The sequence below is a fragment of the Aminobacter sp. DSM 101952 genome, from assembly GCF_001424795.1.
Classification (GTDB): domain Bacteria; phylum Pseudomonadota; class Alphaproteobacteria; order Rhizobiales; family Rhizobiaceae; genus Aminobacter; species Aminobacter aganoensis.
The window spans coordinates 55,081-165,764 of the sequence record NZ_LMCL01000031.1 but is presented as its reverse complement, the minus strand read 5'-3'; the positions used below and the strand labels follow the sequence as shown (position 1 = coordinate 165,764).

General features: G+C 64.8%; 116 protein-coding genes and 2 tRNA genes (2 of these 118 only partly in view). 49 read left to right on the top strand and 69 right to left on the bottom strand.

Annotated elements, in window-relative coordinates:
• Nucleotides 1-447: the 3' portion of an outer membrane beta-barrel protein gene (locus ASC75_RS19320; RefSeq protein ID WP_082496667.1), read on the top strand. It extends 336 nt beyond the left edge of the window; 447 of the gene's 783 nt are visible here — the last part of the coding sequence; its start codon lies off the left edge, out of view; it ends in the stop codon at nt 445-447.
• Nucleotides 448-577: 130 nt separating this feature from the next.
• Here ASC75_RS19320 and ASC75_RS19315 read toward each other — a convergent pair.
• Nucleotides 578-654, bottom strand: a tRNA-Arg gene (locus tag ASC75_RS19315).
• A gap of 44 nt (nt 655-698) precedes the next feature.
• The gene (locus tag ASC75_RS19310) at nt 699-1,004 is read right to left on the bottom strand and encodes an ETC complex I subunit (protein ID WP_055978808.1); all 306 of its coding nucleotides are present in this window, start codon (nt 1,002-1,004) and stop codon (nt 699-701) included.
• A 158-nt stretch (nt 1,005-1,162) separates the two neighbouring features.
• On the opposite strand from ASC75_RS19310, the gene ASC75_RS19305 reads away from it, so the two are divergent.
• Nucleotides 1,163-1,239, top strand: a tRNA-Pro gene (locus tag ASC75_RS19305).
• Between the two features lie 181 nt (nt 1,240-1,420).
• On the opposite strand, the gene ASC75_RS19300 is transcribed toward ASC75_RS19305, so the two are convergent.
• The 3 genes from ASC75_RS19300 to araD all read right to left on the bottom strand — a co-directional run bounded on the left by ASC75_RS19300 (nt 1,421) and on the right by araD (nt 4,888).
• A complete protein-coding gene (locus tag ASC75_RS19300) occupies nt 1,421-2,146 on the bottom strand; it encodes a FadR/GntR family transcriptional regulator (protein WP_055978806.1) in 726 nt (241 codons plus the stop codon).
• 97 nt (nt 2,147-2,243) lie between these two features.
• Nucleotides 2,244-3,161 carry a dihydrodipicolinate synthase family protein gene (locus tag ASC75_RS19295; protein WP_055979260.1) on the bottom strand — a complete coding sequence of 306 codons (918 nt, stop codon included), beginning with the start codon at nt 3,159-3,161 and terminating at the stop codon, nt 2,244-2,246.
• Between the two features lie 11 nt (nt 3,162-3,172).
• Nucleotides 3,173-4,888 (bottom strand): L-arabinonate dehydratase, encoded by a 1,716-nt coding sequence (gene araD / locus ASC75_RS19290; protein ID WP_055978804.1) that lies wholly within the window; start codon nt 4,886-4,888, stop codon nt 3,173-3,175.
• A gap of 275 nt (nt 4,889-5,163) precedes the next feature.
• On the opposite strand from araD, the gene ASC75_RS26165 reads away from it, so the two are divergent.
• The 8 genes from ASC75_RS26165 (at nt 5,164) to ASC75_RS19255 (ending at nt 11,631) form a co-directional block, all read left to right on the top strand.
• Nucleotides 5,164-5,337: a hypothetical protein gene (locus tag ASC75_RS26165; RefSeq protein ID WP_156381323.1), complete on the top strand. Its 174-nt coding sequence runs from the start codon at nt 5,164-5,166 to the stop codon at nt 5,335-5,337.
• Nucleotides 5,338-5,407: 70 nt separating this feature from the next.
• Nucleotides 5,408-6,412, top strand: coding sequence for a TRAP transporter substrate-binding protein (locus ASC75_RS19285; RefSeq protein WP_055978801.1), 1,005 nt, complete (start codon nt 5,408-5,410; stop codon nt 6,410-6,412).
• Nucleotides 6,413-6,494: 82 nt separating this feature from the next.
• Nucleotides 6,495-7,040 (top strand): TRAP transporter small permease, encoded by a 546-nt coding sequence (locus ASC75_RS19280; protein WP_055978798.1) that lies wholly within the window; start codon nt 6,495-6,497, stop codon nt 7,038-7,040.
• A complete protein-coding gene (locus ASC75_RS19275) occupies nt 7,037-8,317 on the top strand; it encodes a TRAP transporter large permease subunit (RefSeq protein WP_055978796.1) in 1,281 nt (426 codons plus the stop codon). Before ASC75_RS19280 ends, ASC75_RS19275 begins: the two co-directional genes overlap by 4 nt.
• A 40-nt stretch (nt 8,318-8,357) precedes the next feature.
• Nucleotides 8,358-9,308 carry a 2-dehydro-3-deoxygalactonokinase gene (locus ASC75_RS19270; protein ID WP_082496666.1) on the top strand — a complete coding sequence of 317 codons (951 nt, stop codon included), beginning with the start codon at nt 8,358-8,360 and terminating at the stop codon, nt 9,306-9,308.
• Between the two features lie 12 nt (nt 9,309-9,320).
• The gene (locus ASC75_RS19265; protein WP_055978793.1) at nt 9,321-9,959 is read left to right on the top strand and encodes a 2-dehydro-3-deoxy-6-phosphogalactonate aldolase; all 639 of its coding nucleotides are present in this window, start codon (nt 9,321-9,323) and stop codon (nt 9,957-9,959) included.
• 222 nt (nt 9,960-10,181) lie between these two features.
• A complete protein-coding gene (locus ASC75_RS19260) occupies nt 10,182-11,291 on the top strand; it encodes a helix-turn-helix transcriptional regulator (protein WP_055978790.1) in 1,110 nt (369 codons plus the stop codon).
• A 61-nt stretch (nt 11,292-11,352) separates the two neighbouring features.
• Nucleotides 11,353-11,631 (top strand): hypothetical protein, encoded by a 279-nt coding sequence (locus tag ASC75_RS19255; RefSeq protein WP_055978787.1) that lies wholly within the window; start codon nt 11,353-11,355, stop codon nt 11,629-11,631.
• 3 nt (nt 11,632-11,634) lie between these two features.
• On the opposite strand, the gene hdaA is transcribed toward ASC75_RS19255, so the two are convergent.
• Genes hdaA through ASC75_RS19240 form a run of 3 tightly spaced genes read right to left on the bottom strand, consistent with a single transcriptional unit; the run spans nt 11,635 to nt 14,034 of the window.
• A complete protein-coding gene (gene hdaA, locus ASC75_RS19250; RefSeq protein WP_055978784.1) occupies nt 11,635-12,342 on the bottom strand; it encodes a DnaA regulatory inactivator HdaA in 708 nt (235 codons plus the stop codon).
• Nucleotides 12,339-13,505 carry an AI-2E family transporter gene (locus tag ASC75_RS19245; RefSeq protein WP_055978780.1) on the bottom strand — a complete coding sequence of 389 codons (1,167 nt, stop codon included), beginning with the start codon at nt 13,503-13,505 and terminating at the stop codon, nt 12,339-12,341. The genes hdaA and ASC75_RS19245 overlap by 4 nt, the downstream gene beginning before the upstream one ends.
• The gene (locus ASC75_RS19240; protein ID WP_055979255.1) at nt 13,477-14,034 is read right to left on the bottom strand and encodes a CDP-alcohol phosphatidyltransferase family protein; all 558 of its coding nucleotides are present in this window, start codon (nt 14,032-14,034) and stop codon (nt 13,477-13,479) included. Before ASC75_RS19240 ends, ASC75_RS19245 begins: the two co-directional genes overlap by 29 nt.
• A 193-nt stretch (nt 14,035-14,227) precedes the next feature.
• On the opposite strand from ASC75_RS19240, the gene purM reads away from it, so the two are divergent.
• From purM to ASC75_RS19225, 3 genes are read left to right on the top strand one after another with little or no spacing between them, the layout of a single operon-like run.
• Nucleotides 14,228-15,292: a phosphoribosylformylglycinamidine cyclo-ligase gene (gene purM, locus ASC75_RS19235; protein ID WP_055978777.1), complete on the top strand. Its 1,065-nt coding sequence runs from the start codon at nt 14,228-14,230 to the stop codon at nt 15,290-15,292.
• A complete protein-coding gene (gene purN / locus ASC75_RS19230; protein WP_055978774.1) occupies nt 15,289-15,996 on the top strand; it encodes a phosphoribosylglycinamide formyltransferase in 708 nt (235 codons plus the stop codon). Before purM ends, purN begins: the two co-directional genes overlap by 4 nt.
• A 14-nt stretch (nt 15,997-16,010) precedes the next feature.
• Nucleotides 16,011-16,538, top strand: a complete 528-nt coding sequence (locus ASC75_RS19225) for a histidine phosphatase family protein (protein ID WP_055978771.1) — start codon at nt 16,011-16,013, stop codon at nt 16,536-16,538.
• Nucleotides 16,539-16,543: 5 nt separating this feature from the next.
• On the opposite strand, the gene ASC75_RS19220 is transcribed toward ASC75_RS19225, so the two are convergent.
• From ASC75_RS19220 to ASC75_RS19190, 7 genes are all read right to left on the bottom strand, one after another.
• Nucleotides 16,544-17,149: a hypothetical protein gene (locus ASC75_RS19220; protein WP_055978767.1), complete on the bottom strand. Its 606-nt coding sequence runs from the start codon at nt 17,147-17,149 to the stop codon at nt 16,544-16,546.
• Between the two features lie 107 nt (nt 17,150-17,256).
• Complete coding sequence (locus tag ASC75_RS19215) at nt 17,257-18,150, bottom strand: cation diffusion facilitator family transporter (protein WP_055978764.1); 894 nt, start codon at nt 18,148-18,150, stop codon at nt 17,257-17,259.
• Between the two features lie 103 nt (nt 18,151-18,253).
• Nucleotides 18,254-20,359, bottom strand: coding sequence for a molybdopterin oxidoreductase family protein (locus tag ASC75_RS19210; RefSeq protein ID WP_055978761.1), 2,106 nt, complete (start codon nt 20,357-20,359; stop codon nt 18,254-18,256).
• 66 nt (nt 20,360-20,425) lie between these two features.
• Complete coding sequence (locus ASC75_RS19205) at nt 20,426-22,303, bottom strand: ABC-F family ATP-binding cassette domain-containing protein (RefSeq protein ID WP_055979252.1); 1,878 nt, start codon at nt 22,301-22,303, stop codon at nt 20,426-20,428.
• Between the two features lie 86 nt (nt 22,304-22,389).
• Complete coding sequence (locus ASC75_RS19200; RefSeq protein WP_055978758.1) at nt 22,390-23,664, bottom strand: MFS transporter; 1,275 nt, start codon at nt 23,662-23,664, stop codon at nt 22,390-22,392.
• Between the two features lie 202 nt (nt 23,665-23,866).
• Nucleotides 23,867-24,496, bottom strand: a complete 630-nt coding sequence (locus ASC75_RS19195) for a hypothetical protein (RefSeq protein WP_082496664.1) — start codon at nt 24,494-24,496, stop codon at nt 23,867-23,869.
• Between the two features lie 233 nt (nt 24,497-24,729).
• Complete coding sequence (locus ASC75_RS19190) at nt 24,730-25,242, bottom strand: DinB family protein (protein WP_055978752.1); 513 nt, start codon at nt 25,240-25,242, stop codon at nt 24,730-24,732.
• Between the two features lie 60 nt (nt 25,243-25,302).
• Here ASC75_RS19190 and ASC75_RS19185 point away from each other — a divergent pair, with 60 nt between their 5' ends.
• Nucleotides 25,303-25,995, top strand: a complete 693-nt coding sequence (locus ASC75_RS19185; RefSeq protein WP_055978749.1) for a glutathione S-transferase family protein — start codon at nt 25,303-25,305, stop codon at nt 25,993-25,995.
• A gap of 73 nt (nt 25,996-26,068) precedes the next feature.
• Complete coding sequence (gene ndk / locus ASC75_RS19180) at nt 26,069-26,491, top strand: nucleoside-diphosphate kinase (protein ID WP_018427138.1); 423 nt, start codon at nt 26,069-26,071, stop codon at nt 26,489-26,491.
• 145 nt (nt 26,492-26,636) lie between these two features.
• Here the strand turns inward: ndk and ASC75_RS19175 are convergent, their stop codons facing one another.
• The 6 genes from ASC75_RS19175 to ASC75_RS19150 all read right to left on the bottom strand — a co-directional run bounded on the left by ASC75_RS19175 (nt 26,637) and on the right by ASC75_RS19150 (nt 31,785).
• Nucleotides 26,637-27,401 carry a YbaY family lipoprotein gene (locus tag ASC75_RS19175; protein WP_055978746.1) on the bottom strand — a complete coding sequence of 255 codons (765 nt, stop codon included), beginning with the start codon at nt 27,399-27,401 and terminating at the stop codon, nt 26,637-26,639.
• 120 nt (nt 27,402-27,521) lie between these two features.
• On the bottom strand, nt 27,522-27,995 hold the full coding sequence (locus ASC75_RS19170) for a molybdenum cofactor biosynthesis protein MoaE (protein WP_055978743.1): 474 nt from the start codon (nt 27,993-27,995) through the stop codon (nt 27,522-27,524).
• A 3-nt stretch (nt 27,996-27,998) separates the two neighbouring features.
• Complete coding sequence (gene moaD, locus ASC75_RS19165; RefSeq protein ID WP_055978740.1) at nt 27,999-28,253, bottom strand: molybdopterin converting factor subunit 1; 255 nt, start codon at nt 28,251-28,253, stop codon at nt 27,999-28,001.
• Nucleotides 28,254-28,257: 4 nt separating this feature from the next.
• Nucleotides 28,258-28,854: a CDP-diacylglycerol--glycerol-3-phosphate 3-phosphatidyltransferase gene (pgsA, locus tag ASC75_RS19160; RefSeq protein WP_055978737.1), complete on the bottom strand. Its 597-nt coding sequence runs from the start codon at nt 28,852-28,854 to the stop codon at nt 28,258-28,260.
• A gap of 106 nt (nt 28,855-28,960) precedes the next feature.
• The gene (gene uvrC, locus ASC75_RS19155) at nt 28,961-31,024 is read right to left on the bottom strand and encodes an excinuclease ABC subunit UvrC (RefSeq protein ID WP_055978735.1); all 2,064 of its coding nucleotides are present in this window, start codon (nt 31,022-31,024) and stop codon (nt 28,961-28,963) included.
• A complete protein-coding gene (locus tag ASC75_RS19150; protein WP_055978732.1) occupies nt 31,021-31,785 on the bottom strand; it encodes an SDR family oxidoreductase in 765 nt (254 codons plus the stop codon). Before ASC75_RS19150 ends, uvrC begins: the two co-directional genes overlap by 4 nt.
• 418 nt (nt 31,786-32,203) lie before the next feature.
• Between ASC75_RS19150 and ASC75_RS19145 the strand changes: the two genes are divergently transcribed.
• A complete protein-coding gene (locus tag ASC75_RS19145) occupies nt 32,204-32,866 on the top strand; it encodes an outer membrane protein (RefSeq protein ID WP_055978729.1) in 663 nt (220 codons plus the stop codon).
• A 70-nt stretch (nt 32,867-32,936) separates the two neighbouring features.
• Here the strand turns inward: ASC75_RS19145 and ASC75_RS19140 are convergent, their stop codons facing one another.
• The 7 genes from ASC75_RS19140 to ASC75_RS19110 all read right to left on the bottom strand — a co-directional run bounded on the left by ASC75_RS19140 (nt 32,937) and on the right by ASC75_RS19110 (nt 38,503).
• Complete coding sequence (locus tag ASC75_RS19140) at nt 32,937-33,536, bottom strand: glutathione S-transferase (protein ID WP_055978726.1); 600 nt, start codon at nt 33,534-33,536, stop codon at nt 32,937-32,939.
• A 65-nt stretch (nt 33,537-33,601) separates the two neighbouring features.
• Nucleotides 33,602-34,309: a ribonuclease T2 gene (locus ASC75_RS19135; RefSeq protein ID WP_055978724.1), complete on the bottom strand. Its 708-nt coding sequence runs from the start codon at nt 34,307-34,309 to the stop codon at nt 33,602-33,604.
• An 18-nt stretch (nt 34,310-34,327) separates the two neighbouring features.
• Nucleotides 34,328-34,774, bottom strand: a complete 447-nt coding sequence (locus ASC75_RS19130; protein ID WP_055978721.1) for a hypothetical protein — start codon at nt 34,772-34,774, stop codon at nt 34,328-34,330.
• Between the two features lie 53 nt (nt 34,775-34,827).
• Nucleotides 34,828-35,688: a 23S rRNA (adenine(2030)-N(6))-methyltransferase RlmJ gene (locus ASC75_RS19125; protein ID WP_055978717.1), complete on the bottom strand. Its 861-nt coding sequence runs from the start codon at nt 35,686-35,688 to the stop codon at nt 34,828-34,830.
• Nucleotides 35,685-36,308: a hypothetical protein gene (locus ASC75_RS19120; RefSeq protein ID WP_055978715.1), complete on the bottom strand. Its 624-nt coding sequence runs from the start codon at nt 36,306-36,308 to the stop codon at nt 35,685-35,687. Before ASC75_RS19120 ends, ASC75_RS19125 begins: the two co-directional genes overlap by 4 nt.
• Before the next feature lie 213 nt (nt 36,309-36,521).
• Nucleotides 36,522-36,971, bottom strand: coding sequence for a DNA polymerase III subunit chi (locus tag ASC75_RS19115; protein WP_055978713.1), 450 nt, complete (start codon nt 36,969-36,971; stop codon nt 36,522-36,524).
• A gap of 35 nt (nt 36,972-37,006) precedes the next feature.
• Nucleotides 37,007-38,503 carry a leucyl aminopeptidase gene (locus ASC75_RS19110; protein ID WP_055979248.1) on the bottom strand — a complete coding sequence of 499 codons (1,497 nt, stop codon included), beginning with the start codon at nt 38,501-38,503 and terminating at the stop codon, nt 37,007-37,009.
• A gap of 315 nt (nt 38,504-38,818) precedes the next feature.
• Here ASC75_RS19110 and lptF point away from each other — a divergent pair, with 315 nt between their 5' ends.
• The 6 genes from lptF (at nt 38,819) to rsmA (ending at nt 46,404) form a co-directional block, all read left to right on the top strand.
• Entirely contained in the window at nt 38,819-40,018 is a 1,200-nt protein-coding gene (gene lptF, locus ASC75_RS19105) for an LPS export ABC transporter permease LptF (RefSeq protein WP_055978710.1), read from the top strand.
• Nucleotides 40,015-41,103 (top strand): LPS export ABC transporter permease LptG, encoded by a 1,089-nt coding sequence (lptG, locus tag ASC75_RS19100; protein WP_055978707.1) that lies wholly within the window; start codon nt 40,015-40,017, stop codon nt 41,101-41,103. Before lptF ends, lptG begins: the two co-directional genes overlap by 4 nt.
• A gap of 13 nt (nt 41,104-41,116) precedes the next feature.
• Nucleotides 41,117-43,486 carry an LPS-assembly protein LptD gene (locus ASC75_RS19095; protein WP_156381322.1) on the top strand — a complete coding sequence of 790 codons (2,370 nt, stop codon included), beginning with the start codon at nt 41,117-41,119 and terminating at the stop codon, nt 43,484-43,486.
• A 120-nt stretch (nt 43,487-43,606) separates the two neighbouring features.
• Nucleotides 43,607-44,545: a peptidylprolyl isomerase gene (locus tag ASC75_RS19090; protein ID WP_055978701.1), complete on the top strand. Its 939-nt coding sequence runs from the start codon at nt 43,607-43,609 to the stop codon at nt 44,543-44,545.
• A 3-nt stretch (nt 44,546-44,548) separates the two neighbouring features.
• Nucleotides 44,549-45,571 (top strand): 4-hydroxythreonine-4-phosphate dehydrogenase PdxA, encoded by a 1,023-nt coding sequence (pdxA, locus tag ASC75_RS19085; RefSeq protein WP_055978698.1) that lies wholly within the window; start codon nt 44,549-44,551, stop codon nt 45,569-45,571.
• Nucleotides 45,568-46,404, top strand: a complete 837-nt coding sequence (gene rsmA, locus ASC75_RS19080) for a 16S rRNA (adenine(1518)-N(6)/adenine(1519)-N(6))-dimethyltransferase RsmA (protein WP_055978694.1) — start codon at nt 45,568-45,570, stop codon at nt 46,402-46,404. The genes pdxA and rsmA overlap by 4 nt, the downstream gene beginning before the upstream one ends.
• Nucleotides 46,405-46,533: 129 nt before the next feature.
• Here the strand turns inward: rsmA and gmk are convergent, their stop codons facing one another.
• The 7 genes from gmk to fabD form a co-directional block, all read right to left on the bottom strand.
• Complete coding sequence (gene gmk / locus ASC75_RS19075; protein ID WP_055978692.1) at nt 46,534-47,187, bottom strand: guanylate kinase; 654 nt, start codon at nt 47,185-47,187, stop codon at nt 46,534-46,536.
• A gap of 3 nt (nt 47,188-47,190) precedes the next feature.
• Nucleotides 47,191-48,081 (bottom strand): YicC/YloC family endoribonuclease, encoded by an 891-nt coding sequence (locus tag ASC75_RS19070; RefSeq protein WP_055978689.1) that lies wholly within the window; start codon nt 48,079-48,081, stop codon nt 47,191-47,193.
• Between the two features lie 70 nt (nt 48,082-48,151).
• Nucleotides 48,152-49,354, bottom strand: a complete 1,203-nt coding sequence (gene mltG / locus ASC75_RS19065; protein ID WP_055978686.1) for an endolytic transglycosylase MltG — start codon at nt 49,352-49,354, stop codon at nt 48,152-48,154.
• 108 nt (nt 49,355-49,462) lie between these two features.
• Nucleotides 49,463-50,725: a beta-ketoacyl-ACP synthase II gene (fabF, locus tag ASC75_RS19060; RefSeq protein WP_055978684.1), complete on the bottom strand. Its 1,263-nt coding sequence runs from the start codon at nt 50,723-50,725 to the stop codon at nt 49,463-49,465.
• Nucleotides 50,726-50,754: 29 nt separating this feature from the next.
• Complete coding sequence (locus tag ASC75_RS19055; RefSeq protein WP_055978681.1) at nt 50,755-50,991, bottom strand: acyl carrier protein; 237 nt, start codon at nt 50,989-50,991, stop codon at nt 50,755-50,757.
• Nucleotides 50,992-51,188: 197 nt separating this feature from the next.
• Entirely contained in the window at nt 51,189-51,926 is a 738-nt protein-coding gene (fabG, locus tag ASC75_RS19050; protein ID WP_055978678.1) for a 3-oxoacyl-[acyl-carrier-protein] reductase, read from the bottom strand.
• 54 nt (nt 51,927-51,980) lie between these two features.
• The gene (fabD, locus tag ASC75_RS19045; protein WP_055978674.1) at nt 51,981-52,922 is read right to left on the bottom strand and encodes an ACP S-malonyltransferase; all 942 of its coding nucleotides are present in this window, start codon (nt 52,920-52,922) and stop codon (nt 51,981-51,983) included.
• 441 nt (nt 52,923-53,363) lie between these two features.
• Between fabD and ASC75_RS19040 the strand changes: the two genes are divergently transcribed.
• The 9 genes from ASC75_RS19040 to ASC75_RS19000 all read left to right on the top strand — a co-directional run bounded on the left by ASC75_RS19040 (nt 53,364) and on the right by ASC75_RS19000 (nt 62,868).
• On the top strand, nt 53,364-55,220 hold the full coding sequence (locus tag ASC75_RS19040; RefSeq protein ID WP_082496679.1) for an LTA synthase family protein: 1,857 nt from the start codon (nt 53,364-53,366) through the stop codon (nt 55,218-55,220).
• Nucleotides 55,221-55,528: 308 nt separating this feature from the next.
• Nucleotides 55,529-56,017: a 30S ribosomal protein S6 gene (gene rpsF, locus ASC75_RS19035; protein ID WP_055978672.1), complete on the top strand. Its 489-nt coding sequence runs from the start codon at nt 55,529-55,531 to the stop codon at nt 56,015-56,017.
• Nucleotides 56,017-56,265 carry a 30S ribosomal protein S18 gene (rpsR, locus tag ASC75_RS19030; protein WP_018427106.1) on the top strand — a complete coding sequence of 83 codons (249 nt, stop codon included), beginning with the start codon at nt 56,017-56,019 and terminating at the stop codon, nt 56,263-56,265. Before rpsF ends, rpsR begins: the two co-directional genes overlap by 1 nt.
• A gap of 209 nt (nt 56,266-56,474) precedes the next feature.
• Nucleotides 56,475-57,053 (top strand): 50S ribosomal protein L9, encoded by a 579-nt coding sequence (gene rplI, locus ASC75_RS19025; RefSeq protein WP_055978670.1) that lies wholly within the window; start codon nt 56,475-56,477, stop codon nt 57,051-57,053.
• Nucleotides 57,054-57,191: 138 nt separating this feature from the next.
• Nucleotides 57,192-58,481 (top strand): cyclopropane-fatty-acyl-phospholipid synthase family protein, encoded by a 1,290-nt coding sequence (locus tag ASC75_RS19020; RefSeq protein ID WP_055978667.1) that lies wholly within the window; start codon nt 57,192-57,194, stop codon nt 58,479-58,481.
• 85 nt (nt 58,482-58,566) lie between these two features.
• The gene (locus ASC75_RS19015) at nt 58,567-58,890 is read left to right on the top strand and encodes a YnfA family protein (protein ID WP_055978665.1); all 324 of its coding nucleotides are present in this window, start codon (nt 58,567-58,569) and stop codon (nt 58,888-58,890) included.
• A 188-nt stretch (nt 58,891-59,078) separates the two neighbouring features.
• Nucleotides 59,079-60,575, top strand: a complete 1,497-nt coding sequence (locus ASC75_RS19010; RefSeq protein WP_055978661.1) for a replicative DNA helicase — start codon at nt 59,079-59,081, stop codon at nt 60,573-60,575.
• A 253-nt stretch (nt 60,576-60,828) separates the two neighbouring features.
• The gene (radA, locus tag ASC75_RS19005; protein ID WP_055978660.1) at nt 60,829-62,232 is read left to right on the top strand and encodes a DNA repair protein RadA; all 1,404 of its coding nucleotides are present in this window, start codon (nt 60,829-60,831) and stop codon (nt 62,230-62,232) included.
• A 27-nt stretch (nt 62,233-62,259) separates the two neighbouring features.
• Entirely contained in the window at nt 62,260-62,868 is a 609-nt protein-coding gene (locus ASC75_RS19000; RefSeq protein ID WP_055978657.1) for a CvpA family protein, read from the top strand.
• A gap of 173 nt (nt 62,869-63,041) precedes the next feature.
• Here ASC75_RS19000 and ASC75_RS18995 read toward each other — a convergent pair whose 3' ends face one another.
• Nucleotides 63,042-63,974, bottom strand: coding sequence for a DUF6282 family protein (locus ASC75_RS18995; protein ID WP_055978654.1), 933 nt, complete (start codon nt 63,972-63,974; stop codon nt 63,042-63,044).
• 296 nt (nt 63,975-64,270) lie between these two features.
• Between ASC75_RS18995 and ASC75_RS18990 the strand changes: the two genes are divergently transcribed.
• Both ASC75_RS18990 and purF read left to right on the top strand, forming a co-directional pair.
• Complete coding sequence (locus tag ASC75_RS18990) at nt 64,271-65,527, top strand: MFS transporter (RefSeq protein ID WP_055978649.1); 1,257 nt, start codon at nt 64,271-64,273, stop codon at nt 65,525-65,527.
• Nucleotides 65,528-65,686: 159 nt separating this feature from the next.
• On the top strand, nt 65,687-67,156 hold the full coding sequence (gene purF / locus ASC75_RS18985; protein ID WP_055978646.1) for an amidophosphoribosyltransferase: 1,470 nt from the start codon (nt 65,687-65,689) through the stop codon (nt 67,154-67,156).
• 31 nt (nt 67,157-67,187) lie between these two features.
• Here the strand turns inward: purF and ASC75_RS18980 are convergent, their stop codons facing one another.
• Complete coding sequence (locus ASC75_RS18980; protein WP_055979241.1) at nt 67,188-67,610, bottom strand: DoxX family protein; 423 nt, start codon at nt 67,608-67,610, stop codon at nt 67,188-67,190.
• A 185-nt stretch (nt 67,611-67,795) separates the two neighbouring features.
• Here ASC75_RS18980 and ASC75_RS18975 point away from each other — a divergent pair, with 185 nt between their 5' ends.
• The 3 genes from ASC75_RS18975 to ASC75_RS18965 all read left to right on the top strand — a co-directional run bounded on the left by ASC75_RS18975 (nt 67,796) and on the right by ASC75_RS18965 (nt 71,123).
• Nucleotides 67,796-68,542: an SDR family NAD(P)-dependent oxidoreductase gene (locus ASC75_RS18975; protein WP_055979238.1), complete on the top strand. Its 747-nt coding sequence runs from the start codon at nt 67,796-67,798 to the stop codon at nt 68,540-68,542.
• 108 nt (nt 68,543-68,650) lie between these two features.
• On the top strand, nt 68,651-70,417 hold the full coding sequence (locus tag ASC75_RS18970) for an SLC13 family permease (RefSeq protein ID WP_055978644.1): 1,767 nt from the start codon (nt 68,651-68,653) through the stop codon (nt 70,415-70,417).
• An 82-nt stretch (nt 70,418-70,499) separates the two neighbouring features.
• Nucleotides 70,500-71,123 carry a hypothetical protein gene (locus ASC75_RS18965; RefSeq protein ID WP_055978642.1) on the top strand — a complete coding sequence of 208 codons (624 nt, stop codon included), beginning with the start codon at nt 70,500-70,502 and terminating at the stop codon, nt 71,121-71,123.
• Nucleotides 71,124-71,138: 15 nt separating this feature from the next.
• Here the strand turns inward: ASC75_RS18965 and ASC75_RS18960 are convergent, their stop codons facing one another.
• Entirely contained in the window at nt 71,139-71,645 is a 507-nt protein-coding gene (locus tag ASC75_RS18960) for an OsmC family protein (RefSeq protein WP_055978639.1), read from the bottom strand.
• Between the two features lie 113 nt (nt 71,646-71,758).
• Here ASC75_RS18960 and ASC75_RS18955 point away from each other — a divergent pair, with 113 nt between their 5' ends.
• The gene (locus tag ASC75_RS18955) at nt 71,759-72,682 is read left to right on the top strand and encodes a DMT family transporter (protein WP_055978636.1); all 924 of its coding nucleotides are present in this window, start codon (nt 71,759-71,761) and stop codon (nt 72,680-72,682) included.
• 224 nt (nt 72,683-72,906) lie between these two features.
• The gene (locus ASC75_RS18950; RefSeq protein ID WP_055978634.1) at nt 72,907-75,126 is read left to right on the top strand and encodes an AMP-binding protein; all 2,220 of its coding nucleotides are present in this window, start codon (nt 72,907-72,909) and stop codon (nt 75,124-75,126) included.
• Here ASC75_RS18950 and ASC75_RS18945 read toward each other — a convergent pair.
• Both ASC75_RS18945 and ASC75_RS18940 read right to left on the bottom strand, forming a co-directional pair.
• Nucleotides 75,123-75,896 carry a phosphatidylcholine/phosphatidylserine synthase gene (locus tag ASC75_RS18945; protein WP_244487890.1) on the bottom strand — a complete coding sequence of 258 codons (774 nt, stop codon included), beginning with the start codon at nt 75,894-75,896 and terminating at the stop codon, nt 75,123-75,125. The two genes, ASC75_RS18950 and ASC75_RS18945, sit on opposite strands and share 4 nt — an antisense overlap.
• Nucleotides 75,897-75,976: 80 nt before the next feature.
• Nucleotides 75,977-76,675 (bottom strand): phosphatidylserine decarboxylase, encoded by a 699-nt coding sequence (locus ASC75_RS18940; RefSeq protein ID WP_055978629.1) that lies wholly within the window; start codon nt 76,673-76,675, stop codon nt 75,977-75,979.
• A gap of 148 nt (nt 76,676-76,823) precedes the next feature.
• On the opposite strand from ASC75_RS18940, the gene ASC75_RS18935 reads away from it, so the two are divergent.
• The gene (locus tag ASC75_RS18935) at nt 76,824-77,285 is read left to right on the top strand and encodes an Rrf2 family transcriptional regulator (protein ID WP_055978627.1); all 462 of its coding nucleotides are present in this window, start codon (nt 76,824-76,826) and stop codon (nt 77,283-77,285) included.
• Nucleotides 77,275-78,204, top strand: a complete 930-nt coding sequence (locus tag ASC75_RS18930; RefSeq protein ID WP_055978625.1) for an NAD(P)/FAD-dependent oxidoreductase — start codon at nt 77,275-77,277, stop codon at nt 78,202-78,204. The genes ASC75_RS18935 and ASC75_RS18930 overlap by 11 nt, the downstream gene beginning before the upstream one ends.
• Before the next feature lie 6 nt (nt 78,205-78,210).
• Here the strand turns inward: ASC75_RS18930 and ASC75_RS18925 are convergent, their stop codons facing one another.
• From ASC75_RS18925 to ASC75_RS18915, 3 genes are all read right to left on the bottom strand, one after another.
• Complete coding sequence (locus ASC75_RS18925; protein ID WP_055978623.1) at nt 78,211-80,106, bottom strand: ABC transporter ATP-binding protein/permease; 1,896 nt, start codon at nt 80,104-80,106, stop codon at nt 78,211-78,213.
• 14 nt (nt 80,107-80,120) lie between these two features.
• Entirely contained in the window at nt 80,121-80,456 is a 336-nt protein-coding gene (locus ASC75_RS18920) for a metalloregulator ArsR/SmtB family transcription factor (RefSeq protein WP_055978621.1), read from the bottom strand.
• 70 nt (nt 80,457-80,526) lie between these two features.
• Nucleotides 80,527-81,894 carry a LysM peptidoglycan-binding domain-containing protein gene (locus ASC75_RS18915; protein WP_055978618.1) on the bottom strand — a complete coding sequence of 456 codons (1,368 nt, stop codon included), beginning with the start codon at nt 81,892-81,894 and terminating at the stop codon, nt 80,527-80,529.
• 109 nt (nt 81,895-82,003) lie between these two features.
• On the opposite strand from ASC75_RS18915, the gene ASC75_RS18910 reads away from it, so the two are divergent.
• Nucleotides 82,004-82,615 carry a TIGR00730 family Rossman fold protein gene (locus ASC75_RS18910; RefSeq protein ID WP_055978615.1) on the top strand — a complete coding sequence of 204 codons (612 nt, stop codon included), beginning with the start codon at nt 82,004-82,006 and terminating at the stop codon, nt 82,613-82,615.
• 62 nt (nt 82,616-82,677) lie between these two features.
• Here ASC75_RS18910 and rarD read toward each other — a convergent pair whose 3' ends face one another.
• The 8 genes from rarD to cysS all read right to left on the bottom strand — a co-directional run bounded on the left by rarD (nt 82,678) and on the right by cysS (nt 89,786).
• Nucleotides 82,678-83,586: an EamA family transporter RarD gene (gene rarD / locus ASC75_RS18905; protein WP_055978613.1), complete on the bottom strand. Its 909-nt coding sequence runs from the start codon at nt 83,584-83,586 to the stop codon at nt 82,678-82,680.
• Nucleotides 83,587-83,714: 128 nt separating this feature from the next.
• Nucleotides 83,715-85,334 carry a citramalate synthase gene (cimA, locus tag ASC75_RS18900; protein WP_055978612.1) on the bottom strand — a complete coding sequence of 540 codons (1,620 nt, stop codon included), beginning with the start codon at nt 85,332-85,334 and terminating at the stop codon, nt 83,715-83,717.
• Complete coding sequence (gene pip, locus ASC75_RS18895; RefSeq protein ID WP_055978609.1) at nt 85,331-86,287, bottom strand: prolyl aminopeptidase; 957 nt, start codon at nt 86,285-86,287, stop codon at nt 85,331-85,333. Before pip ends, cimA begins: the two co-directional genes overlap by 4 nt.
• Entirely contained in the window at nt 86,284-86,760 is a 477-nt protein-coding gene (locus tag ASC75_RS18890) for a GFA family protein (RefSeq protein ID WP_156381321.1), read from the bottom strand. Before ASC75_RS18890 ends, pip begins: the two co-directional genes overlap by 4 nt.
• The gene (locus ASC75_RS18885; protein ID WP_055978606.1) at nt 86,757-87,248 is read right to left on the bottom strand and encodes a GFA family protein; all 492 of its coding nucleotides are present in this window, start codon (nt 87,246-87,248) and stop codon (nt 86,757-86,759) included. The genes ASC75_RS18890 and ASC75_RS18885 overlap by 4 nt, the downstream gene beginning before the upstream one ends.
• 12 nt (nt 87,249-87,260) lie before the next feature.
• The gene (locus ASC75_RS18880) at nt 87,261-87,641 is read right to left on the bottom strand and encodes a VOC family protein (protein ID WP_055978603.1); all 381 of its coding nucleotides are present in this window, start codon (nt 87,639-87,641) and stop codon (nt 87,261-87,263) included.
• Nucleotides 87,638-88,036, bottom strand: a complete 399-nt coding sequence (locus ASC75_RS18875) for an endonuclease domain-containing protein (RefSeq protein ID WP_055978601.1) — start codon at nt 88,034-88,036, stop codon at nt 87,638-87,640. Before ASC75_RS18875 ends, ASC75_RS18880 begins: the two co-directional genes overlap by 4 nt.
• A gap of 313 nt (nt 88,037-88,349) precedes the next feature.
• Nucleotides 88,350-89,786, bottom strand: coding sequence for a cysteine--tRNA ligase (cysS, locus tag ASC75_RS18870; RefSeq protein ID WP_055978599.1), 1,437 nt, complete (start codon nt 89,784-89,786; stop codon nt 88,350-88,352).
• Between the two features lie 349 nt (nt 89,787-90,135).
• On the opposite strand from cysS, the gene ASC75_RS18865 reads away from it, so the two are divergent.
• Complete coding sequence (locus ASC75_RS18865) at nt 90,136-90,291, top strand: hypothetical protein (protein WP_055979235.1); 156 nt, start codon at nt 90,136-90,138, stop codon at nt 90,289-90,291.
• On the opposite strand, the gene ASC75_RS18860 is transcribed toward ASC75_RS18865, so the two are convergent.
• Nucleotides 90,274-90,894, bottom strand: a complete 621-nt coding sequence (locus ASC75_RS18860) for a LysE/ArgO family amino acid transporter (RefSeq protein ID WP_055978596.1) — start codon at nt 90,892-90,894, stop codon at nt 90,274-90,276. The genes ASC75_RS18865 and ASC75_RS18860 overlap by 18 nt on opposite strands.
• 20 nt (nt 90,895-90,914) lie before the next feature.
• Nucleotides 90,915-91,694 carry an SOS response-associated peptidase gene (locus ASC75_RS18855; RefSeq protein WP_055978594.1) on the bottom strand — a complete coding sequence of 260 codons (780 nt, stop codon included), beginning with the start codon at nt 91,692-91,694 and terminating at the stop codon, nt 90,915-90,917.
• Nucleotides 91,695-91,810: 116 nt separating this feature from the next.
• Here ASC75_RS18855 and ASC75_RS18850 point away from each other — a divergent pair, with 116 nt between their 5' ends.
• The 4 genes from ASC75_RS18850 (at nt 91,811) to ASC75_RS18835 (ending at nt 94,065) form a co-directional block, all read left to right on the top strand.
• The gene (locus ASC75_RS18850; RefSeq protein WP_055979233.1) at nt 91,811-92,233 is read left to right on the top strand and encodes an NUDIX domain-containing protein; all 423 of its coding nucleotides are present in this window, start codon (nt 91,811-91,813) and stop codon (nt 92,231-92,233) included.
• Between the two features lie 58 nt (nt 92,234-92,291).
• Entirely contained in the window at nt 92,292-92,669 is a 378-nt protein-coding gene (locus tag ASC75_RS18845) for a TIGR02301 family protein (protein ID WP_055978593.1), read from the top strand.
• A 133-nt stretch (nt 92,670-92,802) separates the two neighbouring features.
• Complete coding sequence (locus ASC75_RS18840; protein WP_055978591.1) at nt 92,803-93,060, top strand: hypothetical protein; 258 nt, start codon at nt 92,803-92,805, stop codon at nt 93,058-93,060.
• A gap of 183 nt (nt 93,061-93,243) precedes the next feature.
• Entirely contained in the window at nt 93,244-94,065 is an 822-nt protein-coding gene (locus ASC75_RS18835; protein ID WP_055978590.1) for a hypothetical protein, read from the top strand.
• A 276-nt stretch (nt 94,066-94,341) separates the two neighbouring features.
• Here ASC75_RS18835 and ASC75_RS18830 read toward each other — a convergent pair whose 3' ends face one another.
• A complete protein-coding gene (locus ASC75_RS18830) occupies nt 94,342-95,673 on the bottom strand; it encodes a dihydroorotase (protein ID WP_055978588.1) in 1,332 nt (443 codons plus the stop codon).
• Between the two features lie 71 nt (nt 95,674-95,744).
• On the opposite strand from ASC75_RS18830, the gene ASC75_RS18825 reads away from it, so the two are divergent.
• Nucleotides 95,745-96,599 carry a folate-binding protein YgfZ gene (locus ASC75_RS18825; RefSeq protein WP_055978585.1) on the top strand — a complete coding sequence of 285 codons (855 nt, stop codon included), beginning with the start codon at nt 95,745-95,747 and terminating at the stop codon, nt 96,597-96,599.
• Nucleotides 96,596-97,210 carry an HD family hydrolase gene (locus ASC75_RS18820; protein ID WP_055978584.1) on the top strand — a complete coding sequence of 205 codons (615 nt, stop codon included), beginning with the start codon at nt 96,596-96,598 and terminating at the stop codon, nt 97,208-97,210. Before ASC75_RS18825 ends, ASC75_RS18820 begins: the two co-directional genes overlap by 4 nt.
• On the opposite strand, the gene ASC75_RS18815 is transcribed toward ASC75_RS18820, so the two are convergent.
• The 10 genes from ASC75_RS18815 to ASC75_RS18775 all read right to left on the bottom strand — a co-directional run bounded on the left by ASC75_RS18815 (nt 97,211) and on the right by ASC75_RS18775 (nt 104,722).
• A complete protein-coding gene (locus tag ASC75_RS18815; RefSeq protein ID WP_055978582.1) occupies nt 97,211-97,837 on the bottom strand; it encodes a glutathione S-transferase family protein in 627 nt (208 codons plus the stop codon).
• Between the two features lie 84 nt (nt 97,838-97,921).
• Nucleotides 97,922-99,106 carry a low temperature requirement protein A gene (locus tag ASC75_RS18810; protein ID WP_055978580.1) on the bottom strand — a complete coding sequence of 395 codons (1,185 nt, stop codon included), beginning with the start codon at nt 99,104-99,106 and terminating at the stop codon, nt 97,922-97,924.
• Nucleotides 99,107-99,158: 52 nt separating this feature from the next.
• Nucleotides 99,159-99,431: a DUF3303 family protein gene (locus ASC75_RS18805; RefSeq protein ID WP_055978577.1), complete on the bottom strand. Its 273-nt coding sequence runs from the start codon at nt 99,429-99,431 to the stop codon at nt 99,159-99,161.
• Between the two features lie 33 nt (nt 99,432-99,464).
• Complete coding sequence (locus ASC75_RS26160) at nt 99,465-99,614, bottom strand: hypothetical protein (RefSeq protein ID WP_244487878.1); 150 nt, start codon at nt 99,612-99,614, stop codon at nt 99,465-99,467.
• A 1-nt stretch (nt 99,615) separates the two neighbouring features.
• Entirely contained in the window at nt 99,616-100,191 is a 576-nt protein-coding gene (locus ASC75_RS18800) for an SRPBCC family protein (RefSeq protein WP_055978575.1), read from the bottom strand.
• Complete coding sequence (locus ASC75_RS18795; protein ID WP_055978573.1) at nt 100,188-100,553, bottom strand: metalloregulator ArsR/SmtB family transcription factor; 366 nt, start codon at nt 100,551-100,553, stop codon at nt 100,188-100,190. The genes ASC75_RS18800 and ASC75_RS18795 overlap by 4 nt, the downstream gene beginning before the upstream one ends.
• Before the next feature lie 60 nt (nt 100,554-100,613).
• Complete coding sequence (locus ASC75_RS18790; protein ID WP_055978571.1) at nt 100,614-102,074, bottom strand: RimK family protein; 1,461 nt, start codon at nt 102,072-102,074, stop codon at nt 100,614-100,616.
• Nucleotides 102,071-103,177 (bottom strand): peptidase C39 family protein, encoded by a 1,107-nt coding sequence (locus ASC75_RS18785; RefSeq protein ID WP_055978569.1) that lies wholly within the window; start codon nt 103,175-103,177, stop codon nt 102,071-102,073. Before ASC75_RS18785 ends, ASC75_RS18790 begins: the two co-directional genes overlap by 4 nt.
• Before the next feature lie 235 nt (nt 103,178-103,412).
• Entirely contained in the window at nt 103,413-104,207 is a 795-nt protein-coding gene (locus tag ASC75_RS18780; RefSeq protein WP_055978567.1) for an anti-sigma factor, read from the bottom strand.
• Nucleotides 104,204-104,722 carry a sigma-70 family RNA polymerase sigma factor gene (locus ASC75_RS18775; RefSeq protein WP_055978565.1) on the bottom strand — a complete coding sequence of 173 codons (519 nt, stop codon included), beginning with the start codon at nt 104,720-104,722 and terminating at the stop codon, nt 104,204-104,206. Before ASC75_RS18775 ends, ASC75_RS18780 begins: the two co-directional genes overlap by 4 nt.
• 227 nt (nt 104,723-104,949) lie before the next feature.
• On the opposite strand from ASC75_RS18775, the gene ASC75_RS18770 reads away from it, so the two are divergent.
• Complete coding sequence (locus ASC75_RS18770; protein WP_055978563.1) at nt 104,950-106,191, top strand: MFS transporter; 1,242 nt, start codon at nt 104,950-104,952, stop codon at nt 106,189-106,191.
• Nucleotides 106,192-106,216: 25 nt separating this feature from the next.
• On the opposite strand, the gene ASC75_RS18765 is transcribed toward ASC75_RS18770, so the two are convergent.
• The 5 genes from ASC75_RS18765 to ASC75_RS18745 all read right to left on the bottom strand — a co-directional run.
• Nucleotides 106,217-106,639, bottom strand: coding sequence for a type II toxin-antitoxin system VapC family toxin (locus ASC75_RS18765; protein WP_055978561.1), 423 nt, complete (start codon nt 106,637-106,639; stop codon nt 106,217-106,219).
• A complete protein-coding gene (locus ASC75_RS18760; protein WP_055979230.1) occupies nt 106,639-106,884 on the bottom strand; it encodes a type II toxin-antitoxin system VapB family antitoxin in 246 nt (81 codons plus the stop codon). Before ASC75_RS18760 ends, ASC75_RS18765 begins: the two co-directional genes overlap by 1 nt.
• Nucleotides 106,885-106,990: 106 nt before the next feature.
• Nucleotides 106,991-107,623 (bottom strand): outer membrane protein, encoded by a 633-nt coding sequence (locus ASC75_RS18755; RefSeq protein WP_244487877.1) that lies wholly within the window; start codon nt 107,621-107,623, stop codon nt 106,991-106,993.
• Between the two features lie 299 nt (nt 107,624-107,922).
• Nucleotides 107,923-108,561 carry an outer membrane protein gene (locus tag ASC75_RS18750; RefSeq protein WP_082496661.1) on the bottom strand — a complete coding sequence of 213 codons (639 nt, stop codon included), beginning with the start codon at nt 108,559-108,561 and terminating at the stop codon, nt 107,923-107,925.
• 235 nt (nt 108,562-108,796) lie between these two features.
• Nucleotides 108,797-110,684, bottom strand: partial view of a DUF2339 domain-containing protein gene (locus ASC75_RS18745; RefSeq protein WP_055978556.1) — the 3' portion only. Its footprint extends 860 nt past the window's final position; only the last 1,888 of its 2,748 coding nucleotides appear in the window; its start codon lies off the right edge, out of view — the gene reads right to left on this strand; the stop codon is at nt 108,797-108,799.

Sequence of the window (110,684 nt, the reverse complement as noted above, 5' to 3'; positions counted from 1 at the left end):
GGCTCTCGCTCGTCCGGCGCTGTTTATCTTTCGAACCCGGACGGACAGTTCACCCACAGGCTGTCAGCCACGGCTGATTGGCAGGCAACGGTACGTGCTCGGTTGGGCCTGGCACAGGATCGATGGCTTGGCTACGTGACGGGCGGCGCTGCGGTTACGCGCATCAAGCTGGACGCTACGTTTGCCGATGACTTCTTGGGCGCAGGCGCGGCTGGCCACAGCGCAAGCGACGACACCGTGTTGGGTTTCGTATTGGGCTCGGGCGGCGAATACGCACTGAACGACCGATGGACCGCCAGGGTCGAGTATCTCTATGCCGACTACGGTAAGGTGAGCACGTCGTCCGTTGTCACCAATCCCGCTTTTCCGGTATTTTCGAATGATCTGGATACCTCATTCAGGTTCCGGACCCACACAATATCTGTCGGGCTGCACCATCGCTTCTGATCGCGGTTCCGCAGAACGGCGAACGCATCCCGGCCTGCTGCGATGAATGCTAGAAGTGTGACCAAGGCCCATTCGCGAAACAAGTTTCGAAGCCTTGTCCCCAAGCATGATCTAGACCTGAAAGATAAGATGGCGATCCCGACAGGATTCGAACCTGTGACCATCGGCTTAGAAGGCCGGTGCTCTATCCAGCTGAGCTACGGGACCGCTGGCCGGCCACCGTCGGGCCGGCATGGCAATGCCTGGGAACGTCAGTGCGTCCAGGGCGTCCTGCGGTCATACCGGAAATTGTCCGAGTAAGAAATCTGCCGGCGCTTGGCTTCCTTCGGCTCCTGAACACGGAAGGCGATGCCTTCGCGCTCGGCATAGGCGACGGCCTCTTCGCGGGTCTCGAAGGTCAGGCGGATCTGGCTCTTCATGTCGCCTGAGCTGGTGTAGCCCATCAGCGGGTCGATCTTCTTCGGCTTCTCGGCGTCGAATTCGAGCACCCAGTGCCCGGTCTTGGCTTTGCCCGACTGCATTGCGGTCTTGGCGGGGCTGAAAATTCGCGCGGACATAATTCCCTCACTTGTGAGTCCGCAGCGTGCGCGGACGTCCAGATGCGACCGTCATTTACTGCGCAATCGTCATTGCTGCAAGGCGAAAGCCGGTTTCCGCTTTTTTGCCCTTGCCATGTCGAGCGGAAGCCACTAGGCACGGCGTCGAAATGTGATTTCGGAGTGTAGCGCAGTCTGGTAGCGCATCTGGTTTGGGACCAGAGGGTCGGGAGTTCGAATCTCTCCACTCCGACCATTCGCACCTGGCAACCCGCCACCAATCCATCGCCAAGAACCGTCAATGCATGACTGTCAGAAGACAGCGCGCTGGCCCGTGCAACCAAGTTCGTCCGTTGCCGTGGGCGATCAGTGCTGGGTATGGACGTCGCGAAGGCCCCGCCCGCAGCCGGAACAGACCAATTCGGCTCTCCGCAGCCTCAGCCCTTCCTGAAATTGCGCTGGTAGGTGTCCTGGATCAGCTTGCGCGAAGCTTCCTCGGCACCGGCCTCGTCCTTGGCCTCGATGGCGATGGCAATCGCCTCGTGCATCGACAGGGAGTGGCCGATGCCACCGAAGGTGCGCATCGTCTTGGGGATACTGACGGTCAGTGCGGCTCGGATCACCGATGAAACCGGCAGCAGGAAGCGGTTGTGGGCGGCCTGGATGATCTGGAGGTGGAAGGCAATGTCGGCCTCCACCGACTGCCGCTCGTCGTCATACTGGCGCGACATCGCCTCGAAGGCGCGGCGAATGCCTGCCCGATCGGCAGCCGTCGAACGGCGCGCCGCCAGCCCGGCAGCCATCGGCTCGATGGACAGGCGAATCTCGAACAGTTCCTCGGCCAGCGTCTCGCTGCTTTCGGAATCGTCCTGCCATGACAGCACGGTGGGGTCGAGCGTGTTCCACCGGTCGGCCGGCAAAACCCGTGTGCCCATGCGCGGCTTGGCCTCGATGAACCCCTTGGTCGACAGGATCTTCAGCGCCTCGCGCAGGGTCGTGCGGCTGACCTGGAGGCTCGACAGAAGCTCCAGCTCCTTCGGCAGCATGTCGCCCGGCTTGAGGTCGCCGCGCGTGATGCGGCGGCCGATCTCGGCGGCGATCTGGGCCGGCAAGCCGCGTTCCTGCATCAGCATTGGCTTGGTCATGGCATCCGGTCCCGACATGGATTTTCCGCAGTAACAGCCGGCACGGCACAGCGCGCCAGAAATCCCGGCGGCGCGCTGCCATAATTCACAGCATTGGCTGCAATACAACCAGTGCCTACGCCATGGTCCTGCACTGCAGAGGCCCGAGATCGGCGGCGAAGCGGTCGATCATCGCAAGCCCGGTCGCATTCGGACGCAAGGCCGGGCCGCGATCGTGGACGGTCAGTCCGCTGCGCAGGGCAAACAGACGCTTGCCGTAGCAGAGCAGATTCTCCAAACCCTGCATGGTGGAGACTACCGCCGGAAGCATCCTGCGATAGGTCGCCAGCGCCCCCTCTTTGTCAGCAGCGCGGAAGCTGTCGTAGGCTGCGACCGCATAGTCGATGCAATCGGGCGCCAGGATCAGCCCGCGGCAGCCGATGCGCAGATTGTCGAGCATCTCCAGCCCGGCCCGCCCGTTGAAGATCGGCAGCTTTCCGCCGGTCGCCTCGACAAGCCCGGCGATGTCGACCACCGGTCCCTCGCCTTTCACCAACTGGATGTTGGGATGCTGGCGCACGAGATCGCTGATTTCGGCGGAGCTCAGCCCGCGGCCCATGAAGGCCGGCGCATTCTGGATGGCGACGGGCAGATCGGTCGCCTCGGCCACGCGGCCGAAGAAGCGGATATATTCGGCGGCACCATACTGGCCGACCATCGGCGGCTGCAGGATCAGCCAATCGGCACCGACGCCTTCGGCGTGGCGGACCTGAGCGATCTGCTCGGCGATGGACGAGCCGAAGATGGTCAGCGCCAGCGGCACGCGTCCGCCGGTGTCCTCCGCGATCCAGTCCATGACGGTGCGGCGTTCGGCTTCGGTCAGCTTGGACACTTCGGTGGCGAGGCCGAGCGCGGCCATGCCGTGGACGCCAGCCGACAGGCAGACCTCGACCTGACGGCGCATGGCCTCACGGTCGAGCTGCTCCTTTTCATCGAACAGCGCGTAGAGGATGGCGTGGATGCCGTGCATGTCGGCGACCGGAAAACGGGACATCGGCATCTCCCTCAATGGCTTTCGCGCGGCACGTCATGGCCGCGGCAGCCGACCAGGAAATCGAGGTCAGCACCGCGGTCGGCCTGCAAGACACGCTCGACATAGAGGCTCTGGTACCCGCCCTGCATGTCCGGCACGGGCGGCGTCCAGCTTTGGCGGCGGCGCGCGAGCTCGTCGTCCGATACTTCGAGGTGCAGGCGGCGGTTCTCGACGTCGAGCTCGATCATGTCGCCATCCTGGACGAGCGCGAGCGGCCCACCGACGGCCGCTTCAGGCGCGGCATGCAGCACGACGGTGCCAAAGGCAGTGCCCGACATGCGGGCGTCCGAGATGCGGACCATGTCGCGCACGCCCTTCTCGAGCAGCTTCTGCGGCAGGGCCATGTTGCCTACCTCGGCCATGCCCGGATAACCCTTGGGACCGCAGTTCTTGAGCACCATCACGCAGGTTTCGTCGATGTCGAGCGCCGGGTCGTCGACGCGTGCCTTGTAGTGCTCGATGTTCTCGAAGACGACGGCGCGGCCGCGGTGGCGCATCAGTTCGGGCGACGCGGCCGAAGGCTTCAGGATCGCGCCGTTGGGGGCGAGATTGCCCCGCAGCACGGCGATGCCGCCCTGGGCGGTCAGTGCCTTGTCGCGCGGCAGGATGACCTCGTCGTTGAAATTCTCCGCGCCGGCGATGTTTTCGCCCACCGTCTTGCCGGTGACCGTCAGGGCGTCGAGATCGAGCAGGTCGGCGATCTCCTTCATCACCGCCGGCAGGCCACCGGCATAGCAGAATTCCTCCATGAGGAACTGGCCGGAAGGCATGAGGTTCAGAATGGTCGGAGTATCGCGGCCGTAGCGGTCCCAATCATCGAGCGAAAGCTCGGCGCCGATGCGGCCGGCAATCGCCAGCAGGTGGACGACCGCATTGGTCGAGCCGCCGATCGCGCCGTTGACGCGAATCGCGTTGGCGAAGGCCTTGAGCGTGAGGATTTTCGAAAGGCGCAGGTCTTCCTTGACCATGTCGACGATGCGCCGTCCCGAAAGGCGGGCGAGCCGCGCGCGGTGCGCGTCGACAGCCGGATATGCGGCGTTGCCCGGCAGGGCCAAGCCAAGCGATTCCACCATCGACGCCATGGTCGAGGCCGTGCCCATGGTCATGCAGTGGCCGGGCGAGCGCGACATGGCGCTTTCGGCGGCGGCGAATTCCTGCTCGGTCATGACACCGGCGCGCACATCCTCGGAGAACTTCCAGACATCGGTGCCCGAACCGATGGCCTTGCCGCGGAAGCGACCATTGAGCATCGGCCCGCCGGAGACGACGATCGCCGGCACATCGCAGGAGGCGGCCCCCATCACCAGCGACGGCGTGGTCTTGTCACAGCCGGCCATCAGCACGACGCCATCCATCGGGTTGCCGCGAATGGCTTCCTCGACATCCATGGAGGCGAGATTGCGGAACAACATCGCCGTTGGACGCAGGTTCGATTCTCCGCAGGAGAAGACCGGGAATTCGAGCGGCAGGCCGCCGGCTTCCAGAATGCCGGCCTTCACGTGCTCGACGAGCCCGCGGAAGTGGGCATTGCAGGGCGTGAGTTCTGAGAAGGTATTGCAGATGCCGATCACCGGGCGGCCGTCGAAGGCATCGTCCGGCAGGCCGTTGTTCTTCATCCAGCTGCGGTGGATGAAGGCATCCTTGCCGAAGCCTCCGAACCAGGCCTGAGAACGCAATTTCCGTGTCACGTCTTGTCTATCCCGTTGTTGCTCGGCGCCTTGCAGCGCCGATGGGCTTGAACGCGCCTGCGGCCATCTTGGCTCGCCCGCGCAGACGCCGGAACTGCAGGAATGATGGCGGCGGATGTTCCCAGCAAGCCTGCCGGCACTCCTCCTCGCGCTACCTCCCTCGAGCCGACGCATGCGACGCTCGATTCCACAAGCAGTCAAGCAATCAGTCTTGTTTTCTCTTATAATCGGAGTTATTGGGACGTCAAGAGCATCCAATTTGCCTGGGAGGGCGCGTGAGCGAGTTCGTTTCGTGGACAGCGGGAGAGACGTCGGTCGCAGGCCTTGCGATCCGCGGCATCGAACCGCCGACGCCCGGCGTTTCCGCCGGCCAGAATGAATGCTCGGCGGCGCTGGCGCGGCACTCGGTCGCGCGCAGCAAGGCGCAATCGCCCAGGCCCATGAGTTGATCCATCGGGGGCGGCGCTCTCGCCACCACCCCGGTCATCCCCGAAATCACAACCCAAGAGAGGAGTTAACATGCGTCTCAAAGCGCTCGCATTCACGCTGGCTGCAGCCGTCAGCCTCGTCGGCCTTGCCGGCCAGGCAACTGCCGCCCGGCTCGGGCATGGCATGCCGGCAGAGCACCCCCAGGCCGTAGCCATGAAGAAGTTCGCCGAAGACGTCGCCAAGGCGACCGAAAACCGCGTCGAGATCCAGGTCTTCGACGGCGGCATCCTCGGCGGCGACGACAAGATGCTGCAGGCCGCGCAGAGCGGCACGCTCGAACTCTACATCGGCGGCGTCGCGCCGCTCTCCGGCAGGATCAAGGAAGTCCAGATTTTCGACTTCCCGTTCATGTTTGCGAACCGCGAGGAAGCCGGCGCCGTGCTGAACGGTCCGATCGGCCGCAAGATGCTCGATCGCATGTCGGAGATCGGCCTGACCGGTCTCGCCTGGAGCGAGTTCGGCTTCCGCAACCTGACCAACGGCCAAAAGCCGATCAAGTCGGTCGACGACATTTCGGGTCTGAAGCTGCGCGTCATGCAGAACCCGGTGGCTCTCGACACCTGGAAGGCACTGGGTGCCAACGCCGTGACGATGTCCTTCTCCGAGGTGTTCTCAGCGCTGGAGACCAAGGCGCTGGACGGCCAGGAAAACCCGCTCGCCCACATCTATGCCAACCGCATCTACGAGGTGCAGAAGTACATCACGGTGACCAACCACGTCTATTCGCCGGTGGCCATCGTCGCCTCCAAGACCTGGTTCGAAGGCCTGTCGGAAGCTGACCGCAAGGCTGTGATGACCGCTGCCGCCGACGCTTCGGCCTACCAGGCCAAGCTGATCGCTGAAAACGAAGGCAAGATCACCGACCAGCTCAAGGCAACCGGCATCGAGATCGATGCGATGCCGGACGCCGAACTCGCCAAGATGCGCGAGATCGTCAAGCCGGTGGTCGACAAATACACCGCGTCGGTCGGCGCCGACTTCGTGGCGGAATTCACCGCCGCCGTCGAAGCCGCGCGCAAGGGCGCAGCCAACTGACACGCAAGCCAAGAGATGCCGCAGGCGGGAACGCCTGCGGCATCTCCGCATGTGTCCCTGATCCATTCGGGAGGTCCGAACAATGACGCGTCTCGTCGACAGATTTTTTCAGCTGCTTGAAACCGTCATGGTGGTCTGCATAGCCGGCATGTTCGTGATGGTGCTTGGCAACGTCATCTTGCGCGCCGGGTTCAACACCGGCATCGACATCTCCGAAGAGCTGCCGCGCTTCCTGTTCATCTGGCTGACCTTCATCGGGGCCGTGGTGGCGATGCGGGAGAACCGGCATCTCGGCGTCGACACCGTCGTCCTGGCACTGCCCGTCAGGTGGCGGCGGATATGCTGGACGATCTCCCAGATCCTGATCTTCGTGTGCAGCGTCTACATCTTCGTCGGCACCTTCATGCAGCACGAGATCAACGCCAACACCATTTCGACGGTCATGCAGCTGCCCATGAGCTGGGTCTACGGCGTGACCCTCATAACCGGCGCGCTGATGGCTGCGCTCTGCATCCACAATCTGGTTCGTCTGGCGCGTGGCCAGGTCCGCGACGACGAACTCATTCAGGTCGAGGAAGAAGGCATGCACGAGGTCGATTCCAGCGTTCAGGCGGCGCGCAAATCATGACCATCCTCATCTTCGTCGTTTCGCTGCTTGGGGCGATGGCGATCGGCATGCCGGTCGCAATGGCCCTCGTCGTGTCGGGCCTCGCCCTGATGTTCCACATGGGCATGACCGATCCCCAGATCATCGTGCAGAACATGTGGGACGGCGCCAACAGCTTCCCTCTGCTTGCCGTGCCGTTCTTCATGCTGGCCGGCGAATTCATGAATGCCGGCGGCATCACCCGGCGCATCATCCACATGGCTATGGCGTGGGTGGGACACCTGCGCGGCGGCCTCGGCTTCGTGGCGATCGGTGCTGCCGTCGTCATGGCCTCGCTCTCCGGCTCGGCCGTCGCTGACACGGCAGCGCTGGCCGCAGTGCTGCTGCCGATGATGCGGCAGGCAGGCTACGACCCCTACCGCTCCGGCGGCCTGATCGCAGCCGGCGGCATCATCGCTCCCGTCATCCCGCCGTCCATCGGCATGATCCTGTACGGCGTCGCCGCCCAGGTCTCGATCTCCAAGCTTTTCCTCGCCGGCATCGTGCCCGGCATCCTCATGGGCACGTCGCTGCTGGTGACGTGGATGTATGTCGCCCGCAAGGACAAGATCGAGGTGGCGCCCAAGCCGCCGCTCAAGGAGCGGCTTCGCCTCACGCTCGACAGCTTCTGGGGCCTGATGCTGCCGGTCATCATCATCGGCGGTCTCAAGGGCGGCTTCTTCACGCCGACCGAAGCCGCTGTCGTGGCGGCCATGTACGCCTTGATCATCGGCCTGTTCGTCAACCGCGAGCTGAAGTTTGGCCAGCTCTACGGTCTCCTGCTCAATGCCGCGAAGACGACGTCGGTGGTGATGTTCCTGGTCGCAGCAGCCTCGGTCTCGGCCTGGCTGATCGCCGCGGCCAACATGCCGGCCCAGATGGTGGCGCTGCTGGAGCCGATCATGGACAACCAGATGCTGCTCATCCTGGTGCTGATGGTGCTGGTGCTGATCGTCGGCAGCGCGCTCGACTTCGCGCCCACCATCCTGATCCTGACCCCGGTTCTGGTGCCGGTGCTGAAGCAGGCCGGCATCGACCCGGTCTATTTCGGCGTGCTGTTCATCATGAACAACGCGATCGGGCTGATCACCCCGCCCGTCGGCACGGTGCTCAACGTCGTCTGCGGCGTCGGCAACATGCGCATGGGCAAGCTGATGAAGGGCATCTGGCCGTTCCTCCTGGCCGAGACCGTGGTGCTGTTCCTGCTCGTGCTGTTCCCCGAACTGGTGATGGCACCGATGCGCTGGATGAGCCAGTGACGACGCCAACGCTCCCGAAATCACGCCAAGGATCGCCTACATGAGCATCTCGCAGGATACCTCCATAGCCTCGACCGCAGCGCAGGGCGATGCGTTCTGCGTGGCGGTCGACTGGGGCACCAGCAGCTTCCGAGCCTGGCTTCTGGCCCGGGACGGCAAGGTGCTGGCGGAAAGCCGCGGGCCAGAGGGCATGACGCATTGCGTGACGTCGGGCTTCGAGCCGGTGCTGCGCGCGCACCTGGTGAAGCTGGCGGCACCGGCATCCCTGCCGATCCTGATCTGCGGCATGGCCGGGGCGCGTCAGGGCTGGGTCGAGGCGCCCTATGTCGACGCGCCGACACGGCTGACCGACTTCGCGACCAGAGCCGTCCGCGTGCCGAACGGCTTTGCCGACATCCGCATCCTGCCCGGCATCGCCCAGCGCGACCCGCTGGCGCCCGAGGTGATGCGCGGGGAAGAGACCCAGCTTCTCGGTCTCGGCGCGGGTGTGGCGCGCCAGCTCGTCTGCATGCCGGGCACCCACAGCAAATGGGTGGTGCTCGAAGATGGCTGGCTGAGGCGGTTTGCGACCCTGATGACAGGCGAGCTCTTCGGCCTGCTCAGCAAACATTCCACCCTCGCCTTCGCCATCGAGGCCGACGTCAAGTTCGGCACCGATGCGCCGGCCTTCCTCAACGCCCTCGACAAGGGCGCTGCAGACCCGTGCCTGGCATTGAGCAGGCTGTTCGGCGTCCGCGCCGCGCAACTGCTCGGCTTCGAGACCAGGAGCGATGGCGCGGCACACCTCTCTGGCCTGCTGATCGGGGCTGAAGTGCTGGCCGCCAGGCAGAACTTCCCCGACCACGCCGACGTTACCCTGGTGGCCTCGGGGTCGGTGGCCGAACTCTATCGGGCGGCACTCCAGCGCGTCGGCTTGAACGTCAAGCACGTCGACGCCGACCACGCCGTCCGCCAGGGCCTTTATCTGGCCGCGCATTCACTCTGGGCATAAGGAACAAAGAACATGGCCTCAATCATCGCCTGGCCGCAGCTGCAGCGTTCGCTCGTCGCCATCCTGCGCGGCATCAAGCCGGCGGAAGCCGAATCGATCGTCGGCACGCTGGTCGAGGAAGGCTTCGAACTGATCGAGATCCCGCTCAACTCGCCGGATCCCTACACCTCGATTCGCAAGGCGGTCGACGCATTCGGCAGCACGTGCGTGATCGGTGCCGGAACCGTGCTTTCCGCCGAACAGGTCGACCGGCTGGCCGATGCGGGCGGCCGCCTGGTGGTCAGCCCGAACATCGAACCTTCGGTGATCGCGCGCGCGTCGGAGCACAAGATGCTGACCATGCCGGGCGTCTTCACGCCGACCGAGGCGCTGCTGGCGGTCAAGTGCGGTGCGTCGGCGCTCAAGTTCTTCCCCGGCAGCGTGCTCGGCACAAGCGGGGTCGCGGCGATCAAGACCATCCTGCCCCCCGAAACGATCGTCGGTGTCGTCGGCGGCGTTTCCGAGGCATCTTTCGCAGACTTCAGGAAGATCGGCGTGTCGACCTTCGGCATGGGGTCAAACCTCTATGCGCCAGGCGACGATGCGGCGACAGTGCGCGGCAAGGCCCGCCGGTTGATCGCGGCCTACGACCAGGCAGCCGAGATCAACTAGCGCCCCTGCATCGCCGACTGGCAACATCGGTGCGCCGCACTGCAACGCTCCGGCACACGATAAGAATCTGGATGTAATCCGCAGAAATCGCGTGCCGCGTTCCCAAAATACCGGCTGATCAAGCACGCTAACACCAGGATTGCGACATTTGGGCACCTGCCGCAGAGTTTGCCTGCGGCAGACGTGATGCTATCCTTCTACTTGGGTGGGAGTAGCGAACGATTGCCGGAACTTTCCGAGAGATTCATCGACCAGATCTACGAAGCTTCTTTCGTACCGGAGAAATGGCCGACATTGCTTGAAGGACTCGCGCATGCCGTCGAGGGCATGGGCGGCTATCTGTTCACCATCAGCCAGGGCGCCTCGGCCTTTGCCGCATCGGAAGCGGTCGCGCCCCATGTGGAAGCGTTCATGCGCGAAGGCTGGATGGCCGTTAACACACGCGCCGCACGAGCCTCGGCCCTCGCCCATCCAGGTTTCATCACCGACCTCGACGCCTTCACCGAAGAAGAATTGGACAGCGAGCCCATCTACCGCGACTTCCTCCGCCCGAGAGGTATGGGCTGGGCCGCGGGCACGCACATCCCGCTTCCGACGGGGGACGTGCTGTCCTTCAATCTCGAACGTCGGACAGTCCGAGGTCCCTTCGAGCGGCACTATGTCGATTCCCTCGATCGCATGCGGCCACACTTGGCGCGCGCCGCCATGGTCAGCGCCCGCATGGGCCTGGAAAAAGCACACGCCGGCGCCGACGCGCTGGAGGCGCTGGGCCTGCCGGCAGCGGTGCTGGGCGCGCACGGACAATTGCTGGCCTGCAACGGGCTGATGCACGAATTGATCCCAGCCACCATCCAGGACGGCACCGGTCGCGCCCGGATCACGGACAAGAAAGCCGACGCGCTGCTTGAGAATGCACTGACCGCCTTGGCCGCCGGCACAAGGCGCGGCATCGTCCAGTCGTTTCCGATCACTGGTCGCGACGGCAAGCCGTCCAGCGTCGCCCATCTCCTGCCTGTGCGCGGTTCGGTGCACGACCTGTTCAGCCGAATCCACTGCATCCTCGTCATCATGCCCCTGCCCGGCCCCGGCGCGCCGCCGGCCAATGTGCTGCAGGCACTGTTCGACCTGACGCCGAGCGAAGCGCGAATCGCGTCGGCGCTGGCCGATGGCCGGTCGATCGATGCCATCAGCACGGATTTTGGCATCGCGCGGGAGACCGTGCGCACGCATCTGCGCTCGATCTTCGCCAAATCGGGCGTTTCCAAGCAATCGGCCCTGGTCCGTCTGCTGATCGGGGTGACCCTGTCTTGCGGTTCCCTGAAGGGTGGCTAGACGATAGGCCTACTCGACAGCTGGCCGATGACCTGCGCATCTGGTCCGGGGAGGAACAAAAGTGCCGTATCTCGACATCTATTTCACGCAGATCATCGACCCGTTCCGCATCGGGCTGCTGATCGCGCTGGTGCTGACCGCTGCAAACACCGCTCAAGCGCTCAATCGCTGGATCCCGATCGCCTTGGGCATCGTCTTCGTCGCCGTGCTGATCCCTCTCAGCATCGGGGCGAACAGCGCAGTCGACACCCCGACATCGGTCCTCGTCGGTCTCGCCTCGAATGCGACGATCCTCGCCGTCCTGCTCGGCGCAAAGGCACTGTACTCACGCTTGGCCTGACGGTCAGAGTTCCAATTCGCCCTGCCCGGCATCGAACGCACCGACCGTCTCGGCGGCAAGCGCCCGTGTGATGCGGGTCTTCTGCTCGAGTGCAGCGCGGTCAAGACGGTCGACCACGCGGATGGCCGTCGACAGCGATCGCTCGATTCGCCGAACCAGGAACTGCACGACATGCGGGTCGACTTCGACCTGGCGGTCGGCGAACAGCTTGGTGATGACGCCTGCCAAAAGCAGGTCGTCCGGCTCCTCGATCTCGACCGTCGCTGCCGCCTTCAGGCGCGAGGCGAGATCGGGAAGCGTGACGCCCCAGGCGGCAGGAAAGCTGCGTGCCGTCAGCAGCAAATGGGAGCCGGCGCCGCGCACGGTGTTGATGAGGTGGAACAGGCCGTCCTGGTCGAGCCTGCCCCGGTCGACGTCGTCGATCAGAACCGGCGCAGCACCGATCTCGCCGACATGGGCCGCGATGTCGGACCCCGATATTTCGACCGCTCCGGCATGCTCGCGCCAGATCGCCGCCAGGTGCGTCTTGCCCGATCCCGCCGGACCGGCCAGCAGAACCACCGGCGCCGGCCATGCTGGCCATCGGTCGATCAGCGACGCCGCCTGGGCATTGGCTGCGGAGACGACGAGATCGTCGCGTGAGAACCCCGGCGAATGGCCGAGGTCGAGCGGCAGCTGGCGCGGTTTCCGAGGCTCGCGCGACACGTTCATTTATCCGGGTTGGACCCGCTCGCCTTGCGGGCCTCGACAGGCGGCGGCACCGCATGGCCGTGATAGAGCGGCGACTCCAGATAGCGCCCAATGGCAAAGCGGACCAGAACAGCGACGGCAGCAGCGGCGGGCACGGCTACCAGCAAGCCGACAAAGCCGAACAGCGCACCGAACGCGAACAGCGCGAACATCAGCCAGACCGGATGCAGGCCGACACTCTTGCCGACCAGCCGCGGCTGCAGAATGTTGCCCTCGATGAACTGACCGACGAAGAAGACCGCAGCCACGGCCACCACCATGGTCCAGTCCGGCCAGAACTGCACGAAGGCGACGCCGACCGACAGCACCAGCCCGACCATCGAGCCGACATAGGGAATGAAGCTGATCAGCCCGGCGAACAGGCCGATGAGAACGCCGAAGTTCAGCCCTGTCAGCGTCAGGCCGATGGCATACATCACGCCGAGCACCAGGCAGAGCGTGCCCTGGCCGCGGACAAAGCCCGCAGTCGCGGCGTTGATGTCGGTGGCAAGCCGGCGCACCGTCTCGACGTGGTCGCGCGGCACCCAGCTGTCGACGACGGCAACCATGCGGTCCCAGTCGAGCAGCATGTAGAAGGCCACGACTGGCGTGATGACGAACAGGCTGGCGATGGAAAACAGCGCGACGCCCGAACTCCAGATCGACTGGAAGACGGTCGACAGGAAGCCGAAGCCGGTACTCAGCAGCGAGTTGAGGCCTTCGCGCAGACCGGCCGCGTCGACGCCGAAGCGCTGTTCCAGCCATTGCGGGTCGAAATTTGTGACCAGTTGCTGGAGTTTCTCGACATAGCCCGGCACCTTGGCCGCGAAATCCGCCATCTGCGAGGCCAGCACCGGAATCAGCACCACCAGCGCCAACGTCAGCAAGACGATAAAGCAGACGAGGATCACCACCGTCGCCATGATGCGCGACAGGCCAAGCCGCTGCAGCCTGTCGGCGACCGGGTCGAGGAAATAGGCAAGCGCCATGCCGGCCACGAAAGGCAGCAGGATGTTGCTGAACAAATAGAGGAAACCGGCGAACAGGACGGCGGTGATCAGCCAAAAGCGGATCTGCTTGCGGAATGCCGCGGACGCGGCCTCTTCGGCCGCCTCGTCATCGGTTGGGAGTTTCGCCTTCGCCATAACCGCTCATGTGCCTCAGCCAAGCCACGAGATAGGCTGCCGCGGAAGCCACGGTCAAGAGGCCGGACAGTATTATCAACGCCGGCCGAACGGGGCCAAGTTCGAAGGTAAAGGCAAGTTCGGCAAGGACAATCGCGGCCAGGACGATCTGCATCGCGGTGTTGACCTTGGACACCATCAGCGGCTTGACCACCACCGGATTGCCCATCACCGTCGACAGCAGCACCGCGCAGACGATCAACGCATCGCGCGACACGGCGAGGATCACTAGCCACAGCGGCAAGTGATCCATGATGCCGAGCACGACGAAGACGCTGACCAGCAGCAGCTTGTCGGCAATCGGGTCGAGATAGGCGCCGAGCTCGGAACGCTGGTTGAAATGGCGGGCGATGAAACCGTCGACGCCGTCCGAGACACCTGCGATGACAAAGCCGGCAAAGGCCCAGTCCCATCGCGCCGAGAGCATGGCATAGATCACGCAAGGCACCAGAATGAGCCTCATGATTGTGATCATGTTCGGAATGGTCACAATGGACATCCACCCTTTGTCTTTTCCCGATACATGGGCGACAGTTCACCGGACCACAAGAGTCAGGCAGGGTAGCGAGCCCTGTCCACGGCTTTGACAGGCGCATCCGGTCGCACCGGGCCACTGTCGCTTGCGGGAACGGGCCGTTCATGCGAATAGCGCGCAAAAGGCGTAGGACATCAGGATTTTGACGATGAGCGAAGGCAGCAAGGGTCTCACCTACGCGCAGGCGGGCGTCGACATCGACGCCGGGAACCTGATGGTCGAGAAGATCAAACCGCTGGTGCGCTCGACGCGCCGGCCAGGTGCGGATGGCGAGATCGGCGGCTTCGGCGGCCTGTTCGACCTCAAGGCGGCGGGTTTCAGCGACCCGATCCTGGTCGCGGCCAATGACGGCGTCGGCACCAAGCTCAAGATCGCCATCGATGCCGGCAAGCACGACACCATAGGCGTCGACCTCGTCGCCATGTGCGTCAACGACATCGTCGTCCAGGGCGCCGAGCCACTTCTGTTCCTCGACTACTTCGCCACCGGCAAGCTCGATCCCAACCAGGGCGCCGACATCGTCTCGGGCATCGCCGAGGGCTGCCGCCAGGCCGGCTGCGCGCTGATCGGCGGCGAAACCGCCGAAATGCCGGGCATGTATCACGGCAACGACTACGACCTCGCCGGCTTCGCCGTCGGTGCCGCCGAGCGCGGACAACTCCTGCCGACCGACGACGTGGTCGAGGGCGACGTGCTGCTTGGCCTCGCCTCCTCGGGCGTGCACTCCAACGGCTATTCGCTTGTCCGCCGCATCGTCGAGAAATCCGGCGTCAAATGGGCTGACCGCGCACCCTTCGCCGACGGGCCGACGCTCGCCGAAGCATTGCTCGAGCCGACCCGCATCTACGTCAAGTCGCTGCTCAAGGCGATCCGCGAGACCCACGGCATCAAGGCGCTTGCCCACATCACCGGCGGCGGCTTCCCCGAAAACATCCCCAGGGTGTTGCCCAAGGAATTCTCGGCCGAGCTCGATCTCTCGGCGATCGAAGTGCCGCGCGTGTTTTCGTGGCTGGCAGAGACCGGCGGCGTCGCGCCGGAAGAAATGATGCGCACCTTCAACTGCGGCGTCGGCATGATCGCGGTCGTAGCCGCCGGCCAGGCCGCACAGGTCGCGGCAGTGCTGCAGGAAGCGGGCGAAACGGTCACGCCGATCGGCCGCATCGTGCCGCGTCGCCACACCGGCGTCATCTATCGCGGGTCGCTCGCCCTATGAATGCGCCGCGTAAACGCACCGTCATCCTGATCTCCGGCCGTGGTTCCAACATGGCCGCGCTGATCGACGCAGCGGCCGATCCGGCCTTTCCGGCCGAGATCGTCGGCGTCATCTCCGACCAGGCAAACGCGCTCGGCCTCGGCATTGCAGCCAGCCGCGGCGTCGCCACCAAGGTCATCGCCCGCGCCGACCATGCCAGCAAGGATGCCCATGACGCGTCCATCGATGCGGCGCTTGCCACTTTCGGCGCCGAGATCGTCGCCCTTGCCGGCTACATGCGGCTTCTGACGACCGAGTTCGTCGAGAAGTGGCAGGGGCGGATGATCAACATCCACCCGGCACTGCTGCCTTCGTTCAAGGGTCTCGATACGCACAGCCGCGCGCTCGATGCCGGCATCCGCGTCCATGGCTGCACGGTTCATTTCGTCACGCCAGCCATGGACGACGGTCCGATCATCGCCCAGGCGGCCGTGCCCGTTCTGATCGACGACGACGAGCCGACGCTTTCGGCCCGCGTGCTCAGGGCCGAGCACAGGCTCTACCCCCTCGCCCTCAAGCTGTTCGCCGAAGGCAAGGTGCGCATGGATGGCAGCCGCTCGGCCTTTTCGGGCTTTGCCGAGACGACGAGCCACGCATCGGTCGAGGCCCCGAGCCCGGCCCGCGAAGAGGTCGACTTCGAACAGCTGGCACGCATCACGCCCTGAACGGGGAAAACGGCATGGCGAAGACCAGGCAACTGCTGCTTCTGCGCCATGCCAAGTCGAGCTGGGACGATGCCGCGTTCGCCGATTTCGATCGTCCGCTCGCCCAGCGGGGCGAAAAATCGGCGCCAATGATGGGGGCGGAGATCGCCGGCCGTGGCTGGCTGCCCGACCTCGTGCTCGTTTCCCCCGCGCTCCGTACGTTGCAGACATGGCAGCTGGCCTCGGCAGCATGGCCGCGCCCCCTGCCCCCAGCCGATTTCCCACACGGGCTCTATGAGGCATCGGCGGACGCCGTGCTGGCGGAGGCGCAGGCTGCTCCCGCCTCGGTGCGAACGCTGCTGGTGGTTGGCCACAATCCCGGCCTCGAGGACTTTGCGCGCGAGCTTGCCGGCCACGGCTCGGACGGCCAGGCACTTCGGTCCATGACCGAGAAATTCCCGACAGCTGCGCTGGCCCGCTTCGAATTCGAGGGCGCCTGGGACGGGTTGCAATTCGGCAGCGCCCGGCTGACACATTTTCTCAAGCCCAGAGACCTGGGCTGAAGGTATCAGAACCGGCGGCGGAGCAACGGCACCAGCCAGGGCATCGCCAGGATCAAGGCAGCGCCCAGCGCCCACACGACGACAATCAGCGGGCGCAGCACCACGCCGACAAGGCTGACCAGTCCGGCGAGAAAGCCCGTGGTCTGGGCGCTGTCCACGGCGCCAACGACCTCCTTGCCGATGCCGGTCGCAGCCGCGGCGTCTTTGCCGGTCTCGACAAGCGCGCCGACATTGGAAGACGCCCAGGCAAGAATGCTGTCGACGAGGCCGTAGCCGACCCAGGCAAACAAGGACCACAGGACCAGCGCGACGAGCGCTGCGCCCAGGCGCAATTTCGGCCGTTTCGACCGAGGTTCGGGCCGCGCATTGGCGCTGCGGCCGAACGGCCGGCCCTGCGACCCGTATTCGCCAGCGCCCCAATTGTCGTTCTCGACGCCACGCCTGTCGGGGTCCTTGTCATCGGAGGCGTTCTTGGATCCCAATGTGGCGAGGGCTGCGGCGAGCAGCAGCCCTCCACGGCCCTTGCCGTCGCTGCGGCGAAACTCGGTGCCATAGCCTCGGCCTTTCGACTTCCCGCCATGCTTGCCGTTCCTGAAGCCATGTCCACCCATCGACTGTCTCCTTTGAGTGCCGAGCCTGAAGTCGGCCCGGAAAGCATAGGATCTCTAGTTACTAGAGCTTCAAGGGCAACGTAGACGGCAAGACAGAATGACGCAGCTCAGTGGATGCTCTCCAGCGGCGCGCAGTTCTCGCGCTCCATCTGCAGCGTGGTGTGGTGAAGGTCGAACTTGTCCTGCAAGCGGGCTTCGATCGCACGGCGCACCGTCTCAGCGTCGGCACCTTCCTCCAGTACCACATGGGCCGTCAGCGACGCCTTGCTCTGGGTGATCGCCCAGAGATGCAGGTCGTGCACCGAGTCCGCACCCGGTACGGTGGCAACGGCTTGCTCGACCTCGGCCAGGTTCATGCCGGGCGGCACGCCTTCGAGCAGGATGTTGACGCATTCCTTGAGGAGTACCCAGGTGCGCGGGAACACCATGAAGCCGATGCCGACGGCGATCAGCGAATCCACCCACTGCCAGCCGGTGAACCAGATGACGAGCGCGCCGGCTATGACGCCGACCGAACCCAGCATGTCGGCCCAGACTTCGAGATAGGCGCCCTTGACGTTGAGGCTCTTGTCCTTGTGCCCGGTCAGCAGGCGCATCGACGTGAAATTGACGGCAAGGCCGATGACGGCGACGACGAGCATGCCGAGCGAGGCGATCTCGGTCGGCTGGTTGAGCCGCTCATAGGCCTCGTAGAGGATGTAGAAGGCTATGCCGAGCAGCACCAGCGCATTGAACGCCGCGGCCAGGATCTCGAAGCGGGCGTAGCCATAGGTGCGCAACAGGTCGGCGGCGCGCCGGCCCACCTTGATGGCGATCAGCGCGATCGCCAGCGCCATGGCGTCGGTCGCCATGTGCATGGCATCGGAGATCAGCGCCAGGCTGCCGGTGACGATGCCGCCGACAACCTCGGCGATCATGAAGCCGCCGGTCAAGCCGAATGCCAGCCAGAGCCTGGTCTCCGGCGTGTTCTGCATGTCGCCGTGATCGTGATCGCCGCTCATCGTTCGTCCCCTCGCGCCGCGCTGGCGCCATATTGGGGAGACGGGCGGAATTGAAAACCCCTTCCGCCCTCACCGCGGATCACCTTGTCGTGGGTGAGCGCATCTACACCGCGCGCACCCAAACCTTGTTGTCGTGCACGGCCGCACCGCCATAGGGCGCCGGCGCGTCGGCACCGGTCAGCACGTTGATGCCCTCGCCGCGCTCATGATCCGAATTCGGCCAGATGCCCTCGGCGATGACCACGCCACGCTGGATCTTGTCGAACAGTTTCGCATGCAGCACGACTTCGCCGCGCGTGTTGCCGATTTCGACGCGGTCGCCCGTTGAAACGCCCATCGCCGCGGCATCCTCGGGATGGATCAGCAATTCGGGCCGCCCTTCCTTCTCGCGCGACACAGGCGTCTCGGCGAAGGTCGAATTGAGGAAGTTGCGCGCCGGGGAGGTCGCCAGCCGGAACGGATGCTCGGCATCGGCCACCTCGATCAGATCGACATGGTCGGGGAACTCCGGCAGTTGCTGGTAGGGCCCGAAAATGCCCATGCTCTTCGGCGGCTTGTTGGGCGCCGAACCGCCATTCCACTGCGGCTTGAAGCGGAACTTGCCGTCGGGATGGCCGAACCCGTTGAGGAAATGCGCGTCCTCGAACTCGGGCTGCATGTCCGCCCATTTCTTGTCCTTGAACGAAGCGAAATCGCCGAGCCCCTTCTTCGTCAGTATGACGTCGATGTGCTCGCGTTCGGTCATGCCGAAGCCGGGCAGATGCGCCACGCCAAGCCGCTTGCCCAGTTCCTCGATGACGTAGTGATTGGTGCCCGGCCCCTCCGGCGGGTCGATCAGCTTCGGACCCAGCGTGATGTGCTGGTTGCCGCCGCCCTTGTAGATATCGTCATGCTCGAGGAACATCGTCGCCGGCAGCACGACGTCGGCGACCTTCGCGGTGTCGGTCATGAACTGCTCATGCACGCAAGCGAACAGGTCGTCGCGCAGGAAGCCCTGGCGCACCAGGCGCTGCTCGGGCGCGACATTCATCGGATTGGTATTTTGGACCAGCAGCGCCGTCACCGGCGGGCCGCCATATAGCGCATCCTCGGCACCTGTCAGCACCGGGCCGATGCGCGAATGGTCGAGGTAGCGGATCTTGGGATCGCGAAACTTGGTGCCTTCGAGCAGCTCGCCATTGAGCTTGAAGATGCCCGAATTGGAGTGGAAAGCGCCGCCGCCTTCATGCTGCCAGGCCCCCGTCACCGCCGGGATCGACAGCGCGGCATGCATGTTGACCGAGCCGTTGCGTTGACGCGAAAAGCCGTAGCCGAGGCGGAAGAACGTCTTCTTGGTGGTGCCGACGAGCCGGGCGAAGGCCTCGATATCGTCGACCGACAGGCCGGTGATGCCAGCCGCCCATTCCGGCGTCCTGTCGCGCAGGTGCGCTTCCAGGCCCTTGGGGTCGTCGGTGTATTTTTCGAGATAAGGCCGGTCGGCAAGGCCATCGCGGAACAGCACATGCATGACAGCGCAGGCCAGGGCGGCGTCGGTGCCGGGCTTCAGCACCAGGCCCATGTCGGCCTGCTTCATGGTGGCCGTCTCGTAGATGTCGATAACGACGATCCTGGTCCCGCGTTCCTTGCGCGCCTTGATCGCATGCGTCATCACATTGACCTGGGTGACCACGGCATTGGTGCCCCAGATCACCACGCAGTCGGACTTGCCCATCTCGCGCGGGTCGGATCCGCGTAGCGCGCCCGTGCCCATCACATAGCCGGTCCAGGCCAGGTTGGTGCAGATCGAGCCGAAGAAGCCCGAGTACTTCTTGGCGTGTCGCAGCCGCTCGATGCCGTCGCGCTGCACCAGCCCCATCGTGCCGGCGTAGAAATAGGGCCAGACGGTCTCCGAGCCGTACTTCTCCTCGGCGGCGATGAATTTTTCGGCGACGAGGTCGAGTGCCGCTTCCCAGCTCGCTTCCTTCCAGTGGCCGTCGCCCTTGGCGCCGGCGCGGATCAGCGGCTTCAGCAAACGGTCGGGATGGTGGACGCGGTCGGCATAACGCGCGACCTTGGCGCAGATCACGCCAGCCGTGTAGCTGTTGTCCTTGGCGCCGTGCACCCGGCCAATGCGCTTGTCGTCGAGCAGTTCGACGTCGAGCGCGCAGGTCGAGGGGCAGTCATGCGGACAGGCGGAATGGCCGACCCTGATCTTGGCGTGCTGGTTCATGGCGCCCTTTTACCCTGATGTCGGATTGGCGTGTAGGGCCAATCCGACAATGGTCTGACCGCCAGCCTATTCCGCGATGCCTTCCTCATATTCAGCCGACATCGTCAGCCATTTTTCCTCATGGCCGTTGAGCTGGGCGCCGAGTTGCGAGCGCTCCTTGGCAAGCTGCGTCGCGGTCGTCGGGTCCTTCTCGTAGAGCTTCGGATCGGCAAGCTGGTCCTCGATGGTGTCGATCCGCTTGCGGATGCGGTCCATCAGCGCCTCGGTGGCACGGATTTCCTTGGCCAGCGGCTCGAGGGCGGCACGCCGCGCCGCGGCCTCGCGCCGCTTGTCGGCCTTGGACGCCTTGTCGGCCTCGCGCTTCTCGCGCCGGTCGCCCGACACGCCGGTCACCAGCGTCTTGTAGTCTTCGAGATCGCCGTCATACGGATTGACCGACCCGTCCTTGACCAGCCACAGCCGGTCGGCCGTGGCCTCGAGAAGATGGCGGTCGTGGCTGATCAGGATGACGGCGCCCGGAAACTCGTTGAGCGCCATGATCAACGCCTCGCGGCTGTCGATGTCGAGGTGGTTGGTGGGCTCGTCGAGGATGAACAGATTCGGTCCGTCAAAGGCGGAAAGCCCCATCAGCAGGCGCGCCTTTTCGCCACCGGAGAGGTCCTTGGCGGCGGTGTTCATCTTCTCCGTGGGCAGTCCGAACTGGGCGACCCGGGCCCTCACCTTCGATTCCGGCGCCTCAGGCATCAGCCGGCGGACATGCTCGTAGGCATTTTCCTCGGGCCTCAAATCGTCGAGCTGGTGCTGGGCGAAGATCGCGACCTTGAGTCCCGGCGCGACGGTCACCGAGCCGGTCTCGGCCTTCAGGCGCCCCGCCAGAAGCTTGGCAAAGGTCGACTTGCCGTTGCCGTTGGCGCCGAGAAGCGCAATGCGGTCGTCGGCATCGATGCGCAGCGTCATCTTCTTGAGGATCGGCTTGTCGGCCTGATAGCCGACATTGACGGCATTGAGCGCGACGATCGGCGACGCCACGGTCTTCACCGGTTCGGGAAAGCTGAACGGCCTGACATTGTCCTCCATCAGCGCCGCGATCGGCTTCATCTTCTCCAGCGCCTTGATGCGCGACTGCGCCTGGCGCGCCTTCGATGCCTTGGCGCGGAAACGGTCGACGAAGGATTGCAGGTGCTTGCGCGCCGCTTCCTGCTTGACGCGGCCCTTTTCCTGCAGCTCGCGCTGCTCGGCGATCTGGCGCTCGAACTGGTCGTAGCCGCCGCGCCAGAAGGTCATCTTCTTCTGGTCGAGATGGACGATCGAATTGACCGCGCGGTTGAGCAGATCGCGGTCGTGGCTGATCAATAGAACGGTGTGCGGGTACTTCGACACATAGTTCTCGAGCCACAGCGTGCCTTCGAGATCGAGATAGTTGGTCGGTTCGTCGAGCAGCAACAGATCGGGCTCAGAAAACAACACCGCCGCCAGCGCCACGCGCATGCGCCAGCCGCCCGAAAAGGACGAAGCCGGACGGCGTTGCGCCTCATCGTCGAAGCCGAGGCCGGCGAGAATTGTCGCCGCGCGGGATTCGGCCGAATGCGCCTCGATGTCGGCCAAACGGATGTGAATCTCGGCGATGCGATGCGGGTCGGTTGCCGTCTGCTCCTCGGCGAGAAGTGCCGTGCGCTCGACATCGGCCTTGAGCACGATCTCGATCAGCGGCTCCTCGGTGCCGGGCGCTTCCTGCGCCACCTGGCCGATGCGGGTGTTCTTGGGCAGGCTGATGCTGCCGGTTTCCGAACTGAAATCGCCGGTGATCGCCTTGAACAGCGTCGTCTTGCCGGTGCCGTTGCGGCCGACGAGGCCGGCCTTGGTACCGGCAGGCAAGGTCAGCGACGCGTGGTCGAGGAGAAGGCGTCCGGCGATACGGAGGGAAAGATCGTTGATGATAAGCATGGCGGCGGTTTTGGCCGAGAGTTGCAGCAATGGCAAGGGTGCGCTGCGCACGTTAGACGCAACGCATGGTCGAAAATGCCTTGGGTTCAGGCGATAGCCGGCCTGCCCATGCGGTGCATGGCGCCTTCGCTCGCCTCACTACCGAGAACGGCGGCACGGCCATCCAGCGAGGCAGGGGGCGGCGAAGCGTAGCCAAGAGCGAAGAGCACGGCCGAGCCGGCAGCGAAGGCCGCAAAGAGCATGAACATGCCTTGCCCGCCAAACATGCCGAGCATCATTCCACCGAGCAGCGGCCCGAAGAAATTGCCCACCGAGCACAGCGAATGTGCGCCGAAATAGGCCCCGCGGTTGCCGTCGTTCGAGATCCGGTCGACCAGCACATATTCCGAGGGAACCACCAGGACCTCGCCGATGGTGAACAGCACCATGAAGCCGATCAGCATGGTGGCGCTGGTGGCAAAGGCAAAACCGACCTCGCCGCCGAGAAACAGCAGGCAGCCGAGCACCATTGCCTTCATCGGCCCGATGCGCTCGATCACCATCCGCGCCGGTGCCGTGGCAAGAACCACCACCGCCGCGTTGGTGGTCACCAGCCAGGCAAAGATCGTGACGCCGTCTTCCAGGCTGGTGGTGAGATACTGCGACAGGGTTACCGACCATTGGCCGTAGACGGCCAGCAGCAGCGTGCCGCCACCGAGGTAGAAGATCAGCCTGCGGTCGCGCAAAGTCGCGAGCAAGCGGCGGAAGCCTGGCATCTGCGCAGCCGCATTGGCTCCAGCCGTACCGACGAAGACGGCCGGGACGATGAGGAAGATCGCGGCCGAGAAGGCGAAGTGCACCGTACCGGCGATGAAGAACGGCATCGGCGAATTGGCGCCGATGGCGATGCCGATCATCGGCCCGACGGCCCAGCCGGCATTGATCACCAGATAACGCCAGGAAAACACCTTGAGCCTGAGCTGTTCGGGCGCCGCATCGCTCATCAGCGCACGGGAGACAGGTTCGTAGACGGCGGCAGCCACCGACGAGACGATGTGGGCAATGGCAAATGCGGCGACAGATTGCGCCAGCCCCAGGCCGACCAGCCCGAGACCGGCGAACAACAGCGCCACAGTCAGCACGCTGCGGCGGCCGATGCGGTCGGACAGCGTTCCTGCAAAGGGGCTGGCGGCGGCGCCAAGCAACGGACCGGCGCCGATCAGCATGCCGATGGTTGCCGGGCCGAGGCCGAAATCCTTCTGAAGGCGGATGGCCAGGAAGGTCAGTGTCATGCCGCGCGCGATCGCCACCATGCCGGAGCCCGCGATGAGCAGCAGCACGATTGCCTGGCCGGTCTTTTTGCCGAAGGCGCGCAAGGGCATTCCCCGTGGTTCGAAAATCGCGGTCGCCAATGGGATATGAAATCCGTGGCTGACCGTCGCATCCCTCTGTCTCACCCGGGGCGAGAAGGCAAGCGGCCGCAACGGCAGGATGTCATGATCCAGACAGGCTCATGACATTTCGCTCCTGGAAAACGAAACGGCCCGCAGATCGCGGGCCGTCCGAAAAGTCTGATTGGGCGCCTCAGCGGCTGGCGGTGCGCAGCAGCTTGCAGAGCTCGCGCAGGTCGCTTTCAAAGGCCATCGGGTTCGACAGAACCATCTTGCAGCGCTTGACGTAGGCCGCCACCTGCGCCGCGCTCATGCCTTTGATCACGCCAGGATTAATGCCGGGAACGCCCGGGCCGCCGGGTCCACCGGGACCGCCAGGGCCGGCAATGCCGGGACCGCCGACGTTGACGCCGAGGTCGAGCAACGTGCTGCCGCCCAGTCCGACATTGGTACTGACCTTGGCCAGGCTGCCATTGCCGCCGACATTGGCCCCGAGATTGGCGTTGAGCCCGCGCGATCCGCCGACAGTGGCATTGGCCTTGGCATCGACCAGGCCCTTGCTGCTGCCCACATTGGCGCCGACATTGGCGTTGATGCCCTTCGAGCCGCCGACCGAGGCGCTGACATCCGCGCCGGCGAGCCCCTTGCTGCCGCCGCTGCCCAGGCCGACGTCTGCGTTGACGCCGCCCGATCCGCCCACCGTCGCGCCGATGCCCTTAGAATCGACAGAGACGCCGAGGCCGCCGCTACGGCTGCCGATCTCGAGTGCCGTCGCCGGCAGGCTCAACGCGGCAAGGACGACGCCCCCTGCCAGAGCTTTCACAAGAGTCGTTGAACAACAATATGCCATGTCCTTCTCCCTGTGGTTGCCAAATGCAACAACCAGTCACCTGAAACCGGCTGCACTTCAACCAACGTCACACCGCAGGAATAAGTTTCATCGATTTCTTGTTTTCCTTAGATTTTCTCTGCGCAATCGACCGCATCTACTTGCGATAGTAAATTCTCAAACGATTTTTATATTTCATTTTTAAAATATAAAAATTTAATTCTATTTTACGCAAACGCCCTGCCATCTTCCGTTCTCTGAAACTGAATGAGGTCGAGGCCGACCGACTCCCGACCGAGAACTGTCAGGATCATATGGGCCTGTCCGCGATGGTGGGTCTGGTGATTGAAGAGGTGCACCAGCGCCGGCGCCAGCCGCTGGGAAATGGTGCGCATGTCGGTGACGGTCATGTAGGTGAAGCGGCCGGCAAATGCCGCATCGCTGAGCGAGCCGATCCATTCCACGATGCGCTGGTCCTCGGCCTTGCGTGCCACCCGCAGCTTGTCGAAGTCGGCATGGACGATCGTATCCAGGGCGGCCGGCGCATCGCCTTCGCCGGTGAAGCGCTTCATCCAGATGCGGTCGGCAACCAGCAGATGGTTGAGCGTACCCCTCAGCGACTTGAAGAAAGCGCCGGTATCGCGGGCGAACTGTTCTTCGTCGAGCGTGGCTGCGGCCTGGTAAATCCGCTCGTTGGCCCATTGATTGTAGGCGGCCAACATCATGAAATACTGCTTCATCTGATATCCTTCGGCACTTCGCATTCAATTCCCTCCTTACTACAGCCCATCGGGAACCCAATGACCATTCTGCTCTATGATCTCGTCGGCCGCGACGCGGCCCGCCCGTTCAGCCCGCATTGCTGGAAGGTGGCGATGGCACTCGCCCACAAGGGACTCGACTATCGCGCGGTTCCGACGCGCTTCCTCGAAGTCCCCGGGATAGAAGGCGGTGTCTCGACGACCATCCCGGTTATCCGCGACGGCGACAAGGTCGTGTCCGATTCCTTCGCCATCGCGCTCTATCTCGAAGAGACCTATCCCGACCGACCGACGCTGTTCGGTGGCAAGGGTGGCCAGGCACATGCACGCTTTATCGAGCGCTGGTCGCAACTGACCATCCATCCCTATCTCGGCGTTACCGCTCTCGGCGCCCTGCACGGCATGCAGGACGACGCCAATGCAGGCTACTTCCGCAGCAGCCGCGAAGCGCGCTACGGCAAAGCGCTGGAGGAGGTTACGGCAGGGCGCGAGGCGGGACTCTCCAGCTTCCGGGCAGCGCTCGAACCACTGCGCAGCATGCTGTCCTATCAGCGGTGGATCGGCGGCGACGGCCCGCTGTTTGCCGACTACATCGTGTTCGGCGCCTTCCAGTGGGTGCGCGTCGCCACGGCATTCCAGTCCATCGACGCGAACGACCCCATCGCGGAGTGGTTCGGCCGCTGCCTCGATCTCCACGCCGGACTCGGACGCAGCGTGCCAGCGGCAGCCTGACCCCTTGGCAATGCGGCGGGCGGCCTGTATAGAGCCCGCCACACTGCAAATCCCCATATCACAAGGACCTATCATGGCGATCGAACGCACTTTTTCGATGATCAAGCCGGACGCAACCAGGCGCAACCTGACCGGCGCCATCACCAAGATGCTCGAGGATGCCGGCCTGCGCGTCGTCGCTTCCAAGCGCGTGTGGATGAGCCGCCGCGAGGCCGAGGGCTTCTACGCCGTCCACAAGGAACGTCCCTTCTTCGGCGAGCTCGTCGAGTTCATGTCGTCGGCCCCGACGATCGTCCAGGTTCTCGAAGGCGAAAACGCGATTGCCAAGAACCGCGAAGTGATGGGCGCCACCAACCCGGCCAACGCTGCCGAAGGCACCATCCGCAAGGTCCACGCCCTGTCGATCGGCGAAAACTCCGTCCACGGCTCGGACGCTCCCGAGACCGCTGCCGAAGAGATCGCCTACTGGTTCTCGGGTACCGAGGTCGTCGGCTGATTCAGCCGAGGCTCTCAAGCCACTGATACAGAATCGAAAGCCGGGGCCTGCGCCCCGGCTTTTTCTTTGTTCCGAAGGCTTCTCCCAGATCGCAAGACTAAGCTATTTCAATGGCTTGTCTTGCTCCGCCGAGAAACCGATTCAATCAGCCGGCGACGAAGCGCAGCACGTCCTTGCCGTCCTTGTCGGCGAGGATCAGCTTGCCTGCTTCGATACGGAACGCGGCGGCACGGCCCAGCGCTTCGTGGAACTTGTGTTCCTGGTCCATGGCCGCCTGCTCGCAGGCCATCTGCGTCGAGCCTACCTGTCCGAACTCGATCTTGCTGCCGTCGACCTTGGCGCTGCCGAAATAGCCGTTGCAGCCACCGCGACCGGAGACCTTGCCGTCCTTGCCAAGGCGCAGCGTCGACTTGGCCTTCTCGCTGACCGCAGCGCCGCCAATGTCTTCGGCCACCCAGTCACGCTCGAAGATGCTTTCGTCCTCGGCCGCGCCCGACTGCCTAACCATCTTGACCACCATCGTCTGCGGGCCGGCGGTCAACGGGTCGAGCCCATGATGCTCATCGTTGATGAACCAAAGCTGGCCATCGACGCTGATGCGCGCCTGCAGGGCATAGGTCATGTTGGTCTTGATGGCGGCCGGGTCGAAGGGAATCGCAAACTTGATCGGCACCTGGCCGGCAGGATCGATCTTCTGCTCGCCGAGTATCCTGGCGGGGGCATCGGCCAGGGAGACATCGGCAAGCTGCACAGAAAGCACCGCATTCGGCGGCAGGGCGATGCGCTCGCGATAGAGCACCTCGCCGGTGACCGACGTCTCGTCGGCCGCAGCCATGACGGGAACCGCCAGCATGCCGATCACCATCGGCGCAAAGCCGAAGACTAGAAATTCTGCGAGTTTGCCGATCATGGCTTTCTCCCCAATGCGTTGTTGCCGAGACGGCGCGCCGGAGCGCGGCGTTTCGCGAATGAAGCTACAAAGGATTGCGGTGGTTCCAAGGCCGCCGACGCATCTCGCCGCGGCCACCCGTCACTGTCCGGCCCAGCGGGCGGCCGCGATCTCGTCGCTTTCCCTGGCATCCACCCAGCCGCCCTCGCTGCCGTCGATGCGATGCTCCTTCTTCCAGAAGGGCGCACGCGACTTGAGATAGTCCATCAGGAAGCTCGCGCCATCGAAGGCCGCCTGCCTGTGCGTGGAGGCGGCAACCACCAGCACGATGTTCTCGCCGGGCCGGATGCGGCCAAAACGGTGGATCACAGTGATACCGGAAAGCGGCCAGCGCGCGATGGCCTCGCCGGCAATCCGCGCGATCTCGGCCTCGGCCATGCCGGGATAGTGCTCCAATTCGAGCGCCGAGAGGCTGCCCTGCTCGTCGCGGCAAAGGCCAGTGAACGTCACGACGGCGCCGATATCGGCCCTGCCCTGCGTCAGCCTGGCAATCTCGGCGGCGACGTCGAAATCGGCTGCCTGGATCCGCACCATCGGCACGACAGCGGCATTCATGGCCTAGCCACCCGTCATCGGCGGGAACAGCGCGATCTCGCGGGCACCGGCGACCGCCTCGCGGTGGTCGACATGCTCCTGGTTGATCGCCACGCGGATCACCTCGGGATGCTGCAGCGCGCTTTCGAACTCCTCGCCGCGCGACTTCAGCCACAGCAGGAGATCGCGCACCGTCTTCACCTCGGCGGGCAAATCGATGTCTTCTTCGGTCTTGCCGATGCGCTCGCGCACCCAGGCAAAATAGATGAGCTTGGTCATGGCTTCACTCGTCCATGATATGCTTCAGGCCGGCACGGAAATAGTCGTAGCCGGTATATAGCGTCACCAATGCCGCGATCCACAACAGCACGAGGCCAATCTGGGTCGTCAGCGGGAAGATCTTGTCTCCGGCGGGACCGGCGAGCAAGAAGGCGATTGCCACCATCTGGATGGCGGTCTTCCATTTGGCGAGCTGGGTGACCGGCACGCTGACCTTCAGCGCCGCCAGATATTCGCGCAGGCCCGAGACCAGGATCTCGCGGCACAGGATGATGATCGCCGCCCACAGCGACCAGCCAGCGATGCCGCCGCGATTGTCGGTGTCGGCTGCGAGCAGCAGCAGGCAGGTCGCGACCAGCAGCTTGTCGGCGATCGGGTCGAGCATGCGGCCGATGTTCGAGGTCTGCTTCCAGGCACGCGCCAGGTAGCCGTCGAGATAGTCGGTGATGCTTGCGATGACGAAGATGGCCAGCGCACTCCAGCGGGCGAAATCGCTCGACTGCAAGCGCCCCTCCAGAAAAAAGCAGAGAACCACCAGCGGCACGGCCAAGATGCGCGCATAGGTAAGCATGTTGGGCAGGTTGAATGCGCGCTGGGCCATGGTCTCTTATGCTCTTTCGTCTGCCTTAGTGAAATCAGAAGGGCGGGCTGGGGGTCAACTGCCTATCGATAGTCCAGGCGGTCACTGGACGGCAATCCATCGTTCATCACCCATTATCGTGAAAATGGTTGTAAACAAGGCGTGCGATCGACTCCGAGATACCTTCCACCGCCATCAGGTCGTCCACCGCCGCCCGGCTTACCGCCTTTGCCGTGCCGAAAGCATGTAACAAAGCGCGTTTGCGCGACGGGCCGATGCCGCCGATCTCGTCGAGCGGGTTCTTGACCATCTCCTTCTTGCGCCGCGCCCGGTGCGAGCCGATGGCAAAGCGATGCGCCTCGTCGCGCAGGCGCTGGACGAAATAGAGCACCGGATCGCGCACCGGCAGCGAGAACGAATCCTTGCCCCTGACGAAGAAGCGCTCGCGCCCGGCCTCGCGATCCTGCCCCTTGGCGACGCCGATCGCCACGACGCGATCCTCGACGCCGAGTTCGGCAAGCATGGCGCGGACTGCGGTCATTTGCCCCTGCCCGCCATCGATGAGGATGACATCCGGCCAGGCGGGAAAGGCGCCGTTGCCCTCCAGGCCGTCTTCGGATTCGGCGTTCTCGTCGCCATGTTCCTTGAGCAGCCGCGAGAATCGCCGCGTCATCACCTCGCGCATCATGCCGAAATCGTCGCCAGGGGTGATGTCGGTCGAGCGGATGTTGAACTTGCGGTACTGGTTCTTCACGAAGCCTTCGGGCCCGGCAACGATCATGCCGCCGACGGCGTTGGTGCCCATGATGTGCGAGTTGTCGTAGACCTCGATCCGCACCGGCGCCTTTTCCAGCCCGAAGGTCTGGGCGAAACCTTCCAACAAGCGCGCCTGTGTCGACGTTTCGGCGAGGCGCCGCCCGAGTGCCTCGCGGGCGTTCTGCAGGGCGTGATCGACCATGTCCTTCTTTTCGCCGCGCTGCGGCACCGAGATCGCCACCTTGTGCCCGGCACGGGTGGAAAGCGCCTCGGCCAGCAATTCCTGCTCCTCGACCGAATGCGACAGCAGCAGGGCACGCGGCGACGGCTTGTCGTCGTAGAATTGCGCCAGGAAAGAACCGAGCACCTCGGCCGCCTCCAGGGACGGATCGGCCTTGGGGAAATAGGCGCGGTTGCCCCAGTTCTGGCCGGTGCGGAAGAAGAACACCTGGATGCCGGTCTGGCCGCCTTCCTGATGGATGGCGAAGACATCGGCCTCGTCGATGGTTTGCGGATTGATGCCCTGGTGGCTCTGCACATGCGACAAGGCGGCGAGACGGTCGCGATAGATGGCGGCACGCTCGAAATCGAGTTCCTCCGCCGCCTGCTGCATCTGGCTCGAAATCTCGGTCTTCACCTTCTGGCTGCGGCCGGACAGGAAGTCCTTCGCCTCCTGCACCAGCTCGTCATAGCCCTCGCGCGAAATCTCGCCGGTGCAGGGTCCGGCGCAGCGCTTGATCTGGAACAGTAGGCAGGGCCGCGTGCGATTGTCGAAGAAGCTGTCGGTGCAACTGCGCAGCAGGAAGGCGCGCTGCAGCGAGTTGATGGTACGGCCGACGGCCTGCGCCGAGGCGAAGGGGCCGAAATAGTCCCCGCCCTTGCGCGAACGCGCGCCGCGATGCTTGTAGATGCCCGGCGCCGTGTGATCACTGGTCAGCATGATGTAGGGGAACGACTTGTCGTCCCGCATGAGCACGTTGAAGCGCGGGCGAAGCCGCTTGATAAGGTTCGCCTCAAGCAGCAGCGCCTCGATCTCGGTGCGGGTGACGACGAACTCCATCGTCGCCGTCTCGCGCACCATCTTGCCGATGCGGTTGGTGTGGAAACGTCCCTGCGCGTAGTTGGTGACGCGCTTCTTCAGGCTGCGCGCCTTGCCGACATAGAGCACGTCGCCGGCGGCATTCATCATGCGGTAGACGCCCGGTGCGTTCGGAAGGCGCTTGACCAGGGTCTGGATCACCTCGGCGCCGACCATGCCGTCGGCGTCGCCGGCATGCGCGGTCCAGTCGATCGCGGTGAACGGCAGGTCGGGACCGCCGGGAGCGACTGCCTCCTCCATCGCCTCGTCGTCGTCGAGTTCGACGTCGGGCATGTCTTCGGCGGCACTGGCGCCCTTGCGGGGGCCCGGACCGGAATCTGGCTGGCGAGGACTCATTCCACCATGCCTGTCACGTCCGGCGTCTGCCAGGCGAGATGCTGGCCGCCATCGAGCGCGATCATCTGGCCGGTCACCGAACGCGCCTGCCAGAGATAGCGGATCGTCTCGCCGAACTCCTGGAGGGTCGGACCGCGCTTCAGAATCAGCCCGTCGAGCTGGGCGCCAAAGGCTTCCGCGTCCTGCCGCGAACTCGGCAAAGTCGGGCCAGGGCCAATGGCGTTGACGCGGATCCGCGGCGCCAGCGCCTGCGCCATGGTCCGGGTTGCCGCCCAAAGCGCCGCCTTCGAAAGCGAATAGGAAAAATACTGCGGCGTCGGCTTGAGCACGCGCTGGTCGATCATGTTGACGACCAGCCCCTCCGCCCCCTCGGGCAGGGCTGCGGCAAAGTTCTTGGCCAGCAGCGCCGGCGCCTTCACGTGCAGGGCAAAATGGCGGTCCCAGGTCTCCCAGCCGAAATCCGTGACCGAATCGCCTTCGAAGACGGAAGCGTTGTTGACGAGCAGGTCGATCGGCCCCAATGCGGCGCTGGCCGCGGCAAGCAAACCGTCCACGGCAGCCATGTCGGCAAGGTCCGCCTGCACAACTGTCGCGCGGCCGCCATTGGCATTGATCGTGGCAGCCAGATCATCGGCCGCCTTGCGCGCGTGGTTGCAGTGAATGGCGACGCCAAAGCCATGCGCGGCAAGGTCCTCGGTGATCGCACGACCGATGCGCTTGGCCCCACCCGTCACCAGCACGTTGCCTGCCATGTTCGCCATCCAGTCCTCTTCCTCTCATGCTGTCGCCAGCCTCGCCGGAGGCAGGCGCGGTTACATCTCGGTAACCTATGTAAAAAGCGGTTCATCGATCTGGCAGCAATGTGGCGAAGGCCTCGAATACCACCTCAAAACCTGCCCGCGAAGCATGCCGGCAAGCGAGATATAGAACGCCCAATCCCATGTACCAAGCGGCCTGAGGCAAAACGCGGCCAAAGCTGCTGACAAGGCTGTTGCATTAGCGCAACGTCATGTTTCAGCCTCATTTGCGCCGGCCAATCACCTTACTTCAGGTTCGGTTCAGCCGCATTTCGACACGACATTCGGAACCGTTCGGCGCCCAGACCGTTTCTCCCCCCGGACGGGCTAGGGGCGCCATTTCTAAAAGAGCCAGTGTCTAGTTGGCTTAAGGAGTAAAACAATGACTGCCATTCTCAAGCACGCCCGTCCGCTCGCGGCCGCGTTCGGCCTGGTCGCGCTGGCGTCGATGCCAGCTTTCGCTGCCGACGTCGTCATGGAAGAGCCGCCGGCACCTGCCGCTCCGATGGAGCAGCCCCCGCTCAACACGTGGTCGGGCCCCTACGCCGGTGTGTTCATCGGCTACGGCTTCAGCGGCGAGTCCGACATCGGCGGCACCAACAACGTCGACACCGATGGTTTCCTCGGCGGTGCCTTCGTCGGCTACAACTACCAGATGGACAACATCGTCATCGGTGCTGAAGGCGACATCGGCTACAGCGGCGTCGAAGGCGACAACGCCGGCGTGAATGTCAAGTCGGGCTTCGAAGGTTCGTTGCGCGCCCGTCTCGGCTATGCCGTTTCGCCCGACATCCTGCTCTACGGTACGGCCGGCGGCGCCGGCAAGCGTATCGAAGTCAACGACGGTGTTGCTGAAGACTCGAACACCGCGCTCGGCTGGACCGCCGGCGTCGGCACCGACGTCAAGCTCACCGAGACCGTCTTCGGTCGCGTCGAGTATCGCTACACCGATTTCGGTAGCGACGATTTCGCTCTGAGCGGCGGTTCGACGGAAGTGTCGAGCAAGGATCACCGCATCCAGTTCGGCGTCGGCATGAAGTTCTGATCCACAAGATCAGCACCAACGGAAAAGCCGGGCCTCGCGCCCGGCTTTTTTGTTGTCCTGGGGTAAGCGATCAACCTTGCGGCACGACCGCCTTCAGCTCCGGGAACTTCTCGTCGAAGCGCGCGGCCCAGCGCTTGAGGCGCGGGCGCCCCTTTTCCCACTTGCCGGCGAAGCGAAGGTCCATGTAGCCGATGGTGACCCTGAGCGCGATCTGGCCGGCACTGATCGCCTTCGGCAGCTTGGGCGGGTTGGCGTTCAGCAGGTCGAGCGCGCGCGTCACCTTCGACCACTGCTTGTCGATCCATGGCTGGTGGATGATCTCCTCCGGTCGCGACCGGCGTTCGTAGACGATCGCCAGCAGGCAGTCGCAGATACCGTCGGCGAGCGCTTCGAGGCGTTCGGCATCGAGCCGCTTTTCGGCATTGCGGGGGAACAGCTTGTTGCGGGAAAGCCGGTTCAGATACTGGGTGATGACCCGGCTGTCGTAGATGCTTTCGCCTTCGTCGGTGATCCACACCGGGATCTTGCCAAGCGGGTTGGCGTCCGTCAGCAGCGCCGGCTGCGGGCCAGTCTCGACGGTGACGGATTCGACCGGGATGCCGGCATAGACGGCCGCCATGCGCACCTTGGCGCTGTAGGGCGAAGCGGGCGAGTAGAACAGTTTCGGCATCGAGCGGCTCCCTTTGGCGGCGGACGATAGTCCGCACGGTTCGTTCCGGCAATGCGGCGTCCTGCTCAGCGGCCTCGCACAGGCGGCATCACCACCTTGTCGAGGCGGCAGGCGCGGCGGTCGACCTCGGCGCAGGATCGAAATTCGAGATCCTTGGTCATGCAGATCCGCACCTCGCGCAGGTATCGACGGTCGCAGGTCACCGCCACGGCGTCTTCTTCGAGGCCCGGATTTGACTGGAGGAAGGCATTCTCCGCCTGGCCCGGTGCCAGCGTGCGATAGTCGTCCAGGCGCTTGAATTCACGGGGAATCTCGACTTTGTTCCGCGCAGCGCGCAGTACCTCGAAATAGTCGGCCTGGCCGAGGCCCGAACAGGTGCCGTGCTTGCGCCATTGATGGCGAATGAGCCCGGCCGAAGGCATCAGGTCGTAGAGGCCGCGCAGCGTCTCGTTCGAGACCGTGCTTGCACCCGCCTGGCAATTTTCGGGATAGCCGCGTTCGTATTGCGGCCACAGGCCGTGGACCACGAAGGCATAGGGCCGGCCGGCGCGGCACTGCTGGCCATTGGCCTGCTCGCCCTCGGCCTCGCAGTAGCTGGGCGACCACGACAGCGACAGCACGTAGAAGTCAAAACCCTGGCCACGCGGCACGGCCGCCGCTTCAGTCGTGGCAGCGGGCGACGTTTCCTGGGACGCCTCGTCTGAGGGCGCGCAAGCCGACAGAGCGAGCAACACCGCAACCGCCGATGCTCGCGCGCACGCCAACAATCTCATCGTGAAGTCCGGCCGGCCTCAGCGCAGAACGCGGCAGCGTCCATTGTAGACGTACCAGCGATCGAAGCCCGAGACGCAGAACTCGACATTGTCGCCGACCGAGGCAAAGCCCATGCCTTCTTCGATCAGGTACCAGATGTCGCGGTCGCCGCCATCCGACAGCGTTACCGTCGCACCGCAATAGCGCCGGCCGATCGGATGGCTCTCATCCGCCGGCTCGTAGCGGTGCTCGTGGATGCGCTGGAAGTCGGTGATCGCAACCTGGGGCAGGTTTGGCACATGGCGCACCTGGTAGCTGAACCGGCTGGTGATGCGGTTGAGCACCGAAGCGTTGCCACAAATGCCGGGATCGCCGGAATAGTCCACCGAGGTGGAGAGATCGGCTGCCTGCGCGGAGACCGCGCCCAGCCCTGCCGCTCCGAGGCCGATCATTGCGGCGATAAGGGTGCTTGCGACGCGACTCATGGTTCCCACTCCAAGGCTGATGCGATCCAGTTTGCGGTTTCGCCGCGCTGCGGTCAAGAAGCCGCCGATTCGCCCGCCAGCCACTCGACCGTCCAGCGCGCCTTCGCATCCTCCCCGAGGATCTTGCCAAGCGCCGGCAACATTACCCCGAGCTCGGCCTCGAGCGGAAATGGCGGGTTGACCACCACCATGCCGGTGCCGTCGAGCCGCGGCTCGGACGACGGCGGGCGGATGTAGAACTCGATGTCGATGATCTTGGGGATTCCCGCACCGGCAAGCGCCTCGCGGAAGGCCGCCACGGCCTTGCGATCCTTGACCGGGTACCACAGGGCGAAGATACCGCCCGGCCAACGCCGGTGTGCCTTCTTCAGCCCTTCGACCAGACGATCGAACTCGCCGGCGACCTCGAAGGGCGGGTCGACCAGCACCAGCCCGCGCTTTTCCTTGGGCGGCAGGTGCGCACCGAGCGCCAGCCAGCCGTCGAGTTCGGTCACCCGTGCCTGGAAGTCGCCCTCGAACAGACTGGCCAGGCTGGTGGCATCTTCAGGATGCAGTTCGATTGCCGACAGGCGGTCCTGCTTGCGCAGCAGGTGCCGGGCGATCAGGGGCGAGCCCGGATATCTTTCGATGCCGCCATCCGGGTTCGCCGCGCGAACGGCATCGAGATAGGGCGCAAGCAATGCGGCGGCGTCGGCTGGCAGGGTCGCATCGACCAGGCGGCCGATGCCGTCATGCCATTCGCCGGTCTTCTGCGCCTCCTCCGACGACAGGTCGTAGAGGCCGATGCCGGCATGGGTGTCGACGACGCGAAAGGCCTTGTCCTTGCGCTTGAGGTATTCGACCAGCCGGGCGAGCACGGCATGCTTGACCACGTCGGCGAAGTTCCCGGCATGGTAGACGTGGCGATAGTTCACGACTGGCTGTCCCCGCCCCTGCCCCAGCGCGGAGCCGGAGGTTGCGAATTGGGATTTTCGGGCCGGCCGCCCTTGCCGCGGCGCAGCGACAGCACAAGACCGACAAAACCGACCGCCATCAGCGAAAAGCCGATCGGTTGGGCGCGCTGGTCCGCTTCGCCGGCGCCCGAACGCAGGATGAGGTCGACGCGCTGGATCTGGACGTTGTCGTTGTCGCCCTGCGCGACCACGAAACGGTAGCTGCCCGCGCTCACGTCGCGGATCAAGCCGACATCGTCGCGAAACACCGGGTCGGGCAGTTGCGGACTGCGCTCGCGCGGCGTCGTGTCGTGGAAATTCAGGGCCTGGGCCAGCACCGTCTCGCCGCGCGTGGAGGCGGTGACGGTCAGGATCGCCCGCGCCGGCGTCACCACCGGCGGCGCCAGCGTCGTCAGATCGACCAGCACGCGCACCGGCGTGTCGGCAGTCGCCAGGGCCACCTCGACCGGGCGGAAACTGCCACCGCGATCGTAAACGCGATAGACGCCGATCTCGCGGCCGGTAAAATTGGTCGTCGCCCATGGATAAAGGATGCCGAGGCCGGTGCCGGCAAGCAGAACAAGAAGAAACAGAAACCGCATGGCGCTCGAACTCTGTGGCTAGCCCTCGCAAGGCGGCTCGCCGATTGGACGTCGCCTCCCTACTACGGCTTTTGGCCGACGCCGGAAAGTCCGGCATTGGCTTTGCCGGCAACTTCGGCTCCGCGGCGCGGAGCACCATCGGCCCGCCAAGCGAACGCCATGACCATGCCGGCGCCAACCCCTCGCCGACTCACTGCCTTCAACGGCTCGGCATCAGGCCTTGCGTTCCCAGCGGCGGTCCGGCGTCTGCTGCCAGTAGGTCACGGCATGCCCGCCGGCCTTCATCGTCTTCCAGTGTTCGCGCGCGCCTTCGAGCTGCGCCGCATCATGGCCATCGAACAGAAAGACGGCACGCTGATAGGACCCGATGTCGGGCGGCGACGCGCCATCGACCAGGAAGCGTATTTCGGCCGCGTTCGGATTGGCTTCACCCGTCGTCAGCACCACGGGTTGATCGGCTGCGTGCGGCTCGCGGTCGCTGCCATGGGCCAGGAACGAATCGTCGCGGAAGCTCCACAAATGGGCATCCAGTGCGTCGCGCCGTTCCTCCGAGCCAGTCTGCACCACCGCCTTCCAGCCGCGCTGCAGGCTACGCTCGAGCAGGCCCGGCAGGGCATCCTCGAGCGTCGATTCGGTAAGGTGGTAGAAAAGGACTTCGGCCATCGCTCAGTTCGCATCCATGGCCGAATTGTCCAGCCTCATCCTTCGTAGTGGTCGCGCACCAGCCTGTCGAGCAGCCGCACGCCGTAGCCGGAACCCCAGGACTGGTTGATCTCGCTGGTCGGCGAGCCCATCGCGGTGCCGGCGATGTCGAGATGCGCCCAGGGCGTATCCTTGACGAAGCGCTGCAGGAACTGCGCTGCCGTGATCGAACCGCCAAAGCGACCGCCGATGTTCTTCATGTCGGCATTCTTGGAGTCGATCAGCTTGTCGTATTCCGAGCCGAGCGGCATGCGCCAGAGCTTTTCCTGCGTCGCGGTACCCGACGAGGTCAGGCGCCCGGCGAGTTCGTCATTGTTGGAGAACAGGCCGGCGTGGCTCTGGCCGAGCGCCACCATGATCGCACCCGTCAGAGTCGCCAGATTGACCATGAACTTCGGCTCGAAGCGCTGGTTGCAGTACCAGAGCGCGTCGGCGAGCACGAGGCGGCCTTCGGCGTCGGTGTTGAGAACCTCGATGGTCTGGCCCGACATCGAGGTGACGATGTCGCCGGGCCGCTGGGCGTTGCCATCGACCATGTTCTCGACCAAACCGATGATGCCGACCACGTTGACCTTGGCCTTGCGTGCGGCCAGCGCATGCATCAGGCCGGTGACGGCGGCAGCACCGCCCATGTCGCCCTTCATGTCCTCCATGCCTGCGGCCGGCTTGATCGACACGCCACCTGAATCGAAGACCACGCCCTTGCCGACGAAGGCCACCGGCTTGTCCTTGGCCTTGCCGCCGCTCCACTGCATCACAGCCATGCGCGGCGGACGCACCGAACCCTGGGCGACGCCGAGCAGCGCACCCATACCGAGCTTTTTCATCTCCTTCTCGGTCAGGATCTCGACCTTGACGCCAAGCTTTTCCAGATCCTTGGCCTGGGCGGCAAACTCGACCGGACCAAGCACGTTGGCAGGCTCGTTGACCAGGTCGCGGGCCAGCAGCACGCCGCCGACCACCGCCTCGATATCGGCAAAGGCCTTCTTCGCAGCCGCCGGATCGGCGCAATGGATGGTGACCTTCGCCGGCTTCTTGTCGTCGGCCTTGCCGTTGCCGTTGTCCTTTTTGGTCTTGTACTTGTCGAAGGTGTAGCTGCGCAGCAGCATGCCGGCCGCAACGCCGGCAGCGGCGGCGCCATCGACCGTGGCGCCAGCAATGTCGAGGACCACGGCAACCTCGGACGCCTTGCGCAATTGTGACGCCAGCGTGCCACCCAGCTTCAGCCAGGAATATTCGTCGAGCCCCGACGCCTTGCCCACGCCGACGGCCACCAGACGGTCGACCGTCGTGCCCTCCGGAGCCAGTACCTCGACGAGGCCACCAAACTTGCCGTTGAAGTCGACGACCGGAAAGGCGCGATCCAGCGTCTTGGCCGGATCGTTGCCGCGCGCGATCTCGCTCAGCCCGCCCTCTTCGGCAGAGAAGACGAAAACAGTGCCCTTTTTCGGCGTACTCGCCTTGGCGAAGCTGATCGACGGCTTGGAAGTCATGATGTCCTGCTTTCGGATCCCGTTCATATGGTGCGCGACATTTGGTCGTTTTGGAAAGTTTGGCAAGCCTCCCGTCATCCTGGCACGATATGATTAAAGTTGAAAAAGGGCAGGAAACCTTGTGTTAACCACCTCTGTTCGGCCTTTCTTAGCCATTGGCGCCGAGAGTCGCGGCCGGTGGGAGATGGTGTTGGAACGATGCCGGCTGGAAGGGGCCGGTTGTGCCGGCTTGCCTTGGACTATACCTTAGACACCTGCCGGTCACACGACGTCCCGTCGTCCGGCCAAGTCGGAAACACGGAATCCTGATCATCGATGAAGGTTGTTGAGCGCTACATCCTGCGTCGTGCGTTTGCGGTTTTCATCGCGGCGCTGACTTGGACCTTGGTGATCGTCTGGACCACCCAGGTGCTCGGGCGAATCGACCTCGTCACCGACAGCGGCCAGTCGGCGCTGACCTTCTTCGAGGTCGCGGCCCTTATCCTGCCCACTCTGATTCCGATTGTCGTGCCCTTTGCCGTGACCATCGGCGTGGCCTTGACGCTGAGCTCGATGAACAGCGATTCCGAACTGGTGGTGCTCAACGCCGCCGGCGCTTCGCGCATGACCGTCATCCGGCCGATTCTCATCCTGGCAGTCGGCGCCAGCGTGTTTTCCCTGCTCGTCCACAACGTCGCCGACCCGATGGCGCGCCAGCGCAACCGCGAACTGATCGCCTCCTCGCGCGCCGACCTGCTGTCGCTGATCATCCAGGAAGGCACCTTCCGCAAGGTCGACGAGGGTCTGTTCGTCCAGGTCGGCGAGCGCCTGCCGAATGGCGGGCTCGGCAGCATCTTCGTCGCCGATTCGCGCGAACCCAACGTCGATCTCGTCTACTACGCCAAGGACGGCGCCTTCATCGAGCGCGACAGCAAGCAGATGCTGGTGATGAACGACGGCGTGATCCACCGCAAGGCGCCGGGTGGCGAGGTGTCGGTGATCAGTTTCGACTCCTACGCCTTCGATCTGAGCGAGTTCTCCGCCGTGGCGAAGGAAGTCACGATGCAGCCGAAGGACCGCTCGACGCCGTACCTGATGAACCCCTCGCCCAGCGACAAATACTACCAGCGCAATCCGCGGCTGTTTACCGCCGAACTCGACCGCCGATTCACCGAGTGGCTCTACCCGATCGCCTTTGCGCTCATTGCGCTGGCCGTGGCAGGCGACGCCCGGTCGCATCGAGAGGCACGCATCCATCCGCTCGTCACCACGATCACCATCGCGCTGTTTTTCCGCTGGCTCGGGTTCTTTGCCGGCAGCAAGGCCGAGACGGTGGCTTGGGTCCGCTATGCCGTCTATGCCGTGCCCATCGTCACGGCACTGATCGCCATCTGGTTCATCCGCACCAACCGCAGCATGGAACTGCCGGTTTCGGTCGCCGATCGCATCGCTTCCGTCTGGGCGCAGATTCGCGACAGGATCACGGCGCTGCAGCTGCGGCTCGGCGGCGGCGCTCCCCATCAGGGAGCAGCATGATGGGCTGGACGCTCGGTCGCTATTTTTTCTTCCGCTACGCCACCATCACGGCGTGGTTCTTCGTCGGCATCTTCGCGCTGATCTTCATCATCGACGTCACCGAGTTCTCGAACAGCGCCGGCGGCGTGCCGGGCTTCAAGTTCAGCATTGCGATGACGGTTTCGGCATTGCGCGTACCGATGATCATGCTCCAGGTGGTTCCGTTCGTCGCCCTGTTCAGCGCCATGGCAACCCTGGTGTCGCTCAACCGGCGCTATGAACTGGTCATTGCCCGCGCCGCCGGGATTTCGGCATGGCAGTTCCTGCTGCCCTGCTGCCTGGGCGCGCTGCTCTTCGGCTTCGTCACAGTCGGCATCCTCAACCCGATCGCAGCCTACGGCTTCTCGCACTCCGAATCCCTGGAATCGGAGCTGCGCTCACGCCAATCCAATTCGGTATCGGCATTTTCGGCGCCATGGCTGCGCCAGAAGGCCGATGGCACCGAGGTCATCATCGGCGCACGGGCGGTGCTCAACCAGGGGATGGAACTGTCCGACGCGGTGTTTTTCGTCTTCGACGCCGACGACAACATGGTCGAGCGCAAGGATGCCGAGCGCGCCTATCTGCGCGACGGTTATTGGGAACTGGTCAATGTTCGGACCATGAGAGGCGGCGAAAACTTCACCTCCGAAGCCGCCGCCAAAGTGCCGACGAATCTGAAGCCGGAGTTCGTCCAGGAACGCCTGGCGCGGCCCGAAACCATTCCTTTTTTCCAGCTTCCGTCAAAAATCGAAGTGGCGCGATCCTTCGGACTCCGGGCAAACGCCTTTGCCATGCAATTTCATTCACTTGTCGCACTTCCCTTCCTCCTGGTCGCGATGACGCTCATTGCTGCAACAGTGTCGATGCGATTTGCGAGGATGGGGCAGTCCGGAACGATGATTCTGGGTGGCGTCGTCGCCGGGTTTCTGCTTTATGTCGTTTCGGTTCTGGTCAAAGCATTTGGCAATGCGGGATTCGTGCCGACTTATATTGCGGCGTGGCTTCCAGTTGTCGTAGCAATGTTTTTCGGGGTGACATTCCTGCTCTACAACGAGGATGGTTAGTGTGAGGGGCGCAATGGCCAACCGCAGGACAGCCCACAGGGCTCGCCTATTCGGTGCGACTGCGCTCGCATGCCTGTTTGCATGCGCGCTTCCGCTTGCCCCGGCTTACGCACAGACCATCGCCGATCTCGCGCCCAGCGTGCCCGAAGGCTCGCAGATGCTGCTTGAGGCGGACACGCTCGTCTATGACAACGACGTCCAGACGGTTACCGCCGTCGGCGGCGTGCAGATCGACTATGCCGGCAATCGCCTTGTCGCCCAGCGCGTCACCTACGACCGCAAGACGTCGCGGCTGATTGCCAGCGGCAATGTCGAGATCGTCAATTCCGACGGCACCAAGATTCTCTCGCAAGAGATCGACATCACCGACGATTTCGCCGATGGTTTCGTCAACGCCCTGCGCGTCGAAACCGTCGACAAGACCTACTTTGCCGCCGAGAGCGCCAAGCGCGAGCGCGGCATCCTGACGACGTTCAACAATGGCGTCTACACGGCCTGCGAGCCTTGCGAGCAGAAGCCCGACAAGGCGCCCATCTGGCGCATCAAGGCGCAGAAGATCATCTGGAACGGCGAGAAGAAGACGGTCCGCTTCGAAAACTCCAATTTCGAATTCTTCGGCTTCCCGATCGCCTTCCTGCCCGCCTTCGAGATCGCCGACCCGACCGTGAAGCGCAAGAGCGGCTTCCTGATGCCCGGCATCAGCTACAAGAGCGAGCTCGGCGTTGGCGTATCGATCCCCTACTATTTCGCGCTCTCGCCGACCTACGACCTTACCGTCAAGGGCACCGGCTACACGCGCCAGGGCTTCCTCGGCGAGGCCGAGTGGCGCCAGCGTTTCAACAACGGTCAGTACAGCCTGAAGATCGCCGGCATCCACCAGATGAACCCGGACAAGTTCGACGCCGGTACCGTCGACAGGGGAGCAGGCGACGACAACAAGCTGCGCGGCATGGTCGGCACCAAGGGCCGCTTCGACCTCAATCCGCGCTGGGCCTTCGGCTGGGATATCCTCGCGCAGTCGGACAAAAATTTCTCGCGCACCTACGGCATCGAAGGTTTTTCCGACAGCACGCATCGTTCCGAGGTCTATCTCACCGGCCTCAACGACCGTAACTATTTCGACCTGCGCGCCATGCGCTTCCAGGTCCAGGAAGAAGCCCTCGACAACGACCCGGAGGCGCGTGCCGACAAGCAGCCCTGGGTGCTGCCGTCGCTCGACTACGCCTACATCCCCGACGCGCCGCTGGCCGGCGGTGAACTTTCGTTCGATCTCAACGCACGCGTCATCCGCCGTACGGAACTCGATTCAGCCATTACCGGCCTGAACGGCCCGACAATCCACGGCCTCGAAGGCACGTCCAGCCGTATCACGGCCGAAGCTGAGTGGAAACGCACGATCGTGACCGAAGGCGGCCTGCTGGTTACACCGCTGATGGCCTTCCGCGCCGACGGCAGCTACCTCGACGCCTCCAGCGCCTCGCTCAACGCCATCAACAACATGGCCATCGATCCGGACATCGGCGTTGCGGCCGACGTGCGCTCGTCGCTATTCCGCTACATGGCAACGCTCGGCCTCGAGCTGCGCTGGCCGGTGCTATTCTCGTCGACGAGTTCGACCCATGTGCTCGAACCGATGGCCCAGGTCTTCGCACGCCCCAGCGAGAGCGCGATCGGCGGGCTCGGCATCCCCAACGAGGATGCGCAGAGCTTCGTCTTCGACGCAGCCTCGCTGTTCGAACGTGACAAGTTCTCGGGCTACGACCGCATGGAAGGCGGTACGCGCGCCAATATCGGCCTGCGCTATTCCGGCACCTACAGCAATGGCTGGACCACCAACGCCCTGTTCGGCCAGTCGTATCAACTTGCCGGCGACAACTCGTTTGCCGCACCGGACCTCGTCAACGCAGGTGCCTATTCCGGCCTGGAAACAGATACGTCCGACTACGTTGCGCTTGCCGGCATCGCCAGCCCGAACGGATTCTCGGCCTCGGTCAGCGGCCGCTTCGACGAGCAGAGCCTCGACGTTCGCCGCGCCGAAATGAAGGTCGGGCTCGATGCGCGCCCGATCGCCGTGTCGGCCCGCTATGCCTTCATCGATGCCCAGCCGCTCTACGGCTTCAAGGATGACCGTCACGAGGTCACGCTCGGCGCCACCGCGCGCTTCAACGACGAATGGCGGGTGTTCGGCTCCGGCACCTACGACATCAAGAGTGACCTGCTCGTCAAGCACGGTGTCGGCTTCGCCTATGACGACGAGTGCTTCACCTACATGATGACCTACGCCGAAAGCCGCGATCACAACGATCCCGACGACGTCACACGCTCGGTGGGCTTCAACATATCGTTCCGCACGCTCGGCGATATCGGTTCGGCGAGCTTCTAGGACAGCCGGAAAGCGGTGTCAGGGCGACCTGACATCGTTTTGCCGCATAACGCGGCCATTGGACGGGGCAGCATGCATTCGGGCAATGCCCGGATCTGGGGTTTGAACGGGACTTTATCGATGCGAAAGCACCTCTTTTCGGCAGGCCTCGCCCTGCTCGTAGCGGCAACGTCGCTCTCGATGACCGCTTATGCGCCGCCGGCCCAGGCGAGCGAGATCAAATACATCGTCAACGACGTGCCGGTCACCAGCTACGACATCCAGCGCCGCGCCGCGTTTCTCAAGCTGCAGAAGCGCAAGGGCAATGCCGGCGAGGAAATGATCGAGCAGACGCTGCGCCAGGCGGAGATGAAGCGGCTCAACATCCGCATCTCCGACAAGCAGGTCGACGACGCCTATGCGCGCTTTGCCGGCTCCAACAAGTTCAAGCCCGCCCAGATGGACCAGATCCTGGCCCAGGCCGGCGTCACGAGCAGCCATTTCAAGGACTACATCCGCACGCAGATGGGCTGGAATCAGGCGCTCAGCGCCCGCTTCCGCGCCGAAGGCGGCGGTGGCGGTGGCGGCACCAGCGAGCAGGACGCCGTCCGGCGCATGCTGCAGCAGGGCGGCGCCAAGCCAAGCGCTACCGAGTACATGCTGCAGCAGGTGATTTTCGTGGTGCCGGCATCCGAGCGCGGCTCCGTCGGCAAGCGCAAGCGCGAGGCGGATGCCATGCGTGGCCGCTTCAACGGCTGTGAGCAGACGCGCGAATTCGCCAGGGGCCTGCTCGACGTGACGGTGCGCGACCTCGGCCGCGTGCTCGCACCGCAGCTGCCGCCGGAATGGGCCGACCAGATCAAGAAGCTCAAGGCCGGCGGGGCAACCCCGGTTCGCGAAACAGAGCGCGGCGTCGAATTCATCGGCGTCTGCAGCGCGCGCGAAGTTTCCGACGACAAGGTCGCACAGATGGTCTTCCAGGCTGAAGGGCTCGGCAAGGAAGGCAACGAAAAAGCCGACGAGCTGAGCAAAAAATACATCGAAGAGCTGCGGGCCAAGGCTCGCATCGTCAACCGCTAAGTCGTGGGCCCGCATGGCGCCCCTCTGGCGCTGACTGTCGGCGATCCCTCGGGTATCGGCCCCGAAATCGCAGTCGCTGCATGGCGGCTGCGCAACGAGGCGCGCGTACCGGCCTTCTATCTCCTCGCCGACCCCGCCCTGGTTGCCGCGCGCACTTCGGCGCTCGGCGTCGAATTCCAGATCGCCGAGACCGGCCCGGCCGATGCGGCCAGGCAATTCGCCGACGCGCTGCCGGTCGTGCCGCTTGCCGCCGCGCTCGTCGACACGCCGGGCCAGCCGGACACGCAGAACGCCGCCGGCATCATCGAGGCGATCGACCGCGCCGTGGCGGATACGTTCGAAAGTCGCGCCGCCGCCGTCGTGACCTGCCCGATCGCCAAGAAGCCGCTTTATGATGCCGGCTTCCGCTTTCCCGGCCATACCGAATACCTCGCCCACCTCGCGGGCCTGAAGACCGGCGCCGAGGTCATGCCTGTGATGATGCTCGCCGGGCCCGAGCTTCGCGCCGTGCCGGTGACCATCCATATCGCACTGGCCGAGGTGCCAAGGGCCCTCACGACCAAGGCGATCACCGAGACCGTCCGCATCACCGCGCATGACCTGCGTCGGCGCTTTGGCATTGCCAGGCCGCGGATCGCCGTGTCCGGCCTCAATCCGCACGCCGGCGAAGGCGGCGCCATGGGGCACGAGGACGAACGCATCGTCCGTCCGGCGATCGAAGCGCTCAAGGCGGAAGGCATCGATGCCTTCGGCCCCCTGCCCGCCGACACCATGTTCCATGGCCGCGCCCGCGCCGGCTACGACGCGGCCATCTGCATGTATCACGATCAGGCGCTGATCCCGGCCAAGGCGCTGGCCTTCGACGAGACGGTCAACGTCACGCTCGGCCTGCCTTTCATCCGCACCTCGCCCGACCACGGCACCGCCTTCGACATCGCCGGCAAGGGCATTGCCCGCCCGGACAGCCTGATCGCCGCGCTGAAGCTGGCGCGCCAGTTGGCGGACGTCGAGGCCAGATCATCATGAGTGCGACCACCAGCATCGACGGCCTGCCGCCGCTTCGCGACGTCATCGAACGTCACGGCCTGCAGGCCAAGAAGGCGCTCGGCCAGAACTTCCTGCTTGACCTCAACCTGACCAGCAAGGTGGCGCGGGCCGCCGGCGATCTTTCCGGCGTGACCGTCATCGAGGTCGGCCCCGGCCCTGGCGGGCTGACGCGGGCGCTGCTGATGAACGGAGCCAGGCGCGTCATCGCCATCGAGCGCGACGAGCGCTGCCTCGCGGCCTTGGCCGAGGTCTCCAACCATTATCCGGGACGGCTGGACGTGGTCTCGGGTGATGCGCTGAAGACCGATTTCGCGGCTCTGGCTGGTGGCGAGCCGACAAAGATCGTTGCCAACCTGCCCTACAACATTGGCACGGAACTGCTGGTCCGCTGGCTCACGGTCCAGGACTGGCCGCCCTTCTACCAGTCGCTGACCCTGATGTTCCAGCGCGAGGTCGCCGAGCGCATCGTGGCAAAGCCCGCGAGCCCGGCCTTCGGCCGCCTTGGCGTTCTCGCGGGATGGCGCACCGACGCACGCATCGCCTTCGACGTGCCGCCGCAGGCCTTCACCCCGCCGCCCAAGGTCACCTCGTCGGTGATCCACCTGGAGCCACGCATGCAGCCCCTGCCAGCCGACGTGAAGGTGCTCGGCCGTGTCACCGAGGCGGCATTCGGCCAGCGCCGCAAGATGCTGCGCCAGAGCCTGAAAAGCATGGGCGGCGAAAGACTGCTGGAAACCGTCGGCATCGACCCGACGCGCCGCGCCGAAACGCTCAGCGTCGAGGAGTTCGTGGCGCTGGCAAGGGCGGTCTGAACACAGATTACCCCCCTTGTGGGGAGGGTGTCGGCGAAGCCGACGGATGGGGGTCCTTGGCTGAGTGCTGATCACCCCCACCCCGACGCTGCGCGTCGACCCTCCCCACAAGGGGAGGGTAAGGAACCCTCAAACCTTCTCGTCGAGCAATTTCGAGACGAAATCGAACAATCCCGGCCTGCGGTCGCGGCGCAGGCGCTCGGCGGCTACGATCGACCGCACCTCAGCAAAGGCGCGGTTGAGATCTTCGTTGATCACGACATAGTCGTACTCGCCCCAGTGCTCGATCTCGTCACGGGCGTTCTTGAGCCGCGTCTCGATCACTGCGTCCTGGTCTTCGGCGCGGCGCTTCAGGCGGGCCTTCAGTTCGCCCATCGACGGGGGCAGGATAAAGATCGAGACGATGTCGCCACGCATCTTTTCCTTCAACTGCTTTGCACCCTGCCAGTCGATGTCGAACAGCATGTCGCGTCCCTGCGACATCGCCAGCTCGACCGGCTCGCGCGGCGTCGCGTAGAAATTGCCGTGGACCTCGGCCCATTCGAGCAGCGCATCGTTGTCGCGCAACAGCTCGAACTCGCGCTTGCTGGTGAAATGGTAGTGGGCGCCGTCGATCTCGCTGCCGCGGCGCGGACGGGTAGTCACGCTCACCGACAGCCGCAGTTCCGGATCGGTTTCGATCAGGTTGCGCGAAATGGTCGACTTGCCCGCGCCCGAGGGCGACGACAACACCAGCATCAGGCCACGCCGCCTGATGACATTTGAAAGGCTCTCGGCGCTCATGCGCTACTCCAGATTCTGAACCTGCTCGCGAAACTGATCGACGACGGCTTTCAGTTCCAGCCCAATGGCAGTCACTGTTGCGGCGTTCGACTTCGAACACAGAGTATTCGATTCGCGGTTGAATTCCTGCGCCAGAAAATCGAGCTTGCGGCCGATCGCACCGCCACCCGACATCAGCGTGCGTCCCGAGGCGACATGCGTCTTCAGCCGGTCGATTTCCTCGCGAATATCGGCCTTGGTGGCGAGAAACGCCGCCTCCATGTTGAGCCGCGCCTCGTCGAGCGCCGGCGATGCCTCGAGCAGCAGCCGCACCTGCTCAGCGAGCCGCTGGCGGATCTGCGCCGGTTCGCGAGACGGATCGGCCTCAGCCCGCAGCGTCAGTTCCTCGATGGTGGCGATATGGCCCGTCAGCAGCCCGTGCAGGGCCTCGCCTTCCGCCTTGCGTGCCTCGACGAGGCCGGCAAGACCGGTCTCCAGGCAGTTCATGACCGCCGCATCGATCGCCGCACGCTGCTCTTCGGTTTCGACCGCCTCGGGCATGTCGAAGACGCCGCGCAGCGCCAGCAGCCCGTCAGCGCTGGCGGGCGCCGCACCGAACTGGGTGACCAGACGGTTGGCGAGTTCGGCGACGTCGCGCAGGAAGACTTCGTTGATGACCGGCTGGACCATCGAACCGCTTGTTCGGCTGACGGTCAGGGTCGCCTGCACATTGCCGCGCGAAAAGCGTTTCTGGATCGCCTGGCGCACCGCCGGCTCGAGGCGTTCAAAACCCTGAGGCAGGCGCAAGCGCACTTCCACGCTCTTGCCGTTGACCGACTTCACCTCCCAGGCGATGGCGGTTCCGTCATGTTCGGCCGCGACGCGGGCGAAGCCTGTCATGCTCTGCAGGTTCATCTGGCAGCGCGCCCCTGTTGCCTGTTGTTGCTGCGCCGCGCGGTCCGCCTGGACGCGCGGCGAGCCTGTCTTACTTCTTGACGGCGTTGGTGGTCGTTGCGTCTTTCTTGGCCGGATCGGCCTCGCCGGCAGCCTTCTCGTCCTCGACGACCTTGCGCTGGAAGGCGCGCCAACGCGCGACGTTCTCATTGTGCTCGTCCAGCGTCTCGGCAAAGACATGCCCGCCGGTGCCGTCGGCCACGAAATACAGGTCCTTGGTCTTGGATGGATTGGCCACGGCCTCGAGCGAAGCCTTGCCCGGATTGGCGATCGGCGTCGGCGGCAGGCCCTTGATGGTGTAGGTGTTGTACGGCGTCGGCTTGTCGATGTCGGAGCGATAGATCGGCCGGTCGGCAGGCTTACCCTTGCCGCCGAAGATGCCATAGATGATCGTCGGGTCCGACTGCAGCCGCATGCCCTTGTTGAGGCGGTTGATGAAGACGGCCGCCACGCGCGAGCGCTCGTCGCCGCGGGCAGTTTCCTTCTCGACGATGGAAGCAAGCGTGACGAATTCGTTGACGTCGGCGATCGGAAGATCGGCTGTACGGCGCTGCCAGATGGTTTCGACCAGTTCCTTCTGGTCGGCCAACATCTTGTTGATGATCTGCTGGCGCGTCAGCCCACGGGTAAAGCGCTGCGTGTCCGCGGCAAGCGTGCCCTCGGCCGGCATCTCCGCTGGCATGTCGCCGGTAAGGGCTTCCTGTTCAGCGATGCGCTTCCAGGCCTGCTCGACGGTCAGCCCTTCCGGGATCGTCAGCGAATACTGCACAGACTTGCCGCTCTTCAGCAGTTCCATGATCTCGTGCATGGAAGCGCCGGCCTGGATTTCGTATTCACCGGCCTTCAGCGAACCATCATTGCCGTAGGCACGTACGCCCATGCGGAAGATGCGCGCATCGCTGATCAGTCCGCGACGCTCAAGCTGGTCGGCGATGTCCTGTACGCCCGTCTTTTCCTTGACCAGGAACGTGCTGGGGACCGCCGACGGGCCCTCGCCGTTGAATTCCTGCTTGCCGAAATAGAGGGCTGCGCCGCCGGCGAGGATCACCAGCACCGCCGTCGACATCATGAAATTCATGAACACGACGATCTGGTTGCGCGAGGCACGCGAACGCTTGGGCGGCGGCGTCCCGATTTCCGGCCGCAGCGCTTCCTGCGCCGTCTTAGGAACGATCGGATTTGCCGGCGCGGCGCGCCCAGCACCTTCCCCTTGACCTGGCGTATTCATGCTCATTTTGCCTCGCCACTCCCTCTTGCGTCGAATCCCCGCCGGGAGACTAGAGCCGAATGTGGCAAAAATCGCGGCAAAGAGGGCGCTTAACGCCCCCTTCCCACAGAGTTGTCAGCCATTATAGCGCTGGAAGACCAGCGAGGCGTTGGTGCCGCCAAAGCCGAAGGAGTTCGACAATGCGACGTCGATCTGCCTGGAACGCGGCTTGTTCGGCACCAGGTCGATCGGTGTCTCGCGCTCGGGGTTGTCGAGATTGATCGTTGCCGGCGCGATGTTGTCGCGAATGGCGAGGATCGAGAAGATCGCCTCCGCCGCACCGGCAGCGCCGAGCAGGTGGCCGATCGACGACTTGGTCGACGACATCGACACCTTGGAGGCAGCGTCGCCGACGAGGCGTTCGACGGCGCCGAGTTCGATCGTATCGGCCATGGTCGAAGTGCCATGGGCATTGATGTAATCGATGTCGGCGGGCGAAAGGTTGGCGCGCTTGAGGGCCGCGGTCATGCAGCGGAACGCGCCATCGCCATCCTCGGCCGGGGCCGTGATGTGATGGGCATCGCCCGTCAGGCCGTAGCCGACGACCTCGGCATAGATCTTGGCGCCGCGCGCCTTGGCGTGTTCGAGCTCTTCGAGCACGACCACGCCTGCGCCCTCGCCCATGACGAAACCGTCGCGGTCGCGGTCATAGGGGCGCGAAGCCTTTTGGGGCTCGTCGTTGCGGTCGGTCGACAGCGCCTTGCAGGCAGCGAAACCGGCAAGCGAAAGCCGCGTCACCGGCGACTCCGCGCCACCTGCCACCATCACGTCGGCATCGCCGAACATGATCAGCCGGGCTGCGTCGCCGATGGCGTGCGCGCCGGTCGAGCAGGCGGTGACCACGGCATGGTTGGGGCCCTTGAGCCCGTGCCGGATCGACACCTGGCCCGAAACCAGATTGATGATCTGGCCGGGAATGAAGAAGGGGCTGATGCGGCGCGGGCCGCGTTCCTTGAGGATCAGCGCATTTTCGGCAATGCCGTCGATGCCGCCGATGCCCGAGCCGATCATCACGCCGGTGGCGTTCTGCTCGTCCGGGGTCTTGGGCGCCCAGCCCGAATCCTTCAACGCCTCGTCCGCGGCCGCGATCCCGTAAAGGATGAAGTCGCCGATCTTGCGCAGTTCCTTGGGTTCGAGGACTGCTTCGGGATTGAAGGTATTGTTCGTGCCGTCACCCCTGGGGATGACGTTGGCGATCTTGCAGGGGAGGTCTTCGACCTCGAACTCCGTGATCCGCCTTGCGGCGCTACGGCCGGAAAGAAGCTCTTTCCAGCCGTGCTCGTAGCCCATGCCGAACGGTGAAAGCAGGCCAAGGCCCGTGACAACCACACGCCTCATCGCAGGCATCCCTGACAATTCGCGATCGCTCAGGCCGAAGCCTTGTCGATGTACTTCACGGCGTCGCCAACGGTGAGGATGGTCTCGGCCGCGTCGTCGGGGATCTCAACGCCGAATTCTTCTTCGAACGCCATAACGAGCTCGACCGTGTCGAGGCTGTCCGCGCCCAGGTCGTCGATGAAGCTGGCAGCTTCAGTCACCTTGTCGGCGTCGACGCCAAGATGTTCGATGACGATCTTCTTGACGCGCTCTGCGGTGTCACTCATGTGGGCATCCTCAGTCTGGTGTTTGTTAGGTCTTCGTTAGCGGGCGGAATGCCGCTAATCAAGCAGTAATCTGCGCTTTCCCAAGCGCTCGGGCAGCGGTCCGTCTTCGGTCCGGCCACCTGATGGAGCGCGGCAATACACGAAATCTTGACCGCGTCCAAGGCAAAAGGGCCAGTTATCCCGGCCAATCAGCCCAATCAGATCATCGCCATGCCGCCGTTGACATGAATTGTCTGGCCGGTGACGTAGGCTGCCTCGTCGGAAGCAAGATAGGCGACGGCCGAAGCAACTTCCTTGCCGGTGCCCATGCGCTTGGCCGGGATCGCAGCCATGATCGCCTCTTTCTGCTTGTCGTTGAGCTTCTCGGTCATTGCCGATTCGATGAAGCCGGGTGCGACGCAGTTGACGGTGATGTTGCGGGTGGCGATCTCCTGCGCGAGCGACTTGGAGAAGCCGATCATGCCGGCCTTCGAGGCGCAGTAGTTGGTCTGGCCGGGATTGCCGGTGACGCCGACCACCGAGGTGATGTTGATGATGCGGCCATGGCGGCGGCGCATCATCGGATGGGTCAGTTCGCGCGTCAGGCGGAACATCGCCGTCAGGTTGATCTCGATGACGCTGTCCCAATCGGCGTCGGACATGCGCACGAACAGGCCGTCCTTGGTGATGCCGGCGTTGTTGACCAGGATGTCGACGCCTTCGAGATCGGCCTCGGCCTTCTGGCCCAGCGCCTTGACCTCGTCGCGGTCGGCGAGATTGGCCGGAAACAGCTTGACGCGCTCACCGAGTTCGCCGGCGAGCGCCTCGAGCTTTTCGATGCGCGTGCCGTGCAGGCCGACGATGGCACCCTGCTTGTGCAGGATGCGGGCGATTTCCTCGCCGATGCCGCCGGAGGCGCCGGTGACGAGTGCCTTGCGGCCGGTCAGATCCAACATATTTCCAATCCCTTCCTGAGCACACCCTTCACACGGGTGGGGTCACTGAGTTGTTCAGCCGAGCGCGGCGATTGCAGCCTCGACGTCGGCCGGGTTGTTGACCGCGGCGGTGGCGATGTCCTTGTTGATGCGGCGGGCGAGGCCCGACAGCACCTTGCCGGCGCCCACTTCATAAAGCGTGGTGATGCCGTTATTGCCGAACCACTCGACGGTCTCGCGCCAGCGGACGCGGCCGGTGACCTGCTCGACGAGGCGGGCGGCGATCTCTTCCGGATCGGTGATGGGCTGGACCGAGACGTTGGCGACGACCGGGATGATCGGCGCATGCTTCTTCACGCCGGCAAGCGCCTCGCGCATCTTCTCGGCCGCAGGCGCCATCAGGGCGGAATGGAAAGGTGCGGAGACCTGCAGCATCAACGCGCGCTTGGCGCCCTTTGCCGTGCAAAGCGCTGCGGCACGCTCGACGGCCGCCTTGTCGCCCGAGATGACCAGCTGGCCACCGCCATTGTCGTTGGCGATCTGGCAGACCGAGCCCTCGGCAGCTTCGGCGCAGGCCGCGTCGACATCAGGCTGCTCCAGCCCGATGATGGCGGCCATGGCGCCCTTGCCTGCCGGCACGGCCGCCTGCATGGCATCGCCACGAATGCGCAGCAGGCGCGCTGCGTCGGCCACGGAAACGAAGCCCGCGGCGGCAAGTGCGGAATATTCGCCGAGCGAGTGACCGGCGACATAGGCGACCTTGTCCTTGAGCGACAGGCCGCGCGCTTCGAGCGCCCTGAATGCAGCCATCGACACTGCCATCAACGCCGGCTGGGCATTGGCCGTCAGCGTCAGCGTTTCCTCGGGCCCTTCCCAGATCAGCTTCGACAGCTTTTCGCCGAGCGCGTCGTCGACTTCCTCGAAGACCCGGCGCGCTTCCGGAAAGGCATCGGCCAGTTCCTTGCCCATGCCGACTGCCTGGCTGCCCTGGCCTGGAAAAGTAAATGCAACGGCCATATTCGTCTCCTGGCTGCTGGCGCATCGCCTGAGGCCATTCCGGCCCTTCGGCGCGATGCGCAGACATAACAAACCGAAGTACGCGTCCCGCCCCCAGGGAACGTCGGGCACTCCAGATCGCTGTGGCTCTGGCGCAATGCCCCCCGTCAAGTCAAGCCTTGTGCGTCCCGAGGCCCGAAACGGGCCAATAATCACACATGATTAAGCCGAAACACGATTTGTTGGCCAACGCTTCTCAATTTTGCCATAAGCCCTAGCTTCTGCATGACAGTTTGATGACGTTCAGGTGACGTTCAGGTGACACCTGCATGATGATGCCGTCATGAAGCCGAGGAAGTTGAGTTGGGAAGTGTAGTCGATAAGGCCGCAAGCAGTGCTGAGGACGCGAACCAGATCGCGTTCGACCGGCGTGCCTATGCCTTGGGCGTCCTGCGCTCGGTCATGGTCACGCTCGCCGTGTCGGCGGTGCTGGTCTTCGCCATCGAGTTCGTCGCGCGCGGCTCCTTCATCGACACGCTCAATTTCTTCCAGCAGCCGTTCAAGCCGAGCTGGACGACTGTGGCGCTGTTTGCGCTGCTGCTGGTCGGCCTCGACGCCCTGCTCGGCCGGCCGCACAACGGCTTGCTAATCGTCGCGCCGGTGGCGCTGCTGCTCGCCTTTGTCGGCCATCAGAAGTCGCTCTATCTCGGCGACCCGCTCTACCCGACCGACTTTCTCTATGCCCGCCAGATCGTCGAGCTGATGCCGTTGCTGGTGCGCGAGCGCCCGATGGCCGGCATCGGCATCGCCGTCGGCCTCGTTGCCGGCATCGCGCTGCTCGTCTTTGCCTGGCGCTACTGGCGCCGCCGCATGCCGGCGCTGACTTTCTGGGCGCGCATCTCGCGCCTCGCCATCGCCATTCCGGCGCTCGCCTTCTTCGTCTCGATCATGGACTACGCGACCTTCTCGTGGACGCGCGACCGTCTCCAGATCATCCCGATGATGTGGGATCAGAAGGAAAACTACGCCTCCAACGGCTTCGCCATCGCGTTTGCGCTCAACGTGCCGATGGCCAAGGTCAAGGCGCCGCACGGCTATTCGGAAAAGGCGATCGATGCCATCGCGCGGCCGGAACAGGCTGCCGCCGCCCTGCCCGAGGAAAAGCCCGACGTCATCATCGTGATGAGCGAATCCTTCTGGGATCCGACGCGCCTGCCCGGCGTCTCGATCATGCCCGATCCGATCGCCAACGTGCGCGCGGCCCAGTCGGGCCATGTGTTCTCGCCGGAGTTCGGCGGCATGACGGCCAATGTCGAGTTCGAGGCGCTGACCGGCTTTTCCAACGCCTTCCTGCCGGCAGGCTCCATTCCCTACCAGCAATATGTCCGCGCGCCGGTGCCCTCGCTTGCCACCTTCTTCAAGAGCGAAGGCTACGAGACCAAGGCCATCCACCCCTTCGGCGGCTGGTTCTGGAACCGCGCACCGGTCTACAAGGCCTTCGGCTTCGACCAGTTCATGTCGGAAGAAAACCTGCCGCAGCTGGAAAAGCGCGGACCTCTGGTATCCGACGCCGCCCTGACCGAAGAGATCATCCGCGAGGCCGATGCTGCCGAACATCCTTTCTTCTACTTTGCGGTCTCGCTGCAGAGCCATGGCCCCTACGAGCCCAACCGCTACAGCGACACCACTCATAAGGTCGAGGCGCCAACCTCGCCTTGGGCGCGCGACTCGATCCTGACCTATGCCGAAGGCGCATCGGACGCCGACCGCGGCCTCAAGCGGCTGATGGACTGGGCGAGCAAGCGCAAGCGTCCGACGGTGATCGCCTTCTTCGGCGACCACCTGCCGCCGCTCGGGCCCGTCTATGTCGAAACCGGATTCATGGACGAGCCGGTCGCCAAGCGCAAAGCGGCGATCGGCGAGATGCTGGTCCAGCACGAGACGCCCCTGGTGGTCTGGTCGAACCGCACCGGCACGACCAAGGACATCGGCTCGATCAGCCCGGCTTTCCTGCCACTCCACGTGCTCAAGACCGCGGGAATAAGCCACCCCTACTACACCGGCTTCCTCGGCGACCTGTCCGAGCGCTTCCGCGTCGTCGACCGCAACGTGCTGCTGCCGAAGGCGGGCGAGTCGGTGTTCGACTGGTCGCGCCAGAAGGACGTCGACCCGTCGATCCGCGATTACCGCTGGCTGCAATACGACATGATGTTCGGCAAGCGCCGCGGCGCCAAGCCGTTCTTCCCCGAGACGGTCGACAAGGTGGTTGCCGACCGCACGCGTTCGCCGCTGTTCCTGCGTCCGGAAGCGCTGGGCTGAGGCCCACCGCCGCCGAAAAAGCCCGATTTCAGCGGGATTCTTGGCCCCGCCCCTTGCCTTGAAGGCGCTTTGCGTATAGACGCCCGCCATCTGCCGGTCCCAGCTGGGGGCTGAACGGAGGGCCGGAGGTTTTCTTGAAAGCCGCCGTGCGAAGCGAAAACGCTTCCGCCTCCCGTGTCTCCGCTCTCGACCGTCTCGTCGTGCTCCTTTCTTCCCCTGAGAAGGCCGTAGGCCCTCGAAGGGTCAGCGAGGTCGCAGAGGCTCTAGCCGCCGGGACCGGAAGATGGAAACGAAGAAAGGCAAAAACTATGGCTCTTTACGAACATGTGTTTCTTGCCCGCCAGGACCTTTCGCAGCAGCAGGTCGATGCACTTGTCGAACACTACAAGGGCATCATCACTGAAGCAGGCGGTTCGGTCGGCCGGGTCGAGAACTGGGGACTGAAGTCCCTCACCTACCGCATCAACAAGAACCGTAAGGCGTATTACACGCTCATGGACATCACCGCTCCGTCGGCTGCCGTCAAGGAAGTCGAGCGCCAGCAGGGCCTGTCCGAAGACGTGCTGCGCTTCCTGACCGTAAAGGTCGAGGCGCATGAAGAAGGCGTCTCCGCCATGATGCAGAAGCGCGAAGAGCGCTCCGAGCGTGGCGAACGCGGTGGCTTCGGCGACCGTCCGCGCAGCTTCGGCGATCGCGACCGTGGTGATCGCGGCCCGCGCAGCTTCGGCGACCGCGATGGCGGTGGTGACCGTGGCCCGCGCCGTCCGCGCGAAGGTGTTGAAGGGGGTGCAGAATAATGGTCGACATCAATCAGATCCCGACCCGTCGTCCCTTCCATCGCCGCCGCAAGACCTGCCCGTTCTCCGGCGCCAACGCTCCGAAGATCGACTACAAGGACGTGCGTCTGCTGCAGCGCTACATCTCCGAGCGTGGCAAGATCGTTCCTTCGCGCATCACCGCCGTCAGCCAGAAGAAGCAGCGTGAACTCGCCCAGGCGATCAAGCGCGCCCGCTTCCTCGGCCTGCTGCCCTACGTGGTGAAGTAAGACATTCGAAGCGGGCGGTTCGCTGCCCGCTTCCTCCCTTCCGCGACGGGCGCGGTCGGGCGAACCTCAAATCCCGGGTTGGTTCCTCCGAGGAGGACCTAACTGCCGCGACAGGCAGGACAGCGAAACCGGCGCAGCCCGCGCCCTGATTGCTTCCTTGCCCGTTGAATTTTTCCGCTGCCTTTGCAGCCAACGAAAGGACAAGGACAATGGACGTCATTCTCCTCGAACGCATTTCCCGCCTCGGCCAGATGGGTGACACCGTCAAGGTCAAGGACGGCTTTGCCCGCAACTTCCTCCTGCCCAAGGGCAAGGCGCTCCGCGCCAACGAAGCCAACAGGAAGAAGTTCGAAGGCCAGCGCGCGCAGCTCGAAGCCCGCAACCTCGAGCGCAAGTCGGAAGCCGAGAAGGTTGCCGAGACGCTTGACGGCAAGACGTTCGTGATCGTACGTTCGGCCGGCGAAACCGGCCAGCTTTACGGTTCGGTCTCGAGCCGCGACATCGCGGACCTCCTGGCTGCCGAAGGCTTCACGGTCGGCCGCAACCAGGTCGAACTCAACCAGCCGATCAAGACCATCGGCCTGACCAATGTCGCGATCGCGCTGCACGCCGAAGTCGAAGTCACCATCACGCTGAACATCGCGCGTACGGCCGACGAAGCCGAGCGTCAGTCGAAGGGCGAGACGCTGACCACCGCCGAAGCCATCTACGGCGACGACATCAACGAGAACGCCCGTCCTGACAGCTTCTTCGACCCGAACGAAGACGGCGAAGGCGACGAAGGCTGATTTTCAGCTTTCCATCCAGTTTTCTGGACCAAGCCCGGGTGGAAACACCCGGGCTTTTTTGTGCCAGGTGGAACCTGAACGTGCCCGCGCTAGTTACCCGTTTCTGACAACAGGACTGACACATCGCGAGCATTGCCCATGAACGTGTTGCTGCAGCGCATTTTCGCAAAACTCGTCCGCACAGGAAACCTGACCGTCACCGGACCCGACGGCGTGCCCCACCGCTTCGGCGACGGCAGTGGCGAACCGGTCCACATGCTGATCCGAACGCGCCGGGCCGAACGGGCCATCACCTTCGATCCGACATTGGCCGTGCCGGAGGCCTACATGGACGGCGAGATGGACATCGTCGAAGGCAACATCTTCGGCTTCATGCGGATCGCCTTCCAGAATCTCGGCAACGGCACGGTCGACGCTGCCTGGTCGCGCGCCATCGAAGGTCTGCGGGTGGCGCTGCGCCGCTTCCAGCAGGTCAACACCGCAGCACGGGCGAAACGCAACGTCGAGCGCCACTACGATCTTTCGGGCGATCTCTATCGGCTCTTCCTCGACAGCGACATGCAATATTCCTGCGCCTATTTCGCCGACCCCGAAATGACGCTGGAAGAAGCCCAAACGGCCAAGAAGGCGCACATCGCCGCCAAGATGCGGCTCAAGCCAGGCCAGTCGGTGCTCGACATCGGCTCCGGCTGGGGCGGCCTCGGGCTCTATCTTGCGCGGTCGTTCGAAGCGCAGGTGCTGGGCGTCACGCTGTCTTCCGAGCAGCACGCGGTCGCCACCGAACGCGCCCATCAGGAAGGCCTCGACAGCCACGTCCACTTCGAAATCCGCGATTATCGCGACCTCGTCGAGCGCTTCGACCGCATCGTCTCGGTCGGCATGTTCGAGCATGTCGGCGTCAACCACTACCGCACCTTCTTCGACACCGTCGCCAAGCGGTTGAAACCCGATGGCGTGATGGTGCTGCATTCGATCGGCCGTTTCGGCCCGCCGACGGCGACGAGCGCCTTCATCCGCAAATACATCTTCCCCGGCGGCTATATCCCTGCCCTGTCGGAAGTCCTGCCGGCGATCGAGAAGGCGGGGCTGATGGTCGCCGACGTCGAGGTCCTGCGGCTCCACTATGCCGAGACGCTGAAGCATTGGGGCAAGCGCTTCGCCGCCAACCGGGACAAGGCCAAGGCGATCTATGACGAGCGCTTCTGCCGGATGTGGGAATTCTACCTGGCAGCATCCGAAGCCGCCTTCCGCTGGCAGGACCTGATGGTGTTCCAGATCCAGATCACCCACCGAAACGACACGCTGCCGCTGACCCGCGACTACATCGGCAAGTGCGAGAAGGCGCTGGCCATGCACGAGATGGCGCATCGCACCGCCGAACCGGCGACCAAGGCCGGGCGCAAACGCACGGTCGGCGACAAGGAATAGGATCGCAACAGGCCGATGTCAGGCCTTGCGCCCGCATAGGCTCGCATAGGACAAAGCCCATCTCCCCTTCGAGCCGGGCTTTGTCATGACCTATGCCATCTACGTCGCTGCCGCACTTGCCGAGATCGCCGGCTGCTTTGCCTTCTGGGCGTGGTGGCGGCTTGACAAGTCGCCGCTCTGGCTGGTGCCGGGCCTCATCTCGCTCGTCGCCTTCGCCTGGCTGCTCACACTGGTCGAAGCCAGTGCCGCGGGCCGCGCCTACGCCGCCTATGGCGGCATCTACATCGCCGCCTCGCTGTGCTGGCTGTGGCTCGCCGAAGGCGTACGGCCCGACCGCTGGGACATCATCGGCGCGGCCATCTGCATTTTCGGCGCCTCGGTCATCCTGCTCGCGCCGCGGAGTGCGTGATCGCAGCTTCCTGTTTTGTTCTTGCCGCTTCGCCGCTAGACTCGCTGCGATTCGCGTCAATCGGAATCGTCACCGTGCCGGCCGTCCCTGTGGACGAGTGTGAATAGTGGTGGCCAGTTGAAATGACGATGGACGGCTTGTGGCCCGGCTCTGGTAGTGCAGATGCTCGGCAACGGACGGGGAAGACATTGGCTGAGGCAGCGCGCAAGTTCGAAGTGGCGGAAACCCCGCTCTACCGGGAAGCCCCGAACAACATCGAGGCCGAGCAGGCGCTGCTGGGCGCGATGCTGATCAACAACGACGCCTTCTACCGCGTCTCCGACTTCCTCAAGGCGACCCACTTCTACGAGCCGCTGCACCGCAAGATCTTCGAGGTCTCGTCCGAGCTCATTCGCATGGGCAAGATGGCGAACCCGGTCACCCTCAAGACATTCCTGCCGGTCGACGAAAAGGTCGGCGACATGACCGTCCTGCAGTATCTGGTGGCGCTGGCGGCCAATGCCGTCACCGTCATCAATGCCGCCGACTACGGCCGTGCCGTCTACGACCTCGCCACGCGGCGTGCGCTGATCACCGTCGGCGAGGACATGGTCAACATCGCCTATGACGCGCCGGTCGACATGTCGCCGTCCGAGCAGATCGAGGATGCCGAACGCCGCCTGTTCGAACTCGCCGAAACCGGCCGCTACGACGGCGGCTTCGAAAGCTTCTCCGACGCGGTCAAGACCGCCATCGACATGGCCAGCGCCGCCTACATGCGCGACGGCCATCTCTCCGGCATCGCCAGCGGCCTGCAGGATCTCGACGCCCGCATGGGCGGCCTGCAATCCTCCGACTTGATCGTGCTCGCCGGCCGCCCCGGCATGGGCAAGACCTCGCTCGTCACCAACATCGCCTTCAACGTCGCCCACGCCTATGTCCCGGCGCAGCAGGCCGACGGCTCGTTCAAGGCCGAGAATGGAGGCGTCGTCGGCTTCTTCTCGCTCGAAATGTCGTCCGAGCAGTTGGCTACCCGTATCATTTCCGAGCAGGCCGAGGTGCCCTCCTCCAAGATCCGCCGCGGCGATCTCACCGAAGCCGATTTCGAAAAGCTGGTCAGTTGCACTCAGACGCTGCAGAAGATCCCGCTGTTCATCGACTCGACCGGCGGTATCTCGATCGCCCAGCTCTCTGCGCGCGCCCGCCGCCTCAAGCGCCAGCGCGGCCTCGACCTCATCATCATCGACTATATCCAGCTGATGCAGGGCTCGTCGGCCAAGTCGTCGCAGAACCGCGTCCAGGAAATCACCGAGATCACCACCGGCCTCAAGGCGCTGGCCAAGGAACTCAACGTCCCGATCATCGCGCTGTCGCAGCTGTCGCGTCAGGTCGAAAGCCGCGACGACAAGCGCCCTCAGCTCTCCGACCTTCGTGAATCAGGCTCGATCGAGCAGGACGCCGACGTCGTTATCTTCGTCTACCGCGAGGAGTACTACCTCAAGAACAAGGAGCCGAAGCCGGGCACCGACGACTACATCAAGTGGGAGGGCGACATGGCCGAGGTTCGCGGCAAGGCCGAAGTCATCGTCGCCAAGCAGCGTCACGGCCCGACCGGCACCGTCAGCCTCGGCTTCCAGGGTGAGTTCACCCGCTTCTTCGACCTCGCGCCCGAGCATCATTTGCCGGACAGGTTCGGGGAAGAGTAGGCTTTGTCCAACGCGGCATTCCTTCGCACCACCCTCTGGCCTGCCGGCCATCTCCCCCGCAAGGGGGGAGATCAATCGCATCGCCGGCGGCGGTCATCCTGCATGCTTGCCAGTGCAGGCTTCGCAAGGTTGGTGATTGGCCCCGGCGCCGAAGAAGGCGTGATCTCCCCCCTTGCGGGGGAGATGTCCGGCAGGACAGAGGGGGGTGCGAAGAAGCCCTACCTCCCCCACTCAGCATCGCAGCACCCCACCCATGGCTAAGCCCCGCGTCCAATTCATCTGCCAGAACTGCGGTGCCGCGCATCAGCGCTGGGCCGGCAAATGCGATTCCTGCGGAGAGTGGAACACGCTCGTCGAGGAAGGCACGGCCGGCGGCATCGGCTCCGGACCGGGTTCGCTCAAGAGCGCGCGCAAGGGCCGTCCCGTTACGCTGACCTCGCTCGATGGCGACATCGAGGATGCGCCGCGCATCGTCTCGGGGATCGGCGAACTCGACCGTGCCACCGGCGGCGGCTTCGTGCGCGGCTCGGCGCTGCTGATCGGCGGCGATCCCGGCATCGGCAAGTCGACGCTGCTGACCCAGGCGGCGGCAGCACTCGCCGCGCGCGGCCACCGCGTCGTCTATGTCTCGGGCGAAGAGGCCGTCGCCCAGATCAGGCTGCGCGCCCAGCGCCTCGGCGTTGCCACCACGCCGGTGGAACTCGCCGCCGAGACCAATGTCGAGGACATCCTCGCCACCATCGCCGACGGCAAGCGGCCGGACCTCGTCATTATCGATTCGATCCAGACGCTGTGGACCGACCTCGCCGATTCGGCACCCGGCACGGTCACGCAGGTGCGTGCAGCGTCCCAGGCGATGATCCGCTACGCCAAGTCGACGGGTGCCGCCGTCGTGCTCGTCGGCCATGTCACCAAGGAAGGCCAGATCGCCGGCCCCCGCGTCGTCGAGCACATGGTCGACGGCGTGCTCTATTTCGAGGGCGAAGGCGGCCACCATTTCCGCATCCTGCGCACGGTCAAGAACCGCTTCGGCCCGACCGACGAGATCGGCGTCTTCGAGATGTCCGACAAGGGTCTGCGCGAGGTCGCCAACCCCTCAGAGCTGTTTTTGGGCGAGCGCCATTCCAAGGCGCCGGGTGCCGCGGTGTTTGCGGCAATCGAGGGCACGCGGCCGGTGCTGGTCGAGATCCAGGCGCTGGTGGCGGCGTCGTCGCTGGGCACGCCGCGTCGCGCCGTCGTCGGCTGGGACTCGTCGCGGCTGTCGATGATTCTCGCCGTGCTCGAGGCGCATTGCGGAGTCCGCTTCGGCCAGCACGACGTCTATCTCAACGTTGCCGGCGGCTATCGCATATCCGAGCCGGCCGCCGACCTGGCGGTCGCTTCCGCACTGGTTTCATCGCTCACCGGTCTTGCCCTGCCTGCTGATTGCGTCTATTTCGGCGAAATCAGCCTTTCTGGCGCCGTGAGGCCGGTTGCGCATGCACAGCAACGCCTTAAAGAGGCCGAAAAGTTGGGCTTCGGAAGGGCAGTCCTGCCCGCCGGCAGTGGGGACATCGCAGGTGGAATCGGGGCCGGTTCGTTCCAGCCGACCGCACTCGCGGATCTGGTGGCGCGGATAGCCGGCTCAAGACGAAGCCGCGCGGAAGAGACGGATTGAAACCGTCGTCAGGGAGTGAGAGACACTATGCCGATTACGCTGCTTGACGGAATTCTGGTCGGCTTCACCCTGGTTTCGGCGATGCTGGCCATGGTGCGCGGCTTCTCGCGCGAGGTACTTTCGGTCGCCTCCTGGGCCGCTGCCGCGGCTGCCGCCTTCTTCTTCTACAAGCCGGTGGTGCCCTACGTTCAGCCCTATATCGACAACGAGAAGATCGCGATGGCCGCAGCCGCCGGCATCGTCTTCATCATCGCGCTGATCGTCGTCACCATCATCACCATGAAGATTGCAGACTTCATCATCGACAGCCGCATCGGCGCGCTCGATCGGACGCTCGGCTTCCTCTACGGTGCGGCGCGCGGCATCCTGGTGGTGGCCGTTGGGCTGTTGTTCTTCAACTGGCTGGTCGGCGACAAGTCGCCCGCCTGGGTTTCCGAGGCGAAGTCGCGGCCGCTGCTCGAAAGCATCGGCACGACGATCGAGAACATGCTGCCGGAAGATCCCGAGAACTCGATCCTCAAGAAGCTCAATTCGCAGGGCGAGCCCGAGACCGGCACCGCCACGCCGCCTGCCGAAGGTGGCGCCGACGAGCCCGCCGGCGCACCCGCGGCCGAGACGCCGCCCGCCAACAACTGAGCGACTTCGCGATCATCAGGACTGGTGATCGCACGTGACTTTCTTGAACGCCGTGCCTCCCTTGGGAGGCACAGCGTTCTGCATTCTGGAAGCTAACGATATCGCCATCCGGTAGCAGCCACTGGGCCGACGCGCCCCGGTCAGAGCACGTCAAACTTCAGCCAATTCCGCGATCACTTCATGTCTTCGAACAGAAGCTTGTTGGTGTTCATGACCGACATCTGGACGATGTCGTCTTCCTTGACGCCGCGCGCCTGCAATTCGGAGAAGAATTCGCGCAGGGCATCGCCGACGCCGGCCGAGAACACCTGCCCGACGTCCGACGACAGAATCACGCCCTGCGACCCAACCCCCTCGATGACTTCGATGTACTGTTCGTAGCTCAGGTCATCCATCGCGAGGTTGACGAAGGCCAGTTCGCTGTAGGCGCCATATTCTTCCCACATGCGCCGCATTGTCTCGGGATCGAGTTCGGTGGTCTGGAACAGCGGATGCGTCATGATGATCCGGCGAATGCCCATCTCATGGGCGATGCGGACGACCGTCAGGGTCTCGTTGCGGTCGAAATGCCCCGTCGCTAGGATGAGGTCGTTGTCGGCGATGACCTGCAGCGCACGCCTGAGCGCAGCCATCTTGTCGTCATTGCCCTCGTCCAGCGTATAGCCGGTGCCCTCGGCATAATACCTGGTGTACTGCCCCTTGATACCCCAGGCTTCGGACAGGTCGCGGCGATTGTATTTCCGCAAATGGGCCTCGCAGCACATCGTCGGCATCCAGACCACGAAACGGTCGGAATCGGGGTCGGCCGCCGTCACGTCGCGCTTCCAGCCGGAAAGCGCCGAGCGCACGCCGTGGTCGTCGACGCCGCCGCAGCCGAAATTCAGGGCAACGGAACCGACCAGTGCCACCTTGTCGTCGGGCCGGCGCAACTGGCTGACCTGCCCGGTGGTCGGCTGGAAGTGGTTCTTCATCACCACGCCGAATCCTTCTTTCCGCGCCTCGGCCGCGAGCGTCTCAGCGCTGTATTTCCGGCGTAAGAATTCCGGTCCGATATGCACATGCATATCGATCACGCGCTTGTCGCCAACGTGCGGTAGTGCCTTCATTACCCAACTCCATTCCTGGTCACGGCAGTAAAATTATGTATATACATAATTACTATTCTATACGCATGGAAGCTTGTCAACACGCCGCCGCGAGCCATTGCCGCGGCGACCAATGCGTCTCTGCTTGCCAACGCTCGCTGTAGCCAAGTTCCTGGCTTGCGAGTCAAGCCGGCAGCATGCATGAGCTCTTTGGCTCAGCTTGCGCAACTTCAATTATGTATATACTTATTTTCGCGGCTTGAAGCCGCGCCTCCATCGTGTCGCGTGGGCAGAGCGCATTTATTGGGAAGGAAAGCATGTCAATTAAGTCTTCTACGGCGCAGTCGCCGACCCTCGCGGACGATCGGGACGCGCCCGTCAACAGCTACGCGCGCAAGGCGTTGATCGCATCCAATCTCGGATACGCGATGGACGGTTTCGATCTGATGATCCTGAGCTTCATGCTGCCGGCGGTCACCGTCGGCCTGGCTCTTTCGAGCTCGGAGGCAGGCTCGCTGATCACATGGACGCTGATCGGCGCCGTGATCGGCGGCCTGATCGTCGGTGCCCTCAGCGACCGTTTCGGCCGCATCCGCGTCCTGTCGTGGACCATCCTGCTGTTTGGTGTGTTCACCGGTCTTTGCGCCCTCGCGCAGGGTTATTGGGACCTCCTCATCTACCGCACCATCGCCGGCATCGGCCTGGGCGGCGAGTTCGGCATCGGCATGGCGCTGGTGGCAGAGGCCTGGCCGGCACACAAGCGGGCGCGGGCTTCGTCCTACGTCGCGCTCGGATGGCAGGCCGGCGTCCTGGGCGCGGCACTGCTCACGCCGCTGCTGTTGCCGTTGATCGGCTGGCGCGGCATGTTCGTGATCGGACTGATCCCGGCCGTGGTGGCCTTCGTCCTGCGTAAATACCTGCACGAGCCGGAAATGTTCGTGGCCGCGGCCAAGAAGGATGCGGGAAAGCGCGTCAACCCGTTCCGCTACCTGGTCGCGGACCGCGAGTCGCTGCGGTCGACGATCGGCATCGGCATCATGACGTCGGCTCAGAACTTCGGCTATTACGGCACGATGATCTGGCTGCCGGCCTACCTGTCGACGCAGATGGGCTTCTCGCTCACCAAGTCGGCGATGTGGACGTCGGTCACCGTGCTGGGCGGCGCTGTCGGCATGTGGATCTTCGGCCATCTGGCCGACCGTTTCGGCCGCAAGCCGCTGTTCATTGCCTTCCAGATCGGCGCAATGGCGATGGCCTTCGTCTATCCGCAGATCAAGGACCCGATGGCGCTGCTTGTTGCCGGCGCGATCACCGGCGTCTTCCTGAGCGGCATGATCGGCGGCTACGGTGCCCTGATCTCCGAAAGCTACCCGACGCAGGCCCGTGCGACGGCACAGAACGTGCTGTTCAACGTCGGTCGCGGCGTCGGCGGCTTCGGCCCGCTGATCATCGGCTGGCTGGCGACGCAATATTCGCTCTCCGCCGGCCTGTCGTTCCTGGTCTTTGTCTGGGCAATCGATATTCTTGCCACGGTCTTCCTGATCAAGGAACGCAAGGGCGTTGAACTGGCCTGATAAGCCAAATCGCCTGCGCAGGTTCGCTTCCTGCGCAGGCGATGCCCCCGTCACTTCGAGGCCGGCCATCCGCCTGCGACAAGGCCTGCTAAAATTGGTGATGGTATTGCCGGTCGGCATGCCCTATATGACGGCTTTCCGACACGAGACCGTGACCCGATGGTTGACGCAGAAACACCTCTCTCCGCCGAGGCTGATGATCATTTCCACGATGAATGCGGCGTGTTCGGCATATTTGGCCGGCAGGACGCAGCGGCCATCGTCACGCTGGGCCTGCATGCGCTCCAGCATCGCGGCCAGGAAGCCGCCGGCATCGTCTCCTACGATGGCAGCCAGTTCCACGTCGAACGCCATATCGGCCTGATCGGCGACACCTTCACCAAGCAATCGGTCATCGACAGGCTGAACGGCAACCGCGCCATTGGCCACACCCGCTATGCCACCACCGGCGGCGCCGGCATGCGCAACGTGCAGCCCTTCTTTGCCGAGCTTTCCGACGGCGGCTTCGCGGTGGCCCACAACGGCAACCTGACCAATGCCATGACGGTACAGCGCGCCTTGCAGAAGCAGGGCTCGATCTTCTCGTCGACTTCCGACACCGAAACCATCCTGCACCTGGTCGCGACATCCAAGGAACGCGACCTCAACTCGCGCTTCATCGATGCCGTGCGCCAGGTCGAAGGCGCGTTCTCCCTGGTGGCACTGTCGTCGAAGAAGATGATCGGCTGCCGCGACCCGCTCGGCATCCGCCCGCTGGTGCTCGGCGACCTCGACGGCGCCTGGATCCTCGCTTCCGAAACCTGCGCGCTCGACATCATCGGCGCGCGTTTCGTGCGCGACCTCAAGCCCGGCGAGATGGTGATCGTCACCTCCAAGGGCATCGAGAGCATCTTCCCGTTCGAGCAGCAGAAGCCGCGCTTCTGCATCTTCGAATATGTCTATTTCGCCCGTCCCGACTCCTCGGTCGAGGGCCGCAACGTCTATGACGTGCGCAAGCGCATCGGCGCCGAACTCGCCATCGAGAGCCCGGTCGAGGCCGACATCGTCGTGCCAGTGCCCGATTCCGGCACGCCGGCCGCCATCGGCTTCTCGCAGCAGGCTGGTCTGCCCTTCGAGCTCGGCATCATCCGCAATCACTATGTCGGGCGTACCTTCATTTCGCCCGGCGATTCGATCCGCCACATGGGCGTCAAGCTCAAGCACAACGCCAACCGCCGCATGATCGAGGGCAAGCGCGTGGTGCTGGTCGACGATTCCATCGTCCGCGGCACCACCAGCCAGAAGATCGTGCAGATGGTGCGCGACGCCGGCGCCAAGGAGGTGCACATGCGCATCGCCTCGCCGCCCACCCGCGCCTCCTGCTTCTACGGCGTCGACACGCCGGAAAAGTCCAAGCTGCTGGCCTCGCGCATGACGATCGAGGAAATGGCCGAGTTCATCCGCGTCGATTCGCTCGGCTTCCTGTCGATGGACGGTCTCTACCGTGCCGTCGGCGAACCCGGCCGCGACAACGAACAGCCGCAATTCTGCGATGCCTGCTTCTCTGGGCAGTACCCGACGCGCCTTGCCGACCTCGAAGGCTCGGACAATGTCCGCACCCTGTCGCTGCTGGCAAACAACGGCGGCTAGCGCCTCCTGGCGCTGACTTCCGGCTTCCGTGTCAGTTCCCGGAGGCCGTCCCGCGCTTCCAGATCAAGCCCAGCCCCATCGCCAGCTTTTCACCTGGACCGTGGACGGCTGCGAACAGCAGTCCGGCGAAGAAGGTGAAGTGGTCGACGAAGAAGCCGAACTCGGCCTGGTTTGCCTGCCAGAGCGCGGGGCCGTGAAAGGCGAAGGCCAGGAAGATCACATAGGCCCCGGCAAGCAAAGCCGCTTCCGAAAAGAAGGCGCCCGTCAGGAACGCCGCCACCAGGCCAACTTCGAAGATGGCCGCAAGCCAGGCCAGAAACAGCGGAAAGGGAAAGCCGGCAGCCGCAATGTAGACGGCGGTTTGTTCCATTCCAGCGAACTTGAAGACAGCCGCCATGGCAAAAGCGCCGGCGAAGATCAGTCGGGCGAGAAGGATTGCAACGGTTCTGCTCATGCTCGTACCTCCGGGAACTTCGTTCTTGACCGAGGACGATGGGGCGCAGGCGTTTCCGACATTGCTGGCGGGGAATTTCACTGCTTGCGACACATAGTCGGTCTTCATTGTGCGTTGCGGGGTTTTGTTCGCGGCGAAATCGTCCTATCAGGCAGCGGATCGACCAGCTCGAATTGGGTGCCCGCATGACCACGACTCCCGACCTCTCCGGCCGCATCGCCCTTGTCACCGGCGCCTCGCGCGGCATCGGCTACAATGCAGCCAAGCAGTTGGCAGCCGCTGGCGCGCATGTCATCGCGGTTGCGCGCACGGTCGGCGGTCTCGAAGAACTCGACGACGAGATCAAGTCTGCCGGCGGCCAGGCGACGCTCGTCCCGCTCGACCTGACCGACATGACCGGCATCGACCGGCTTGGCGGTTCGATCCACGAACGCTGGGGCAAGCTCGACATCCTGATGGCCAACGCCGCCGTCCTCGGCGTCATCGCGCCCATCGGCCACGTCGAAGCCAAGGTCTTCGACAAGGTGATGGCGGTCAACGTGACCGGCACCTGGCGGCTGATCCGCTCGGTCGATCCGCTGCTGCGCCTCTCCGATGCCGGCCGCGCCGTCATCGTCACCTCCAATGCCGCCCATTCGGCGCGCGCCTTCTGGGCTCCCTACGCCGCCTCCAAGGCTGCGGCCGAGACGCTGATGCGCTCATGGGCCGACGAAACGCGCAACCTGAGGCTTCGCGTCAACGCCTTCGACCCGGGCCGGACCCGCACGGCTATGCGCGCCCAGGCGATGCCGGGCGAGAACCCCGAAACGGTGCCGCACCCCTCCGAGGTCGCGGCCCACATCCTGTCGATGGTCGACCCTGCACTCAGCCAGACCGGCCTGATCTATCAGGCCCGCGAACAGCGCTGGGTGTCCTACCAGCAGCCGGCCTGAACATCTGCTGCCGCCGCGGCGCCTTGCACCGGTGGCCGCGACGAGGCAACGATCGCACTGCTGCCGCGTTGAACATCGCCATTCGACGAATGTGGGGACATCGACCGCATGACGACAGACCAGCTGATGTCCCTCGCCGTCATCGTACTGATGATGGCAGCGTTCATCTGGGGTCGATTCCGTTATGATCTGGTCGCCTGCGGCGCCCTGATCGTCGCCGTTGCCGCCGGCATCGTGCCGCAGGCGGAAGCCTTCAGCGGTTTTGGCGACGACATCGTCATCATCGTCGGCTCGGCGCTTCTGGTCAGCGCCGGCGTCGCCCGCTCGGGCATCATGGAATATGCCATCCAGCGCTTCGCCCCCGACGTTTCCAGCGTCAGGGCACAACTGGCGCTGCTCGTCATCGTCGTCACCCTGCTTTCCGCCTTCGTGAAGAACATCGGCGCGCTGGCGATCATGATCCCGATCGCCTTCCAGTTCGCGCGACGCTCCAACGTCTCGCCCTCGGTCTTCCTGATGCCGATGGCCTTCGGCTCGCTGCTCGGCGGCCTGATGACTCTGGTCGGCACCTCGCCCAACATCGTCGTCTCGCGCGTGCGCCAGGAGATGACCGGCGAAGCCTTCTCTATGTTCGACTTCACGCCGGTGGGTGCGGCTCTTGCTGCCGCCGGCATCGTCTTCCTGGTGCTGTTCTACTGGCTTCTGCCCGTCCGCACGCGCGCCTCGGCCTCCATCCACGAGGCCATCGACATCGACAACTACGTCACCGAAGCCCGGATCGTCGCCGACTCCGCCGTCGTCGGCAAATCACTGGCAGACCTGCTCAAGCTCGGCGGCAGCCGAGCCGTGGTGACGTCGATCCTGCGGTCGCGGGCGCTGCACATCACGCCCTTTCCGGACGTCGTGCTCCGCGAGGGCGACATCCTGCTGATCGAGGGCGCCCCTGACGTGCTCGATCGCATGGTGGCGCAGGCCAAGCTCAGCGTCACCGGCAGCCGCGCTTCCGCCGGCGGCCAGCACGCCGCGGCGGCCGTCGAAGCGATCATCGGCGAGAATTCGAGCCTGATCGGCGGATCGGCCCAGAGGCTTGCGCTCTACGACCGATTCAACGTCAACCTGCTGGCTGTCAGCCGCAAGGGCGAGCGCATCCAGGAGCGCCTCGGCGCGGTCACGCTGCGCATGGGCGACGTTGTTGTGCTTCAGGGCAATCCGCAGACCTTGCCAGAGATCTTGCGCGAACTCGGCTGCCTGCCGCTCGCGGAGCGGCCGATCCTGCTCGGCAGCGTCCGCCGTGGCATCGTTCCGCTGGCGATCCTGACCGCCGCGATGGCGGCGACCGCCTTCGGCCTGCTGCCCGTCCCACTGGCCTTCTTCTCGGCTGCCGTTGCCATGGTCCTGTTCCGCGTCATCCCGATGCGCGAGGTCTATGGCGCCATCGACGGGCCGATCCTGGTGATGCTCGCAGCCCTCATTCCCGTCAGCGATTCCTTGCGGCGGACGGGCGCCACCGACGTCATTTCGGCCTGGCTGGCGGAATTCGCCGCCGGCTTGCCACCAGCGGGCGCACTGACCCTGATCATGGTCGTGGCCATGGCGGTCACGCCGTTCCTCAACAATGCAGCGACGGTGCTCGTGGTGGCTCCCATCGCGGCCGGTTTCGCCAGTTCGCTCGGCTACCAGCCGGAAGCGTTCCTGATGGCCGTCGCCATCGGCGCCGGATGCGACTTCCTCACGCCGATCGGCCACCAGTGCAATACGCTGGTGATGGGACCGGGCGGCTACAAGTTCTCCGACTACCCGCGCCTCGGGCTGCCATTGTCGCTGCTGGTCATCATGGTGGCGGTGCCGATGCTGCTGCTCGTCTGGCCGATGTAGGCGACACGCAAGCGTGATTGGCCGTTGATTTCGGCTCGCCCTAGCCTTGCGCCTCAATCGACAAACTAGGGAGGAACGATCGATGAAACGCATCCTCATCCTGTCCGCGGCACTGTGCTCGGGCCTTCTCACCGCCAGCGCCCAGGACAACACGATGAGCTTTTTCGTGACCAGCGTCGGGCTGGGCAAGGGTGCAAATCTCGGTGGCCTGGCAGGCGCCGACGCCCAATGCCAGAGCCTCGCCGAAGCTGCCGGCTCGACCGGCAAGACCTGGCATGCCTATCTCTCGACCAGCGACACCGACGCCAAGGATCGCATCGGCAGCGGTCCATGGTCCAACGCCAAGGGCCAGAAGATCGCCGACGATGTCGCCTCGCTGCACAGCGACGCCAACAACATCAACAAGGAAACCGCACTCGACGAGAAGGGCAACACCATCAACGGCCGCGGCGACCAGCCCAACAAGCACGACATCCTGACCGGGTCGATGCCTGACGGCACCAAGGCCGCCGACCAGTCCTGCAACAACTGGACCAGCGACGGCGACGGCGTTGCCATGATGGGCCATCACGACCGCATGGGCCTCGACGACTCGGCGGCGGCCAAGTCGTGGAATTCCTCGCATGCCTCGCGCGGCGGATGCGGCCAGGAAGCCCTGAAGGGCACCGGTGGCGACGGCCTGTTCTACTGCTTCGCCACGAACTGAGCAGGCTGCATCAACCTAGCGTTCGGCCGATACCGAAAGGTCCGGCCGAACGTTCAGCGTCTGGAAGACGACGCAGTAGCGCTCGGTCAGCTTGATCAGGGCGTCGATGCGGTCCTGGGGCTCGTCGGTATCGAGCTTGAAGGCCAGCCGGATGGCGCGAAAGCCGACCGGTGCATCCTTGGCGACACCCAGCGTGCCGCGAAAGTCGAGATCGCCCTCGGCCGAGACCGTGGCCTCGCCGAGCCTGAATTCCAGCGCCGTGGCGACCGCCTTCAAGGTCACTCCGGCACAGGCAACGAGCGCCTCGAGCAGCATGTCGCCGGAGCAGAGCTCCAGCCCGCTGCCGCCGGTTGCCGGGTGCAGCCCGGCCGTCACGATCGCCCTGCCCGTCTCGACCTTGCAGGCGATGGAACTGTCGTCGACAGCGCCGGCCGCGCGCAGGGTGATCAGCCCCCGGCCGGCATCCTCGCGATAGGCATCCTTCAGGGGCGCCTGCAGCGCCTTCAGTCCCGCGGCATCCATGATCTTCTCCCGGCAAACTCCGACGATTCTAGCACAGCAAATGCGCCTTGGCTCATGACAGCAGGCTGGCAGGAGCGATGCGATAATCTAAGCTTGTTTTGCAGGAGGCAGGCATGGTCACCGACAGCTTCGACGGCGCCTCGGAACACCGGCTCGGCGTCCTGCTCGTCACGCTGTCGGCGGCGGTTTTCGCCCTTTCAGGGATCCTCACCAAATCGATCGACGCCGATCCCCTGACCATCACCTCATGGCGCGGACTGGTCGGCGGGCTCCTGATCACGGCCTACGTCCTCTGGCGCCGTCGCGCCGGCCATGGCGAAAGCCTCGACCTCGGCTGGCGAGGCTGGATGCTGGCCATACTGGGCACCTTCGCCAGCATCGCCTTCATCGCCGCCTTCAAGAACACCTATGTCGCCAATGTCGTCGTCATTTATGCCACCGTGCCCTTCGTCGTCGCCTTGCTCGCCTGGCTGATCGTCGGCGAGGTCTTTCGCCGCCAGACGGCAATCGCGGCAGCGATCTGCCTCGTCGGCGTCGCCGTCATGGTCTGGACCGGATTGGGCGGTGGCCACGCCTTCGGCGACATGCTGGCGCTGCTGATGACCTTCACATTCGCGCTCTACGCAACCCTTGTCCGCCGCTTTCGCAATGCGTCCGTGGTGTGGGCCGGTGCCGTTTCGGCATTCCTCGGCGTGTTTCCCGCCTGGTTCGTCACCGATCCACTCGCCGTGCCAAGCCAGGACATCCCCGTGCTCGCCATTTTCGGCTTCACCTTCGCGCTGGCGGTGGTTCTGTGGACCGAAGGCGCGCGCCGCATTCCCGCTGCCGAAGCAGGGCTGCTGGGCACGGCCGAAGTGCCGTTCGGCATCGTCTTTGCATGGCTTTTCCTCGCCGAACTGCCGCCGCTGGCGAGCCTCGCGGGCGGGGCTGTCGTGATGGCCGCCGTATTCTGGCACACTTGGCGCGACTGGCCCGGCGCGCAGATGCCGCCGCCCATGCACGATACCAGCATGGAAAAAGATTCGCAGAAAGCCTGAACTGGCGTGGAACCAAATCGCGGGATCGACGTTATTGGCCTCAGGACGGGTTGCCCCATCCCCCCATCCCCTCCACCCGTCCCTTTGCTTTAAGCCGGTCGCAAGACCGGCTTTTTCCTGTCCTGAACCCCAGGGGTGGCGGGGACGATGCGCATTGACGTGGCGTCGGCATCGTCTAGTTTCTGTGCGCGCGGTGGGGCGTCGCGTGCATTGGGAGGTGCGGCATGGTCCTGGCCAGTGCAATTCTGCTCGGTCTGGTCGCGGCATGGATGCTTGCCGCGGGCTACCTGACCTACACGCTCGGCATCCGCCTGCGCCAGGGGCTGCTCTATCTGCCGCTCAAGCTGCTGTGGCGCGTCCACGACAAGGCCATGCGCCAGGCGCGGGACGCCGAGGCACCGGTCATCTATGTCGTGTCGCACCAGTCCCGGCTCGAACCGGCGCTGATGCTGTCCCTGCTGCCGGAGCAGACGCTGCACATCCTCGACGACGCGTCCGCCCGCGCCGTCTGGCTCGAGCCATGGCGTGAACTCGGCCGCACCATCGCCTTCAACGCCGAACATGTCTTCGTCAGCCGTCGCCTCGTGCGCGTGCTGCGCGGCAAGGGCCGCCTCGCCGTCTACCTGCCCGACACCGTCGAGCCCGACGTCAAGTCGTTCCGGCTGTTTCGCGCCGTCGCCCGCATCGCAATGCAGGCCGACGCCCGGATCGTTCCGATCTTCGTCGGCGGCGCGCGCCATCTGCCATTTTCGCTGACACCTGCCGAACGCGCCCCGCGCGGCTGGTTCCCGCGCCTCCGGATCGCAGCCCTTGCGCCGATGACCATGGCCGAACTGCTCCAGCGTGCCGGCTATTCCCAAACCACGACCGCAAACGCCCTGTTCGACCGTTTTGCCGAGGCGAGGCTTGCCGGAACCGACCTCGACCGGGGTCTGTTCTACGCCGTGCGCGATGCGGCCGACCGCTACGGCGCCTCGCGCCCGATCGTCGAGGATGTCGTCGGCGGCGCGCTCAGCTACCGCAAGCTGCTGACCGGCACGCGCGTGCTGGGCAGGCGCCTCGAGGCCCAGACCAGCCACGGCGAAGCGGTCGGCGTGCTGCTGCCCAATGCCAATGGCGTGGTGCTGACCTTGCTCGGCCTCGTCTCGGCAGGCCGCGTGGCCGCCATGATCAACTATACCGCCGGCGCCAGCAATGTCGCCTCGGCGGTGAAGACCGCCGCCATCAAGACCATCGTCTCGTCGCGCGCCTTCATCCAGAAGGCCGACCTTGCCGATATCGTCGTCGCCGCCGAGCAGGCCGGCGCGCGGATGGTCTGGCTGGAAGAGCTGCGAGACAGCATCACGGCCATCGAAAAGGCCGTTGCAGCCGTTCAATGGCGGCGCCCGCTGCAGCCGCAAGACGCCGCCAGGCCGGCCGTCATCCTGTTCACCTCGGGTTCCGAAGGCATGCCCAAGGCCGTCGTGCTGTCGCACCGCAATCTGGTCGCCAATGCGATGCAGGCAGAGGCCCGCATCGGCATCTCGCCGGCCGACAAGCTGTTCAACGTGCTGCCGGTCTTCCACTCGTTCGGCCTCACCGGCGGCACCATCCTGCCGCTCGTCACCGGCGTGCGGCTATTCCTCTACCCCTCGCCGCTGCACTACAAGCTCATCCCCGACGTCGCGCGCAAGATCCGCCCGACCATCATGTTCGGCACCGACACCTTCCTGGCCGCCTATGCCCGCACCGCCGAGGATGGCGACTTCTCCAGCCTGCGCTTCGTCGTTGCCGGCGCCGAGCCGGTACGGGCGGAAACGCGGCGCGTCTGGCGCGATCGATTCGGCGCCGAGATCATCGAGGGCTTCGGCCTGACCGAGGCAGCGCCGGTGGTGGCCGTCAATACCGCGACCCATGGCCGCGACGGCACCGTGGGACGCCTGTTGCCCGGCATGCGCATGCGGCTCGAAGAGGTCGAGGGCGTCAGCGAAGGCGGGCGGCTCTGGCTCAACGGCCCCAACCTGATGATGGGATACATGACCGCCGACCGGCCGGGCGAGTTGCAACCGCTCGAAGGCTGGCACGACAGCGGCGACATCGTCTCGGTCGACCGCGAGGGCTTCCTCACCATCCGCGGCCGCGCCAAGCGCTTTGCCAAGATCGCCGGCGAAATGGTCTCGCTCGGCGCCGTCGAAATGCTGGTGCAGGCGCTGTGGCCGGAGGAACGCCATGCCGCCGTTGCCGTTCCCGACAAGCGCAAGGGCGAGCGCATCGTGCTCGTCACCACCGCCGGCAATGCCGACCCCGAAACACTGCGCCTCTACGGCAAGCAGGCCGGCGCCGCCGACCTGATGGTCCCGCACGACATCATCAAGGTGCGCGAGATCCCGGTGCTCGGCTCTGGCAAGACCGACTATGTCGCTGCGCGCCACATGGCCATCGAGCAACTGGGGCTGGCAGCCTAACCCGCCGGCTTGCTCTCGTCCGCGGCTTCGGCTGCCTCGGCGGCAGCAGCCGCGGCCTTCTCGCCCTCGATCCTGGCACGCCGGGCATAGGCGCTGGCGCTCAGCGGCAAGAAGATCAGGTAGCCGATCACCGACGCCGTCAAAGTCTGCCAGGGATAGACAGTCAGCAGCAGCACGTAAAACACGGCGATCAGCATGACGGGCAGCAGGTATTCCCTGCGAATGCTCAGCTTCTTGCCGGAATAGACGGGCAGCCGGCTGACCAGCAGGAAGGCGACGAGGATGGCGAAGCCGGTGGCGACATAGGCTACCGTGCGCGTGCCCTCGAGGCCGAGGAAGCCGAGATACATCGGCAGCATCAAGGTGATGGCTCCGATCGGTGCCGGCACGCCGACGAAATATTCGGCCTGCCATGCCGGGCGATCAAGGTCCTCGTCGAGCACGTTGAAGCGCGCGAGCCTCAGGCCCATGGCGATGGCGAACAGCAGCGTCGCGATCCAGCCCAGGGAGCCGGCCTTGTCGAGCAGGTAGGCATAAAGCACGAGCGCCGGAACGACGCCGAAATTGACGATGTCGGCGAGCGAATCCATCTGCGCGCCGAACCGCGAGGTCGCCTTCAGCATGCGGGCGAGACGGCCGTCGATGCCGTCGAGGAAGGCTGCCAGCAGCACCATCACGACGGCCGATTCAAACCGGTCCTGGAAGGCGAGCCGGATGCCCGACAGGCCGGCGCAGATCGCCAGCACAGTGATCAGGTTGGGCAGCACCATGCGCAGCGGAATCTCGCGGATGCGCGGTCCACCGCTTCCATGCGGCTCGAAGGGTTTGAAGGATGACACCGGCGCCGTCCTCAGGACACCCGCACCAGCGGTGCGTGGCTGGTGCCGCCGAACTCGGCAAGGGTGGTTTCGCCGGCCACCGCGGTCTGGCCGACGGCGACGCGCGGTACAGCCCCTGCGGGCAGGAACACGTCGACGCGCGAGCCGAAGCGGATCAGGCCGAAGCGCTCGCCCACGGCGATGTTGCCGCCGACATCGGCCCAGCAGACGATGCGCCGCGCCACGAGGCCGGCGACCTGGACTGCGGCGACCTGGCCGTTGGGGCTGTCGATGACGATACCGTTGCGCTCGTTTTCCTGGCTCGCCTTGTCGAGTTCGGCGTTGAGGAACTTGCCCGGACGGTGTTCGATGCGGACGATCTTGCCGCGCACCGGGGCGCGGTTAACGTGGCAGGAAAAGACGTCCATGAACACCGAGATGCGGGTCATTTCGGCGTTGCCCAAGCCGAGTTCGCGCGGCGGCACGGCGGGGCCGACGGCCGAAACCACGCCGTCGGCGGGGCTGACCACGAGCCTGTCGTCCACCGGCGTCACGCGCTCGGGGTCGCGGAAGAAATAGGCGCACCAGGCCGTGAGGATCGCCCCGATCCAAAACAGCGACGTCGAGAAGAAGCCGAGCAGGATGGCGACCGCCGCGAATCCGGCGATGAAGGGGTACCCCTCGCGATGGACCGGAACGAAGGCGTTGCGGATCGTGTCGGCTATGCTCATGAAGGGGTGGCCGTTGCTGTTGAAGTCCTGGAGTGCTTACCGGAAAGCTCTGGCCGCCGCAACGCGACATTGCCTGCCGGTGACCAGGTGACGCGAGGGGTGGCGGCACCAGCTTGACTGCTCGAAGTCTCGTAACTACAAAAGTTACATGAAACACGACAGCCGCCTCTCCGCGACCCTGCACGCCCTGCTTCACATGGCAGATCACGGCAAGCCGATGACGTCCGACCAACTCGCGATGTGCCTGCGCACCAACCCCGTGGTCGTGCGCCGGACGATGGCTGGCCTGCGGGAGGCCGGTCTGGTGACATCGGAGCGGGGTCATGGCGGCGGCTGGACGCTGGCGCGCGACCTCGCCTCGGTCAGCCTGCGCGACATCCACCTGGCACTGGGCGAACCGGTGCTGCTCCCGCTCAGCCCGGCCACCGAAAGCCCCGGCTGCCTGGTCGAACAGGCTGTCAATCACGCACTCGACGACACGTTTCGCGAGGCGCAGGCGCTGCTGCTCGAACGGTTCGGACAGATCCGGCTCAGCGATCTCGCCGCCGATTTCAGCCGCCGGATGGCGGACCACGCACAACATGCAAAAGGAAATCACGATGCAGCATGACGCCATCATCGTCGGCGGCAGCTTTGCCGGCCTCGCCGGCGCCCTGGTCCTGGCCCGCACTCGCCGGCGCGTGCTGGTGATCGACGCCGGCAAGCCACGCAACCGCTTCGCCACCCATTCGCATGGCGTGCTCGGGCATGACTGCCGCGCCGGCAGCGACCTCTTGGCAGAGGCCAGGGCGCAGTTTCTTGCCTATCCGTCCGCCTCGTTCGTCTCCGGCGAGGCAATCGCCGCCGAAACAACGAAAGAAGGCGTCACGGTCAGTCTTGCCGACGGGACGCGGCACCAGGGCCGGCGGATGCTCATCGCCACCGGTGTGCACGACGACCTGCCGGCCATTCCCGGCCTCGTCGAGCGCTGGGGCAAGACCGTGCTGCACTGTCCATATTGCCACGCCTATGAAATCGGCGGCGGCCCGATCGGCGTGCTCGCCACCACTGCGCTGTCCCATCACCAGGCTTCGCTTCTGGCCGACTGGGGCGACACGATCTATTTTGCGAGCGCAGAATTCCCGCTCGACGATGCCAGCACCGCCTTGCTCGCCGCCCGCAAGGTGCGGATCGAGGACACGCCATTCACGGCGGTCGAAGGCCCTGCCCCGGCAATCGACGGCGTGCGCCTCGCCGACGGCAGGCTGGCGCCGGTCAAGGCGCTGTTCATCGGGGCGCCCTTGCGCATGGCCAGTCCGTTGGCGCAACAGATCGGCTGCGCCTTCGACGAAACGCGCCTTGGCGTCAAGATCCGCACCGACGGTTTCAAGCAGACGACGGTCCGCAACGTCTTTGCCGCGGGCGATGCCGCCACCGAAATGCACAACATCACGCTGGCTTCAGCGGACGGCGCCCTTGCGGCCCTTTCCATCCACCGGTCGCTGATCGAGGAGGACGCCGCAAACGCGATGGGCGCGCGGGCTGCCTGAGCTGTATCAGGCCCCGCCGGTGACCTCGGGAGTGCGGCGGCGCACGACGACGCCGAGTTCATCGCCCTCGCGCGCCTGGCGCAGCCTTTCCTCGGCCTCGGTCGCTTCGCGCTGGCGGTCCCACATCGAGGCGTAGAGGCCGCGCTTGCCGAGCAGTTCGGCATGGGTGCCGCGCTCAGCGATGCTGCCGTCGGCCAGCACGATGATCTCGTCGGCGGAAATGACCGTCGACAGGCGGTGCGCGATGACAAGCGTCGTGCGCCCCTTGCTGACCAGGTCGAGCGCGCTCTGGATCTCCTGCTCGGTCTGGGTGTCCAGCGCCGACGTCGCCTCGTCCAGCATCAGGATGGGCGGCGCCTTGAGGATGGTACGGGCAATCGCCACCCGCTGCTTCTCGCCACCCGAGAGCTTGAGGCCGCGCTCCCCGACCATCGCCTTGTAGCCGTCGGGCAGGCGCTGGATGAAGCCGGCGATCTGGGCCAGTTCGGCCGCCTTGCGCACGTCTTCCTCGTCGGCATTCACGCGGCCGTAGCGGATGTTGTAGGCGATGGTGTCGTTGAACAGCACGGTGTCCTGCGGCACCATGCCGATGGCGCCGCGCAGGCTCTCCTGGCTGACGTCGCGAATGTCCTGGCCGTCGATCAGGATGGCACCCTGCTGGATGTCATAAAAGCGGAACAGCAGCCTGGAGATCGTCGACTTGCCAGCACCCGATGGTCCCACGATCGCCACCGTCTTGCCGGCCGGAACCTCGAAGCTGACACCTTTCAGGATCTGGCGGTTGGGGTCGTAGGCAAAATGCACGTCGCGGAACTCGACCCGGCCGCTGCCGATCTCCAGCGCCCTGGCACCCGGCTTGTCGACCACCTCCTGCTCGACGTCGAGCAGGTCGAACATCTGCTCGATGTCGGTCAGGCCCTGGCGGATTTCGCGGTAGATGAAGCCGATGAAGTTGAGCGGCACGGAAAGCTGCATCAGCATGGCGTTGATGAAGACGAAATCGCCCACTGTCTGGGTACCGGCCATGACCTCCAGCGCCGACATGCCCATGACGATGGTCATGCCGATCCCGAAGATGACGCCCTGGCCGAAGTTCAGCCAGCCGAGCGACGTCCAGATACGGGTTGCCGCCGTCTCGTAGCGCGCCATCGAGCGGTCGAAGCGCGCGGCCTCCATAGCCTCGTTGTTGAAGTATTTCACCGTCTCGAAATTGAGCAGCGAGTCGATCGCCTTGGTGTTGGCGTCAGTGTCGGAATCGTTCATTTCACGGCGGATGCCGATGCGCCAGTCGCTCGCGCGCACCGTGAACCAGGTGTAGATCCAGACGGTGGCCGCCACGACAGCCACATATTTCCAGCCATAGGCGAAGCCGAAGATGCCGGCCGTCAGCGCGAATTCGAGCACCGTCGGCGCGGTGTTGAGGATGGTGAAGCGGACAATGGTCTCGATGCCCTTGGTGCCGCGCTCGATGATGCGCGACAGCCCGCCGGTGCGGCGCTCGAGATGGAAGCGCAGCGACAGCTGGTGCATGTGTACGAAGGTGCGGTGGGCAAGCTGGCGCACCGCATACTGCCCGACGCGGGCAAACAGCGCGTCGCGCAGCTGGTTGAAGCCGAGCTGGACGATGCGGACGACATTGTAGGCAACCACCAGCATCACCGGCGCCACCAGGAACGCCGGCAACGGCAGCGGGGAACGCTGGTCGCCGGCCAGCGCGTCGGTCGCCCATTTGAAGAAATAGGGCCCGGCCACCAGCGTCAGCTTGGCAACGACGAGGAACACGGTCGCCCAGACGACGCGCGCCCTGAGGTCTGGTCTGTCCTGCGGCCACATATAGGGCCAAAGGTTCCTGATCGTGCTGAAAGTCGAGCCACGATCGGCTGAGACGGTCTTGCTAGCCAATGTTCTTGCCTTGATTAGATGTCTGCGCCTTCATCGGCGCAGCAGGATTCGACGAGCGCCGAGACGGATGCGGAAACGGCGGCCAGCGCCGCCGGGTCGATCTGGTAGCGCGAGCGTTGCCGCTCCGGCGCATAACGGACCAGTCCCGCCTCGACGAGGATCTTCAGGTGTTGCGAAACCGTCGACTGCGCAAGGTCGAGATGCTCGACCACTTCCTTGCAACAGCACGATCTGCCGCCGCCCAGCCGCCGCAGGATGGCAAGCCGTGCCGGATGCGAGAGCGCGGCGAGCTTCTGCGCCACGTCCTCGGCGGAGGCGGCGCAATTCTGCGGCAATGGGAAAGTTTTCATCGTCTATCGACGATAGACGATGAATTTCGTTCGCGCAACCGGGACGTCGGCAAATCCGGTCCCGAAAGCCCTATGGCTTGGGCGCCGGCATCGCCTGCTCGCCCATCGCATCCATGTTCGCAGCCTCGCCTTCCTTGGATTTTTCGGGCACGCGGAACACCTGTCCCGGCCAGATGCGGTCTGGGTCACGGATCTGATCCTGGTTGGCGAGGTAGATGTTCGAGTAGCGCACGCCATGGCCGTAGACGCGGCGCGAAATCCGCCACAGGGAATCGCCGCGCCGGATGATCACGGCGCCGTTCACGGCCTCCAGCTTGGGGGCCGTCGCCTCGGGCATTGCGGGTGCCGCGGCGACATCGGCGGGTTTTGCTTCGGAGGCAGCGGGTGCCGCCGGCGCCTCGCCGGTCACTGGGGCCGGCGCTGCCGCTTCAGGCTTGGCCTCGGGCTGCTGTGCTGCTGCCGGCTGCTTCGCCGGCTCCTGCGGCGCAACGGCTGCGATCGACTCGCCCGGCTCGCGCTGGAACGGCACCGCCGCGCGGGCCACCACCTTGACGCCATCCGGCTCGAGCGCGTCGACGCGGATGATGTAGTCGCCCACCGGCAATTCGCGTTCCGCCTCGATCAGGAAGCGCCCGTCCGGCGAGGTCTGCGTTTCGCCGATGAGGATCTCGTTGGCATAGGCGCGCACCTTGCGGCCGGCATCGGCCGCGCCGGCGATGAAGATCTTCTTGCCTTCGATCTCGACGGCTTCGACAACCACCTTTGCCTGCGCGGTCGGCGCGTCCGACGTGGCTGGAGCCGGCTGCGTCGCGGTCTGCGCTTCGGGCGTGGTCGCCGGCGCATTGGCGGGCTGCTCGGCGGCGGGTTGCTTCGGGGCCTCGGCAGGCTTGGGCACGGTGATCAGTTCCGCCGGCTTGCCCGGTTCCTCCACCAGCGCCAGAACCTGGCCGCCCGGCTCGGACGGCACCGAAACCACCGCCGTTTCGGTCGACGTCGCCACGACGTTGTCGGGCGCGGTGGCGCGCAGCACGATCTGGTAGTCGCCCGGCTTCAGCGGCTTGTCCAGCACAACAGCGAAATCGCCGTCGGCACCGGCCACAGCAGCGCCGATTACCTGCGATCCGGTCACGATCTCTACCTTGGCACCGCCCGCGGCCTTGCCGGCGATGACGACAGCACCATTGTCCTCGACGCGCACGACGTCGAAGGATGGCGCGACGACCGCCGGGGCAGCCCCCGCCGGCGCCTCGGCTGCCGGCTTTGCCGGTTCGGCTGGCTTGTCGGCGGCTGGCGTGGTCGAACTGGGCGTCGGCAGCGAGGCTATCGCGGCCGGCGGCGCAAGATAAGGATCGAGCGCGCCCGACACATACGCAACCGTGGCTGCCGCGGCCGAGCCGCCGGCTGCCAATAGGAATATCTTCAACGGATTAATTGCCATATTTCCCTGCCCCTAGCCGCGCAACGGGTCTACCTTGTTTTGCCGGCAGCGACAAGAAAAAGCCCGTCCGGGCTTGACCCTGCGTGCAGACGCAATACCCAATCAGGCCATGAACAAGATTCGATCCATTTGCGTCTATTGCGGCTCCTCTCCGGGCCGCGACGAGGTCTATGTCAAGGCCGGACATCTGCTCGGCCATTCAATCGCCAAGGCCGGCCTGCGGCTGATCTATGGCGGCGGCACCAAGGGCATCATGGGTGCGGTCGCCGATGGTGCGCTGCGCGCCGGCGGCAAGGTCACCGGCATCATCCCGCGCTTCCTGATGAACAAGGAAGCCACCGAAACGGCGCTGACCCGGCTCGACGAAACCGTCATCACCGACAACATGCACGAGCGCAAGCACCTTATGTTCGAGAAATCGGACGCATTCGTGGCGCTGCCGGGCGGAATTGGCACGGTCGAGGAGATCGTCGAGATCATGACCTGGGCGCAGCTCGGCCATCACCGCAAGCCGATCGTCTTCGCCAACGTCAAGGGTTTCTGGAATCCGATGCTGGCCCTGCTCGACCACATGAAGGCCGAGGGCTTCGTGCACACCTCGCATCTGGTCCAGCCGCTGGTGGTCGACGAACCCGAGGCCGTGGTTTCGGCCATCCTGGTCGCCGCCGGCACCGATTCCACACCCACCGAAGGCGTGCAGTCGCTCATCGACAAGATGTGAATTTCCGGGCACCGATCCCGAAGGTTCCGGCCCGCCGCTGGCGGGCCGGTCTCACCTGAGCCTTAGCCGTTCTTCGCCCGTTCGGAGAACATCGACCAGGTGTAGATCGCCAGCGCCAGCCAGATCAGCGCAAAGGCAACGGCACGCTCGCTCGAGAACGGCTCCTTGAAGATGAAGACGGCGATGACGAAGATCATCGTCGGCGCGATGTACTGCATGATGCCAATGGTCGACATCGTCAAAAGCTTGGCGCCGTTGGCAAACAGGATCAGCGGCACGGCTGTGACGACACCGCAACCGAGCATCAGCCAGACGTCGGTCATGCCGGTGGTGCCGAAATGGCCGACTCCGGTCGACTGCAGGTAAAAGATGTAGCCGAGCGCCGGCAGTCCGAGGATCAGCACCTCGAGGAAGAAGCCCTGCGCCGGACCGATCGGCAGCGTCTTCTTGAACAGCGCATAGAAGCCCCAGGACAGCGCCAGCACGATCGAGACCCACGGCAGGCCGCCGGTTTCCCAGGTCAGCAATGCCACCGCGACCACCGCCAGCGCGATCGCCACCATCTGCGCCCGCGTCAGCCTCTCGCCCAAAACGACGGCGCCGAGAAAGATGCTGAACAGCGGATTGATATAGTAGCCGAGAGCGGTTTCGAGCGCGCGGTCGTTGCCGATCGCCCAGACATAGACGCCCCAGTTGATGGTGATCAGCGCTGCCGTCAGCGTGCCCATCGCCAGCGTCCGCGGCGTCCGCAGCGCCTGCCTGATGTCGGAGGTCCGCCCGAGCCACCACAGCAGGAGTGCTGCGATCGGGATCGACCAGGTGATGCGGTGGGCGATCACCTCGGGCGTCGGGATATGCGCCACTGCCTTCATATAGAAGGGCAAGACACCCCACATCAGATAGGCAGAAAGGGCAAAAAGGAAGCCGCGCGTGGCTTCGTCGCGAGAAATCGCAGGCGTGTTCGTGCTCATGGCGCGAACCTATGCGCCCGCCAGCCCGGCCATGCCATTTCAAAATTCTGATGGTCCATCGGCTTTTCATTGATGGATCAATGGATCGGGCCAGCTGCCTTGGCTGGCCCAACCATGCAAACCGCTCTCTACTCCGCCGCAACCAAGCCCGCCATGTCGCGGTTCTTCATCAGCTTGTAGATGATCGAATCCATCAGCGCCTGGAACGAAGCGTCGATGATGTTGGTCGATACGCCAACCGTCCACCAGCGCGCGCCGGTGCCGTCGTGCGATTCGATCAGCACGCGGGTTATCGCCTCGGTGCCGCCATTGAGGATACGCACCTTGTAGTCGGCCAGTTCCAGGTCGCCGATCTCGTGCTGGAACTTGCCGAGGTCCTTGCGCAGGGCGATGTCGAGCGCGTTGACCGGGCCGTCGCCCTCGGCCACCGACATCTTCTCCTCGCCGTCGACCAGGACTTTCACCACCGCTTCCGACACGGTCTTGAGGTTGCCGTTGGCGTCGAAGCGCCGTTCGACAAGGCAGCGGAACGACGTGACGCGGAAGAAATCCGGCACGGTGTGCAGCATCCCGCGCGCCAGAAGCTCGAAGCTGGCGTCGGCGCCCTCATAGGCGTAGCCCTCGGCCTCGCGCTCCTTGACCACCGCAATCAGCGCGTCGAGCCGACGGTCTTCCCTTGGCACGTCGATGCCCCGCCGCTTCAATTCCGCGACGAAGTTGGCCTTGCCGCCCTGGTCCGAGACCATCACCTTGCGTCGGTTGCCGACGGCTTCCGGCGGCACGTGTTCGTAGGTCTTGGGTTCCTTGGCGATGGCCGAAGCATGGATGCCGGCTTTGGTGGCGAAGGCGGACGCGCCGACATAGGGCGACTGCGCCTCGGGCGCGCGGTTCAGCAGTTCGTCGAAGGCGCGGGAAAGCCGCGAGATGCCGGTCAACGCCTCGTCCGAAACGCCCGTCTCGAAACGCCCGGCGAAATGCGGCTTCAGCGCCAGCGTCGGGATGATGGTCACCAGGTTGGCGTTGCCGCAGCGCTCGCCGATGCCGTTGATGGTGCCTTGCACCTGGCGCACGCCGGCCTCGATGGCAGCCAGCGAATTCGCCACCGCCTGGCCGGTGTCGTCATGGGCATGGATGCCGAGATTGGCGCCGGGAATGCCGGACCCGATCACCTTGGCCACGATCTCGCGCACCTCAGACGGCTGGGTGCCGCCATTGGTGTCGCACAGCACCACCCAGCGCGCGCCGGCATCGTAGGCGGTGCGGGCACAGGCCAGCGCGTAGTCGGGATTGGCCTTGAAACCGTCGAAGAAGTGTTCGCAGTCGACCATCGGCTCCTTGCCGGCGTCGCGCGCGGCCTCGACCGAGGCGCGGATCGATTCGAGGTTTTCCTCGTTGGTGACCCCGAGCGCGACGCGAACGTGATAGTCCCAGCTCTTGGCGACATAGCAGACCGCGTCCGACCGGGCCTGCAGCAGCGTGGCAAGGCCCGGATCGTTGGAGGTCGACACCCCTGCCCGCTTGGTCATGCCGAAGGCGACGAATTTCGCCCGCCGCGTCCGCTTTTCGGCAAAGAAGGCCGTGTCGGTGGGATTGGCGCCGGGATAACCGCCCTCGACATAGTCGAGACCGAACTCGTCGAGCATGGCGGCGATCGCAATCTTGTCCTCGACGGAAAAGTCGATGCCCGGCGTCTGCTGGCCGTCGCGCAGCGTCGTGTCGAAGAGATAGATGCGTTCGCGCATGGTCATTTCCCTGCAAACCTGTCGGTCGCCCTGATCAGCTGATCGAGGATGCCCGGCTCCGAAAAGGCGTGGCCCGCGCCTTCGATCAAGTGGAACTCGGCCTGCGGCCAGGCCTTGTGCAGCGCCCAGGCATATTTCGCCGGGCACGGCATGTCATAGCGCCCATGGACGATGACGCCGGGAATGTCGCGCAGCTTGTGGGCGTCACGGATGAGCTGGCCTTCGTCCATCCAGCCGGCATGGACGAAATAATGGTTCTCGATGCGGGCGAAGGCGACCGCAAAATCGTCCTCGCCGAACTTGCCGCTGGTTTCGGGGTCGGGCAGCAGCGTGATCGTCTCGCCCTCCCACAGACTCCAGGCAAGCGCTGCCTCGACCTGCGCCTTGCGGTCGTCGCCGACCAGCCGCTTGCGGTAGGCGCCCATCATGTCGCCGCGCTCGGCCTCGGGGATAGGGGCCACGAAACGCGCCCACTTGTCGGGGAACATCTCGGAGACACCGAACTGGTAGTACCATTCGAGCTCGGCGCGGGTCAGCGTGTAGATGCCACGCACCACCAGTTCGCTTACCCTGTCGGGATGCGTTTCGGCATAAGCCAGCGCCAGCGTCGAGCCCCAGGAGCCGCCAAACACCTGCCACTTGTCGTGGCCTGCCATCTCGCGCAGCCGCTCGATGTCAGCGACCAGATGCCAGGTCGTGTTGGCCTCCAGCGAGGCGTTGGGCACGGACTTGCCGCAGCCGCGCTGATCGAACAGCATGATGTCGTAAAGCTTGGGATCGAACAGCCGGCGATGCTTGGGCGAGGTCGCCCCGCCCGGGCCGCCGTGCAGGAACACCACCGGCTTGGCGCCTCTGGTGCCCGAGCGCTCCCAATAGACCTGGTGGCCGTCACCAACATCGAGCATGCCGCTATCGAAGGGGTCGATCTCGGGATAGAGGCCGCGCAGTTCGGTCGTCATAGCTTCAGTCCATGCTCGGGCCAGTTGGCCGTCTCTTCATCGGGATGCTGGAAGGAGATGATCTGCTCCTGCCGCCTGTAGTAGTCCGGGTTGTCGTGCACCGGCGCGGCAAAGATCGCCTCGACCCAGGGCAGCCGCGCGCCATGGTTGATCTGGACCGCAGGCGCCAGGTCGGAACGGTCGTCGAAGGCACCGATGGCGATCTCGAGCTCACCAGGCTGGCGATAGGTCATCGGTGTGCCGCAGCGCTGGCAGAAGCCACGCGCGATGTTGACCGACGACTGGAAGTAGCTCGGCTCCTCGCGGATCCACTCGACGCCATCGGCCGGAACCGCGACGAAGGCGCCGAAGAATGAGCCAAACTGCTTCTGGCACATGCGGCAATGGCAGATCGACGTGCGCCCGAGAGCGCCTTTGATGCGAAAACGCACGGCGCCGCACTGGCAGCCGCCGGTTCTAACTGTCTCGGTCATGACCTGTTCTCCGGTGGCCATTGTTCGGTGTCGTGGTCGGGGTGCTGGTAGGAGACGATGTCGTTGATGAAATCCGCCGCGTCGGGGTCTTCCTCGGTCGAATAGCCCGGCAATTCATGGATATGGTCGACATAGGGCAGCTTGCCCTCAAGGCCCCACTGCATGGCCGGCGCGATCTCCTCCGCATCGTCAAAAGCGGCAATCGCCAGGGCCACGCCATCCGGCGCCTCATAGCTCAGCGGCGTGCCGCAGTCGCCGCAGAACCCGCGGAAGGCAAAGTTCGACGAGCGGAATTTCTTCGGCTCGCCGCGCGTCCAGGTCAGCCTCGCCTGCCGCACCGACACCAGCGGGGCGTAGAAATTGCCGAACGCCTTCTGGCACATGCGACAGTGGCAGACCGAAGCGTCGCCGAGCGCTCCCTCGATGTGAAAGCGCACGGCGCCGCACTGGCAGCCGCCGGAATAGACAGGCCGGTTGTCGAGGCTCATGGCTTCAGTCCTTCACGCCGGCGCATGGCACACCGCCTCGATGTTGTTACCGTCGGGATCGAAGACAAAGGCCGCGTAATAGTCGGGATGGTAATGCGGACGAGGCCCCGGCCCGCCATTGTCCCTGCCGCCGGCGGCGATGGCGGCGGCATGAAACGCATGGACCTCGGCGCGGCTGCGCGCCGCGAACGCATAGTGACGGCCAGGGCCGGCCTCCGCCTCGTGCAGCCAGAACACCGGCCGCTCGCGGCCATAGCCGCCGACCTTGACGCCGCCGGTATGCTCGGGCGGCACCATCATCAGCAGCGATGCGCCCAGCGGCGCGAACGCCTTGTCGTAAAAGGCCCTCGCGGTGTCGAAATCCTGAACCGAAATGCCCGTATGGTCGATCATTGCACGAACTCCTCCTTCATGCCGCCGGCCGTTCCGCCGTGGCCGGCCGAGATCACGATATGGTGGCAGACGTTATCGATATCGCGAAGCACGTCGTCGTTCCAGAAGCGGAGGATGGTCCAGCCGCTTGCCTGGAGGTACGTGGACCTCGCCAAATCGTGTTCGGCTTGTTCAGCCTGCGCGTGCTGGCTGCCGTCGACCTCGACGATCAGGTGATGTGACGAGCAGGCAAAGTCGACAATGTACGGCCCGATCGGCACTTGCCGTCGAAGCCCCAGCCCCAGCAGCCTGTGCGCGCGCAACTCGTTCCATAGCTTCAGTTCGGCTTCGGTCATGACATGATGCATGGCCTTGGCATTCTTGCGCTGACGCCGGGGGACGAGGTCGTGGCCCATGCTCAGGTCCCCACCCTGCGCTGCGAGGTCAAAGGCTGTGATCTGTCACACCCCCCTCTGCCCTGCCGGACATCTCGCCCGCAAGGGGGGACATCAACTCTCACGTCGACCTTCGCCAATCGCCGACGTTGCAGAAAAAGCAGCGCGGGCGCCGCCGCCAATCTCCCCCCTTGCGGGGGAGATGTCCGGCAGGACAGAGGGGGGTGATGCCCCGCAGACCTCTCCGTCAAGACGACCGCCCAGCGCCGGAGATGCCCGGCAGGGCAGAGGGGGGCGTGCAGCCCCGCCCTATCCACACCGGACAGCGCCATCATCACCGTTTCACTTCCCACGTCGTCACGCGCTCACCGCTCACCGGATCCTTCCCGTCCTTGAGCTGCACGCCCTGCGCCAGAAGGTCGTCGCGGATGCGGTCCGCCTCGGCCCAGTTCTTGGCGTTGATCAGTTCCAACCGGCGCGCGATGGTTGCTGCCACCTCCGTCTCGTCCACTTCGGCGGCTTCCAGCGTGAAGCCGAGGAACAGCAGCGCCGACTTGAGTTCGGCCGCGGCCTGCGCGTCCGCACCCGCCTCTCCCGCCAGTTGCGACAGCCCCTGGAACGCGCTCGCCGTAGCAAGGTCGTCACTGAGTGCCGCGATCAGCGCAGCCGGCACTTCAGCTTCGGCCGCGCCGGCGCTGTCGGCCGCGCGCTTCCACTTGCGCAGCGTGTTTTCCGCCTCCTCCAGCTTGCGCACGGAAAAGTCGATCGGCTCGCGGTAATGCGTCATCAGCATTGCCAGCCTGAGCACCTCGCCCGGCCATTTGCGGCCACCGAAATTCTCGGTCTCGAGCAACTCGTGGATCGAGTAGAAATTGCCCAGGCTCTTGGACATCTTCTGGCCCTCGACCTGCAGGAAGCCGTTGTGCATCCAGTAATTGGCCATCATTTCGGTGCCGTGGGCGCAGCGCGACTGGGCGATCTCGTTCTCGTGGTGCGGGAAGATCAGGTCGAGCCCGCCGCCATGGATGTCGAAGACGTCGCCGAGATAGGCCGCCGACATCGCCGAGCATTCGATGTGCCAGCCCGGACGGCCGCGCCCCCAGGGGCTAAACCAGCCCGGCTCGTCGGCCGACGATGCCTTCCACAGCACGAAGTCGCCTGGGTTCTTCTTGTGCGCCTCGACCTCGACGCGGGCGCCGGCCTGCTGCTCGTCGAGATTGCGCTTCGACAGTTGGCCGTAGTCCTCCATCGAGCCGGTGTCGAACAGGACTTCGCCTTGCGCTTCATAGGCATGGCCGCGTTCGATGAGGCGTTGAATCAAGGTGATCATGTCGGCGCGGCCGTCGGCGCGCGGCTGGACGAACTCGGTTGCCCGCGGCTCGACCGTCGGCTCAAGGCAGCCGAGCGCCTTGACGTCAGCCTGATACTGGTTGGCCGTCTTTTCGGTGACGCGCCTGATCGCCTCGTTGAGCGGCAATTCGGGGAAGTCGCGCAAGGCACGCGCGTTGATCTTGTCGTCGAGGTCGGTGAGGTTGCGCACATAGGTCACGTGATCCTCGCCGTAGACATGGCGCAGCAGGCGGAACAGCACGTCGAAGACAATCGCGGGCCGCGCATTGCCGATATGGGCGAAGTCGTAGACCGTCGGGCCGCAGACATACATCCGCACGTTTTGCGGATCGATCGGCACGAAGTCCTCCTTCGTGCGCGTCAGCGTATTGGTAAGGCGCAAGCCCTTGAATGCCTCGGACTTCAACGTGAGATCAGACATAACTCTCCCCTGGCCTGCTGGCCCGGGCGTTCAACCTGTCTTTGGTGAAGAAGAGGCGAAAACGTCCTGACCAGCGCGAACGCTAGCCAATAATGCAAATGCCGGAAATGGCGAAAGACGTTTTCATCGGCGGCTTTATCGCCTCGCGGGCCTGTTGCCGTCAAGACGCTGCGTCACGAAACTTTACCGCGCCGACCGGAACGGAAGCAGTACTGAAACAATTTGTTAAATATCCCGGCACTGTAATGAAACATTGCCCGGATAAAAGGCGCCGCATGCCACGAATTCGACCAAATCAGTGAGCATTTGCAGCCGCTCTCAACAGAAGTTGACGCAAGGGAAGAGAACGATGAAACGAAAACAATCCGAACAGGACCGAGCGCGTAGCCAGTACGCCGAACTCACCAAGCACTACCGGGCCATCGGCCCCGCAGCAATCCTGGCCGCGCTGATCTGCGCGCCGAAGAAAGACAAGCAGTCTTCCAAGCTAGGCAAGGCGGCTTAAGAGGCTCAAGCCGATCGCGGCCATCACAAGGCCGATCAGCAGATCGAGCACGCGCCACGCGGACGGCCGGGCAAAGACCGGCTCGAGCAGCCGGGCGCCATAGCCGAGCCCGAAGAACCACACGAACGATGCTGTTGCAGCGCCCAGCCCATAGGCAAGGCGCGCCTGACCTTCATAGGCGGCCGACAGGCCGCCGAGCAGAACCACCGTGTCGAGATAGACATGCGGGTTGAGGAAGGTGAAGGCAAGGCACGCGGCGATCGCCGGCCACAACCTAGCTTCGCCGCTCTTGGCGGCCTTGAGCACCTCGGGCTTCAGGGCCCGGCGGAAGGCGATGGTCGCATAAGCGAACAAAAACAGCGCTCCGCCCACCGTCACGGCCATGATCAGCCGCGGCGATTGGGCGATCAGCGTCCCGAGCCCGGCGACGCCGGCCGCGATCAGCAAGGCGTCTGAGGCCGCACAGATCAGGCTCAGGATGAAGACGTGCTGGCGCAGCAATCCCTGGCGCAAGATGAATGCATTCTGCGCGCCGATCGCGATGATCAGCGACGCACCGAGCAGGAAACCGGAAATGGCGGCGGAAAGGACTGGCGTGGACACGCCGACTTTCTAGCGTCCGATCAAAACAGTTTCATCTGGTCGTCGTCGCTGGACTTACGCTTTTCCACTTTTGGCTTTGCCGCCTTCTCCGGTGCCGCTTCCGGCAGCCGCTCGACGCGGTCCTGGATCTCGGGGCCGACATTGGCCACCTTGTTGACCATCTCGGAGACCGGGATCTGCTCGAAAAAGTTTGGCTGCGCCGGCCGCATCAGTTCTGCGACGTCGCGCGGCTCCTGGGTGCGGCAGTCGAGCCAGCGGGCAAAATCTTCCGGCTGGATCACCACCGGCATGCGGTCGTGGATGTGCAGGATGTCGGCGCTGGCGCCGGTGGTCAGGATCGCCGCCGTGTCAATCTCCGAGCCGCCCGGCTCGCTCCAGGTTTCCATCAGACCGGCAAGCGCCACCAGCCCGCCCTTGCGCGGCCTCAGCCAATAGGGCTGGCGGCGGTTGCCCGGCAGCTTCTTCCATTCATAGAAACCAGATACCGGGATCAGCGCCCGCCGGTGGCGCATCGCGGTCTTGAACGACGCCTTGTCGATTGCCGATTCGGAACGCGCGTTGAACAGCAGCGGCATGTCGGCGGGGTTCTTGGTCCAGGCCGGAATCAGCCCCCACCGCGCCAGCATCGCCATGCGGTCGGGCAGGTTCGAGCCCGGCGGGCGCTGCGGCCCGGCCATCACCACCAGGATCGGCTGCGTCGGCGCCACGTTGTAGCGCGGCGGAAAGCTCTCGAGCTCGCCGACCCCGACAAAGGCCGCCGTCTCCTCGGGCGAGGCTATCACTGCTATTCGTCCGCACATCGGCACATGTCCCGCTTCACCGCCTGAAAGTGGCGATGGATCGCACGCGCCGCAACCGTTAAAGCGGATATGGCAGGCTGTTCCACAATGGAACGCCTCGCCCGGGGCAAATGTTGATGACCGAAGCGAAAATTGTCCCTGCCGTCTCGGTCGCCGTGCTGCGCGACCGCTCGATCATGCTGGTGCGGCGCGGCCGCGCGCCGTCGAAGGGGCTGTACGCCTTCCCCGGCGGGCGTGTCGAACAGGACGAAACGCTTGAGGCCGCCGCCCGTCGCGAACTGATGGAAGAGACAGGCATAGAGGTCGGCACGCTTGTTGCCCTGCGCAAAATCCTGATCGACAGCCGCGACGACGGCGGCGCGGTCTACCTGCTCACGGTGTTCGGCGCGCGCCATGCGGGTGGCCAACCGGTCGCCGCCGATGACGCCGACGAAGCCGCCTTCTTCGACCTCGCCGAGATCGAGCGCCTGCCTCTGACCGATTCGACACTGGAGATCGTGCTCGAACTGCTCGACGGCACCGTCACCCTACTCGCATAGCGTTGGATAGCCGCGCCGCCGGCCTTGCGGCAGACAAATTGTTTCGCCACAAAAGCTTATGAGCCGCGCCTCGACCATGCTGATTGCCATGACGCTTGCCGCAAGTACCGTGCTTGCCGCCCCGGCGCGGGCCGTCGACGCACCGTTCGAACCGGGCCTCCTCAGGCTTGCCGAGGTTCTGGGCTCGCTGCATTTCCTGCGCAATCTCTGCGGCGAGAAGGGCACCCAATGGCGCGGCGAGATGGAAAAGCTGCTGCAGGCCGAAAACCCCTCGCCCGACCGCCGCGCCCGCTTCATCGCGTCCTTCAACCGCGGCTACCGGTCGTTCGACGGCACCTACACCGCCTGCACGCCATCGGCGACCGAAGCCATCGGCCGCTACATGAAGGAAGGCGAAGCGCTCAGCCGCGACATCGCCTCCCGCTACGGTAATTAACAGGCTATTTACTTTCCCGGCATTGCCTGCCGTACACGGACGGGCGATTGTGCTAGGTGTCTTAACGGGACATTAAAGGGATAGCTCAAGTTGATCCGAATCAACGGGTCGCTTGGCAGGGTGAAAGACCGAAATGGAACAAAGCGTAAGCGACATCGACGCCCTGGTCCGGGAAGAAAAGCGCCTGACCGCCGTCGAGAGCCACAACGAGGCATGGGCCGAGGGCCTCTCCGCCGGCATCGAGCCCGAGATCATCGCCGAAGCCGCCCTTGCCACCGCTTTCGCCGAGATCGTGGCCGCCAATGGCGAGCGCGCGGCGCTGGCCATGCTCGATCGCATGCGCGCCAAGGTCGAGGCCGGCGAGTTCGAGCCGCTGCGCCTGCGGCATTGAGCGCTCTCCCGGTTCTTTGACTAGCCGACACGGTTTCGGCATCATGCCGGCACATCACTGGCATCGGCCTGCGAACCGAATCGTTTTTCGGCGCGCACGATGCGCAGGTTTTGCAGTTTAGGGGCGCCAATCGGGTATCCGGATCGGATGCGCGGCGCCCGGGAAGACCGGAGCGTAGTTCTGATGCGGCCAAAGACTGAAATTGCGGCCCGCGGCGCATTGCGCATCGCGGCTTTCGGCCTTGCCGCTTCGTTTGCCTTTTCTCTGACCGCCGCCACCAGCGCGCTCGCGCTGAGCGAAATCAAGCGCGAAGAGATTCCGGCCCCCGCCACCCCGTCCACTCCGACGACGGATGGAGAGGCCGCGCCCGAGAATTCGGTGCCGATCCCCGACCCGATCCAGACACCCCCGGCCGCCAATGCACCTGCCGGCACCGAGGAGGCGCCCGAGGATCAACCTGCCGAGCCGCAGGACGGCACGCCCACGGAGCCTGACGCGACGGGGCCTGCCACGCCGCATCTCGATCCCGACGGCCCCCTGCCCGAGATCGTCTACGACCTCAGCCGACTGCCCGAGCCGGTGGCCCGCATGCGCAACCTGCTCGTCGAGGCGGCCAAGACCGGCGACATCGAAAAGCTCCGGCCGCTGATCGGTCAGGGCGATGCCATGCCGCAACTGTCGTTCGGCGAGATCGAGGGCGACCCGATCGCCTTCATCAAGAGCCTGTCCGGCGACGGCGAAGGCCAGGAACTGCTGGCGATCATGGAAGAAGTGCTGAACGCCGGCTACGTGCATCTCGGCGAAGGCACCGACGAGGATCTCTATGTCTGGCCCTACTTCTTCGGCATCCCGCTCGACAAGCTCGACGCGCGCCAGAAGGTCGAACTGTTCAAGATCGTGACGGCCGGCGATTACGAGGACATGAAGCAGTACGGCACTTACGTGTTCTACCGCCTCGGGATCACGCCGGACGGCCGCTGGGCGTTCTTCGTCGCCGGGGATTGAACTTTTTTCCTTCTCCCCACCCGCAGGAGAAGGTGGCCCCGGAGCATCTCTGTCTCGGTACAGACGCTCCCGTAGCCCTCATGGTGAGCTGTCGAACCACGAGGGCCCTGGGCAAATGCCGGCCTTCTCGTGGCGGTCTCAGCGTGCGCGACGGACTCCAGACAGTCAGCCCTCTGGATCAGAGTAATTGCGCGGACCACCGCCAGGCGCTTTCGTGGTTCGACAGGCTCACCATGAGGGCTACTTGGGCGTTGCCGCCGAACGTTCGTGGCGCGCCTACCGCACCACCGCTTCCGAAAACTCCACCGCCCTGCCCTGCGACGGCGTGGTGATCTCGGCTTCCCACATCACCCGGATGCCGCGGACGATGGTGCCGACCGGCCAGCCGGTGACCTTCTTGCCGTCATAGGGCGTCCAGCCGGCCTTGGAGCCGGCCTGGGCGTTGGTGATGGTCTCGGTGCGCTTCAGGTCGACGACGGTGAAATCGGCGTCGTAGCCGGCGGCGATGCGGCCCTTGCGGGCCATGCCGAAAATGCGGTTCGGGCCGTGGCTCGCAAGGTCGACGAAGCGCTCCAGCGTCAGCCGGCCGGCATTCACGTGGTCGAGCATGATCGGCACCAGCGTCTGCACGCCGGTCATGCCCGAAGGCGAAGCCGGATAGGGTTTTGCCTTTTCGGCCAGCGTGTGCGGCGCGTGGTCGGAGCCCAGCACGTCGACGACGCCCTGTGAAATGCCGTGCCAGATGCCATCGCGGTGGCGCGCGGAGCGCACCGGCGGGTTCATCTGCAACAGCGTGCCGAGCCGGGCATAGTCGTCCGAGCTCATCGTCAGATGATGCGGCGTCGCCTCGCAGGTGGCGACGTCCTTGTGGTGCTCGAGGAAGGCGATCTCCTCCGCCGTCGAGATGTGCAGCACGTGGATGCGGGCGCGCTCCTGCCGGGCGATACGCACCAGGCGCTCGGTGCACTGCAGCGCGGCGATCTCGTCGCGCCAGACCGGATGCGAGGATGGGTCGTTGTCGACGCGCAGGCCCTGGCGCTCGCGCAGGCGGAACTCGTCTTCGGAGTGGAAGGCAGCACGACGGCGGGTGTTGCGCAGGATCGAGGCAACGCCCTCGTCGTCCTCGACCAGGAGGTCACCGGTGGACGAGCCCATGAACACCTTGATGCCGGCCGCACCCGGCAGGCGTTCCAGTTCTGCCACGTCCTTCGCGTTTTCGCGCGTGCCGCCGACCCAGAAGGCGAAGTCGCAGTGCATGCGCGCCGTGGCGCGGCTGACCTTGTCGGCCAGCGCGGCTTCGCTCGTCGTCAGCGGGTTGGTGTTGGGCATCTCGAAGACTGCGGTGACACCGCCTAGCACGGCTGCGCGCGAACCGCTTTCCAGGTCTTCCTTGTGCTCCAGCCCCGGCTCGCGGAAATGGACCTGGCTGTCGACCACGCCCGGCAGGATGTGCAGCCCATGGCAGTCGATGGTTTCGCCGGCCGATGCGCTGCCGAGATCGCCGATGGCGGCGATCCGGCCATTGGTGACGCCGACGTCGCGGACGCTGATGCCGTCATGATTGACGACCGTGCCGCCCTTGAGGATGAGATCGAAGGTGGTAGCCATGTCGCGCGTGCCCTTGTCTGGGAATTGCCTGCGGCTTACGTAATGGCTCTCCGAAATGCAAGATCAGGTCCATGCCGACAGCCATCCTCGCAGACCGCGCCATCATTGATGTTTCCGGCCCCGATGCCGAGCATTTCCTGCAAAACATCCTGACGCTCGACCTGGATGCGCTGGGTCAGCGTGAAGCCAGGCCCGGCGCGCTGCTCGCCCCGCAGGGCAAGATCATGTTCGATTTCCTGGTCTCGCGCAGCGGCGAGGATGCGCTCAGGCTCGAATGTCGCGCCGACATCGCTGACGATTTCGTCCGCCGCCTGACGCTCTACCGGCTCCGCGCCAAGGCTGACATTGCCAAGCAGGATCAACCGCTTGTCGCCGTCTCGTGGCAAGATGATTCAGCTGCCTCGCAATCCGATTCAACTGTCCGCGACAGCCGTTTCCAAGCCCCGGTCTTCCGCCACTACGGCGCAGTGCTCGAAGCCGGCGCCACCGAAGCCGACTGGCACGCATACCGCATCGCCAGCGGTGTTGCCGAGAGCGGCCCCGACTACGCGCTGGCGGACGCCTTCCCGCACGACGTGCTGCTCGACCAGATGGGCGGCATAGGCTTCAAGAAAGGCTGTTTCATCGGCCAGGAGGTCGTGTCGCGCATGCAGCATCGCGGCACCGCCCGCCGCCGCGTGCTTCTGGTCTCGGCCGATTCCGCCCTTCCCGCGCCCGGCACCGAGCTTAGCTCGGGCGGCAAGCTGGTCGGCACCCTCGGCTCGGTCTCGGGCAGGCACGGCCTGGCCATCGTCCGCATCGACCGGGTCAAGGCGGCGCTCGACGCGGGCGTCGAAATCACCGCCGGCGACGTCGCGGTGGCACCTGCCATTCCCGGCTGGGCCAGCTTCACCTATCCGGAAGCCGCCGGCGCGGAAGACGCCTGATGGCCGACCGTCCCGGCGCCCCGCCGCGTGCCTGGCAGCGCATGTTGTCGGGCCGCCGCCTCGACCTGCTCGACCCCTCGCCGCTCGACGTCGAGATATCGGACATCGCCCACGGCCTCGCCCGCGTTGCGCGCTGGAACGGCCAGACCTCCGGCGATCACGCTTTTTCGGTGGCGCAGCATTCCTTGCTGGTCGAAGAGATCTTCCGCCGGATCGTGCCGGCCGCCTCGCCGGATGCACAACTCGCCGCCCTGCTGCACGACGCGCCGGAATATGTCATCGGCGACATGATCTCGCCGTTCAAGTCGGTGGTCGGCGGCGGCTACAAGGCGTGCGAGGAGCGGCTGCAGCACGCCATCCACGTGCGCTTCGGCCTGCCGGCCGAGATCGGCGCGGGCCTGAAGAAGGACATCAAGCGCGCCGACCAGATTGCGGCCTATTTCGAGGCAACGGTGCTGGCCGGCTTTGCGACGGCAGAAGCGACCGAGTTCTTCGGCCGTCCGCGCGGCGTCACCGTCGACGGGCTCGACCTCGGCCCGCAGCCGGCCAAACGCGTGCAGGAGACCTTCCTCGCCCGCTTCGCGGCGATCGAAAAGCTGCGCTCGAACTGATCAAGCCGGCGGGATGAATTCCTGGCTGATCTCCTGGAACACCGGCATGGCCTCCAGCCCGGCAGACAGGGCCGCGAGTGCCGGAAAGTCGGTCATCGACACCAGGCCGGCATGGGCGTCGTTGATGAAGCGCAGCACACAGGCGACGCCGATGTCGGCATGGCCGATGCGGTCGCCGAACCAATAGTCGCTGTCCCTGCCGGCGCGATCGGCCTCCAGAACGCCCAGCACGTCGGTGATCTGCGTGCGGCAACGCTCCACCCAGACGGTCGACACCTCCTTGTGCAGCCGTCGCTCGTAGAACAGGCTCACCGCCTTGTCGCCCAGGCCCATCGCCAGCGCCGAAACCTTCAGCGCCTGATGGCGCGCCGGTTCGGCAATCGGGAACATCGCCAGTCCGCCCGGCGCCAGGCTGTCGAGATAGTCCAAAATAGCATGGCTCTCGATCAGCACCTCGCCATTGTCGAGCACCAGCGTCGGCACCCGTGTCAGCGGGTTGTAGCGCCGGAGCTTGTCGGCGTCGCCAAACGCCGACCACGGCTCGTGGGTGAACGGAACGCCATAGAGCCGCAGCGCTATGCCGACGCGGCGGACGAAGGGGCTGTCATACTGGCCGATGAGGATCATTGTGCGTCCCGGAGCGAAACCTGTTGCGCGATACTACACGAGGTGGTGTCCCGATCCAGAAGTACGGCTCCGGCTTTTCATCCCTCAGTGCCCGTGGTGCCTGGCCGGCTGCCCCCGGAGTTCGAGCACCGCCACCAGCACCATCACCGCCGTGGTGGCTGCCCCGATCGCCAGCGGCGACAGGTGGCCGGCGAATGGCACCATGGCTCCGAGGATGGCGAGGCCGACGACATGCGACAGCGGCGCCCGGCCGACGACGTAGAACTTGAACAGCAGATTGCCGGCGAGATAGAGCGCCGAGCCGCCGATCGCGGTCCATATCAGGGCCGGCTCGGCATGGCCGAGCGGATGGGCGAGCACCAGTTCGTCCGATACCGCCACCACGATGATGCCGGCCACCAGCACCACCGGGATGTAGGTATAGGCGATGCGGGCGATCCGCCCGGTGTCGGCGGCCTCGGCTATCTTGTGGTGGGCGAGCTCCTGGCCGACGTTGAAATAGACCAGCCACATCGCCACCGAGGCGAAGAAGGTGGTCAGGAACGCCGCCAGATTGACCCAGGTCCATTCCAGCTCGGCAAAGGTCGCGCCCGAGACGAGGATCGACTCGCCGAGCGCGATGATGATGAACAGCGCCGAGCGCTCGGCCATGTGGCCGCCTTCGACGTCCCAGTCGGCTGTCGAGGACGCGCCGTGCCAGGGTGTCCAAAAGCCCAGCGCCGGCGACACCAGTTCGATCAGCAGGGCTACCGCCCACAGCGCGAAGCGGTTTTCGGGCGCGGCCAGGCCGCCGGCGATCCAGAACACGCCCGACAGCGCCAGCCACAGGCCGATACGCACGAAGTTGCGGTAGTTGTCGGGGTTATGGTTCCTGAGCGCCCACATCATGAACAGCGTGCGGCCGACCTGCATGCCGACATAGGCGAGTGCGAACTGCAGGCCGCGCCCCTCGAACGCCTCGGGGATCGAGGTCGACAGCATCAGCCCGACCAGCATCAGCGCAAACAGCATGCCGCGCACCGGCGCCTTGCCGGGGTCGATCCAGTTGGTCACCCAGGCGGTGTAGTTCCACACCCACCAGACGGCGACCAGCATCAGCAGGCTTTCCAGTGCGCCGTCGAAACTCAGGTCCTTCAGCAGGAAGTGCGAGAGCTGGGTGACGGCGAAGACGAAGACGAGGTCGAAGAACAGCTCGACGAACTCGACCCTGGCGCTTTCGCCGGGACGCCGCTTGCGCTGGTAGTCGTGGACCGCACCCTTGATCGCCATGCCTGCCCCTCGATATTCGGTCCCGTTGCTAAGTCCGACGGACACACCCCGATCAGAGATGCGGGGCGAGCCCCGCCGCCGTATCCTTGCTGGTCGCCACCGGCACGATCTCGAAACCGACGAGGTCGGCCCATTCGACGACCCAGCGCTGGAGCAGCGTCACGTCGTCGGCTTCCACCAGCATGAAACAGCGGCTCATGTCGGCCGCGATCCAGCTGTGGTGGACGATGAAACCTTCGGGCGCCAGCCGGCCCTCGTCGCGGAAGCGGCGATAGATCGCCTTCGGGTCACGTCCGCGAAAATCCTCGATGACAAAGAACTGCATGTCGTCCGTGCCCCCGTTCTCACCCGGAGAAGATCAGGGGGCACGGGAATTGGCAAGGTGGTCAGTCGACGTGCGCCCGGCCAGGAAGACGCGCGCGCCGTCGCGGGCGAACGCGGTGGCGACCGCGCCTCCGATCGCGCCGCCGCCGCCATAGACGATGGCCGTCCTGTTTTCGAGCAGCATCTCATCCTCCCCTGGCAACTGCCTGCTCGGCATCGATGCGCCGGCCGTATTCGGCCACGAGCCGTGTGTGCGTCCTCCAGAACCCGTCGGGCTCGCTCCCCTCCAGCCGCGCCGCCAGTATGTCGAGATGCGTATGCCAACCCGCCGCGACGTTCAGCAGGGCGCCATCTTCGGCGAGACGGCGGTGGGTGACAGTCACCAGCACCTTGCCGTTGCGCGGTTCCAGTTCGAAGCGCACTTCCGAGCTTTCGCCCGGTGCGCCTCCCCAGCTGTAGGCGAGCAGACGCGGCGGCTCGCAGGCGATGATCTCGCCGGCCACCCGATGCTCGGCAAAGCCGGCCATGTGCGCCGGCGGCGGGTCGTCGTTGCGGGTCAGCTCGGAATTGCGGAACACATTCTCGACCTGGCCGCCGGGCCTGAGGTCCATCGGCCCTCCGGCGAGCCACTGCCGGCGCTTGTCCGACTGGGTCAGGTAGTCCCACAGCCGCTCGACCGGGCCGGGCAGCAGGCGCTCGATGCGCACCGTGCCGGGTTCCGTGACGACGCCATAGGAATTTTGCAGAGCTTGCATGGTCATGGCTTTGCTTCCTTTCGATTGTTCTCGGCGGCGCGGTCCTCCGCCTCCAGAATGGCCTCGAGCGTGTCGAGCTGCCGGCTCCAGAATTTCTCGTAGTGGCGCATCCACTCCACGCCGGCATGCATCGGCATGGCGTCGAGGCTGCAGACATGGGTGCGGCCCTGCACGCTGCGTTTCACCAGCCCCGCCTTTTCCAGCACCTTGATGTGCTTCGACGCCGCGGCCAGCGACATGTCGAACGGCGCGGCGAGGTCGCCGACATTGCACGGTCCCCTCGCCAGCCCGGCGAGCATCGCCCTGCGGGTCGGGTCGGACAGCGCGTGAAAGATGGCGTCGAGCGTTTCTGTATCTTGTTCAACCATAAGGTTGAACGTAGGCCTACAAACCCGGATAGTCAACCATTCGGTATAATGTTTTCAGACCTACTTGCCGTTGCGCTCCAGCCGGTCGAGGAACCACTGGGTCAGGCGCACCCAGATCTCGTCCTTCTCGCCGGAATCCTCGACACCGTGGTCGAGGTTGGGATTGTCGTTGACCTCGATGACGAACACGCCATCCCTGGTCTCCTTAAGGTCGACGCCGTAGAGCCCGTCGCCGATGCAGCGCGCGGCGCGCACGGCGGTGTCGATGACATGGCTTGGTGCATGCTTCAGCGTAAACGTCTTGATGCCGCCCTCGACCGGCTTGCCCTTGCCGTCGTGGTTGACGATCTGCCAGTGCTTCTTGGCCATCAGATAGTGGATCGCAAACAGCGGCTGGCCGCCGAGCACGCCGACGCGCCAGTCATATTGCGTCGGCATGAACTTCTGGGCGATCAGCAGGTCGGAATCCTCGAGCCACGCGGTCGCCAGCGCCTTCAGCTCGTCGAAGTTCGACGCCTTCTTGACGCCCCGCGAAAAAGAGCTGTCGGGGATCTTCAGCACCAGCGGAAAACCCAGCGTATCGGCCGCCAGCTGCAGGTCCGACAGGCCGGAGATCATCACCGTCGGCGGCACCTGCACGTTGTTGTAGGCCATCAATTCGTTGAGATAGACCTTGTTGGTGCAGCGGATCATCGACAGCGGGTCGTCGATGACCGGCATGCCCTCCTGCTGGGCGCGCCGGGCGAAGCGGTAGGTATGGTTGGAGATCGACGTCGTCTCGCGGATGAACAGCGCGTCATAGTTGGCGAGCTTGGCAAGGTCCTTCCTGGTGATCGGCTCGACCTCGACGCCCATCTTTTCGGCGATGCGGGCCCAGTGGCGCAGCGAGGAGATCGCCGATGGCGGCAGCTGCTCGTGCGGATCTATCAGCGTGGCAAAGGTGTAGCGCGACGGCGTGCGGGCCTTGGTGTCGCGCCATTCGCGGCTGGTGTAGGTGTCGAGCGCTGCAACGAAGCGCTTCCTGTCGGCATCGTCGAGCCGCCCGAGCGCGGCAAAGCCGATCTTGTGGATCGACGCCCATTCGCCGTCCTTGATCGCCACTTCCAGCGCTGGCGCGCGGAACCAGTCGAACAAAAGCCTGGCGAAGCGGTCCCAGGCCTTGGCCGGGCCGATGCCGAAGAAGATCGTCACCTTGGCCGGAAAGCTGCCGCCCAGATCCTTGCGGCACTTGTTCAGCGCCAGTTCCAGCTCCGGCAGGGCGTTTTCGTAGAGCTTGCGCTCCGACAGGTCGATCATCGTCTCGACGGTCGGAATCACCTTGTGGCCGCGCGAACTCGCCAGCAGCGAAGCGTAGTAGCCACGGCTCTGGTAGCTGTAGCGGTTGGACAGGTTGATGACCTTCGGCCGCTGCCCGCGAAACAGCGAGGGGTGGGCGAGATAGTCCCGGTTGGTGATGATCTTGTGCGGCGTCGCCGTCTGGTCGAGATCGCTTTGGCGGCCGGTGAGTATGACCCAGGTCATCGTTTCCCAAGCTTTCCGAGGATGATCGCGGCGCGCAGGCCATCTCGGCCGAACTGCGCCATGCGCATGAAGATGTCGTAGGGGACGGGTATGTTGGCGGCATCCGATGCCGTTTCGCGCTGTTCGTCCTCGATCCAGGGGTCATGGATCAGGATGTGGCCGCCATCGTCGCCGATGGCCAGCACCCAGTGCGGCACCTTCTTGCCGAACATGATGAAGCCCGAGATCAGCACCAGCACCAGCTTGCCTTCGGCAAGCCGCGCCCTGATGTCGTCGATGCCGAACGGGCGATAGGTCACGGGAATTGCGTATCTTTCGGCGCGATCGCGGAAATCGGCCTGGGCCAGTTCCATCACGCGGCGCTTTTCGGCGGTGCGCACCGATTGCAGGAACAGCACGCCCTCCGCCGAGACGAAGATCTCGGTGCCGAGTCCGGCCTCGTGCGCGGCGACCGCCAGCCCGAACGGCTCGCAGCCGCCGGGCCCGGACATCATGAAGATCGTCGTCGCCTCGCGCCACAGCCGGATTTCCATGACCGGGTCGGGCACGAAGCTGCGGTCGAAATTGGCCATCGCCATCATCAGGCAGCACGGCCCGCATGTGAAGTCGCAGGTCTGGGCGTAGAACGGCACCTTGGTGGTGATCGGCACGTCGCCGCGCAGCGTCTTTTCGAAGCGAAGCGCGGCCATGCCGTCTTCATAATAGTCGGGCTCGTGGCCGATCCTGCGATAGCCGCCCTGCTCGTAGAGCCTGATCGCGCGCGCATTGTCCTCGCGCACCTCGAGCCGCATCATCATCCGGCCGTGCTCGTAGGCGACATGCTCGGCGGCCTCGAGCAGGTTGCGGCCGGTGCCCTTGCCACCGAAATCGGGGCCGATGGCAAAAGAATAGAGCCGCGCCACGCCGCTGCCCTTGCGGAACAGCACCATGGCGTAGCCGGCGACACGGCCGCCGACCTCGGCGACGAGTGCCTCGGCGGTCTCGTGATCGATCAACTGACGAAAGGAACGGCGGGAAATCCGGTCGCCGTCAAAGACGGCGTTCTCGATGGCGACGAGCGCATCGACATCTTCTGCGCGGGCCGTACGGATGTCGGCAGCCATGCGGTTTCGAGAACCTCGATTGGGCGGAGAAATGCCCGGAAGGATATGCCCCTGCGAAGCACCGATGCGCTCGCATTGCCAGCGCAGTCACGCCTCGATTCGGGCCTTATTGTGACATGGCGTCGGGGGCTCGGGGATATGAATCTCATCAAGATTTGACGCCGAAAGACAGGTGCATCCTTCGAGGCTCGTGCGTCCGTGCGCCCCCACTGTGCGGGCATCGAGGACGCACGACCTACGACCGCGCCAGCCCTGCCCCTGCCAGCAATTGCTTGTAAGCATCCCTTGCAACCACGCGGAGTTCGTCCGGCGGCAAGGTTCCGACGACGGCGCAGCCATAGCCCTGCTCCTGCCAGTAGACGGCTTCAGGTCCACCATCCGCCAGCACATAGGTGCCCTTGGTGGCGTCGATGCCTCCGGTGGTGACATAGACGGAAATCCGATTGCCCTGCTCGTCGGCATAAAGCATCAGCGCCGCCGTGCTGCCAGCGGCAGGCACGAGACGGCCGCCGAGAAGCTGGAAGCCGTTCCCGGTCAGGTCCGGCGCCACCAGCTTCAACCCGGTCCGCTTGGACAGCCAGCCGGTGAGGTAGGCAGGATCGCTGCCATCGACCTCGACCGGCCGGTTCTTGTCGGCGGCAAAGGTCTGATGCGCGGCGATCGCCAACTCGGCCATGCGGTCGTCGGAATCGGGGCCAAAGCCGAAACCGCCAGCCCCGACGAGATATCCGCCAAGACCTCCGGCGATGAGAAGTGCAGCCGCCGCCGACATTCGCCACCACGGCGGCATGCCCTTGCGCTTCGGCGTATCGCCATTGACCGCGGCCGCCAGCCGCGCCGGCACGGGCTCGTCGAGGACACCCGAAAACAGGCCGCGCAACGCGGCATTGTCGGCGGCGAAACGTTGGCTCCGCGCCTTCATGTCGGGATTGGCTTCCAGCCAGGCCTGGTAGGCGGTGCGTTCGTCCTCCGGCAGCTCGCCGTCGAGCGCCAAATGAATATCGCGGTCGGTGAAGCTGCGCCCGTTCATTTCTCGACGATCCTTATCGTCCGGCGCCGCGCCTGGTCGTCGAGCAGCGCCCGCAGTTCCTCGCGGCCCCGGGCAATGCGCGACATCAGCGTGCCGGCGGGCACGCCGAGCATCGTCGCCGCCTCGGCATAGGAAAACCCTTCGATGGCGACCATCACCAGTGCCGCGCGCCGGTCGGGGCTGATCTGCTGCAACGCGTCGACGATTTCACGCAAGGCGACGCTCTCGGCCTGGATGGCGGGGGTTGCCAGCGCCTCGCCGGCGTCGAGCGGCAGGATCGCTGCTTCGCCGCGGCGTTTCACCTTTCGCATCTGGTCGATGAACAGATGATGCATGATCGTAAACAGCCACCTCCTGGGGCTTTCTCCCGTTCGCCAGTTCTCCATGCGCGTCAGCGCTCGCTCGAGGCAGTCCTGGACGAGATCGTCGGCAGACTCGCGGTCGCGCAAAAGCGCACGCGCATAGCGCCGCAGGCGCGGGATTTCCTGAAGTATCGCTGCCTTCTTTTCTTCCATCGCTGCGGATCGTGGATCGCCCTTTGAACATGCTGATAGAACGCGCCTTGCCCCGGCGACGCAAGCGGCCCCTGAGATCCGCCGCTATTACCCAAGCATGCAACTAACGCTTGCCGTGCTGCGCCTATTCCCGACCCATCAGAAATGTTGAAGCATGCGGTAGTTCAATTGATTTTGAACATGACATCGGATCGGCTAAAAGGGGCGTCCTCACGGGAGAAGCGACGATGAAGGCAGCAGCGGCAACCACCAGGTCGGGCAAGGCGGTGCCGTGGCTGATCATCATCTGCGGCTGCCTGATCGCCGCGCTTACCTTCGGGCCGCGCTCTGCAATGGGCTTCTTCCAGTTGCCGATGCTCGCCGAAAAAGGCTGGGACCGCACCACATTCGGTCTCGCCATGGCCATCCAGAACCTGTTCTGGGGCCTGGGGCAGCCGATCTTCGGCGCCGTCGCCGACCGCTTCGGGACATGGCGCGTGCTGACGCTCGGCGCAGTGCTCTACGCGCTCGGCCTCTATCTGATGGCCTCGGCCGACAGCCCGGGCATGCTGCATCTGAGTGGCGGCGTTCTGGTCGGTCTCGGCGTCGCCGCCGGGTCGTTCAGCATCGTGCTGGCCGCCTTTGCCCGCAACACCAACCCAAACAATCGTAGCATGGTGTTCGGCATCGGCACCGCCGCCGGGTCGGCAGGCATGTTCATCTTCGCGCCGATCAGCCAGGGCCTGATCGATGCCTATGGCTGGTCCGACACGCTGGTCTACATGTCGATCGCCATGCTGGTCATCCCGGTGCTGGCCATCCCGCTGGTCGGCAATTCAAGCTCGGGCAAGGCCTCCCAGGCCGAAATCCAGCAGACGCTCAGCCAGGCCCTGTCCGAAGCCTTCGGCCACCGGAGCTACCTGCTCCTGGTCTCCGGCTTCTTCGTCTGCGGCTTCCAGGTCGCCTTCATCACCGCCCATTTCCCGGCCTATATCAGGGACATCGGCATCGACGCCCGCTATGCGGTGATCGCGCTCGCCCTGATCGGCTTCTTCAACATCATCGGCTCGCTCGCCTCCGGCATCATCGGCCAGAAATACTCGAAGCCGCGCTTCCTGGCCTGGATCTACCTCGCCCGGTCGGCGCTGGTAGCTGCCTTCCTGCTGCTGCCGCAATCGCCGACCAGCGTCGTCATCTTCGCCGTCCTCATGGGGTTGCTCTGGCTGTCGACCGTGCCGCCGACCAACGGCCTCGTCGCCATCATGTTCGGCACGCGCCACCTCGGCATGCTGGGCGGCATCGTCTTCTTCTCGCACCAGATCGGCTCGTTCCTCGGCGTCTGGCTCGGCGGCTACCTCTACGACCACTTCGGCTCCTACGATACCGTCTGGTGGCTCGGCGTCGCGCTCGGCCTGTTTGCCGCGGCCGTTCATTGGCCGATCAAGGAACGCCCCGTCGCCAGGCATCCGGCACTGGTGCCGGCGGAATAAGAACCAATTCTGGCCTCGCGTTCCGTCAGGCCAGGTCGGTCTGGGCGAAATCATTGCCCTTGTAGGCAAGCTTCGTCTTTTGCACCCTGGCGCAGGCATAGGCAAAGCAGTCGCCGAAGTTGAGATCGGCAGGGTGCCCGACCGCCTTGCCGTAACGTGCCGCGGCATCAACCGCCGCTATTCCGATCTCATCCGAGATCGGAATCTCCCGCGCATCGATCTCGTTGATGAAATCATCAACGACCAGTCCAGCCTGAAGGATCATCGCCGGCGTCGGCTTCCTGCCGCTGCCGCCTGACACGGCGCGCGCAAGCGACATGATGGCCTCGAAGCGCACCAATGGCGAAACAAGGCGTTCGCTAGTGTCCATGCTCAGTTGCTTGACCAGTTCCTCCCAGCCCGGTTCCTGGTTCAGGATGGCAACGATCACCGACGCATCGACGAACATTACTCGCCGTCCCACATCTCGTCGGTGAACTTCTTCATATCGAAATCGGGGTTGGGCAAGCCCAGTTCAGCCACCCTCTCCTGCAGGCTGGCAAGGCGATTGCGCAGCGGGATTTTCGCACGGTTGCGGGCAAGTTCGTGACGCAGCGCAGTCCGCACCGCTTCGGTCTTGCTGGCAGCGCCGGTGACGGCCTGCAGTTCGGCCGCCAGTGCATCGACTTCGTTGTCCCTGATGTAGAGAGGCATCTGCATATCCCTTCTGGATATACAGATATACCTTGCTGAATATTCATTCAAGAACGAGAAAGGCGGGCATGTCCGGCATGCCCGCCTTCGGGAGTGCTCTGGCCGCTCAGAACCGGTAGTTCAGGCCCGCCTTCAGCGTGTTGCTGTCGAGCTCGTCGGCCTGCTGGGTTCCACCCACCGTCGACCGCACCTTGCCGTAGTCGACGCGGTTGTACTCGACCTTGGCCGTGACCTTGTCGCTGATCGCCTGCTCGACGCCGGCGCCCAGCAGCAGGCCGCCTTCCCAGTTGCTGCCCGAGGTGACGTTGCTTCGGGCATCGAACTTGCTCACGCCGTAGCCCGCGGTGCCGTAGACCAGCGTACGGTCCATGGCGACGCCGGCGCGGACCTTGGCCGCGGCGTCGAACTTGCGCTCGAGCTGGGCACCATTGGCGATGTTGTGGCGGGCGCCGTTGGAGAAGCTGGCGTCAGCCTCGGCGCCATAGACGAACATTCCGGACTGGAAGTTGGCGCCAACTTGGCCGCCCAGCTGCCAGCCGGTCTTGCTCGAGAACGGGTTCGGGAAGCCGTCATTGGAAACGCCGACATGGGCGCCGCCATAGACGCCCGACCAGTCATAGGCGCCGCTGGAGCTTTCCTGGTAATAATCAGATGCCACGTCAGCAGCATTGGCGACGACTGGGGTGGCAAAGGCTGCGAGGGCAGCGAAGAGAACGGGAAACAGATTCCGCTTGGACATGATGTAGTGCTCCGACATTGCTTGGGACAGCCAGGCCGTTGGCTTGGCGATCCTGTGACGGGCCACGACGCAACGGCAAACGGGGGAGGAAGTCCGCAGGCCGAGTCCCGTGCGCCATATCATTGGCGCGAGGCGACCTTCGTCGCCATTCGTTGCCGAAACCTTGCACGATTTTAATAAATGCCGATCCGACCAGGCAATCTTTCGGTAATGTTAACAGCGGGTTAATCGCATTCCTTAGCGGGCACCGAAGGCAGGCCGATTGGGCCGGGCCTGCCTTCCATGCACCTGGACCCGGCCTAGAACCGGTAGTTCAGGCCGGCCTTGACGGTGTGGCTCGACAAATCGTCGGTCCGGCGGGCACCACCCGACACCACCGAGGTGACGTCGCCATAGTCGACATAGTTGTATTCGACCTTGGCCGAGATGTTGCCGGCGAAGGCCTGCTCGACGCCGCCGCCCAGGAGGTAGCCGCCCTCCCACTTCTCGTCCGAAACGACGGTGCCTTTGGACTTGAACTTGGCAACGCCATAGCCGGCGGTGCCATAGACCAGCGTCTTGTCGAAGGTCATGCCGGCACGAACCTTGGCGGCACCGCTCCAGGTGCGCTGCAGCTCGGCACCGCCGCCCAGCTTGTGCTTGGCCCCGCCGGAATGGCTGCCGTCGAGTTCGGCGCCGTAGACGATGACGCCGGACTGCATGTTGGCGCCGACCTGGCCGCCGAACTGCCAGCCGGATTTGCTGGAGAAGGGATTGGGAAAGCCCTCCGAGGAGACGCCGCCATGGACGCCGGCATAGATGCCCGACCAGTCATGGACGGGATCGGTCTGCTGCTGTGCGTAGTAGTTCGAGGCCGCGTCAGCCGCATTGGCCATCACCGGCACGGCAAGAGGGACAAGGCCAGCGAAGAGGACGAGATACAGATTTCGCTTGGTCATGATTGAGGTGCTCCGTCAGTGATTGGGGCTGCGAAGCATGAGCTCCGCAGCCGTTGGCGGGACACTGGCGCGGCGGTAACGGGGGAGAAACCCACCGAGCCAGGTCCCGTGCACCATTTTGTTGGGTGCGAGGGCAACCTGACCTCGGCGGATTGCGTCAACATTGCATCGAATCCAATAAAATCAAATATTTAAAGGTAATCTTCCGGTAACCTTCGTTAAGCCTTCCTTGCGCCTAGCGCGCCGCACGCGTCAGCAGGCGCTGGTAGAACAGCCCGATGCCGATCAGCACGGCGCCCAGCCCTATGAAGGACAATGCGCGCAGCACACCTTCCAGTTCGGACATGTCGAACAGGAAGACTTTGGCGACGGCGATCGAGATCAGCGCCGCCGAGGCGATGCGCAGCACCTGCGACCTGAGCGTCACGCCGGCGACCAGCAGGCCGACGCCCATCGCGAGCCACAGCGCCGAGTAGGAATAGGTCTCGACCTGGCCGAGCCCGGCCCACAGGCCGATATGCTCGCCCTGGAACAGCCGGCGCACCGACAGCGTGGCATAGGCGAAAGCGAGCAGCGCGGCGACCAGCGCCAGCATCGCCGAATACCATTTCGGCCGCTTGCCCCTGGCGTAATACGCTAGGGCTGCCGCCGCCAATGCCGGCAGGAGATAGGCCAGGAACAACAGGTTGAACAGCGGGATGCCGCCCGTGCCTTCGTCGGTGAACAGCGGGTTGAGCACCAGGAAGTGCTGGCCCAGCACCGAAAGCACCGACAGCACGCCGATGGCGAGCGAGCCGTAGCGGAGCACCGGGCTCGGCGAGCGCATGTCCAGCGCCACCAGGATGCCGCCGCCGCCGAGCGCGATCAGCGTGTAGATCGCCTGTTCGGCCAGCGTCGGGGTGTTCGAGGTGATGACGCCGCCATTCATCGCATGTCGCACCAGCATCGCCACGGTCAGCAGCGAAAACAGGGCCGCAACCGCCTCCATGACCAGCCGCGGCCGGCCGTTGGTGGTCCGTGCCAATTGCCATGCAGCGAAGCCGAAGGCGATCGCCGGGACGCCGTAGCCGGGCAGGATCCAGTTGAAGACCGGCGTCGTGCCGAGCCTGTCCGCGCCGACGATCGTCGGGTCGAACGCAATGCGGGCCAGGACGGCAACCGCCGCGCCGACGCTCAGCCAGCCGAGCACCGGATATCGACGCTGCCGCGTCGCCAGCGCCGGAACCACCGCGGCAAGGCCAAGCAAGACAGTGGTCAAGCCAGAGCCGAAACCCATGTGAAGGGCAAGCAGCAGCGCCACCCCTGCCCCGCCAAACGCGAAGGAGACGGCCGGCCCGCCCTGCAGCGGCGGCTGTTCGGCGCGGGCGATCCATTCGCCGCCGGCAACGAAGGCAGCGACCAGGACCACAGCGACGAGCGCGCGCAGGACATCGCGATCGGGGTTGCCATAGGCGATCCAGAGCGAGGTGAGCACGACCAGCGGCACCGCAACGCCCCATCCGGCCCAGGCTGCCGCGCGCCAGGGTGCTGCCGCCACCTGCCGTTGCGCGCGCCATAGGCCGGTGCCGGCAAAGATGAGTCCAAGCAGCCACCCGATGCGGGTCAGCGACCTGCCGGCGACCTCGATCGGCAGGCCCTCGACCATCAGCCCGCCGATCGGCAGGTCGAGTTCGAAGGTGCCGCCCAGCGCGTTTCGCAGATAGACCAGGACCGTGGCGATGCCTGCAGCAAACAGCAGCGACACCGCGGCCGGCCGGTAAAGGGCTACCGCCAGCAAGCCGACCAGCAGCAGGGTTCCGCGCAGCGGCCCGCCGAGCGCGGCGTAGGTCGGGTGGATGAACAGCACCATGGCTGTCACGGCCACGAAAAACGCCGGCACCATCGACGGCCAGTCGAGCACCGTCGTGTCATCGCGGCGCCCAAGCCACAGCAAGGCGAGAGCCGCCAGCGTGACCGCGCTGATGAACAGGATGATGTTGAAATCGGCCAATGGCGCGTCGGCGAGGTAGAGCAGCGTCCACAGGCCGGTGCCGACGAAGGCGGCCCCCATCAACAGCGACCAGCGGCGCGTCCGGGCAACGGCCGCGGTCGCCACCAGGACGATGGCGAGGTAGCCGAACAGA

Bases quoted from the DNA above. Each gene is read 5' to 3' on its own strand.
- ASC75_RS18970 (WP_055978644.1), top strand. From the start codon at position 68,651: ATGACGACAGACCAGCTGATGTCCCTCGCCGTCATCGTACTGATGATG.
- mltG (WP_055978686.1), bottom strand. From the start codon at position 49,354: ATGAGCATGAATACGCCAGGTCAAGGGGAAGGTGCTGGGCGCGCCGCG.
- ASC75_RS18950 (WP_055978634.1), top strand. From the start codon at position 72,907: ATGGTCCTGGCCAGTGCAATTCTGCTCGGTCTGGTCGCGGCATGGATG.
- ndk (WP_018427138.1), top strand. From the start codon at position 26,069: ATGGCGATCGAACGCACTTTTTCGATGATCAAGCCGGACGCAACCAGG.
- ASC75_RS19295 (WP_055979260.1), bottom strand. From the start codon at position 3,161: ATGTCCCGTTTTCCGGTCGCCGACATGCACGGCATCCACGCCATCCTC.
- ASC75_RS19095 (WP_156381322.1), top strand. From the start codon at position 41,117: ATGGCCAACCGCAGGACAGCCCACAGGGCTCGCCTATTCGGTGCGACT.
- ASC75_RS19145 (WP_055978729.1), top strand. From the start codon at position 32,204: ATGACTGCCATTCTCAAGCACGCCCGTCCGCTCGCGGCCGCGTTCGGC.
- purF (WP_055978646.1), top strand. From the start codon at position 65,687: ATGGTTGACGCAGAAACACCTCTCTCCGCCGAGGCTGATGATCATTTC.
- ASC75_RS18920 (WP_055978621.1), bottom strand. From the start codon at position 80,456: ATGAAAACTTTCCCATTGCCGCAGAATTGCGCCGCCTCCGCCGAGGAC.
- ASC75_RS18755 (WP_244487877.1), bottom strand. From the start codon at position 107,623: ATGTCCAAGCGGAATCTGTTTCCCGTTCTCTTCGCTGCCCTCGCAGCC.
- ASC75_RS18765 (WP_055978561.1), bottom strand. From the start codon at position 106,639: ATGTTCGTCGATGCGTCGGTGATCGTTGCCATCCTGAACCAGGAACCG.
- ASC75_RS18835 (WP_055978590.1), top strand. From the start codon at position 93,244: ATGCGGCCAAAGACTGAAATTGCGGCCCGCGGCGCATTGCGCATCGCG.
- ASC75_RS19310 (WP_055978808.1), bottom strand. From the start codon at position 1,004: ATGTCCGCGCGAATTTTCAGCCCCGCCAAGACCGCAATGCAGTCGGGC.
- ASC75_RS26160 (WP_244487878.1), bottom strand. From the start codon at position 99,614: ATGCTGCTCGAAAACAGGACGGCCATCGTCTATGGCGGCGGCGGCGCG.
- ASC75_RS18815 (WP_055978582.1), bottom strand. From the start codon at position 97,837: ATGATCCTCATCGGCCAGTATGACAGCCCCTTCGTCCGCCGCGTCGGC.
- ASC75_RS19205 (WP_055979252.1), bottom strand. From the start codon at position 22,303: ATGCTTATCATCAACGATCTTTCCCTCCGTATCGCCGGACGCCTTCTC.
- ASC75_RS19055 (WP_055978681.1), bottom strand. From the start codon at position 50,991: ATGAGTGACACCGCAGAGCGCGTCAAGAAGATCGTCATCGAACATCTT.
- ASC75_RS18790 (WP_055978571.1), bottom strand. From the start codon at position 102,074: ATGACCTGGGTCATACTCACCGGCCGCCAAAGCGATCTCGACCAGACG.
- ASC75_RS19275 (WP_055978796.1), top strand. From the start codon at position 7,037: ATGACCATCCTCATCTTCGTCGTTTCGCTGCTTGGGGCGATGGCGATC.
- rarD (WP_055978613.1), bottom strand. From the start codon at position 83,586: ATGAGCACGAACACGCCTGCGATTTCTCGCGACGAAGCCACGCGCGGC.
- ASC75_RS18845 (WP_055978593.1), top strand. From the start codon at position 92,292: ATGAGCCGCGCCTCGACCATGCTGATTGCCATGACGCTTGCCGCAAGT.
- fabG (WP_055978678.1), bottom strand. From the start codon at position 51,926: ATGTTGGATCTGACCGGCCGCAAGGCACTCGTCACCGGCGCCTCCGGC.
- ASC75_RS18825 (WP_055978585.1), top strand. From the start codon at position 95,745: ATGCCGACAGCCATCCTCGCAGACCGCGCCATCATTGATGTTTCCGGC.
- uvrC (WP_055978735.1), bottom strand. From the start codon at position 31,024: ATGAGTCCTCGCCAGCCAGATTCCGGTCCGGGCCCCCGCAAGGGCGCC.
- pip (WP_055978609.1), bottom strand. From the start codon at position 86,287: ATGACGACCGAACTGCGCGGCCTCTATCCCGAGATCGACCCCTTCGAT.
- ASC75_RS18885 (WP_055978606.1), bottom strand. From the start codon at position 87,248: ATGAGCCTCGACAACCGGCCTGTCTATTCCGGCGGCTGCCAGTGCGGC.
- ASC75_RS19280 (WP_055978798.1), top strand. From the start codon at position 6,495: ATGACGCGTCTCGTCGACAGATTTTTTCAGCTGCTTGAAACCGTCATG.
- ASC75_RS18995 (WP_055978654.1), bottom strand. From the start codon at position 63,974: ATGAAGGCACTACCGCACGTTGGCGACAAGCGCGTGATCGATATGCAT.
- ASC75_RS19245 (WP_055978780.1), bottom strand. From the start codon at position 13,505: ATGGCGAAGGCGAAACTCCCAACCGATGACGAGGCGGCCGAAGAGGCC.
- ASC75_RS18775 (WP_055978565.1), bottom strand. From the start codon at position 104,722: ATGGAAGAAAAGAAGGCAGCGATACTTCAGGAAATCCCGCGCCTGCGG.
- ASC75_RS19200 (WP_055978758.1), bottom strand. From the start codon at position 23,664: ATGCCCTTGCGCGCCTTCGGCAAAAAGACCGGCCAGGCAATCGTGCTG.
- purM (WP_055978777.1), top strand. From the start codon at position 14,228: ATGAGCGAAGGCAGCAAGGGTCTCACCTACGCGCAGGCGGGCGTCGAC.
- ASC75_RS19215 (WP_055978764.1), bottom strand. From the start codon at position 18,150: ATGAGCGGCGATCACGATCACGGCGACATGCAGAACACGCCGGAGACC.
- ASC75_RS18955 (WP_055978636.1), top strand. From the start codon at position 71,759: ATGGTCACCGACAGCTTCGACGGCGCCTCGGAACACCGGCTCGGCGTC.
- ASC75_RS18965 (WP_055978642.1), top strand. From the start codon at position 70,500: ATGAAACGCATCCTCATCCTGTCCGCGGCACTGTGCTCGGGCCTTCTC.
- ASC75_RS19120 (WP_055978715.1), bottom strand. From the start codon at position 36,308: ATGCGGTTTCTGTTTCTTCTTGTTCTGCTTGCCGGCACCGGCCTCGGC.
- fabD (WP_055978674.1), bottom strand. From the start codon at position 52,922: ATGGCCGTTGCATTTACTTTTCCAGGCCAGGGCAGCCAGGCAGTCGGC.
- rpsR (WP_018427106.1), top strand. From the start codon at position 56,017: ATGGTCGACATCAATCAGATCCCGACCCGTCGTCCCTTCCATCGCCGC.
- gmk (WP_055978692.1), bottom strand. From the start codon at position 47,187: ATGAGCGCCGAGAGCCTTTCAAATGTCATCAGGCGGCGTGGCCTGATG.
- ASC75_RS19135 (WP_055978724.1), bottom strand. From the start codon at position 34,309: ATGAGATTGTTGGCGTGCGCGCGAGCATCGGCGGTTGCGGTGTTGCTC.
- ASC75_RS18910 (WP_055978615.1), top strand. From the start codon at position 82,004: ATGAACAAGATTCGATCCATTTGCGTCTATTGCGGCTCCTCTCCGGGC.
- rsmA (WP_055978694.1), top strand. From the start codon at position 45,568: ATGAGTGCGACCACCAGCATCGACGGCCTGCCGCCGCTTCGCGACGTC.
- ASC75_RS18935 (WP_055978627.1), top strand. From the start codon at position 76,824: ATGAAACACGACAGCCGCCTCTCCGCGACCCTGCACGCCCTGCTTCAC.
- ASC75_RS18855 (WP_055978594.1), bottom strand. From the start codon at position 91,694: ATGTGCGGACGAATAGCAGTGATAGCCTCGCCCGAGGAGACGGCGGCC.
- radA (WP_055978660.1), top strand. From the start codon at position 60,829: ATGGCTAAGCCCCGCGTCCAATTCATCTGCCAGAACTGCGGTGCCGCG.
- moaD (WP_055978740.1), bottom strand. From the start codon at position 28,253: ATGACCAAGCTCATCTATTTTGCCTGGGTGCGCGAGCGCATCGGCAAG.
- ASC75_RS19175 (WP_055978746.1), bottom strand. From the start codon at position 27,401: ATGATCGGCAAACTCGCAGAATTTCTAGTCTTCGGCTTTGCGCCGATG.
- ASC75_RS18875 (WP_055978601.1), bottom strand. From the start codon at position 88,036: ATGGGCCACGACCTCGTCCCCCGGCGTCAGCGCAAGAATGCCAAGGCC.
- ASC75_RS19210 (WP_055978761.1), bottom strand. From the start codon at position 20,359: ATGAACCAGCACGCCAAGATCAGGGTCGGCCATTCCGCCTGTCCGCAT.
- ASC75_RS19070 (WP_055978689.1), bottom strand. From the start codon at position 48,081: ATGAACCTGCAGAGCATGACAGGCTTCGCCCGCGTCGCGGCCGAACAT.
- ASC75_RS19115 (WP_055978713.1), bottom strand. From the start codon at position 36,971: ATGGCCGAAGTCCTTTTCTACCACCTTACCGAATCGACGCTCGAGGAT.
- lptF (WP_055978710.1), top strand. From the start codon at position 38,819: ATGAAGGTTGTTGAGCGCTACATCCTGCGTCGTGCGTTTGCGGTTTTC.
- ASC75_RS18780 (WP_055978567.1), bottom strand. From the start codon at position 104,207: ATGAACGGGCGCAGCTTCACCGACCGCGATATTCATTTGGCGCTCGAC.
- fabF (WP_055978684.1), bottom strand. From the start codon at position 50,725: ATGAGGCGTGTGGTTGTCACGGGCCTTGGCCTGCTTTCACCGTTCGGC.
- ASC75_RS18830 (WP_055978588.1), bottom strand. From the start codon at position 95,673: ATGGCTACCACCTTCGATCTCATCCTCAAGGGCGGCACGGTCGTCAAT.
- ASC75_RS19150 (WP_055978732.1), bottom strand. From the start codon at position 31,785: ATGGCGAACATGGCAGGCAACGTGCTGGTGACGGGTGGGGCCAAGCGC.
- rpsF (WP_055978672.1), top strand. From the start codon at position 55,529: ATGGCTCTTTACGAACATGTGTTTCTTGCCCGCCAGGACCTTTCGCAG.
- ASC75_RS19000 (WP_055978657.1), top strand. From the start codon at position 62,260: ATGCCGATTACGCTGCTTGACGGAATTCTGGTCGGCTTCACCCTGGTT.
- ASC75_RS18940 (WP_055978629.1), bottom strand. From the start codon at position 76,675: ATGAGCATAGCCGACACGATCCGCAACGCCTTCGTTCCGGTCCATCGC.
- ASC75_RS18980 (WP_055979241.1), bottom strand. From the start codon at position 67,610: ATGAGCAGAACCGTTGCAATCCTTCTCGCCCGACTGATCTTCGCCGGC.
- ASC75_RS18805 (WP_055978577.1), bottom strand. From the start codon at position 99,431: ATGCAGTTCTTTGTCATCGAGGATTTTCGCGGACGTGACCCGAAGGCG.
- ASC75_RS19185 (WP_055978749.1), top strand. From the start codon at position 25,303: ATGACCATTCTGCTCTATGATCTCGTCGGCCGCGACGCGGCCCGCCCG.
- ASC75_RS18800 (WP_055978575.1), bottom strand. From the start codon at position 100,191: ATGACCATGCAAGCTCTGCAAAATTCCTATGGCGTCGTCACGGAACCC.
- ASC75_RS19270 (WP_082496666.1), top strand. From the start codon at position 8,358: ATGAGCATCTCGCAGGATACCTCCATAGCCTCGACCGCAGCGCAGGGC.
- ASC75_RS18785 (WP_055978569.1), bottom strand. From the start codon at position 103,177: ATGGCTGCCGACATCCGTACGGCCCGCGCAGAAGATGTCGATGCGCTC.
- ASC75_RS19265 (WP_055978793.1), top strand. From the start codon at position 9,321: ATGGCCTCAATCATCGCCTGGCCGCAGCTGCAGCGTTCGCTCGTCGCC.
- ASC75_RS18750 (WP_082496661.1), bottom strand. From the start codon at position 108,561: ATGACCAAGCGAAATCTGTATCTCGTCCTCTTCGCTGGCCTTGTCCCT.
- ASC75_RS19040 (WP_082496679.1), top strand. From the start codon at position 53,364: ATGGTCACGCTCGCCGTGTCGGCGGTGCTGGTCTTCGCCATCGAGTTC.
- ASC75_RS18960 (WP_055978639.1), bottom strand. From the start codon at position 71,645: ATGGATGCCGCGGGACTGAAGGCGCTGCAGGCGCCCCTGAAGGATGCC.
- ASC75_RS19285 (WP_055978801.1), top strand. From the start codon at position 5,408: ATGCGTCTCAAAGCGCTCGCATTCACGCTGGCTGCAGCCGTCAGCCTC.
- ASC75_RS18840 (WP_055978591.1), top strand. From the start codon at position 92,803: ATGGAACAAAGCGTAAGCGACATCGACGCCCTGGTCCGGGAAGAAAAG.
- ASC75_RS18865 (WP_055979235.1), top strand. From the start codon at position 90,136: ATGAAACGAAAACAATCCGAACAGGACCGAGCGCGTAGCCAGTACGCC.
- ASC75_RS18975 (WP_055979238.1), top strand. From the start codon at position 67,796: ATGACCACGACTCCCGACCTCTCCGGCCGCATCGCCCTTGTCACCGGC.
- ASC75_RS19015 (WP_055978665.1), top strand. From the start codon at position 58,567: ATGACCTATGCCATCTACGTCGCTGCCGCACTTGCCGAGATCGCCGGC.
- ASC75_RS18915 (WP_055978618.1), bottom strand. From the start codon at position 81,894: ATGGCAATTAATCCGTTGAAGATATTCCTATTGGCAGCCGGCGGCTCG.
- lptG (WP_055978707.1), top strand. From the start codon at position 40,015: ATGATGGGCTGGACGCTCGGTCGCTATTTTTTCTTCCGCTACGCCACC.
- ASC75_RS18930 (WP_055978625.1), top strand. From the start codon at position 77,275: ATGCAGCATGACGCCATCATCGTCGGCGGCAGCTTTGCCGGCCTCGCC.
- ASC75_RS18890 (WP_156381321.1), bottom strand. From the start codon at position 86,760: ATGACCGAGACAGTTAGAACCGGCGGCTGCCAGTGCGGCGCCGTGCGT.
- cimA (WP_055978612.1), bottom strand. From the start codon at position 85,334: ATGACCATGCGCGAACGCATCTATCTCTTCGACACGACGCTGCGCGAC.
- ASC75_RS19300 (WP_055978806.1), bottom strand. From the start codon at position 2,146: ATGTCGGGACCGGATGCCATGACCAAGCCAATGCTGATGCAGGAACGC.
- ASC75_RS19090 (WP_055978701.1), top strand. From the start codon at position 43,607: ATGCGAAAGCACCTCTTTTCGGCAGGCCTCGCCCTGCTCGTAGCGGCA.
- ASC75_RS18770 (WP_055978563.1), top strand. From the start codon at position 104,950: ATGAAGGCAGCAGCGGCAACCACCAGGTCGGGCAAGGCGGTGCCGTGG.
- ASC75_RS18850 (WP_055979233.1), top strand. From the start codon at position 91,811: ATGACCGAAGCGAAAATTGTCCCTGCCGTCTCGGTCGCCGTGCTGCGC.
- ASC75_RS18880 (WP_055978603.1), bottom strand. From the start codon at position 87,641: ATGATCGACCATACGGGCATTTCGGTTCAGGATTTCGACACCGCGAGG.
- purN (WP_055978774.1), top strand. From the start codon at position 15,289: ATGAATGCGCCGCGTAAACGCACCGTCATCCTGATCTCCGGCCGTGGT.
- ASC75_RS18795 (WP_055978573.1), bottom strand. From the start codon at position 100,553: ATGGTTGAACAAGATACAGAAACGCTCGACGCCATCTTTCACGCGCTG.
- rplI (WP_055978670.1), top strand. From the start codon at position 56,475: ATGGACGTCATTCTCCTCGAACGCATTTCCCGCCTCGGCCAGATGGGT.
- ASC75_RS18760 (WP_055979230.1), bottom strand. From the start codon at position 106,884: ATGCCTCTCTACATCAGGGACAACGAAGTCGATGCACTGGCGGCCGAA.
- ASC75_RS19110 (WP_055979248.1), bottom strand. From the start codon at position 38,503: ATGACTTCCAAGCCGTCGATCAGCTTCGCCAAGGCGAGTACGCCGAAA.
- ASC75_RS19225 (WP_055978771.1), top strand. From the start codon at position 16,011: ATGGCGAAGACCAGGCAACTGCTGCTTCTGCGCCATGCCAAGTCGAGC.
- cysS (WP_055978599.1), bottom strand. From the start codon at position 89,786: ATGTCTGATCTCACGTTGAAGTCCGAGGCATTCAAGGGCTTGCGCCTT.
- ASC75_RS18945 (WP_244487890.1), bottom strand. From the start codon at position 75,896: ATGGTGCTGCCCAACCTGATCACTGTGCTGGCGATCTGCGCCGGCCTG.
- ASC75_RS18990 (WP_055978649.1), top strand. From the start codon at position 64,271: ATGTCAATTAAGTCTTCTACGGCGCAGTCGCCGACCCTCGCGGACGAT.
- ASC75_RS19190 (WP_055978752.1), bottom strand. From the start codon at position 25,242: ATGAAGCAGTATTTCATGATGTTGGCCGCCTACAATCAATGGGCCAAC.
- hdaA (WP_055978784.1), bottom strand. From the start codon at position 12,342: ATGAACGTGTCGCGCGAGCCTCGGAAACCGCGCCAGCTGCCGCTCGAC.
- ASC75_RS19020 (WP_055978667.1), top strand. From the start codon at position 57,192: ATGAACGTGTTGCTGCAGCGCATTTTCGCAAAACTCGTCCGCACAGGA.
- ASC75_RS18810 (WP_055978580.1), bottom strand. From the start codon at position 99,106: ATGGCGATCAAGGGTGCGGTCCACGACTACCAGCGCAAGCGGCGTCCC.
- pgsA (WP_055978737.1), bottom strand. From the start codon at position 28,854: ATGGCCCAGCGCGCATTCAACCTGCCCAACATGCTTACCTATGCGCGC.
- ASC75_RS19170 (WP_055978743.1), bottom strand. From the start codon at position 27,995: ATGAATGCCGCTGTCGTGCCGATGGTGCGGATCCAGGCAGCCGATTTC.
- ASC75_RS19220 (WP_055978767.1), bottom strand. From the start codon at position 17,149: ATGGGTGGACATGGCTTCAGGAACGGCAAGCATGGCGGGAAGTCGAAA.
- ASC75_RS19140 (WP_055978726.1), bottom strand. From the start codon at position 33,536: ATGCCGAAACTGTTCTACTCGCCCGCTTCGCCCTACAGCGCCAAGGTG.
- ASC75_RS19130 (WP_055978721.1), bottom strand. From the start codon at position 34,774: ATGAGTCGCGTCGCAAGCACCCTTATCGCCGCAATGATCGGCCTCGGA.